Raw genomic sequence first — 110,288 nt, forward strand, 5'->3', positions numbered from 1 at the left:
CGGGATGCAGATGCTCCTGACCAGCAGCGAAGAGGCCGAGCGCGCCGGGCAGGGCGACGTGCAGGGTCTCGACCTGATCCCCGGCCGCAACGTCCGCTTCGCGCAGGGCCAGAAGGTACCCCACATGGGCTGGAACGAACTGAACGTCGAGCGCGACCACCCGCTCGTAGAGGGCGTTGACGGGGAGTACGCCTACTTCGTCCACTCCTACTACGCCGAACCGGACAGCGGCGACGCCGTGGTCACCACGACCGACTACGAGGTCGAGTTCCCTAGCATCGTCGCGAACGAGGCGGGCACCGTCTTCGGCACGCAGTTCCACCCCGAGAAAAGCGGCGAGACGGGACTGCAGATCCTGCGGAACTTCGTCGACATCTGCGCCGAGGAATAGGACGCCGGCGTTTTTTCAGCGTTTCCGGATCGAACGTATCAGTCGAGCACAGGTGTGCGAGCGTAGCGAGGCGACCCAGTTCCCTCCGGACGGCCGGGAGCGCGGCGCGAGCCCTCGCGGCGAGCGCCGCGCTCCCCGGGGAAGGGCAGGCGCTCGGAGTGTCCTCGCGACCGCGAGGACTCGCCCAAACTAGCGGGCCTGGGTCAACGCGCGAGCGGGAGCGAGCGCGTTGCGGCGTCTTGCCGAACGAAGTGACAAGGCTCGGAGGACGCTCCGCGTCCTCCGGCGGACAGTGAAAGGGCGCAGCGCGCCGCGCCAGCGGCGCGCAAGGGCTTTCTATAGGAACTCTCTGACTTCCGAGTACCACATGTCGTGATGGTCCACGGCGTCGATTCGCTCGGCGATGTCGACGGCGAGCGAGTGCCAACAGCGCTCCGTCGGGTCCTCGGGGTCCAGGTTGTACGCGCTGTCCTTGCAGGTACAGCCGCCGTCCTCGACGACGTACTCCTCGCGGTGGCCGACGACGACGATGAAATCACGGTACTCTTTCACACGGCCTTCGGAGACGGACTCGATTGCGCGTGCCCCGCGGTCGCCGTGGACCGACGTGATCCGATCGACAGCGTCGGGCGTGAGTTCGCCGGCGTCTTCCAGCGCGGCTTTCCACTCTTCGACCCGCGTCACGGGTGCCACTCCGTTCGCACGGCGTCGGTCCTGATCACTGTCATCCAGTAAACAGTCCCCCGACAAAACAGGTTCGGTGTGTAGGGTGCGTGAACGTTAGTGTGCGACCCGAGAACGTGGGTACAGCATTCGTTGTCGGTGACGACTTCGAAACTGTTGCAGCGCCGGTAGATACATCGTCAGGAACCCCAGACCCCGCCTCCGATCCACACGCTTACGGCGTCCCGGGGGCGAAAACGGGTATGCACGTCCGGGAAGGTGGGGTCGAAATCGAGGTACCCGAACAGGAAAGCGAGGGTATCGACGACGCCGTGTTCTTCAATCCCGTCCAGGAGTTGAATCGCGACCTCACCGTCGCCGTCCTCCGCGCGTTCGGCGACCGGGAGGAGCGAGCGGAGACGTACCTCGACGCGATGGCCGCGAGCGGCATCCGCGGCGTCCGCGCGGCGGCCGAGGGGTGGGACGCCACGCTGTGTGACGTCGACGCGGACGCTATCGACCTGTGCGAGCGGAACCTGGCGGCGAACGACCTAGACGGCACTGTCGTCCAGCGCGGCGCGAACGCGCTGATGCACGACGACGTGTTCGACGTGGTCGACATCGACCCGTTCGGGACGCCGATGCCGTTCGCGGACGCCGCGTTCGCCAACACGCGTGACCTGGTTTGCGTGACGGCGACCGACACCGCGCCGCTGTGTGGCGCGCACTTCGACAGCGGCGTCAGGAGCTACAGCGCCGTCCCGCGAAACACCGAGTACCACGCCGAGATGGGGCTCCGAGTGTTGCTGTCGGCGCTCGCCCGGACCGCCGCGCGGTACGACACGGGTGTCGTGCCGCTTTTTTCCCACGCGACGAATCACTACGTTCGGACGTACCTCGAACTGGAACACCGCGCGACGGACGCAAACGCCGCTATCGACGAACTCGGCCACGTCTACCACTGCGAGGACTGCCTCTACCGCGAGACCGAGCGCGGCCTGATCGCGGACCCGCTGGACGACTGTCCGAACTGCGGGGGCGAACGCGTCGTCACCGCGGGACCGATCTGGCTCGGCAGCGTTCGGGACCGTGAGTTCGTCGCGGATGTCCGCGACGCGGTCAGCGGCGACATGGGCACCGCCGAGAACGCACGCGACCTGCTGGAGACGGTCGAACACGAACTCGACCAACCCACACACTACGACCAGCATCGCCTATGCAAGGAGTGGGGTCGCCCGGCGGCGGCGATGGACGACTTCCTCGGGAAACTCCGGACTGCCGGCTACGAGGCGTCCCGTGCCCACTACAGCGGGACGGCGTTCAAGACGGATGCGGACGTGGCGGCCGTCCGAGAAGTCACCGAACACGAGTAGTTTCAGCAAACAGTATAGTGTTTCCGCGCCGAAGAATCGGACGTGCGCCAGCGACTCCAGCGGTCGGTCGGGTTCGGAAAGAGCGTGGCCGCCGTCGTCCAGAACCGGCAGGTCACCTTTCTGGCGGCCGGCATCGCGTACTACGCGTTCGTCTCGCTCGTCCCTCTCTTGTTGCTGGCGCTCGTCGTCGCGAGCGTGTTCGGGGGCGAGGCGCTCGCCGAGCGAGTCGTGAGCGCCGCCGGCGAGATACTCACCCCATCGGGTGCCGACCTGGTCCGCGATGCGCTGACGAGCGAGAGCGGCCGGGGCGGCGCGACCGTCGTCGGTATCGCCGGCCTGCTCTGGGGCGGTCTGAAAGTGTTCCGCGGTCTCGACTACGCGTTCTCGGCGGTGTACGGCACGACCGGTGAGGAATCGCTTCTCGGAAGTGTGCGCGACGGCCTGATCGTGCTGTCGGCCATCGGCCTCGGCGTCGTCGTCGTCGCCGTCATCAACGCGCTGGTCGGAACGTTCGCCGGCCCGCTAGCCGGCGAAATCGCGTCGGTCCTTTCGCTGGTCTCCCTCTCAGTCGTGTTTTTCCCGCTGTACTACGTGTTCCCGAACGTCGCGCTCGACGCCCGCGGGGCGCTCCCCGGCACCGTGTTCGCCGCCACCGGCTGGACGGCCCTCAGCGCCGTGTTCCGGGTCTACGCCGCGAATGCGGACGCCTACGCGGCGTACGGCGTTCTCGGCGGCGTCCTGTTGCTCGTCACCTGGCTGTACGTCGGCGCGATGGTCGTCATGCTGGGTGCCGTCGTCAACGCGGTACTCGCCGGCTACGCGGAGGACCGGCAGTTACAACACGACAGACATAGACAGACACGAGCAACGCGAGCGATGACCGACGATATAGCCACTGACGGGGACGCTGGGTCGGACGAAGACGACGGACTCACCGCCGACGATTTCGAGGCAGACGAGACCACGGACGAGCGGCACTCGTCGAGCCCACACTCATCAGGCGGCGAGGACCCCGACAGAGCCGACCTCGAAGCAGAGATAGAGCGCCTCCGCGAGGAAGTCGAGGACTTCGAGGAGGAGATCGAACAGCGGACGGTCCACCGGGACGACATCGAGAGCGACCTCAAACGCTACGTCCGCAAGCGCGTCAGGCGGGGCCACGCTCGGGGGTGGGGTCCGTACCTCGTCCTCCTATACGGTACCGTGATGACCATCGGCGCGTTCTACCTCCTCAGCGGCGGATGGGCGATACTCGCGATGATCGTCGTCTGGCTGTCGACGCTCGGCCTGTACGTGCTGATGGTACTGTTCGGTGCCGGCCTGTCCCTGCTCGGCGCGCCCGGGCGGATACGTGACGCTATCGGTTCCTGGCGCTCATGAGCCGCGGGGTCGGAGCCGTCGAGATACTCCGTGACATCTTTCCCGAACCGGTCACGGCCGCGTTCGCCTTGCTGACACAACTCGGCGACGTCTGGTTGTACGTCGTCATCCTGACGCTCCTGTACTGGTATGGGAACCGAGAGCGCGCGATGCGAATCGTCGGCGTTGCGATCGGTGCTATCGCGCTGACGCTCGCGCTGAAGTACGCGTTTGCCCTCCCTCGCCCGCCCGCCGACCCGCCGGCGCTCCCCGAGAGCGTTCCGGCCGTGCTGGAACCGCTGTACGAGGAAACCGTCAGCGCTGACGGGTACGGGTTCCCCAGCGGGCACGCCGTTGGGAGCGCCGCCGTCTGGGGTGCGCTCGCGCTTTGGACCGACATCGGCACCCGCCGACAGCGGTTCCTCGCGGCGGCGGCGCTCGTGGCCGTCATCTCAGTGTCTCGTCTCGTCCTGGGAGTTCACTATCTCGTCGACGTGGTGGCGGGCGTCGCGGTTGGCGGTGCGTACCTCGCCGCAGTGGCCGTCGCCGTCTCGCGGACAACGGACGGACCCACGGTCGCGCTCGGGGCCGCGGCCGCCGTTGCGGCGCTCGGTATCGTCGTGAGCGGTGCGAATCAGGAGCTTCTCGCGGCGTTCGGGGCCGCCGCCGGTGCGCTGGTCGCCTGGCGACTCGCCGACGTACCGGCCGAACCGTGGCCACGGACGACCGTCGGCCTGGGGTACGCGCTGGGATGTGTCATCGCGCTGGAACTGCTCGTACTCGCCTGGCTACTCGTTCCTCTCCCCGACTCGGCGGTCGTCGTACTGTCGTCGCTATCGCTCGGTAGCGTCGTCGCCGCACCGGCCGGGGTGCGCCGCGTGAAAGAACGAAACGCGAGGACGGCACAACAGTAGGTGGTAAGACAGTCTGTTTATTTGATTGAGTGTTTGGAACGTATCCGAGTGGTTCGGTAGGTGAGTTTGATCCCGGAACATATTTGTCGGGAAAAACAGTACAGTGAGACGATAGCTACTGTGAAACGTCTCTACAACCGCAGTGACGAGTGGCTGAAGGGCCTCTCTCGTGGACCGTATGCCGTCTTCTTGGGGATATCGTCCGGTGTTGGCGTCCTCATAGCCGGATTACTGGTGAGTAGGGATCTCCTCCTCGTTCAGGCGCTCACGATAGCGCTCGTCATGTTCAGCTTGGAGTACGCGTTTGGTCTCCACCAGACGACTGACGAGTGACTGGAACGACTACCGGCCTATTTCCACATCACGCACTCTTACTGACGAAACAAACTGCCGGAGCAGCCTGATACGGGTCGGGTGACCCGTGAAACTCCCGCTTTCCTCGTTAGAACTTCTCCAGATACTTCTCTTCCTCCCAGCTGCTGACGTGAGTCTTGTAATCGGCGTAATCGGCGTTTTTCGCCTGAGCGAACTTCTCGCTGACGTGTTCGCCGAGCGCCTCGGTGACTACCTCGTCGTCCTGAAGCGCGTCGACGGCAGCGCCGAGGTTCGGCGGAAGCGTCTCGATGCCGTACTCTTCGCGTTTCTCGTCGTCGAACTCGTAGATGTCCTCGCGGACCGGTTCGCCGGGGTCGGCGTCGTTTTCGATGCCGTGCAGACCGGCGGCGATGACGCTCGCAAGCGCGAGGTAGGGATTGCACGACGGGTCCGGACTGCGGATCTCGAAGCGAGCGCTCGCGCCGGCCGCGTCGGGGACGCGGATGAGCGCCGAGCGGTTGACGCCCGACCACGCGATGTACACCGGCGCTTCGTAGCCGGGCACCAGGCGTTTGTAGGAGTTCACGGTCGGGTTCGTGATAGCCGTAAACGCCTCGGCGTGGTTCAGGACGCCGCCCATGAAGCTGTAGGCGGTGTCGGAGAGATTGAACTCGTCGCTTTCGTCGGCGAAGGCGTTCCCGTCCTCGTCGAACAGCGAGATGTGGCTGTGCATGCCGGAGCCGTTGATCTCACCGATCGGCTTCGGCATGAACGTCGCGTGGAGGTCGTTCTGTTCGGCGACGGCGCGGACGACCGCGCGGAAGGTCGCGATGTTGTCGGCCGCAGTGAGCGCGTCGTCGTACTTGAAGTTGATCTCGTGTTGCCCCTCGGCGACCTCGTGGTGACTGGCCTCGACCTCGAAGCCCATGTCCTCCAGCGTGAAGATGATCTCCCGGCGCACGTCGCTCGCGAGGTCCTTGGGCGCGAGGTCGAAGTAGCCGCCGTTGTCGTGTGGGTTCGTCGTCGCGTTGCCGTTTTCGTCCTTTTCGAAGAGGAAGAACTCCGGCTCCGGACCGATAGAGACCTGATAGCCCATGTTCTCGGCGCGGTCGAGAACCCGTCTGAGAACCTGGCGCGGGCCGCCGGCGAACGGCGTGCCGTCAGTGTTAGCAACGTCACAGATCAGGCGAGCGCTCGCCGCATCGCCGTTGGAGCGCCACGGGAGGATGGCGAACGTCTCGGGGTCGGGTTCGAGGCGCATGTCGGACTCCTGAATCCGAACGAACCCCTCGATAGACGACCCGTCGAACCAGATCCCCTCGTCGAACGCTTTCTCGACCTGTCCCGCGGGTATGGAAACGTTCTTGACCGTCCCGGTGATGTCGGTAAACTGTAGCCGGACGAATTTAACGTTCTCTTCCTCGATTTTCTCCAGTACTGCTTCCTCCTCCTGGGTGAGGCCCTCAGCCTCGTCTGCAAGATTTCCGGTTGTCATTTTTCTCGTCAGTGCATACGAACATCCCAACCACTAAAACGCTATCCTTCTGCGCAAATCTTCCGACTGCGGCCATAAATTGGATATTCGTAAAATTATAATGTGTGGGGTGAGTGAGTACCTATAATGACGTACGAAAATCTCGACGCAGAACTAGTAAATGCACTTCTGAACGACGGTCGCGCCAGCCTGCGAAGCCTGGGCGAGGAACTGGACGTATCCGTGACGACCGTCTCGAACCACCTCTCCGACCTCGAAGAGAACGGCGTCATCGACGGCTACACCCCCGTCGTCGACTACGGGGCGCTCGGCTACGACGTGACCGCGATCATCCAGCTCAAAGTCGAAGGGAACGCGCTGCCCGATATCACGGACCGGCTCGAAGGCCACAATCAGATGATCAGCGTGTACGAGGTGACCGGCAACTACGACATCATCGCCATCGGGAAGTTCATGGACACGGACGGGATGAACGAGCAGATCAAGACGCTGCTGACCGACCCCGACATCAACGAGAGCAACACGAGCGTCGTGCTGGACGCCGCCAGCGAGAACGACCAGTTCACCCTGGACATCGAGGAGTAACGTTTTACCCGCGTCCGTTCGACCGATCGTCGTCCGATGACTGAGAGGCTCTCTATCAGACGGTACGACTCAGACGACCAGCAGCGCGTCCGCGAACTCCACGAAGCGGCCCTGCGAAGCGTCGACTCGTACGTCGAGGGAGTTCCGGATCCGGACATCGACGATATCGCCGGGACGTACCTCGCAGACTGCGGCGAGTTTCTCGTCGGCGAAATCGACGACCGGATAGTAGCGATGGGCGCGCTCCGCCGCGAAGACGAGGCCACGGCGGAGGTGACGCGGATGCGCGTCGACCCCGACTACCACCGACAGGGGTTCGGCACCGCGATGCTCGCGGCACTGGAAGACCGGGCCGCGGAACTCGGCTACGAGACGCTCGCTCTCGACACGCTCGACCGACAGACGGGGGCGAAGCGACTGTACGAATCGTTCGGCTACGAACGGACGGGACGGGAACAGCGGGGCGAAAACGGCGAATACGTGCGACTGTTCTACCGAAAAAACGTATAACGACGGCCGGGTAAGCGGTGAGGCCCTTGTTCGGGCCGAATCGCCCGCCACGCGGACGGGCCGTCTAGAGTGGAGGGGCCGCAAGCGCCGTCAGGCGCGAGCGACGTGTTTGGCTGGGTCTGTCCGGCCGAGCGGTCCGCAAAGCGGAGTAGAGGTAAACAGTGGCCTGTCTACATCGCGCCGCCCATGCCACCCATGCCGCCCATGCCGCCAGCACCGCCGGGGCCGCCTTCGTCGCCGCCCTTGTCGGTCGACAGGTCGCCGGCGGAGATGATGTCGTCGATCTTCAGCACGAGGTTCGCGGCCTCGGTAGCGCTGGAGAGCGCCTGCTCCTTGGAGTGTGCGGGTTCGACGACGCCGGCGTCGAACGTGTCCTCGACGCTGGAGGAGAACACGTTCAGGCCGGCGCGGACGTCGCCCGCTTCGTGGTCGGCGCGGAGGTCCACGAGCGTGTCGATGGAGTCGAGACCGGCGTTCTCGGCGAGAACGCGGGGGACGAGCTCCAGCGAGTCGGCGAAGGCTTCGACTGCGAGCTGCTCGCGGCCCTCGACGCTGTCGGCGAAGTCGCGCAGACGGCTGGCGACCTCGACCTCGATAGCGCCGCCGCCCGCGACGATGCGGCCGTCGGAGACGGTCTGGGAGACGACGTCGAGCGCGTCCGTGAGGCCGCGTTCGAGTTCGTCGACGACGTGGTCGGTCGACCCGCGCAGGATGAGGGTCACGCCGTGGTTGTCGTCGCCGGTGACGTAGAACATCTCGTCCTCGTCGTCGCGGGTAACGTCGCCGTAGCCGAGGTTGTCGGCGGTGACGCTGGAGAGGTCGGAGACGATGTCGGCGCCGACGACTTCGCGGAGGAACTCGATGTCGGACTTCTTGGCGCGGCGGACGGCGAGGATGCCTTCCTTCGCGAGGTAGTGCTGCGCCAGGTCGTCGATACCTTTCTGACAGAAGACGACGTCAGCACCGCTGTCGGCGATCTGCTGGACCTTCTGTTTGAGCTGTTCTTCCTCCTGGTCGAGGAACTGCTGAAGCTGGTCCGGGTCCGTGACGGAAACCTCGGTGTCGACGTTGGTTTCCTCGACTTCGACAGCCTGGTCGAGGAGCAGGATGTTCGCGTCCTCGACGCTCTTGGGCATGTCGTCGTGGACTGGGTCCTTGTCGACGGTGCCGCCGTTGATCAGTTCGGACTCGCCCGCGGAGCGGCCGGTCTGCGTCTCGATGTTGAGGAATTCGAGGTCGACCGTCCCGTCGACCGTGACGGCGCTGACGGCGTCGATGATGAGCTGGGAGAGGTGCTCCTTGTTCAGCTCCGCGCCCTTGCCGGTCATGGATGTCTCGGCGACCGAACGGAGGAGGTCCTCGTCGTCGGCCTCGACTTCCTCGGCGACGTTGCCGATCTCGTCGCGGGCCTGCTCGCTGGCGAGGTGGAAGCCACGGATGATCGCCGTCGGGTGGATGTCCTGTTCGAGAAGGTCCTCGGCGTTCTTGAGGAGTTCACCGGCGATTGCGACGGCCGTCGTGGTACCGTCTCCGGCCTCGTCCTCCTGCGTTTCGGCGACCTCGATGATCATCTCGGCCGTCGGGTTGTCGATGTCCATCTCCTTGAGGATGGTCACGCCGTCGTTCGTGATGGTAACGTCGCCCATCGAATCGACGAGCATCTTGTCCATCCCTTTCGGGCCGAGTGTCGAGCGAACGGCCTCTGAGACCGCACGCGCAGCGGAAATATTGTAGTTCTGCGCGTCCTGGTCTTTGACTCGCTGAGACTCCTCGCTCATTACGATCATCGGCTGACCGCCCTGTTGCATTCGCTGGCTCATAGTCAACTGAAGGTATGAATGTGATTCTATATAAAGGTTTATTATTTGTACGGGAGCGGCGCAGTCGAGTTCGCGCAGTGTGTCGCCCGAAACCCCCATACTGCGGTGGTATTGGCGTCGTATCATGCCAAATGATACCACGATTAAAGGAGGGGTGAGAGAGGTGTGATCTCCCCGTTTATATGCATACCAGTGCGGTCAGTCGGAGTCGACTCCGCACAGTTCGGCGGACCTCTCCGCACGAGGAGTACGCGGCAGGCGGCGAGTGTTGCTACGGCTCCGGGTCGAGCGGTTCGGCGACGGCCGGCGCATCGTTCGTCGGGTCGTTGACCGCCGGGGAGACGGGATAGGCCCGCATCTCGTCCGCTGGATACGGGTCGAGCAGTTCCCCGGCGTCGGCAGGGTCTGCCGTCAGCCACTCTCGCTGTTCGGCCTCGTCTAAAATGACCGCCATCCGGTGGTGCAGATCCTCGATCAGGTCGTTCGGTTCCGTCGTGACGACAGTGAACGTCAGCATGCGTCTCGTTTCAGTCGACGCCTCACCGTCGGCGAACGCGTCGAGACCGACCTGTTCGATTTCGGTCTCCCAGGTCGACCAGAGGCCCGCCATCGCGAACGGGCGGTCGTCCGTCCGCGTGACGCGGTACGGTTGCGTCCCCCCGCTCTCGTCGACCCACTCGTAGAAGCCGTCAGCGGGGACTAAACATCGCCCCGCCTGCGGCCCGCCGGTTTCGTGGGACTGCTCGAACGCGTCGCGGAAACTCGGCTTCTCGGCGACCGTCTCCGCACGCGCGTTGATCAGACCGTTGCTATCGTCGTCAGCCCAGTGGGGAACGAGTCCCCACTTGTGGAACTCGATCCGGTCGGAAGCCGCGTCCCGGACGACGGGCAACTCCTCGCCCGGTGCCATGTTGTACCGCGGTTCGAGATCCCTCTCCGGGGTAGCATCTAACAGGTCGATTACGGCGTTCTGAGGCGCGAACAGACTGTACCGGCCACACATTGTCGGCTCTACGTTCCCCGGTACCAAAACGCCGCTGACTCCGACGATGACCAGTAGTCACCGCCTTCGGCCGCGGAACGGCCGTTATTCGGCGTGTACTGAAGGGGGAATCGGTCGAAGCTGTTCGTAGGTGACGGGCCAGGTCACCTGGTGGGTATGAACGACAACTGTGAAGCCGTCGTTTGTGAAAGCGGGTGGTACGAGATCCGTGATCCGGGTCGGGTAGGCCACTGGATCGCGGTCGAGAATCCGGTCGAAGTCCGTCCGTGAGACGGGGACTTGCTCGGGACCCGTCCCGGTCGCGACTCTCGCGGCGCGTACTGACGACCGTCAGTATCAGAAGCTGAATCGCCTCTACTCCGTCTTCACCGCCGCTCCGGCCTCGACGACGCCGTCGCCCGCTCCGTTCCCTGGACCCGGCCCGTCGCCGCTCGGCCTGTCACCGCAGACCGGCAACCGCCGGACGCTCCATTTTTTTGCAGAGAGCAGTCGTAGAGAGCGCCGATGCTCCTCGCGAGTGGAAGTGCATGAAAACGCCAGGACAGGGATTTGAACCCTGAATCCCGAAAGGGAACACGCTTTCCAGGCGTGCGCCTTGCCATTCGGCCATCCTGGCTCACTCGGGAGTAGTCGGGTGTTCCGTTTAAACCCTTTTGTTCCGTCTCGCCAGCCAGCCCTCACCGAGATACGAGAGGGCGGTCGCACCGCTCCCGACCGCGACCGCGATGCCGACCACTGCCGGTACCGGGACGCCTGCTCCGCCGGCGAGCAGATACCCCTGGTACAGGACCAGGAACGCGAGCACGCCGACGACCCCCCAGAGGAGGCTGGACCTGACGCGAGACCTCACTCCGACGAAGCGACGGCCTCTATCTCGACGCCGGCACCTTTCGGCAACTCGGACACCTCGACGGCGCTTCGCGCCGGTGGGTTGTCGAGGAAGTACTCCTTGTAAGCCTCGTTCATCTCGTCGAAGCTGTCGATGTCGTCGAGGTAGACGGTGACTTTCAGGACGTCTTCCGTGTTCAGACCCTCCTCTTCGAGTATGGCCGAGACGTTTTCGAGAGATTGGCGCGTCTGGACGGTGATCGACTCGTCGTCTAACAGTTCACCGTCGGCCGTCATGGGGAGTTGACCGGCGGTGAACACGATCGAGCCGTCAGTCGTCGCCTGGCTGTACGCCCCGACGGCGGCGGGGGCGTCCGGAGTGTCGATAATGCGTTTCACGCCCGAACTGTCGGGAGCGGGGGACTTAAAACTCAGTAGCTCTCTCCCGCCTCGACCGGCCCCGCAAAAACGGAGTACAGCACGGCGAAGTAGGTGATCACCAGCGGGATCAACAGAGCGGACGCTATCGTCATCAGGTTCAGCGCGAGCGTCGAGACGGCCGCGTCCGCGACCGAGAGTTCCGAGGACGGATCGATAGACGGGTACAGGAGAACGGCCACCAGCGCGACGAAGCCGTACGTGAGCGCGCCGGCGACGCCGAGCGCGAGATGGTACCGTTCCTCGCGCATCGCGCGGACGTATCCACCGACAAGCGCGACCGATAGCGCGACGAGCGCCGCCGGTACGGGAGCTAGGAGACCGCCGCCCACGTTCGGCGCGGTAAGCGCGAGCGTTACGAGCGACGCGACGACGAGCGCGAGGTAGCCGGTCACCGCGCGGACGCCGTACGCGGTCGTCTCTGACTGTACGACTCCGCGGGTTTTGATCCCCAGGAACGCGGCACCCGAAACGACGGTGAGAGCAACGAGCGCTAGACCGACGAGCGGACCTGCGAGGGTGAGACTTCCCTCGGAGCCGGTTAGCCACGCTGTCGCAAACATCCCGAGCAGGAACGGCGCGCTGACGCTGCCCACGACGAAGGCAACACCCCAGATCCGCCGCCACCGCTCGTCGTGGCGCTGCTCGTAGAACTCCGGAGCCAACCCGCGGAGGATGAGTGCGGCGAGGAACGCGAACAACAGGATGTAGTGACGGCTGAACAGCCCCGCGTACGCGGCCGGGAACGCCGCGAACAGCGCCCCGCCGAACACGACGAGCCACACCTCGTTTCCGTCCCAGAACGGCCCGATAGCAGCCAGGAGCTGTTCCTGCTCCGACTCGTCGTCGCGGGTGGCAAACAGCGCACCGACGCCGAAGTCGAACCCGTCGAGAAAGAGGAAGGTCCCCAGAAACGCGAAGACGATCCCGAACCACAGTTCCGGCAGGGAGAGACCGAGTACCGGCCCGCTCGACAGCGACAGGGGGTCAGTCATCGACAGTCACCTCCTCGGGCGGTGCGGGCGCTTCCGAAGTCGTCACGTCTGCCGCGTCCGGCGGCCCTCTCCGGAGCAGTCGAAAGATGACTCCCGAGTAAAGCGCCAACAGGAGCGCGTATCCGCCGGCGAACCCGACGAGCGTCACAGTTGCCTCCGTGCCAGTCAACCCGGGCGAGACGCCGTCGGTAGTTCGCATGACGCCCTGTATCACCCACGGCTGGCGGCCGACCTCGGTGACGATCCAGCCGAGTTCGACCGTGAGTATTCCGAGTAGTGACGACCAAGTGAGCGCCCGGAGCAGGCGCTCGCTCTCGAACAGTCGCCCCTGATACCATCGGTACCCTCCCCAGAGCGCGAGGCCGACGAACCAGAAGCCGAAACCGACCATCGCGCGGAACGACCAGAAGACGAAAGCGACGGGAGGAGAGCCGTCGAACTCGTTTAGACCGTCGACGACCGCGGACGGGTCGCCACCGCTGGCGAGCGCCGACGCGAGACTCGGGAGACTCACCGTAAACAGGGTTTCAGTGCGCGGGTCGGTGAACCCGTCGAGGCTGGTGGGAACTGCGAGGAGGTGGAGGTCGGCGTGAGGACCGGTCTCGTACTGCGCCTCCATCGCGGCGAACTTCTGGGGCTGAGTCTCGGCGACGTGGCGGGCGTAGCTGTCGCCGTGAAGCACCTGAAACGGCGCGGTGACGAGCAGGGCGACCAGCGCCACCTTCAGCGTCATACGCCAGAAGCGGTCGTCGCCGCCCGTTCGGACGTAGTAGGCCGCCACACCGGCGAGAAACAGCGCGACCGACAGCACGGCAGCGCTCTGCATGTGGACGAACATCCACGGGAACCGCGGGTTCGCGTACGCGGCGACGGGGTCGACGAGCGTCACGACCGGCTGACCCCCTTCCCGGGCGAGTTCGAACCCGCGAGGCGTCTGCATCCAGGAGTTGGCGACGAGTATCCACACTGCCGAGAGCCACGTTCCGAGGCCGACGAAGACGCTCGACAGGAAGTAGAGGCGGTCGGACACCCGGTCGCGGCCGAAGACGAACACGCCGAGAAACGTCGCTTCGAGGAAAAACGCCATCATCCCCTCGACGGCTAACGGCCCCCCGAACAGTTCGCCGGCCGTGGTCGCAAAGGCCGCGAAGTTCGTCCCGAACTCGAACTCCAAGACGATACCGGTGACGGTGCCGACGACGAACGAGATGGCGAACACCGACGTCCAGAACGACCGGAGTCGCGGGTACACGGGGTCGTCCGTGCGAACCTCCTTCCACGTGAAATAGACGAGGAACGGAGCCAGCCCCATGCTCATCACGGGGAAGATGATGTGAACGATCGTGGTGAGGGCGAACTGAAGTCTACTGGCGAGGACTGGGTCGATCATGGCTGTGCGAGGGTACCAGCCGGTAGTTAAACGAAGAGGCGAATAGGTTCGCCGTCGATAGCCACTCGCCGGGAACGGGAGAAAAGAATAGGTGACTCCGGTAGAAACGTCTACAGTTACACTAACACGTCCACTTCGTAGCCGCGGTTCCGAAGTTCCGCCAGCAGTCGGTCGACGTGGTCGTGGCCGCGCGTTTCGAGATCCAGTTCGACTTCGGTGTCGCTCATGCCGATGTCCCGCGACGTGCGGTCGTGCTGGATGGCGTAGATGTTCGCGCGCATGTCGGCGATCACTTTCAGCAGGTCTTCGAGAGCACCGGGCCGGTCTTTGAGAACCGTTCGGACCTTCAGGTATCGGCCGGTTTCGACCAGTCCGCGCATCACGACGGTCGTGAGCATGTTGAGGTCGATGTTCCCGCCACACAGCGCCGGAACGATGACCTCCTCGTGCTCGTAGTCGAGATGGCCCTCCAACAGCGCGGCGAGGGGAACGGCACCCGCACCCTCGACCATCGTTTTCGAGCGTTCCAGCAGGTTCGTGATGGCCATGGCGATGTCCGCATCAGGGACGGTTACGACCTCGTCGACCCGTTTCTGGATCACCTCGAACGGGAGTTCGCCGACGCTACGGGTCGCGATACCGTCCGCTATCGTGTCGACGCCGTCGAGTTCGTGTATCTCGCCTTTCTGCAGGGAGGTCGCGACTGAGGAAGCCCCCTCAGCCTGGACACCCACGACGCGCGTCTCAGGGTCGTGGGCTTTGACCGCCGTTGCGATGCCGCTTATCAGACCGCCGCCGCCGATGGGGACGACGACGGTGTCGACTTCGGGGAGTTCCTCGACGATCTCCAGACCGATCGTCCCCTGTCCGGCCATCACCATCTCGTCGTCGAAGGCGTGGACGTACGTGCGGTTCTCCTCGCGTTCGATCTCGTGGGCGCGTTCGGCGGCATCGTTGTAATCGTCGCCGTGGAGGACGACCTCGGCCCCGTAGTTCCGGGTTGCCCCGACTTTCGAGATGGGGGCGTTCGTCGGCATGACTATCTTCGAATCGACGCCGACCCGCGAGGCGGCGAGCGCCACGCCCTGTGCGTGGTTGCCGGCGCTCGCGGTGACGACACCCGCGTCTTTCTCGGCTTCCGAGAGGGTTTTGATGCGGTTGGTCGCTCCGCGGATCTTGAACGACCCGGTCCGCTGGAAGTTCTCCAGTTTCAGATACACCTCCGCGCCGGTCATCTTGGAGTAGGTGTGCGAGTAGTCCAGTGGCGTGTGTCGGGCGGTTGCTGAGACCCGTTCTCGCGCCTCGCGTACGTCCGCGAGTTCGATCATGGATCAACATACTCTGCCACCTTGGTAATGATTTATGATGTTCCGACTGCCGTCGGTCTGAGAAGGGATACGGGTAGTACCCGAAAGGGGATGCGGGTACTACCCAAAGGGGAATGCACGGTGCGTGTGTCGTGCGTCTTTCCGTGGCGGGTCCGATAGTATAAACCCCACGCGTGCGGGGTGAAAGTGGAACCGCCCGAATGCGCCGCCGTGAAAAGAACGTCGCACGGCCGTCAGACAACTGTCATTCGTCACTGTGTACCACGATGTTCTCGCTGTCCAGATACGTTCGGACTCGGCTCTCGAAGGGGCCGAATCCCGGCCATTCGACGGACGAATCGACGCCGAGACGGGCGGGCGTTCCCACGTACGTGGCGACGCTGTCGCCGTCCGCGGTCGGCACCGTCACTCGGACGTACAGACCGCCGTCGACGTTTTCGTAGGCGTCCAGCGAGCCAACGTCGTCCGTTTGCAGGATCCGTCCGTCCGCCGTCCCGCCGGGCGCAAGCGTCGGATACTCTCCGTCCACTTGATGGAGGCCGTCCAGACGCGCCGCCCCGTGATACGAGTACTCGTCGAGTACCGCGTCGGCCCGGGCCTCGTCGGTCAGCGTCCCGTAGACGAACACGTCCATAGCTATGTGTTCGTTGCATCTCCCTCGCTGTCTGCGTTGCGGTTCGTGGCTGATTTCAGCACACAAAGCATTTAATTACTCATCATATGCATTTAGTGTGAAACGGGAACAGATATTGATAGGTGCCACAGTCGCCGTCGTGGCGACCGCGGTGCTTCTCGCCGCCCTGTCTCCCGCGGCCCTCGCCCCACCGGACGAGGAACTGCAGACCGAGGGAGACAGTCGGTTAGGCATCGAAGAGGTTCGGATCGCTCCCGGCGACGTATCGAGCGGCACCGCGACGCTTACCGTCGAGACGCGACTGCGACACCGCGGGTCGGCGGCGGAGAACGTCACCGTCCTGTTGCGGGCGGTCGACACCGAGAGAGGCATCGTGAAGACGACCCGGGAGTTCGACGTCGGCACGGTTTCCGGCGACCGGGAAACCGCCATCGAGGGCGGCGTTACCGTGCCCCGGAGCGGTAACTACCGTATCGAGACGGTCGTCTTCGCTGACGGTCAGCGCGTCTCCGAGGGTCACACGGACGTCAGGGGCGTGGGGTCGCTCCATCCGGTCGTGTTCCAGGAATTCGACGACGCCGGAATGGCAGCCCTGCCGTCGGTCGAGTACTCGGTCAGCGACGCCGGCGAGAACCGGACATCGCTCGATGTCGCGGCCTACGTGACGAACTCCGACATCGAACGGGCGGAGAGCGTCGACGTGGTTCTGGTCGCTCGACAGGCGGAATCGAACATCGTCGCCGACAGGGAAACGGTCGAAGTCGGGTCCATCGCCTCCGGCCGCACCGTGACGCCGAACGCGTCCCTGACGGTTCCCGACGGCTACAACTACTACCTCGACGCGATGATCTTCCGCGACGATGTCCTCATCACGTCGACGCGAGCGCCGGCGACGCTCGCACCCGGGCAGAACTTCTCCGCCCCCGTCGACGAGGGCGGTGACGAACTCGAAGTCGGCGAGTTCGAATCGAACGACGAAACGACAGCGGAAGAGAGGACCTCCCGCGATGGCGATTCGCCGCGGTCAGGGGGTGACGGCCAACCGGGCTTCGGCGTTGCGGCCGCGTTGGTCGCGGTCGTCTGTGCGGCACTGCTGATACGGAGAGAACGATGACGAAGGAGACAGACGCTACGAAACCGAGGCGAACCGACGGTCCCGACAGAGACACCATCCGACAGTATCTCCAGTGGGGCGTACTCGTCGCGTTACTGTTGCTCGCGGCGGTGTCGCTCCTCGGGTTTTACACAAATGCGACGGATGCGATAGCGCTGTGGGTGGCAGCCAAGTACGAACCGCTGTTTCTGGCCGGGTTCAACCTCGCCGTTCTGCTGACCTCGGCTGTCGGCGTTTCGTACGTCCTGCGGTCGCTGTAGCGACGGCGGCGTCCCCTATCGCCGCCGTCACCGCACCGTGCGAAGGTCGACGAACGTTCGTTCGGTCGCCGTGATCCAGGCTGACATCCGTTCGAACCCGGACGCCCCCCGCGGATAGAGGGTACACTCGTCCGGTTCGCCGACCCGTTCGACAGTGACGGCGTGCAGTTCCGCGTCGGGTGTCACTGAATCGTCTGCCGATGTGTTGCTGTACATGGTGTGTGGCGTTCGCGACCCGGAATCGTTCCCCATCCCCACGTACTCCAAGTCACGTCACGGACTTGGTTATACGCCGGCTAGCGACGTCGAAGTGTGCACTCGGTGAAAGCCGAGTTCCAGGGACCATCCGGAGACGTTCTGAGAAGTCGGGTAAACGGATTTTACGCCGATAACTGGCGGTACAGGGGTAAATTCCGGGTTCTAAAAAAACAGTAGTGTGCGTGTAAACCGCGGATATCAGCACCAGAACGGGCGGTCGTGTTGTTTTGTTGAGGATATTCGCCGCGGTCCGATTCGCTCGCGGTTGACGAGGCTCGCTCGACTCGAAAGGCGGTGCGGTCGGGTCGCCGCTGGTCCCTCACCGTTCGTCGATAGGGACGAACTCCTCGTCCTTGGAACCGACGTACCGGGCGCGCGGCCGGATGAGGCGGTTGTCCTCGAACTGTTCGAGGACGTGGGCGATCCATCCGCCGGCGCGGCTCATGGCGAAGATGGGCGTGTAGATGTCGATGGGGATACCCATCTGATAGTACGTCGACGCGGAGTAGAAGTCGACGTTCGGCGCGATGCCTTTGTTCTCGGCCATGTACTCCTCGATGGCGACGCTCATCTCGTACCAGCGCGTGTCGCCGGCCGCCTCGCCGAGCGCCTCCGACTTCTGGCCCAGGATCTTCGCGCGGGGGTCTTTGACGTTGTAGACGCGGTGACCGAACCCGGGCACGCGACGGCCTTCTTCGAGAGCGTTCTCGACCCAGCCGACGGGGTCGCGGTCGCTCTCGTCGACCTCCTCTAGCATCCGCATGACGTTCTGGTTCGCACCGCCGTGGAGACCGCCCGACAGCGTGCCGATAGCGGACGTGACTGCGCTGTGGAGGTCGGCGAGGGTGCTAGAGGTAACCATCGCCGAGAACGTCGAGGCGTTCAGTCCGTGGTCGGCGTGTAGCACCAGCGCCATGTCGAACGTCTCGGCGAGTACCTCGTCCGGTTCCTCGTCGTTGAGCATGTAGAGGAAGTTCGCCGCGTGGCTCAGGTCCTCGCGGGGTTCGACGACTTCCTGTCCGTTTCGGAGGCGGTTGTACGCGGCGAGAACGGTCGGTATCTTGGCCGTGATCCGGCGGCCCTTCCGGAGATTGGCCTCGCGGTCGTCCGGTTCGTGCTCGGAGTCGTCGGGGTCGTACGCCGACAGCATGGAGACGGCGCTCCGGAGCGCGGCCATGGGGTTTTCGTCCTGGTCCGCGAGTTCGGCGACTGCATCCATCACGCCGTCGTCCACGTCCCTCTCGGCCACCATCTCCGCGGTGAACTCGTCGAGTTCCGCCCGGTCCGGCAGGTGACCGTGCCAGAGCAGGTACAGCACTTCCTCGTAACTGGCTTCCCTGGCAAGGTCTTCGATGGCGTACCCCCGGTAGATGAGACGACCCTCGTCGCCGTCGATGTGGCTCAGACCGGATTCCGCGACAAGCACACCCTCGAGCCCTTTCTTCAACTCGTCAGACATACCGTGTCAATTGCTTACCTGCCGGGAAAAGCATTATCGTTTGCCCGTAAACGGGAAGAACCGGTATACAAACGATCACTTCAGAGACGCTCGTACCGCCTCGGTGTAGGCATCCGTCCGATCCTGGGAGATCCAATGGTACGCGTTTTCCAGCGCCTCGACCGCCGGTGCCGGGCTATCCCCGTCCGGTCGATCCGCGTAGTTGGGCGGCTGGGAGTCGTCGGTCACGCCCTTCAGCAGGCGCGTCCCGTCGAACCAGGGGATCTTCATTCACGCGTCGGCGAGTGTCTTCGTCGCCGCTTGGTCATCGGCGAACACGCCCGGACCGTGACACGTTCGATAGTTTCGCTCGGCCTCACCGCCGCGAGACGGCCGGAGCGGCAACGTTTTTCTCGGGAGGCGTTCAACTCGAAACCATGGACGCGCCCGTAGAGGTCGAGTACGAACCCGCGAGCGTCAAGGAACTGCTCGCGGAGATGAAAGACACCGCAGAGTTGCTCATCGACCTCTCGTACTCGGCCGTCCTTCTCGGCAGCGACGAGGTAGCCGAGGAGGTGCTGGCGCTCGAAGAGCGGATGGACGTGTTGCAGCTCCGGGCAAGAATGAGCCTGTTGATGGCCTCCAGAAGCACCGACGACGCCGAACAGCTCGCACCCGTCCTCGGCGTCGTCGGCGCGGCGGAGAAGATAAGCGACGCCGCCGGCGACATCGCGAAGGTCGTCATCGAGGAGATCGGTCTCCCGGACGCGATGCGGACGGCGCTGCCCGACGCCGTCGAAACGCTGGTCCGCGCGACCGTCCACGACGACAGCGAGTACGTCGACCGGACGCTGGGAGACATCAACCTCGAAACGGAGACCGGAGTCCGGATCATCGCGATCCGACGCGGCGGCGACTGGCTGATGAACCCCGACCGAGAGACTCGGATCCGCGCTGACGACGTGCTCCTCTTGCGCGGGCCGAACGACGGCATCTCCACCGTCTACGCGACGGCCACCCGCGAAGCGTACGACCGGACGGAGCCGGTAGAGGCCGGCATCGACGACCTCGAACGCGCCGTCGACTCCATCGTCCTGATGAAAAACATGAGCGAACTCGCCGTCGACCTGGCGTACGGGTCGGTGCTGTTCGACAGCGAAGACGTCGCCGCCGAAGTGGCCGAACTCGAAGCGGAGGTCGACGCACTACAGTCGCGGTTCGAGGCGTGGACGCTCCGCGCCGCCGCCCGTGTCGACGACCCGGTCTCGTTGCGGGGTCTGGTACAACTCGGCGCGAGCACGGAGGAGATAAGCGACGCCGCCCTCGAGATATCGGAGGGCGTGCTCCGCGGCCTCGGCACTCACCCGGTCGTTGCGGAGGCGGTTCTGGAGAGCGACGAGGTGATAGTCAGATTCACCGTCGAACCGAACAGCGAACTCGACGGCGTCAGCCTCGGCGCGCGGGAAGTCAAAACCGAGACCGGCATGCGCGTCATCGCCGTCCGGAGACCGAGCGGAGAGACGGGCGACGACTGGGTCATCTCGCCCGGCCCCGAGACGGAACTCCGCGGCGGCGACGTGATCCTCGCGAAGGGGACTCGGACCGGGGCGGAACGGCTAGAAGCGCTCGTGAGTTAGTAGACCGACCGGTGGCGATTGCCGTTACTCTCGCATAGCGAGTCTGACCGCCGACACCACCGTCAGTGCGGTCGTGAGCAACATCGCCGACGTGACGGCGGCGACGAACGCGAGCGCGAGATACAGGAACGGCGAGCGGCCGCGGAACGCCGCGCCGGGGAGGACAGCCGGGACGACGACAAAAAACCCGTAGAGGACAACGGCGAACCCGACGCCAGCGGCGGCGCTCACTTTCGCGTGGCGGGGCACGTTCAGCGCCCGCATGAACTGGACCATCGGCGGCCGGTCGGGGGCGTCCTCGGACACGTCCGAGCGTGTGAACTCTACGACCAAAGCCGCATCGTTCCGCCGCGAACGGATACGAAACCGACCGTCGGGTCGAACGACCGGAAGTCCGAACCCCTAAGGCGTATCACATCCACGATCCGTCAATGACGACGCTGGGCACAGCGAGCGCGGGCCCCGGGGAGATGGACACGGGGCGACTTCGTGTCGGCGAGACCCGTGACGGGAGTCCGGCGGAACTGCCGGTCGCGGTGATAAACGGGGCCGAACCCGGTCGGACGCTGTACGTTCAGGCCGCGAGCGACGGCGACGAACTCAACGGCGTCGGCGTGATCCAGCGGTTCGTCCCGCAGGTCGACCCCGGGGAACTGGCCGGCGAAATACTCATCGTCGGGATCGTGAACTACCACGCCTTCCAGGTCGCGGAACACCGGAACCCGATCGACGACACGAAGATGAACCGGGCGTATCCGGGCGACGAAAACGGCACGTCGAGCGAGCGGATCGCCGCGGCGACGTTCGAGACCGCGACGCGTGCGGACCTGATCCTCGACCTCCACCAGGGGTCGACGAGTCAGATGTTGAACGAAGTGCGGGTTCGCTGCGGAAGCCGTCACCGCCTGCACTCGAAGTGTCTGGAACTGGCGAAGGCGTTCGGCTGCGGCTACGTCCTCGACCAGAAGGGTCCGGACGGTCAGCTAGCGCGTGCCGCCCCCGACGAGGGGGTCCCGACCATCGACCCGGAACTCGGCGGGTCGGTCGGCTGGGACGAGGAGAGCATCTCGATAGGCGTCGAGGGAGTGTTCAACGTACTCAGACACTACGACTTTCTCGACGGCGACGCGGCGCTTAACAACCAGACCCGCGCCGGCGGGTTCGACCAGTTCGGGTCGCCGGTCGGCGGACTCGTCCGGTTCCGGCGCGAACTCGGCGACCGCGTGTCCCGCGGGGACACCATCTTCGAAGTGACCGACGCGTTCGGACAGGAGAAGGCCACGGTGACCGCGGACGGGAGCGGTATATTCTGGCGGGCCCGCCGCCTTCCCCAGGTCGCGACCGGGGAGTACGTCTGTTCGGTCGCCACCGACATCGACGAGTACTGACGCGGACGACCACCGAAACCGACTACGACAGATGCCCACTGACCTTCACTGCCGCGCTTGCGGCAACGAGTACGACGCCGGACCGGACGAGCCGTGGCGCTGTGACTGCGGTCACGCGCTCGATTTCGCGAACGAACCGCTCCCCGAGGGGAGTCCGCCCCCGTTCGAGAGACTAGATACCCGCCGGGGGCTCTGGACGTTCTTCGAGTTCCTGCCCGTGAGTCAGCAGGTGAGTCTCGGCGAGGGGTTCACCCCGCTCGTCGATGCCCCGGACTGGGACGCCCAGTTCAAACTGGAGTACGTGTTCCCGTCCGGGAGCTTCAAGGACCGCGGGGCGACGGTGACGCTCTCGCGGGCGGTCGAACTCGGCGTCGACACCGTCATCGAGGACTCCTCGGGCAACGCCGGGGCCGCCATCGCGACCTACGCCGCCCGGGCCGGTCTCGACGCCGAGATATACGTTCCGGCGGACATCAAGCAGTCCAAGCTCGTCGCCATCCAACGCGCCGGTGCGCGGCCTGTCCGCGTCGAAGGCGGGCGCGAGGCTGTCACCGAAGCGTGTCTCGACGCAGTGCGCACCGGTGACGGCTGGTACGCCAGCCACGCCTGGAACCCCGCGTTCTACGCCGGGACGATGACGTTCGCCCTCGAAGTCGCCGCCCAGCGCGAGTGGACGGTGCCGGACGCCGTCGTCCTGCCGCTCGGCCACGGAACCCTCTTTCTTGGCGCTTACCGCGGCTTCAGGGCACTTCGGGAGGCCGGCATCACCGACGACGTTCCCCGCCTGCTGGGCGCGCAGGGAACCGGATACGCGCCGTTCGCGGCGGAGCTTCAGGACAACCGCCCGGAGCGCGAAGAGCCGGGCGCGGAACTGACCGCCGCTCTGGACCGGGACGACGAACCGGAGGCGGTAAACGAGATAGTCGACGGCATCCACATCCGCGACCCGGCGCGGAGAGAGCAGGTCGAAGACGCCATCCGGGAGACGGACGGCGACGCCATCGCACTGGGCGCGGACGCCGTCGAAGGGACGCTCGACCGCCTCCACCGTGCCGGGTTTTACGTCGAACCCACGAGCGCCGTCGCGCCGGCGGCGCTCGGCGAGTACCGCCGCGAAGGTGTCCTGGACGAGGACGACGACGTCGTCGTCCCGCTGACCGGAAGCGGGATGAAGACGTTATAGCCGTACTCCTCATAAATGATACCTATAGAGAAGTTGCCAATACGGATCAAACTAGCCTCGATCGTATAATTTAGAGGTCATAACAAGTTCGCGCGCTCTACAGAGTCGGGAGAATCCGGGATATCTTCGTGACGGAGTCTGACAGCCGTCAATGTGTACAGAGACACTATTGAATCAGCTCGCGTAATTGTTAATTAACGAATCATCAACCAGAGGTTTATATAGCCGTACTTTGCCAAATATCCCCGCAATAGTATGTTGGTATACTGTATAATTAATAAGTATATCTAGCTATAGCAAGACTTAAGTTCTGATCGTCGGACCCTCGTATGTTCCCATGAAAGACCGCCGAAGCTTTCTCAAGAGTGTGGGCGCAGCGGGCGGTGTAGCATTCACAGCGGGATGTATCGGACAGTTCGGAAGCCAGCCGTACGGTGACGGTACGCTTACGTTCGTCATGTCGCCGACGGAACCGCAGGAGTTCATGGAGTCGCAGTACGCGCCGGTACGGGACTATCTGGACGAGGAGACCGAGGACGACGTCGAGGTCGAACTCCAGTATGCGAACAACTACTCGGCGGTGCTTCGTGCGCTCGGCGAGGGCAACGCCGAAATCGCCGAAACCGGGCCGTTCGCCGCCGCGCTCGGCGTTCGCGGCGATCAGTGTGACGTGATCCTCCAGCGGTACGCCTACGGTTCGTGGGACTACCACTCCGTACTTATCACCAACGAGGACAGCGACATCGAGGAACCCGCCGACCTCGAAGGACGCGACATCGGCTTTGCCGCCACGACCAGCGCCAGCGGATCGCTGTACCCGCTGTACATGCTCAAGCAGGCCGGTCTGGACATCGGCGACGCCCCGATGAGCGACGACGGCGCGGACTTCACCGCCTCCTGGTCCGGTCACGCGCAGGCGTTCGAGGCGCTCCAGAGCGGACAGATCGACGCGGCAGGCGTCGGTCGATTCATCACCTGGGACTACGGAAACGAGGACTACGTCGAGGGCATCCGCGAGGTCGACAGCGTCTCCGGCATCCCGCGTGCGCCCATCATCGTTAGCCCCGAACTCGACGACGAGAAAAAGGAGAAGTTCACCGACGCCTTCCTCGACGCACCCGAGGATATCTACCTGGGCGAGGACGGCGAGGAGGACGCGGAAGACGAGGAGAACCCGGACGACCTCTGGTTCAGCGACGTACGCGAGGCCGACGTCGACACGTACCAGCCGGTCGTCGATGTCGCCAACGAGCTTGGCATCGAGTCCGACCTCCTCGACGAAGGTACCGAGTAACCGTCACAGAGTCATAACTTCTTCAAGTGGAATCTACTCCAATGCCCGCTGTCTCCGTTCAGGACCTTACCAAGACGTACGGCGAGGGCACGACGGCCCTCGAAGACGTATCTTTCGAGATAGAGAAAGGCGAGTTCGTCGTCGTCCTCGGCCCCTCCGGCGCGGGGAAATCGACGCTGCTGCGCATCCTCAACGGTCTGACGACGCCCACGGACGGGTCCGTCGTCATCAACGGCGAGGAAGTCCAGGGCCGTCGAAGCGACGTGGCGATGGTGTTCCAGTTGCACTACGTCATCGAGAGCATGAGCGCGTATCGCAACGCGCTGACGGGCGCGCTCTCGCGGACGGGCCTCCTCAGTAGCATCCTCACGTGGTACGACGACGAGGACAAACAGGCCGCGCTCGACGCGCTAGACACCGTCGGCCTCCTCGACGAGGCCGAACAGCGCGCGGGGTCGATGTCCGGCGGCCAGCAACAGCGCGTCGGCATCGCCCGAGCGCTCGTCCAGAACCCGGCCCTGCTTTTGGCCGACGAACCCGTCGCCAGTCTCGACCCGAAGGCGGCAACCGAGGTGATGGGGTACATGCGCTCGGCCGCCAAGGAGCGGAACCTCACCACTATCGCATCGCTCCACCAGGTGAACATCGCCCGCGAGTTCGGCGACCGGTTCATCGGCATCCGCGACGGCGAAGTGGTGTTCGACGGCGGCGAGGACGCCCTGACGATGGAGGCCGTCGATGACATCTACTACGGGGAGGGCGGCGACGACCCGATGGAGGTGCTCGGCCAATGAGCGACGACACGAGCAGTGATTCGCCCGACGACGTGGTCGAAGACGGCGGAACGCCCGAAGACCGTACGCGAACCCTCGACGAGACGCTCGCACGGATCGAGCGGAACCAGCGCATCCGCCGCTTCGCACTCGGCGTCGGGCTGGTCGTCCTCGGCGGCATCACTGCCGCGGGCCTCATCTTCATCGGTTTCAACCTCGCCGACCTGACGCGGACGTTCCCCGGCTTCCTCGAGTCGCTGTTGGACTTCATGCCGCCGGACTTCGTCGACTTCACGACCTACACGTCCGAGAACGACATCCGCGGCCCGCAAGCGGTGTACGAGAGCCTGATCCGGCCCGGAACGCTCGTCGAGAGCCTCGCCGAGCAGGACGGCCTCGTCGGCCTGTCGGTCATCACCATCGCCATCGGGTTCTGCGGGACGGTGCTCGGGTTCCCGCTCGCACTGACGTTCGGCGTACTCGGCAGCGAACGCGTGGTCCCGTTCCCGTTCAACTTCATCTTCCGCGGAACGATGTCGACCATCCGGGCTATCCCGGCGCTCGTGTGGGTGCTCATCTACATCCCGCTGGCCGGACTCGGACCGGTCGGCGCGCTACTGGCCGTGGCGACCGACACCGTCGGAAACCTCGGCCGCCTGTTCACGGACGAACTCGAGGAGATCGACGACGGCCCGATCGAGGCTATCGGCTCCACCGGGGCGTCCGACTCCCAGCGCGTCGCCTTCGGTATGCTCAGCCAGGTGTTCACGTCGTTCATCGCCTGGACGCTGTACATCTTCGAGATCAACGTCCGAGTCGCCGTCTCGCTCGGCGTCGTGGGCGCGGGCGGCATCGGGATGTACATCCAGCAGCGGTTCTTCGGCTTCCTTGAGTTCGGAAAAGGGATGGCCGCGATCATCATGGTTATCGCCATCGTCCTCTCCGTCGAGATGATCTCCTCCCGTCTGCGCGCACGGCTGCGGCCGAGCGAACACGAGAGCAAGAGCTTCCTCGACGCGCTCGGCGAACTCACCGACTCCGACAAGTGGCTCGGCAGCCGGTCGAAGGAGTAAACCGACCGGTTCCGGCCGTCGAATCGCACACCACGTTTCTCCCGCGGTCCGTTGAGGGGTCAGCCGCGCTGCGCTTCCGCGTCCCGCGCCGTCGAAAGCACCGCGTCGTGGACCGCGCCGTTCGAGACGACGAGGCCCCTGCTGTCGTGGTGCCAGCGGTTTCCTTCTAGATCCGTCGCCTCACCCCCCGCACACCGGACGAGGTGAACGCCGGCGACGGTGTCCCAGGGGTTCCCGCGGAGGTTCGAAAACACGCCGTCCAGCGCGCCCATCGCGACGTATCCCAGGGATATCTGTGCGGACCCGTACCGCCGGAGATCCGCGAACCGCTCGACGACGCCCTCCGCGGCGGCCGCGTACTCGTCTCGACTGTCGAAGTCCCACCAGAGCGTCGGCGAGACCGTCGCCGTCTCCGGGCCGTCTCGCCGGCTGACCGACAGTTCGTCGCCGTTCAGCCGCGCCGTCGTCTCGTCCGCGAGGAACTCGTCGCCGACAGCAGGCGCGACCGTCGCGGCCGCGACCGGTTCGCCGTCGGCGACGGCGGCGACGCTCGTACACCAGAACGGGACGCCGCGAACGAAGTTGTTCGTCCCGTCGATAGGGTCGACGACGAAGGCCGACCCCTCGTCGGGCACCGTCGTCGGCGCGTCGTTCTCCTCGCCGACGATCGTGACGTCCGGGTAGTCCGCCCGGATCGTCTCGATGACGCGCTCCTGAGCCTCTCGGTCGGCCCGCGTCACCACGTCCGTGTCGCCGTCTTTCGTCTCGACGGCGAGGTCCGTCCTGAAGTAGTCCGCGGCGACGGCCGCCCCCTCGCGGGCGGCGCGGGTCGTGACGGCCGCTCGCTCGCTCTCGCTGTCTGCCATGTCGTGATTCGCGCCGGCGAGAAGGATATGGGCACCGGTTTCGCGGCCGCCGGTTGATGCACAAAGCGTTAGTTCGGGCCGGAAGCATCACGGAGTATGCGATACCCGGGAGAGAGACAAGTGCTTTCGGCGGCTGAGGTGTCCTGATGGTCCAGCGCGTGCCGAACTACTGTCCGCAGTGCGGGACTGCGGTCGAATCGCGGACGTTCGAGGGCCGGGAGCGCCGCTACTGTCTCTCGTGCGAACGGTTCGTCTTCCGGAACGCCGCGCCCTGCGGCGGCGTCGCCGTGGTCGACGGCCACACCGACGCGGTTCTGCTCGTCGAACGGGCGGTTCCACCCGGCAAAGGTGAGTGGACGTTCCCCGGCGGTCACCTCGAAGCTGACGAACCGCCGGCGGCCGGCGCGGCCAGGGAACTCGAAGAAGAAACCGGCATCACCGTCGACCCGGATGACCTGCTGCTCGCGGACGTCCGCCAACTCGATCCGTTCGACGGGAAGTACGTCGTCTCGATCCGCTACGCCGTCGCGCGGTCGGCGACAACGGGCGTACCCGAGGCCGGGTCGGACGCGGAAACTGCCGAGTTCGTCCCGGTCGAGGAGATACGGGACGAAGCGCTACCGTTACGCCCCCACGTTCGACCGCAGTTAGACGACGTACTCGACGCGCTGGGCGACTGATAGGGGCTTTGTAACTGTGTTCCGGCATTCACCGACCCAGTGTCGGCAAAATGCCGAACTGGCTTGTGACAGTCCCTATGAATGGCTCTCGCAGTTGGCTGTCGGATGTCATCGAATTGTTCGGACATTCCCGTCGTCGTTCGGCAACTGCTCAGTACAGGCGAAAACGTTACCTGAGCCGCTATCCACCTCTCCGATAGCTGTCAGAGATGGCGTGTTAACCGCAGAAAACGAGCGTCGCAAATGCGCTACGGTTTCAGCGGGAGACTCGTCCTACCGTTCGAGCGCATGACTTCTCTGTTGCGGTCGGGCCACGCCAGTAACCGATCACGTAACAACTCCCCGTCGACGGTCTTCGGATCATAGCCAACGGTTTTGGCAGTGATCGTCAAAACGATCCAGCCACCGTATCCCAGAATAACCGTCACGCCAGTCAGTACGACTACTGAGACGCATACCCTCACAAGACGCTTTCCGAACCGCACGTCTGCGTTATTCGATTCTTCCAATTCTGTCATACATACAACCACTATATATGGTGTTAAAAAGATAGCGGCACTTCTCTTGCTTACACAGTGTTGCGTTTGCGCCTGTATTCAGCACGACTTGCCGGACAACATCTGAAACCGGTGAGCCTCAACGGTCAGTTCGCAAACAACCACACCGACTGGTTCGCCAGAACACGGGAGAAAGAACCTCCCGAGAGTATCCCGATACCACCTGTACCCGGTGCGGAGAACAGCCTGCTAGGCTCATTTCTCAGGATGAGTCGGCGCGTCGAACCCGCCCCGAACTAGCGGTTTCGCAATATGGCGGCGCGCGCAGGGCGGAACCTCGTACCACCCGCGTTCCAACTCGCGGTCGACGGGACGGTCGACCTTCCCCGCCGCGGCGGTTCCGCAGTCCCGACAGCGGTAGCCCTGGTTCCGGCCCGCGCTCTTCATCGAGCGACCGCACTCGGGACAGTCGGGCGTGACCAGTTCCGTCCCGTTCAGGTCGCGGACGGCGAACTTCTCCAGTTTGAGCGTACCGTCGGCCACTTCGCCGCAAGCGGTGATCCGGTCGCCGGCGCGGAGCGCGCGGACGCGGTCGCGGAACCGCTTGGTGGGTTCGAAGGCGGCGCAGTCGAGGGCGGCGTCGCCGTCTTCGAGCGTCAGGAAGACGTGGCCGCCCTCGCGGGTCTCGGGCGGGTCGGCGACCGTCGCATCGACGCGGTAGGAGCGGCCGTCGCGCGCGTCGGCGAGGGCGGCGTCGCGGAGGTGCGCGTCGGTGCCCTGGTTCGTCCGGAACAGGGCGGTCGATTCGACTGGCTCGCTCTCGATGCGCTCGGCGACTTCGCGGACCGTCTCGGGGTCGTCGCCGCGGATGCCGTGGAGGATCGGGCCGGGCGTGCGCGGGACGCAGACGGCCTGTCCCTCGCCGCGGTCGACGGTGTCCCAGGCGGTGGGGTAGGCCTCGTCGGCGGCCGCGAACACCGAGTCGAAGTCGATATCGCGGGGCGTCCCGCGGGCGTCGGGGTAGCGGTAGGAGATGTGTTCGTAGGTCCACTCCGGGACGGCGCGCCAGGCACCGACGGCGGCCAGCGCGCCGATCGTTCCGCGAGCGTTCTTCCATCCGGCGCGGCGGTAGCCGTGCGCGTCTGCGAGTTCGGTCGCATCGTCGATGGCGTGGTGGTCCCGAATCGCGTCGCGGGCGAAGGCGGCGACATCGTCCGGCGCGTCCTCGGGCGCGTGGGGCGCGACGACCAGTCCCGGGTTCGTGTTCTCGTCGTCGGTTTCGGCCGCCGCGGCGAGGACATCGTGAGCCACGTCGAACGCGGCTCCGGGATCGATATCCGCGTGGACCGCGAGCGCGGCGTTCCCCCGTGTTTTGTAGGGAACTGCGGGGTTCAGGCGAACGAGTAGCAGTCGCTCAACCTCCCCGCCCGCGTCGCGGATCCCGTCGGCGACGGTGCGAGCGACGTAGGTCGTACACATCCCGCGCTCGCGGGAGTCGGTGTCGTCGATCCCGAGGACTACCGGCATCGTCGTCCCGTAGACGCCGCGACGGTGTAACCCCTTTCGTCTCACCTGACTGTATAAGAAAGTACCGCCGTCTAGCAGGTAAAACCGCCTGACGCCGTTCGGACACCGGCGACACAACGCATATATGCGATGAAAGGCTTACCTATGGGTATGACTCGGTCTGCACTGGTCGGCAACGTCACCGCGATGCTCGAAGACGCGGGCTTTACGGTGAGCGACCGGTGTGCGATCAGGCCCAAAAGCTTCGACATCGCGGCCCGCCGCGGCGACGAACTCGTGTTACTGAAGATCCTGGCGAACATCGACGCCTTCGACGGCGAAACGGGTGCCGAAATGCGCCGTCTCGGCACCTATCTCGACGGGACGCCGATGGTGATCGGGCTTCGCACCCGGGACGAGGAACTCAAGCCCGACGTGGTGTACTTCCGGCACGGCGTCCCCGTGTTAAGTCCGGACACGGCGATGAACCTCTTCGTCGAGGAAGTGCCGCCGCTCATCTACGCCGCGCCGGGCGGTCTCTACGTCAACATCGACGGCGACATTCTGGCCGACAAGCGCGAGGAGAAGGGGTGGAGTCTCGGTCAACTCGCCTCCGAACTCGGCGTTTCCCGGCGCACCGTCTCGAAGTACGAGGACGGGATGAACGCCTCCGTCGAAGTGGCACAGGACCTAGAGAACATGTTCGAAGCGCCGCTGACGAGCCCTGTCGACGTGTTAGACGGAACGGAAGAGGTCCACGACGCGGATCCCACGCCGGAAGACCCCGAGGCGGACCCCGACGACGAGCGTATCGTCGCCGTCATGACGCGAGCCGGGTTCGACGTCCATCCCACGCTCCGGTCGCCGTTCAAGGCGGTCAGCGAGGACGGTGAATCCGGTGAAGGGACGGTGCTGACGGGCCACTCCAAGTTCACCCGGACCGCCGAGAAGCGCGCTCGCATCATGGGCTCTATCGGACGCGTCACCCACACCCACTCCGTCTACTTCGTCGACAGCGCCAAGCGCGACTCCGTCGAGGGGACCGCAATCATCGAGCGAGAGGAGGCCGAATCGGCCCACGACGCCGAAGAACTCCGCGACCTGATCCGTGAACGCAGCGACGGGGAGCCCGCCTGAACGCTCGCGCCGTTGCGGCGGTCGACGAACAGGAATCCGTAGCCGCGGCTCCTGAAAGCATTTACCGGAGTCGCCGGAAGCTTCCGCCATGCGCCGCCGCAGTTACGTCCTCGCGCTCGCCGGTCTCGCCGGTTGTGGAACCCCTGATAGCCGCGAAGGCACGACAGCACAGTACACCGCCAGCGTATCGGTCCGCGCCTCGGACGCGGTCACCGCTCGCGTCGTCGTTGCCGACGACGACACTGGCGACCGGGTGTACGACGAGCGACACGACCTCGAACCGCTGGACCGGTTAGACCTCTCTGACGCGTTCGACCCGGGGCGCGGCTACGTGGTTCGCGTCCTGATCGACGGCGAGGTCGAATTCGAACGGACGGTGTACGCGTACGAGGAGTACGTTCTCCGGATCGCGAACGGCGACGTGACCGTCGAAGCGCACGGCGAACGCTGACCGCTGGGCCGTTAAGAATTGTCGTAACTGCGTCCCGGCGTTCGCCGACCCCGCGTCAGTGAATCACCGAACTGACTGACAACAGCCCCTATCAGGCCGCGCCGTCGCCGTACGTCTTTTCGAGGTACTCGACGATGTCGTCGCTCTCGGGCATCCCGTCGACGCCGTGTTCCTCGTCGACGAGGACGGGGACTCCGGTCTGGCCGCTGACCTCCTCCACCTCGGTGCGCTCGCTGTGTGAACTCGGGACCATGTGAGACTCGTACTCTAAGCCCAACTCTTCGAGTTTGTTGACGACTTTCGCGCAGTACGGACAGCCTTCGAGTTCGTACAGTTCCAGATTCGCCATGTCGCTTCGTAGTCCTCCCGGACAAAAAAGAGGACCGAAGGTGTGTGCTCCGCACGCATTTCCCCGAAAGCGAAAGCGGACGCCGGCCTACAGCTGACCGGTGAGGATGCCGCTCGTTCGGACGAAGAAGTAGACGACGAACGCGCCGGCCAGCGCCCACTGCCCGATGGAGACGTCTCTCGCCTCGCCGGTCGCTGCCTTGACCACGGGATAGCTGATGATCCCGGCGGCGATACCGTAGGCGATAGAGAACGTCAGCGGCATGATGATGATAGTCATCCCGGCGGGTACCGCGTGCGTGACATCGTCCCACCGAATGTCGGTGACGTTACCGAGCATGATGATGGCGACGACGACCAGTGCGATGTGCGAGGCGTACTGTGGAATGGCCGCGGCCAGCGGCACGACGGCCAGTGAAAGCAGGAAGAGGACGCCGATGACCAGCGCGGTCATGCCGGTCCGGCCGCCCTCTTCGACGCCGGTCGCGGATTCGATGTACGTCGTCACTGTGGACGTGCCGAGCATACCGCCGACGGTGGTGCCGACAGCGTCGGCCATCAGCGGCTTGTCGATGTCGGGGAGGTTCCCGCGCTCGTCGAGGAAGTCGCCCGCCTGACCGACGCCGACCAGCGTCCCCGCCGTATCGAAGAAGTCGACGAAGAAGAACGTGAACACGACGAGCGCGAAGCTGAACGCCTCCACGTTCTGGAAGCCTTCGATGAACGCCCCCGCCAGAGGCGTGATGTCGTACTGGGCGTCAGGGAGTTGCGCCGGCGCGAGAACGCCCTCGCCGACGACACCGCCGAGGGTCAGCCCCCATCCCGCGACCGCCGTCAGGAGGATGCCGAGGATGATCGACCCACGAATGCCGTTAGCGTACAGCGCTAACGTCAAGAACAGGCCGACGACGGACAGCACGGCGACGGGGTCGGACGCGAGGTCGCCGAGCGCGAGGATGGTTCCGGCCTGGTCGGCACCGACGACCACCTGCATCGCTTCCAGCCCGATCAACGCCAGGAAGAGGCCGATACCGGTCCCGACCGCGAACTTCACGGGTTCCGGGAAGAGTTTGATGACGTACTCCCGGGCACCGATCGCCGTCAGGACGATGAACAGCACACCTTCGGTGACGACGGCGGCGAGCGCCGTCTGCCAGGGAATGCCCATCGCGCCGACGACCGTAAACGCGAAAAACGCGTTGAGCCCCAGACCCGGAGCCTGACCGAACGGGCGGTTCGCGTAGAACGCCATTACCAAAATCGCCGCAGCGGAGGCGAGTATCGTCACGACGGCAAGCATCTGGATCACCTCGACATCGCTGTATCCGTCGATGGCGATGCCCGGCGATGTTATCTCGCCCGCCTCGTTCGTGGTCTGGGCCATGATCGCGGGATTGACCACGATGATGTACGACATCGTGAGAAACGTCGTGACCCCCGCCAGTATTTCGGTCCCCAGATCCGTCTCGTGCCCCTCGAAGTCGAAGTAGTCTGCTAGTGTGTCACTGATCGCCATATCTCACTATCTATAAACAAGTCAATCCTACTTAATGATTACCGTGATCCGGCTCGTTACGCCGCAGAGACGTGACACCGCGCCTTCGTCAGACCGCGCGCAAGTTTAAATACGACGGCGGCGGATCCGTAGACGAATGCACGTGGGGGACCTCCCCCTGCCCCCGGAGTTCGTCGACCACTTCCGGGAGGAAGGGATCGAGTCGCTGTATCCGCCACAGGTCGCCGCCGTCGAGGCCGGCGTCCTCGCGAGCGGAGCGAGTGATATCTCGTCGGAGAGTTCCGACCGCATAGCTACCGACGAGTCCGTCGTCGCCGCGATTCCGACAGCCAGCGGCAAGACGTTCGTCGCGGAACTCGCGATGCTGACCAGCGAGGGTCCCTCGCTGTTTATCGTGCCGCTACGGGCGCTCGCGACCGAGAAGTACGAGACGTTTCAGGAGTTACCGGGCGTGAGCGTCGGTATCGCGACGGGCGATTTCGACGCCAGCGACGAGGAACTCGGCGACCACGACATCGTCGTCGCGACGAGCGAGAAAGTCGACTCCGCCATCCGCAACGGCGCGGGGTGGGTCGAAGACATCGGGTGCGCCGTCGTCGACGAGATCCACCTGCTCGACTCGCGGAGTCGCGGGCCGACGCTGGAGGTCACCATCGCGAACCTGCAGCGTCTCACGCCGGACCTGCAGATAGTCGGCCTGAGCGCCACCGTCGATAACGCCGACGAGGTGGCCGACTGGCTCGACGCCGAACTCGTTACCGCGGAGTGGCGGCCGGTCGACCTCCGGACCGGCGTGTACGCCGACGGCGCGATCACGTTCGAGGGCGGAGACACCCGCGCCGTGCCCGCGGACGGTGACGCCCCGACGGAGGCGCTCGTCCGCGACGCCGTCGCCGAGGGCGGCCAGTGCCTGGTGTTCGTCAACTCCCGCGGGGCGGCCCAGGACCTCGCACGAGATCTAGCTGACGAGGGCGTCGTCAGCGACGCCACGAGTGAGGGAGAAACGGCGGCCAACGGCGGCGTTCGGGGCGACCCTGCCGCCGTCGCCGAGGAGATACGGTCGACGGCGACCACCGGCACCGGGACTGCACTCGCCGAGTACGCCGAAACGGGCGTCGCGTTCCACCACGCCGGCCTGCGGTCGGAACACAGGTCGAACGTCGAGGCGGCGTTTCGCGACCGTGCGCTCTCCGTCATCTGTGCGACGCCGACGCTCGCCGCCGGGGTGAACGTCCCCGCGCGGCGGGTGGTCGTCCGCGACCACCACCGCTACACGGACGACGGCGTCGAATCGCTCCCCGTGCTGGAGGTCCACCAGATGTTCGGCCGCGCCGGGCGGCCCGGACTTGACCCGTACGGCGAAGCGGTACTCGTCGGCGACGGGGACGACGCCGCCGACCTCCGCGAGCGGTACATCGGCGCTGACCCCGAAGCCGTCACGTCGAAACTCGCAAACGACGACGCCCTCCGCACGCACGTCCTCGCCACCGTCGCGAGCGGGTTCGCCGACTCCCGCGAGGACCTACTGGACGTGTTCGGGTCGACGTTCTACGCCCATCAGGACCCGGATGCCGACCTCACCGGCATCACGGACGATGCCATCGCCTACCTCGAAGAGGCCGGGATGATCGCCGACGGTGGCGACCTCTCCGCGACGGAACTGGGCGAACTCGTCTCGCAGGTGTACGTCGACCCGCTGACGGGCGCAGACGTGTTGGCGGCGCTCGACCGTGCCACCGAACTCGACCGCGTCGAATCGCTGACCGTTCTCGAACTGGTCTGTGACACGCCGGACATGCGCGGGTCATACGTCCGCAACAGCGAGGCAGGCCGTCTCACGCAGTTCGCGATGAACAACGAGGCCGTTCTCGCGAAGTCCGTCAGCGATTTCGACGGCGACTTCCAGGCGTGGCTGGAGTCGCTGAAAACCGCTCGCCTGTTGGACGACTGGATCCACGGCGAGGACGCCGCGGCACTGGCGGAGCGGTACGGCGTCGGTCCGGGCGACATTCGCCGGACGGCCGAGCGCGCGGAGTGGCTTCTCAACGCGACGGAGTCGCTCGCCGAACAGGTCGAAAACGAGGGCGGTATCACGGAAACGATCCGGGAGACGCGGGAGGCACTGGGGCGGCGACAGCCCTGACGCGCCGGAGAGCCGTCATCCCGGGAAAGTCAGAACTGCGTCAGCGATCCGACCGGGGCGTCGGTCCGCTCTCTGGCGCGGGCGACTCCTTCGTCGCCGACCGCGATGAGCGCGAACACGCCCGCCACCGTGGCGTCGGCGTGCTGTGCGATGTCGAGCAGGAGTTCCTGCGTCTCGCCCGAGCGGATGAGGTCGTCGACGACCAGCACGGTTTCGCCGCTCCCTATCGCCGACGACGGCAGGTAATACGTGAGTTCGATGCCCGACTGGAGGCGCTGGCGGGACTCGATGAACTCCTCGACGGCGGTCTCCTTGGACTTCTTCGCGTAGGCAGAGCGAGCGCCGAAGTAACTCGCCATCGCCGCCGCGAGCGTGATGCCGTCGGTCGCCGCGGTCAACACGACGTCCGGTCGCTCGAAGTCGAACGCGCCGGCGGCGACGGGCGCGATGAGGTCGAGAAACGACTGGTCGAAGACGACGTTGGAGTTGTCGACGTACCCCTCGTCGTCGACCTGAACGCGCTCTTCGAGTTCCCGCCCGAGCGCCTCTCGACCGACGCCGTCGACGACCTGACGGGCGCGGTCCGTGCTCGGGAGAACGTGCCCGTTGACGTACCGGTTGAGATCGCCCGCAGGGAGGTCCGTCAACTCGGCGAGTTCGTCGTACGTACGCGTCTCCTTCAACATCCGCAACACTCGGACGGACCGTAGCTGGAGTGCGGCTTTCTCGGCGCGGTTCATAGCATGTATGCATTATTCCGCAAGTATGAATACGTCGATGAGTGACAGACGCTGAGTCGACACAGTCGTGGATAGATAGGCTTCGTCCGTAGTGGAGCCATACGAAACGAATCCCTCAGAGCTACGGGGGATAGAGACGTGAAAGTGCGGAGAGTCGTTGAAGCGGTTCGGGGGGACGGGAGAGATCAGGTCGGTGCAGTTCTACTTCAGAAAGGTCGGCGCACTCCGCCGCTGGTCGACCTCGGTTCGAAGGTGGTCGCGGAACTCGTCTATCTCGACGCCGTGTTCCTGGCTCTCCGAACGGTCCCGAACCGATATATCGCCGTCCTCCTCCTCGTTGTCGCCGACGATGATCTGGTAGGGGACGCGGTCGTCGTGGGCCGCGCGGATCTTGCGTTCGAGCGTGGAGTCGCGGTCGTCCACCTCGGCGCGGAACTCGTCGAACTCGTTTCGGACCCGGTACGCGTAGCCCTTGTTCTCGTCGCTGATAGGCAGGATCCGGACCTGTTCGGGGGCGAGCCACGGCGGGAAGTTCCCCTCGAAGTGCTCGATGAGCACCATGAAAAAGCGCTCGTAACTTCCGTACAGCGCGCGGTGGATCATGACCGGCTGATGTTCCTCGTTGTCCTTGCCGACGTAGGACAGGTCGAACCGCTCGGGCATGTTGAAGTCTAGCTGGACCGTCGGGCCGTCCCACCGACGACCGATGGCGTCCTCGAAGGCGAAGTCGATCTTCGGGCCGTAGAACGCGCCGTCGCCCGGTTCGATGTCGTACTCCTCGTCGCGAGCGTCGAGAACGGATTCGAGTTGGGACTCCGCTTTCTCCCAGATCTCGTCGCTACCGACGCTTTTCTCGGGTCGGGTCGCGAGCGCCACGTCGTAGTCCAGGTTGAACGTCGACAACACCTCGTCGATCATGTCCATGATCTGTTCGACCTCGGATTTGATCCCCTCGGGCCGGACGAACAGGTGGCCGTCGTCGATGGTGAACGCCCAGACGCGCGAGAGCCCGGAGAGTTCGCCGCGCTGCTCTTTCCTGTACACCTTCCCGTTCTCGGCGTAGCGGATCGGCAGGTCGCGGTACGACCACGAACTGTCGTCGAAGATGGTCGCGTGGCCCGGGCAGTTCATCGGCTTGAGGCCGTACTCGTCGTCGCCGACGTCAAAGATGAACATGTCGTCCTTGTAGTTCTCGTAGTGGCCGCTCTCCTGCCAGAGATCGGTCTTGAACACGTGCGGCGTCTCGACGTACTCGTAGCCTGCGTCGAGGTTGAGGTCCTCGACGAACGACTCCAGTTCCCGAAGCACGGTTTTGCCCGGCGGGTGGTACAGCGGCAGGCCCGGGCCGGTGACGTCCTGAATCGAGAACAGGTTCATCTCGTTGCCGATCTTCCGGTGGTCGCGCTTCTCGGCCTCGCGCTTGCGTTCGAGATACTCCTCCAGGTCGCTCTCGTCCTCGAAGGCCGTCCCGTAGACGCGGGTCTGCATCGGGTTCGCCTCGTCGCCGCGCCAGTAGGCGGCCGCGATCTCTTCGAGTTTTACCGCGCCGATCTCGCCGGTGGACTCGACGTGCGGGCCGGCACAGAGGTCCTCCCACTCGTCCTGGCTGTAGAACGTGACGGTCTCGCCGTTCTCGGCGAACTCCTCCAGCAGTTCGAGTTTGTACTCCTGGTCGGCCAGGCGCTCGCGGGCCTCGTCGACGGAGACTTCCTCGCGTTCGATGTCGTAATCCGCCTCGATGATAGCCTCCATCTCGGCCTCGATCTCGCCGAGGTCGCTCTCGTCGATATCCAAGTCGTCGAAGTCGTAGTAGAATCCCTCGTCCGTCGGCGGGCCGATAGCCAACTGGACGTCGTCGTACAACCGTTCGACCGCCTGTGCGAGACAGTGCGCCGCGGAGTGGCGCATCACTTCGAGATAGTCGTCGGCCCCGTCGGTGACGATCTCGATCCTGGCACCGTCCTCCGTGACGGGTTGTTCCTTGGCGACGAGTTCGCCGTCGATCCGACCCGCGACGGTGTCGCTACCGAGTCCGGGACCGATCTCGTACGCGACGTCCTCGACGGTCGATCCTCGTTCTACGTGGAGTTCTGAACCGTCTGGTAGTACTACCGCGATGTCGTCGTGTTCTGAGTTTGCGTCCTGTGACATAGTTACACCTCTTGCTGGGCGGGTTCGGCCAGCGAGAGAATCGACAGGTGTCGTAGTACGGGGTTAGAAGCGGGCGAAGGCCCGACCTGTAAAGTAGACACCTGCCATCGTAGTTCCACCTTAGCGGGGGGAGTGAAAAAGCGTTGCGATGCACCCGAGTGAAAAGCGGTTAGTTTCCGCAGCGGAAACGACCGTAGCGATGCCCAGACGAAGAGCGTTCCTTTCGGCGGCGGTGGTCGGCGTCACCGGTTTCTCAGGATGTACCGGTCTACTGGGAACGGGAGACAGCAGCGAGCCAGACGGAAACGTTATTGAACTCACGGGGACCAACGAGTTCAATCCCGACGAGATGACGGTTCAGACGGGGACGACGGTGACGTGGGAGTGGACCTCCCCCAACCACAACATCGTCGTCGACTCTCAGCCCGACGACGCCGACTGGGACGGACACGAACAGATAGAGAGCAGCGGGCACACGTACGAACACACCTTCACCGTCGCCGGGCAGTACGACTACTACTGCAAGCCGCACCAGTCAACGGGAATGACCGGAACTATCCACGTCGAGGAGGGAGAGGAGGAACAAGAAGAGTAGCGGGCGTTTTCTCGTTCAGTGGTTCGCCCGATGATTTTTACAGATGCCGGGCGAAACTACACCTATGCCCGGGACCCCTTCGAACAGCAGACCGCTGCAAACGGTCGGCGTGATCGCCGCTCTCATCGGCGTCGTCGGATTCACCGTCTTCGGCTGGCGCTGGGGAGATACGAGTTCCCTCACGCCGACGGTCATCGGGGCCGCGTTCGCCGCGATAGCCGTGGCGTGGACCGTGTACGCACGGTTCCGGTGACCACTGTCAGCCAGCCGCGCCGCCGACATGCACCATAGCGGAAGTACAGCGAACTTACACCCTATTTCCGTGAGTGAACTCGGTCGAAAGATCGCCTTATCGGCGGAACCGAGTCGTGATCTTTTCCCGCTACAGTGCATGCGGAGCGTATGTCGGGTCGACACACGGAAGAACAGACGCTCCAGGTCGTCGGCGCTGCCGCCGTCGTCGTCGGACTCGTCGGACTGGCCATCTTCGGTCTGGAGTTCGGCCCTACCGGGGCCCGCGTGCTGACCGTACTCGGCGTCGCCGTCGCCGCTGTCGCCGTGGTGGCCGTCCTGTTGCGGGTCGATTAATCCTGTTCTGCCAGCAGTTCCTCGGCGGTGACGAGCGACTCCAGTTCGACGCCGGCGTCGGCGAGGTTCTCCCGGCCGCCCTCCTGACGGTCGACGACGACCAGGGCGCGGTTCACCGTCGCGCCCGCGTCGCGGAGCGCCTCGACCGCGTCGACGGCGCTTTGCCCCGTCGTGGCGATGTCCTCTATCACGACGACTTCCTCGCCCTCCGTCAGGTCGCCCTCGACGAGGTTGGCCGTGCCGTACTCCTTCTGTTGCTTCCGCGCGATGACGTAGGGGGTGCCGGATTTGACCGCCGTCACGGCGACCAGCGGGACGCCGCCAAGCGCCACGCCGCCTAGCTTCGCGGCGTCAACCTGCTCGGCGAACGCCTCCGCGATCAGTTCGAGACAGCGCGGGTCCGTCTCGAAGAGGTACTTGTCGACGTAGTAGTCGCTCGTCCCGCCGTGAGAGAGTTCGAACTCGCCGAACTTCACGGCGTCCGCGTCCCGCAGCGCCTCGATGAGTTCCGCGTTGGCCATACGCGAGCAAGCGCGGCGACGGGGCTTAAGCGCCGTGGAACGGAGCGAGAACGATCAGCGGACAAATGGCCGTGCTAGCGGTCGCGAGCGACGCGAGGCGACGAAGTCCCCTCGGAACAGCCGAACGGGCGGCATTTTTTGGCAGAAAGTCGTTTACCACGGCTCGTTTTTCAGCCCCAACCAGTATGCAGCGACGTTCGTCGTCACGTGCAGTATCGGCGTGAGAACCAGAACGACGGCCAACACGGGAAGCGTGAAGGTGTCCATCGCCCAGTCGAACGCGCCGAGAAACGTCAACAGGAGCGCTCCGACGGCGAAATCAAGCTGGTCGAGACCGGGGAACGCGGCCCCGCGCTGGCGGCCGGTGCGGCGCTTGAGGAACGAGGCACCGATGTCGCCGAGCATGGCCCCGAGCGGCAACGCGACGACCGCTGCCGGCGGGAACGTGGGGAGGGAAACGTCAAGCGTCGCTCCGACTTCGCCGGCGGACGCCGAGAGGACGAGCGCCAGGACGGCACCGACGAGCGTCCCGAAGAGGGTACCGCGCCAGGTTTTCCCGTCGCCGAGGATCCGGCGACCGCCCCACGTCCGCCCGCCGTCTATCGGTTTCCCGCCGCCGGCGAGCACCGCGACGTTGTTCGGGACGTACGCAGGGAGCATGACCCAGAACGCCACGACAACACTCTCGAATATATCCATACGCGCCGACAGGATTCCGCGGGTCTTAATGCACCGTGGTTTCCGTAGAAGGGAACCGACAGCGGATTCGATGTGGAGGCTCGTCGGCTGACAGGATGAGAAACGACACAGCCACCGGTCTCGGCGTCACCGTCTGCGATTGACGTTGGGTCGGATGGAGCATTTGTAATAAATTAAAAGGGTCGGTGACCTACCCTCGACCATGATCCCGCCGATAGCGAGCAAGTTTGTCGCGGGCGAGACGCCCGCGGCGGCTCTCGACCACTCCCGTCGCCTGAACGACAGAGATGTCGGAGCCATCCTGAACCTGCTCGGCGAACATTACGACGAACCGGAAGCGGCGGCAAGCGACCGGGACGCGTATCTCGATCTGATAGACGACATCGCCCGCATCGACGGCGATATCTGTATCTCGGTCAAGCCGTCGCAGATCGGTCTGGACATCGGCGAAACGACGTTCAGGGAGAACCTCGAAGCTATCGTCGAACGCGCAGACGACCGAGGGGTGTTCGTCTGGGTCGACATGGAAGACCACACGACGACTGACACGACGCTCGACGCCTTCGAGGACTTCGCGCGCGAGTACGACGGAGGCGTCGGAGTGTGCCTCCAGGCGAATCTCAAACGAACGCTGGACGACGTCAAACGTCTTGCGGACGTTCCCGGGAAGGTCCGTCTCGTCAAAGGTGCGTACGACGAACCGGAAACGGTCGCCTACACTGAGAAATCCCGGGTGAACGAAGCGTACCGAGACCTGTTAGAGTACGCGTTCGAACACTACGACGGCGGTATCGCCGTCGGGAGCCACGACCCGGAAATGATCGACTACGCGCGCGACCTGCACGCGGAACACGGCACGGAGTTCGAAGTACAGATGCTGATGGGCGTCCGCGAGGACGCTCAGGACGACCTCGCCGAGGAGTACGAGGTCTGGCAGTACGTTCCGTACGGCGACAAGTGGATGTCCTACTTCTACCGTCGGGTGATGGAACGCAAGGAGAACCTCCTGTTCGCGCTTCGAGCGGTCGTCAGCGGGTGAAATCTAACTATTGTGACCGTTTAGCACGATAACCGTGCTACGGCACCGCTTCGTTACGCGACGGCACGGCTAGCAGGAAACGAAAGGCCTGATAGTCCCCCGTGAGAATCCGAGAGATATGACCTCCTGGAAGCGGGACTTCGCAAGTGGACTCATCGTCCTCGTCCCCGTTCTCATCTCGGCGTACGTCATACGGTGGGTCTACGGTCTCGTGGCCTCCGTCACGCCCGAAGCGATCATCAAAGAGCAGATGCTGGCGGACTACGGCATCAGTACCGCATACGCCGAACTGATCCGGGTGTTCGTCACCCTCCTCGTGTTCGTCGTCCTCGTGTTCGCTATCGGCTATCTGATGCGGACGGCCATCGGCGGCTTCTTCGAAGCGGCGGTCGACGATATGGCGAACCGCGTCCCCGGCCTCCGCGTGGTGTACAACGCGTCGAAGATGGCCGCCGAGACTGCACTCGGCGGTACCGAGGCGCTCCAGACGCCGGTGAAACTCGAACCGGTGCCGGGAATCCGGATGACGGCGTTCAAAACCGGCCGCGTGACCGACGACGGTCGCGAGATCATCTTCCTGCCCACGTCACCGAACATCACGACCGGATACGTCATCGAGATAGAGCCGGAGAACCTCACGGAAACCGACGAGCGCGTCGAGGAGGCGCTCACACGGATCCTGAGCGCCGGGTTCGGGGATTCCGACCAGAACAACAGCCGCGGCATCCCGATAGACGTCATCGAGCGGTCGGTGGACGACGACGACTAGAAACGACCTGTTTCGCCTCGGGCGCACCGAAGGCACACCCGAGGCGAAAGAAGGTCGGCGTTAGCAGGCACCCGGCGATGCAACAGCCGTTAGACGTAGTCGAACCACTCGTCGTACTTGTCGGTGCGGCGCTCGACGATGTCGAAGAACTCCTGTTGGATCTCTTCGGTGACGGGGCCGCGGGTTCCGGATCCGATCTCGACGTTGTCGACCTTCCGGATCGGCGTGACCTCCGCTGCGGTCCCGGTGAAGAATAGTTCGTCGGCGGTGTTGAGTTCGCCGCGCGAGATCGTCGCGTCGTCGTGGACGGTGTAGCCCAGATCCTCCGCGATGTCGATGACAGTCTGGCGCGTGATGCCGTCGAGGATGCTCTCCGAGAGTCCGGGCGTGTACAGTTCGTCGTCGCGAACCAAAAACAGGTTCTCGCCCGGACCTTCGGCGACATCGCCCTCCTTGTTCAGAACGATAGCTTCGACGAAGCCGTTGCGGCGGGCCTCCTCGCCGGCCAGCATGCTGTTTACGTACAGTCCGGTGGTCTTGGCGTTGGTCGGGATCTGGCTGGAGGCGTGTTTCCGCCACGAAGAGACCATCACCTCGACGCCGTTTTCCAGGGCGTCCTCGCCGAGATACGTCCCCCACGGCCAGCACGCGATGGCGACCTCGGTCGGACAGTCGCCCGGGCTAACGCCGAGGCTGTCGTACCCGTAGAACGCGATAGGCCGGATATAACAGGATTCGAGGTTCTGCTCCCGGATCAGCGTTTCGGTCGCCTCGGTCAACTCCTCGCGAGAGAAACCGATCTCCATGTCGTACGGTTTCGCGGACTCGTAGAAGCGGTCCAGATGTTCCTCCCAGCGGAAGATGGCGGGGCCGTTCTCCGTATCGTAACACCGGACGCCTTCGAAGATGCCCGTACCGTAGTGAAGCCCGTGCGTCAGGACGTGAATCTGGGCGTCGTCCCAGTCGACGAACTCGCCGTCCATCCAGATCGTGTCGACGTCGCCGAACGCGTCGCTCATCGACGGTCACCTCTCTTCGGTGGCATGTTTCCAGTGCGAGATTGCTGTCCACGGATGGCGCTCACGTCCCTGTGTGCCGAGTACATACCGGAGTCAACGAAGCCATCCCTAAAGAGTGTTGACGGTCCGCGGTTCCGAGTCCGCTGTAGTTTACGCGTACGGTGCTACGACGGGAGCGTACCGACGGGAAAGACGGTAAACGGCGAATCAGACGGAGGACCTGTGCAGTTGCTCGGCCAGTCGCTCCCCCTCGACGAACGGCGTTTCGGTCCGTCGGCCGTAGCCGCGGGCGTCCTCGGGGCTGAGCGCGTCGCCGGTTTCGTCGTCTAACATCTCGCAGACGACCGCCGCCGGCGTGCGGTCGGCGGCGAGCGCCAGCGCGACCGCGTACTCGGTGTGGCCGCGGCGGTCGGCCAGGAGGTCGGGGGCGGCCCGCAGCAGGTGAACGTGGCCGGGCGAGCGGAACGTCTCGGCGAAATCGACGCGTTCGGGGTCGGCGGCCGCCGCCGCGAGTTCGGTGATAGTCAGCGCGCGGTCGTTGTCCGTGATGCCCGTGTAGGTGTCGCGGTGGTTCACGGTCAGCGAGAACGACGACCGATCGTCGTAGCCGAGTTCGTGGTCGGCCGCGACAGGATGATCGACTGCAGACGCGAAAAAGGGGAGGTCGAACGCTCGCGCGATGTCGTCGGACAGCGCGACGCAGACGAGACCACCGGCGTCGTTTCGCATGCGAGCCACCGCCTCGGACGTGACGGCGTCGGCCGGGTAAACGATGTCCGTCTCCCCCTCGCGGTCGGCGGCGTCGTGGATCAGAACGGGGTCGCCGGTTCGAAACGCTTCCACGGCGTTGTCGACTGCACTCTGGCGGCGACTCATGGTTCGGTCACGCTGATCGTCAGGTGGTCGTCGTCGTCCAGTCCGAGTTCGTCGCGCAACTTGATCGGCGCGATCAGTTCGATCTGGTCCTCGTCGTGGTGGGTTCGCTCCGGGGTGATGATGTGACACTCCTCGTACCGCGTTCCGTCGGTGGTCTCGATGGCGGCGGGGTAACAGATCGCCGGCCCGTACGTGCGTTCTTCGTCTTCCCACCCTTCGATCGGAATGGGGTCGAGCGACGCCATCGCGGACCGACGCCGCACGCTCGCCTCGGTCAGGTCCACGTTCAGCGTCCCGGCGAACGGTTCATAGCCGAGGCGGTCGACGAACTGCTCCATGTATCCCGGCAGCGAAATGTAGTGGCGGCCTTCGCCCATCCCGCCCGTGACTGTTCCGGCGAGTTCGACCCCCGCGTCGGCCTCGAAGATACGTCGGTACTCCTCGTACTCGCCGCGGAGCGCGCGCTGTCCGGCGTCGGTGATAGCGACCCACTGCCCGTCAGAAACCGTGTCGCGTTCGACGTAGTTCTCGTCTTCGAGTCGCTGGAGACGCCGGGACGCGGTCTGGTTCGACGCGTCGAGGCGGTCCGCGAGCCCCGAACAGGACGTCTTGACCTCGCCGGCGAGTCCGCCGTCCAGTGCGAGAAGCTTCAGCACTGCGAGTTCGTCGTGTCCGACCGCCGCCGACGCTGCATCTGACATACGAGAACATACTTAGCCGTCGGTGATAAGCATATCGGAAGTGGAATGCATTCCAAATTTGGAACAGTGTACAACGGGACCGGAGTTGACCAGTTCGCGACGGGAATCGAATAGTCTCTGCCGCAACTGAGTCGAAGTCGTCTAGTCACCAGCGGGGGAACTCCCTAAACGCACCGATCCAGTCCGGTGACCCCGCTAGCAGCGGTTTAATCCTGACCGGTTTCGATTTCGACGTTCTCGAACGTCACTTCGACCGGTTCGGCGTATCTATCGCCGTTTTCTTGGTCATGGCGCATGTACGCCGGCGGGTCGACCTCGACGGTGATGTCGTACTCGCCGTCGCCGGGTACCTCGACGTTTTTCCCGTAGTGATGGAGGCCGGGATGCCAGACGAACGGGACTTCGAACGGTCCGACCGTCTCGCCGTCTTCCGGGTCGAGCGTCGACCGGACGGTCAGCTCCGGGACGAACCGGCCGTCTGCGGCGTCCGTGACGGCGACCTCGAGGTGACAGTTCTCTTCCTCCGGTTCCGTCCACTCCAGGTCGCCGTCGTCACCGGGGACGTACATCCCCTCGGCCTCCTCCTGGGCGAACCCGACGACGTAGTCGTCGACGGTCCGCAGACCGCCGGTTTCTGCGACCTCGTCTATCATGTAATCCAGCGCCCGGGTGTACGCCTCGCCCTCCGCTTTCGCTAATTCGAGTTGCCGTTCGTCGACCTCGTCGCTCGTGGTTTTCTCGCTCATTGAACTCCGGTCGCCGTACCACGCCAGGCGGTAAAACGGTACGCGTCATAGACTGCTGTCACTGTTTTCCGGTGTTTGCCGACCTGGCCGCCGAAATACCGAACTGACGTACAGCAGTCCCTCTCAGCCGCCGACGACGGGGTCGCGCTCCCAGAAATCGCTCCCCTTCTGGAGCTTGGGGACCCAGGTGTCCTCGTCGCGAGCCAACAGCGCGACGCGCGACTGCGGGACGCCGCGGATCTCGTCGTGGTCCGGCATGTGGGCCGCGACGTCCTCGGCGAACGCCATCACGTCCTCGTGGTCCGGCATCGAATCGCGGTCGAGACGGCCCTGCGAGTGGCCGACGTGCATGTACGCTTTCAGTTCGACGAAGTCGGGGTCAGCGCGCCGATAGAACCCGGCGTACCAGTCCGGGTCCTTCATGTTCTGACCGTTGACGAGCGTCGTCCGGAGGACGGTTCGGGTGTCCTCTTTCTCGGCGAGTACGTCCATCGTGTCGACGAGACGCTCCCAAGCGTCGTCGTCGACGGGCTTGACCACGTCGTCGAACGTGTGTCGCTCCGCGGCGTCGACGCTGACGTACAGCTGAGTCGGGTCACATCGGTCCAGCATCTCGGGTTTCGTCCCGTTGCTCACGAGGAACGTAGTGATGTCGCGGTCGTGGAACTCCTCGATGAGCTCCGGGAGGTACGGGTACAGCGATGGTTCGCCGTCCAGGCTGATAGCGACGTGACGTGGCTCCATCGCCTGCTCGAACACCTCGCGGGGCACCTCGTCGTTGCCGCCGAACCCGGAGAGCAGTTTCTTCTGGAGTTCGACGCTCGCGTCCGCGACGGCGGCGGGGTCGTCCCACTCGACGTCGCCGAGTTCGTACGCGTGCCCCGCGTGGTCCCGCCAGCAGAACACGCAGCGTTCGTTGCATTTGACGACCGGCGTCATCTGGATACAGCGGTGGGACTCGATGCCGTAGAACGCGTACTTGTAGCATTTCCCCTCGCCGCGCAGGGCGTTCGCCGTCCACCCGCAGGTCTGCGCCGCGGTGTGGTTCTCGCTGTGGTAGTCGGGATTCCCGACCTGTTTGGGCCCGTCCGAATCGCTCATTGGAGAAACGAATGCGGTCGGACCTGAAACATCCTTTCCTCCCGCGGGACGTCTCGGAACGTTCTCCCCGCTCGAAAAATGAGACACGACACCAGATATCATGCTCTATAGGAATAAAATCCTGTTCTTTAATTCACTCCAGTTATTAGCAGGAGACACACGTGCCTTCGCTGAACCACGATCCGCTCACGTACGAGGACATCACACCGGAACGCCGTCCGAGTCTCCGGCAGGCGCTCGTGCCTGTACTCGGCGTTGTCCTGTTCCTCGGCGTGGGCTCCGGCTATCTGAAGCTCGCTCCCCACGGCCCGTTGCTGTGGAGTATCGTTCTGACCGGGGCCGTCGGTAAGTACTGGCTCGGGTTCACCTGGGACGACCTCTACGAGGGAATCGCCGACAGCCTCCTAATGGGGCTCCAGGCGATCCTCATCCTGTTCGTCATCTACGCGCTCATCGCCACGTGGGTCAGTGCGGGGACCATCCCCGGGCTGATGTACTACGGCCTCGCGGTGCTGACGCCGGACGTGTTTCTCCCCGTGACTGCGGTGCTTGCGGCCGTGGTCGCGTTCTCTATCGGGTCGTCGTGGACCACGGCGGGGACGCTCGGCGTCGCGTTCATCGGGATCGGCTCCGGCCTCGGCATCCCGGAGCCGATGACCGCCGGCGCGATCCTCACCGGCGCGTACGCCGGCGACAAGCAGTCGCCGCTGTCGGACACGACGAACCTCGCGGCGGCGGTGACTAACACCGACCTCTACGACCACATCCGCGGGATGCGGAACGGCACGGCCGTTGCGTTCGGCCTGTCGATCCTGCTCTATGCCGTCCTCGGCCTCCGCGCGGGTGGCGCTATCCCCGCCGGTCGCGTCACGGAGATACAGGGCGCGCTGGCCGGCACCTACGACCTCTCGGTGCTGGTGTTTCTGCCCCTGGTCGTCACGTTCGGCCTGGCGCTGTACGGCTACCCGGCGCTTCCGACACTCGTCGCGGGCGTCTTCGCCGGGACCTCCGTTACGACCCTCGTACAGGGCAGGTCGTTCACCGACGCCTGGGCGGTCTTTCTCTCGGGGACGGAACCCGAGACCGGCGTGAGCCTCGTAAACGAGTTGCTTGCGAGCGGCGGGCTCTCCGGGTCGGCGTGGACCATCTCAGTAGTGGTCGCCGCGCTCTCGCTCGGCGGACTGCTCGAACGGACCGGCGTGCTGGCGGTGCTCGCTCAGTATCTCGCCAGCGCTATCCGGGACACGACCGGTCTCGTAGCCGGGACGGGAGCCGCCGCCATCGCGGTGAACGTGTTCTCGGCCCAGCAGTACATGAGCATCGTCGTGCCTGGCATGACGCTCCGGAACCTCTACGACGAGTACGGCCTCGACAGCGCCGACCTCTCCCGGGCGATCGAGTCCGCGGGGACGCCCACCGGCGCGCTCATCCCGTGGCACGCCGGCGGCGTGTTCATGGCCAGCGTCTTCGGCGTGAGTACGCTCTCGTACGCTCCGTACTACTTCTTCGCCTACCTCTCGCCGCTGGTGCTTTTCGCCACCGCCCTGACCGGGCGCGGCTTCGTTACTGACGATCCGGAAGCGGCCCGGTCCGACGCGCCCGCCGTCGCCGACGACTGAGAGATTGTTGTCACGGTTCCCAGGTATTCGCCCGCGCGTGGTCGACAAAGTACGACCCGAAGTACGACAGTCCCTATGAGGCCCTGGAGACAGGTCTTTGCCCTCCTGCTGACTCGCTCTCGGATTTCGACCCGAACGGGACGCGTTCGGATTCCTCGTCTTCTATGTCGGTATCGTCGCCCGCACCACGTCCGTGTATCCAGTCCCGCCCGTCGTCTCGGCTGGCGACGGAGCGACTGACAGCGACGAGGTGAGACCTCTCCCCGTCTGTATTCTGTTTCGTTCACTGCCGCCGAGCGGTCGAACGCGGTCGCTCTCCGGTACGTTGCTGCTCAGAAAATACAGTAGTCTACGCGCTGAAGAGACGAATTACTGCCGAACGACGTTCGTCGCGCGCGGTCCCTTGTCTGCCTGTTCTATATCGAACTCTACGTCAGTACCTTCCTCGAGATCGGGGCCGCCGACGTCTTCCATGTGGAAGAACACGTCCTCGTCCTCGTCCTCAGTTTCGATAAAGCCGTAACCGCCTGTGTCGTTGAAGAAGTCAACCGTTCCGTTTGCCATTGCTTCTAAAGAGAGAGGCCCTCCACGGATAACCCTTCCGAGAGTCGCGTTACCACAGGCCGGGCCCGGCAGGAGTACTCGTCCGTTCCTCTTCGCGCACGCTCGCCGACCCCAGAGACGCCACACCAACCCGTTACCCCTTTACTCGCCGGCCGAAAACAGGGGCGTATGTTCATAGCCGTTCGAGAGGAAGTCGAAGCCGCGGTCGAGGACGCCCTGACCGCGCTCGACCTCCCGACTGACGACCTCGGTATCGAGGAGCCGCCGGAAGACGTCGAGGCCGTGCTGGCGTCGAGCGTCGCCTACCGGCTGGCCGGCGAGGTCGGTGCGCCGCCGCCCGAGGTCGCCGCCGACATCGCAGCCGAGATCGACGCGAGCGACTACGGGTACGTCGCCGAGGCCGTCCCGCAGGGCGCGTACGTCAACTTCCTGCCGAGCGACCGCTTCTTCGCGGACACGCTCGGTGAGGCACAGAACGACGGCTACGGCCGTCTGGAGCCGAAAGACACCTCCGTCGTCGTCGAACACACCAGCGCCAACCCGACCGGTCCGGTTCACGTCGGCCGCGCGCGAAACCCGATCGTCGGCGACGCCGTCGCCAACGTTATCGACTACGCCGGGTACGACGTCTCTCGGCACTACTACGTCAACGACGCGGGCCGACAGATGGCCGTGTTCACGTGGGCGTACGAGACGTTCGACGAGGCGGACCTGGAGGAAGCCCCGGAGCGCGACCGCATCGAGTACGACCTCGTACGCTACTACCGCAAGGGCAACGCGTTCTTAGAGGAAGGCGACACCGACGAGGTCGAAGCGGCCGAGGCCGAGATCGAATCGATCATGCAGGGCCTCGAAGCGGGCGACGAGGAGACGTACGAGCGCGTCAGCGAGGTCGTCGACCAGGTGCTCGGCGGGATGCGCGAGTGTCTCGGACGCCTCCCAGCCGAGTTCGACCGGTTCGTCAAGGAGACGAAGTTCATGTTCGACGGTTCGACCGACGACGTGGTCGACCGTCTGCAGGACCTGGACGAAGCCATCTACGAGGAGGACGCCTGGCAACTCGACCTGGAGGCACACGGCATCGACAAGAACCTCGTGTTCCTCCGCTCGGACGGCACCAGCCTCTACCCTACCCGCGACCTCGCCCACCACGAATGGAAGTTCGAGAACTACGACCGCGCGGTGACCGTCCTCGGCGAGGACCACAACCTCCAGGCCGAACAGCTCCGGACGACGCTCGACCTCCTTGGCAACGACACAGACCAGCTAGAGCAGGTGCTGTACTCGTACGTGAACCTCCCCGAGGGGAAGATGAGCACCCGCGAGGGAACCGGCGTCGACCTGGACGACCTCCTCGACGAAGCCGTCGCCCGCGCGCGTAAGGAAGTCGAGACGCGCCTCGACGACCGCATCCGCGACGACGAACTGGACGAGGACGACGTCGAGCGGATCGCACGACAGGTCGGCATCGGCGCGGTTCGCTACGACATCGTCTCGAAACAACCGAGCAAGGCGATCACCTTCGAGTGGGACCGCGCGCTGGACTTCGAGGCGCAGTCCGCGCCATACGTGCAGTACGTCCACGCACGGTGTTGCGGGATCCTGAGCGAGGCGGCGCGGGACGACGAAGCCGACGACCTCTCCGACGTCGACGCCGACCGCCTCGACACGGAGTACGAACGCGACCTGCTCCGGGCAGTCGCGCGATTCCCCGCCGTCATCGAGGAGGCCGCTGACGACCTGAAACCCCACGTCGTCGCAACCTACACCCGGACGCTCGCCGAGCGGTTCAACGCGTTCTACCGCGAGTGCCCAGTGCTTTCCGACGACGTGGATCCGGAGCTACGGGACGCTCGTCTCGCGTTAGTGACGGCGGCCAAACATTCGGTCGGGAACGCCCTCGACGTTCTCGGAGTCGAAGCGCCCGACTCGATGTGATCAGAACACGCTTCCGCCGACGAAGGAGATAGCGGCGATCGCCGAACCGATAACTAACAGGACGAACAACAGTATCCAACCGAGCGGAACGGAGTTATCCCTATCTGCCATACCCGAAGTTGTCGGAACTCCCTGTTCAACCTTCCCGTTTCAGCCGAGGAGACGACCGAAGAACCCGCCGTCCTCGTCCTCGTCGTCCTCGTCGTTCGCGTCTCCGTCGCCGTTCTCGGGGTCCGGCTTCGGCGGTTCGCGGTCGCTGAACGGGATCGCGTCCTCGTCGATGTCGTCGCTTTCCTGGCTCTCCTCGTCCCCCTCCGCGAAGGTAACGCCCTCGGACCCGTCCGCGGTCTCGGTGTCGGTGTCTGACTCCGCGTCGGGGATAGTGACGCCGTCGTCCCCCGCGTCGGCGGTTTCGTCCGTCTCCGCTTCGGCCTCCGAGCCGTCGGGGGTTTCCCCCTCGGCGGGTGCGTCGCCGTCGACGGTATCCTCGCCGGCCGTCTCGCTGTCGGCCGAGTTATCGTCAGCAACGACGTCGTCGGCCGCGTCGTCCGCGGGTGATTTCGGCGGACTGTCGGACGTCTCTGCCGATACCGACGCGTCGCGGTCCGCGGACGCGTCCGTCTCAGCCGTACCCGTATCGGCGTCCGACGGTTCGGTTCCGTCGGCGTCAGCCGTCTCGTTTCCCGTGTTACCGCCGCTCTCGTCGGTGCCTTCGTCCGGAGTCGTCCCCTCGGTAGAAGAGGCGGCATCCGCTTCGGCTTCCGACTCCACAGGGTCGGTCGCGTCGGCACCGTCGCCCGCAGGAGCGCCGTCTGCCGGCGCGGCGTCTCCGGTGCCGTCGATCCGGTCGGCGAGGCCGCGGTACGCGACCCCTGCGGGGCTTTCGGGCGCGTCGACGACGACCGGTGTCCCGGAATAGATGGCCTCGTGAACCGCGTCGTCTTCCGGGATGGTTCCGAGCAGGGGGACGCCGAGTTTCGACGCGATGGCCTCGAAGTCGATTCCCCGGTCGTCCCGCGCCCGGGTCAAAACGAGACCGGCGACGTGTCCGTCGGCGCGGTCGGTCAGGTCTACCGTCTTCTCCGCGTCGCGAACGGCGGCCGGGTCGGGCGTCGAAACGAGGAAAACGGCGTCCGCGAGGCCCAGGGGAAGCACCGTCTCGTGGCTCACTCCCGCGCCGACGTCTAACAGGACGTAGTCGAACTCCTCACGGAGGCGGTCGACGACAGCACCGAGTTCGGTCGCGTCGACGCCCGCGTAACTCTCTAGGTCGCCGCCGCTCGGGACCGCAGCGATGTTGTCGGCGAGTTCGTACGTCGCTTCTTCGACGGACGCCTCGCCGGCGAGTACCTCGTGCAGCGTCGTCGAGTCCGGAGAGAGACTGACGAATCCGGCGAGGTTCGCCATCCCCAGGTCCGCGTCGACCACGGCGACGGTGTGGCCGGCGCCGGCCAGTGCCGTACCCAGGTTCACGGTCGTCGTCGTTTTCCCGACACCCCCCTTCCCGCTCGCGATAGCGTAAACCGTCTTGTGAGACATATTAGTCAATATCCCGAATGTGTAGCGGGAGCTTTATAAATCGTAACCTCCGGAAACGAGACCGGCGAAAATATCAACCCTATCTCATTTCAGCGGGAAACGTCACTCGCCCGCGGCGGCTTTCGGCCTTGGCCTGGGAACGCTCTCCCTCGGTCCGCCACCCGGCCGAGAGGTTGCGGAGCGGGCGGTCCCATGGGCTCGCAGCAGTCCACGGCGGCCGACCCGCCGGCCGTCCGACCTATCGCCCCTGGGAAGACAAAGGATACTTAGCCACTCCGGGCCGTAAAATGGACAATGAGCCAGCAGGAGAGCGAGCAGTCCGACCGGAAGAAATACGAGTTCCGGAAGGTCATCGAGGACCTGAAGGAGTACGAGGGGTCGGGGACGCAACTCGTCACCATCTACATCCCGGACGACAAGCAGATCAGTTCCGTCGTCGCGCACGTCACGCAGGAACACAGCGAAGCAAGCAACATCAAGTCCAAGCAGACCCGGACGAACGTCCAGGACGCCCTCTCTTCGATCAAGTCGCGTCTCCGCTACTTCGACACCTATCCGCCCGAAAACGGTATCGTCATCTTCTCCGGGGCGGTCGACTCCGGCGGCGGCCAGACCGACATGATCACGAAGGTGCTGGAGAGCCCGCCGATGGAGATCGAGTCCTTCCGCTACCACTGCGACTCGGAGTTCCTGACCGAACCGTTAGAGGACATGCTCGCGGACAAGGGCCTCTACGGCCTCATCGTCCTCGACCGCCGCGAGGCGAACGTCGGGTGGCTCCGGGGCAAGCGCGTCGAACCCGTCAAGTCCGCCTCCTCGCTCGTGCCGGGCAAACAGCGCAAAGGTGGCCAGTCCGCCCAGCGATTCGCCCGCCTCCGCCTCGAAGCCATCGACAACTTCTATCAGGAAGTCGCCGGGATGGCGAACGACCTGTTCGTCGAAAAGCGCCACGAACTCGACGGCATCCTCGTCGGCGGCCCCTCGCCGACCAAAGACGAGTTCCTGGACGGCGACTATCTCCACCACGAACTCGGGGACTCGGTACTCGGGAAGTTCGACGTCTCCTACACCGACGAGTCCGGGCTCTACGACCTGGTCGACGCCGCGGAGGAAGCGCTCGCCGACGCCGAGGTGATGAAGGACAAGAACCTGATGCAGGATTTCTTCAAGGAGCTCCACGCCGGCGACGAGGCCACCTACGGCTTCGATCAGACCCGGCAGAACCTCATCATGGGGTCCGTCGAGACGCTCCTCATCAGTGAAGACCTTCGGGAGGACGTCGTTACCTACGAGTGCCCCAACGGTCACGAGGAACGGACAGTCATCGACCGCCGCAAGGACACGCCCAACCACACCTGCTCGGAGTGCGGCGAGGAAGTCCCCGCCGAGGATGGCGAACGCGAGGACGCGATCGACCACCTCATCGACATCGCCGAACAGCGCGGCACCGAGACGAAGTTCATCTCGACCGACTTCGAGAAAGGCGAACAGCTGTACGACGCCTTCGGTGGCGTCGCCGGCCTGCTGAGGTACTCTACCGGCGTCTAATCGGTCTGTCCTCTCTCGCTGTACTCTCCGGATCGAAGTTCTCATTTTCGCCTCTCCGCTGAGAGTGCAACTGCTACGTCGAATGATACGTTCTGACAAGGCCCGGAGTATATATACGTAAAGCGAGAACAACCGGATAGATCAGATGACCGAGATGGACACGATGGAGGGCGTCGTCGATCTCGTTACGCGGCGTATCGACGTGTTACAGTACCTCGACGGGACGACCGCCGGAAAAGAGACGCTCGTCGAGGAACTCGATATCTCCCGGTCGACGGTAAACCGCTCGCTTCGGGAACTCGAAAGCGCGGGTTTCGTCACGCGTTCCGAGGGTGGGTTCACCGCGTCGGCGACCGGTCGTACGGTCGCTGAGCTGTACCGCGAGTTCCGGACGACGCTAACCGAGGCGGTTGGCGCTCAGCCGCTGCTTTCGGCACTTCCGCCGTCGGCGACAGTGAGCCACGCTATGATCCGTGGCAGTGACATCCACGTCTCGGAACCGCCGACTCCGTACAGACCTATCGAACGTGTCACCGATCTCGTCACCGCCGCCGAGACGTTCCGGAGCCTCTCGACGGCGGTGGCCCGACCGGAGAGCTTCGACCGTATCACGAAAGCGGTGGTCGACGACGGCCTCGATGCCGAAATCGTGTTCGAGGTGTCGGTGGCCGAGCAGATCCGTACGTCGCGTGCGGATCCGATCCGGGAAGCGATGGAGAGCGATCAGTTCGCGATGTACGCGACTGCGGAGCTCCCGTACAGCCTCGGTATCGTCCGCGACTCCGGGACCTCACACGCCTTTCTCGTCGTGTCCGGCCCGGAGTCGGAGCTCCGCGGCGTCGTTATCAACGATTCGGCTGCGGCCATCGCGTGGGCCGAGAAGGTGTACCGAAACCACCGAGCGGCGGCGACTGAGCTCCCTCCGCCCGAAACACGCGACGACGCCGACGGCCACTACACATAACAACCCCCTGTGAGTACCAGTACTGGTATATGAACCGTGACGATATTTCTGGGGTCGTACAGACCCTGTGTACCCGTCACGAGTTCCTCGTCTCGCTGCGGGCCGGACCTCGCGAGAAGCGCGCCCTCGTCGAGACGCTGGACGTCTCCCGGTCGACTGTCGACCGAGCGATCCGCGAACTCCAGTCCGAGGGGCTGGTCGAGCGCGAACCGCGAGGGTTCCGGTTGTCCGCCGCCGGGCACCTCGCGGTGTCGCTCACCGAGGCGATACTGTCGGTAACCGCCGACCTTCGTGCCGCTGCCGAGGTGCTCGAACCCGTGCCCGCGAGCGCGCCGATAGACGGGCGCGTCGTTCGCGACGCCGCCGTCGCAGAAGCGACGCAGGAAACGCGGTATCGGCCGCTTTCCGCGGTCGACGAGCTATTGGCCGAGGCCACGCAGATATACGGATTCGCGCCGCTTGTCACCCGACGGGGCTCGATGGACCGTCTGGCGGAGGCCGTCACCGACCGCGGTGCCGACGCGGAGATCGTTTTCGGCGACTCCCTCGCCGTGCAGTTGCTTCCGTCGGTGGGCGAGGAGGTTCGGACGATGGTTCGGAACGGGTTCACCCCGCTTTCGACGGGCGACCTCCCGTTCGGCATGGTCCTCGGAGAGACGCCCGAAGGCTGGCGAGTTCGCGTGATCACGTACGGCGACGACGGCACTCTCTGCGGCGTGCTCAGTAACGATACGCCCGAGGCGGCGACGTGGGCGTGGGAGGTGTATCAGACCTACCGCCGCGACGCTGTCGACCTCTCGCCCGCGTTCTCATAGGGTCTGCTCCAGTTGCCGCCGTCGGCGCTCGATGTCGACGGCGGGATCGATATCCGGGGCTGCCGCCAGGCGGTCGAGCACGAGCAGCGGGTCGGTGCCGGCGGCTTCGACGCGCCCGACGAGCGTCGCTATCTCCTCGCTGTAGAGCGCGAGCGACGAGAGCAGTCCGACGAGTAGCGCCATCGGCACTGCGGCGTTTCCCTGGGGAAACCCGTCGCTTACCGAGCCGAAGTCGGGATCGGAGTCGGGGTCTTCGGCCGGGTGAAGTCGCAGACAGCCCGTACACAGCGCCGCGGCAGTTGCACTCTCGGGGACACACTCGCGCAGGTCCGGCGGGACGGCGAACGAGACGGCCGGCGCTCCGCAGTCGGGACAGTCCATATGGGAAAGAAACGAGAGAAAGCGTAAAAACTACGCCGGGTTAGTCGTCGGCTGTGAGACGGTCTTGTTCGGCCTCGGCCTCCTCGGCGGCGCGGTCCTCCGTCTCCTCTTCCTCTTTTTTCGCCTTGATCTTCTTCATGCGGAAGATCTCTTCGCGTTCCTGCTCTTCGAGTTTCTGTTCGATGTACTCCTGGTTGGTGTACAGTTCGGGTAGTAGCTTGAACTCCAGAGCGTTGACGCGGCGCTTCGTCTTCTCGATCTCGTCTAACATCTTCTTCATCGCGGTCTCGACCTCGGCCGCGAGGATGATCGAGTCGAGGAGCTCCTCGTACGCCTCGGCGGCCTCGTCGATCCGGGCGCTGGTGCCGACGACGCCGTACCCGCGCTCGTCGAGGCTCTTCTGGACCTTGCTCGATTCGATCTGCGGGACGACGACGCCCATGATGTTGTGCGATTCCGTCGTGATCTCAGGGTGTTCTTTCAGCGCCGCGGCGGCACCGCGAACCGAGACGTCGCCCTCCATGGCGCGAGCCATGTCGATCTTCTTCTGGGCCGTCTCGTAGTTCCCTTCGACGTTCTCCCGGACGTCCTGGGCCTGGTCCAGGATATCCATGAACTCCATGATGAGGCCGTCGCGCTTTTGCTCCAGCGTGTCGTGGCCCCGCTCGGAGAGTTCGATGCGGTCCTCGATCTGCATCAACTCCTTGCGAGTGGGTTTGACGTCCTTGGCCATCTTGGGTTTGGTTTGCGCGCCCGCACGGATAACTGTTTACAGTCTCGCCGATAACGCACCGGCACTTCGGCGGCAGAAATATAGTGTCATCCCGGTCTCCCTGTTCCCGACAGCGAAAAACGGCCGACTGGAACGTTACTCCGCCTCGACTTGGGCGGTTTCTGCGTCTTCCGCTTCGCGGTAGTTCTCCTCGATGAGTTCCTCGTCGATGCGGTTGAGTTCCGTCTTCGGGAGCGTCGAGAGCAGGTCCCAACCGATCTCCAGCGTGTCGTCGATACTGCGGTTCGTGTCGTACCCCTGTTGGATGAACTCCTCCTCGAAGCGGTCGGCGAAGTCGAGGTACTTGTTGTCGCGCTCGGACAGCGCCTCGCGGCCGACGATGTTCACCAGGTCGCGCAGGTCCTCGCCCTCCGCGTACGCGGCGTACATCTGGTCGGAGACGTCGCCGTGGTCGGCGCGGGTGAGGCCCTCGCCGATACCGTCGTCCATCAGGCGCGACAGGCTCGGCAGGACGTTGATCGGCGGCTGGACGCCCTGGCTGTTCAGGTCGCGGTCCATCATGATCTGACCCTCCGTGATGTACCCGGTCAGGTCCGGGATCGGGTGCGTGTCGTCGTCGCCGGGCATCGTCAGGATCGGGATCTGCGTGACGGAGCCCTCGCGGCCCTTGATGCGGCCGGCCCGTTCGTACAGCTGGGCAAGGTCAGTGTACATGTACCCGGGGTAGCCACGTCGGCCCGGGACCTCCTCGCGCGCCGCACCGATCTCGCGCAGCGCCTCGCAGTAGTTGGTCATGTCGGTCAGGATGACCAGCACGTGATACCCCTTGTCGAACGCGAGATACTCGGCGGTGGTCAGGGCCAGTCGCGGCGTGACCGTCCGCTCGACTGCGGGGTCGTCCGCGAGGTTCATGAAGACGACGGAGCGCTCCAGCGCGCCGGTACGCTCGAAGTCGTCCATGAACTCGTTGGCCTCCTCGGCGGTGATACCCATCGCGCCGAAGATGACCGCGAACTCGCTTCCTTCCTCGTCGTCCTCGGCTTCCTCGTCTTCTTCCGGCACGGTCGCCTGACGGGCGATCTGGAGTGCGAGCTCGTTGTGCGGTAGGCCAGACCCGGAGAAGATCGGGAGCTTCTGGCCGCGGACGAGCGTGTTCATGCCGTCGATTCCGGAGACGCCCGTCTGAATGAACTCCTCGGGATACTCGCGAGCGTACGGGTTGATCGCCGCGCCGACGATGTCTCGGCGCTCGTCCGGAACGATGTCCGGACCGCCGTCGATGGGGTTACCGGAGCCGTCGAGGACGCGACCCAGCAGGTCCTCCGTGACGGGCATCTTCATCGTCTCGTCGAGGAAGCGAACCGAGGACTTGCGGTCGATACCCTCGGTCCCCTCGAACACCTGAATGGAGACGATGCCTTCGCTGGATTCGAGCACCTGACCGCGCTTGATGTCGCCGTTCGGCGTTTCGATCTCGACGATCTCGTCGTATCCGATGGGTTCGTCCACCTCGGCGAAGACCAGCGGTCCGCTGATCTCGGTGATTGTCTTGTATTCTTTCATTAGTAGAGGTCCCGTAGTTCGTCGGTCATGTCTGCTTCTATCTCATCGATGAACGACTCGTACTCCTCGGTCGTTCCGATGCGGTTCAGACGTGGAGCGGCCTCGATGGCCGTGATCTCATCGACGGGCACGCCGGCGTCGAGCGCCTCGAACGCCTCGTCGTTGAACGTCTTGATCGCCTGGAGGATCTGGTAGGACTTGTCCGGGGAGCAGAACGTGTCCACGTCGTGCAGTGCGTTCTGCTGGAGGAACGACTCGCGGATGTAGCGAGCGACCTCTAGGGTGAGCTGCTGGTCCTCCGGCAGGGCGTCCTTGCCGACGAGCTGGACGATCTCTTCGAGTTCGGACTCTTCGTCCAGCACGTCGACCGCCCACTGGCGAACCTCGGGCCAGTCCTGAGCGACGTTCTCCCGGAACCAGGGGTCGAGTTGCTCCTTGTACAGCGAGTAGGAGTCGTTCCAGTTGATCGCCGGGAAGTGACGCCGTTCCGCGAGGTCGGCGTCGAGCGCCCAGAACGTCTTCACGATACGGAGCGTGTTCTGTGTGACCGGCTCCGAGAAGTCGCCGCCGGGCGGGGAAACCGCTCCGACGACGGAGACGGACCCCTCCGTCCCGTTCAGGTTCTCGAACAGACCGGCGCGCTCGTAGAACTCCGAGAGCCGCGCGGCCAGATACGCCGGGTAGCCCTCTTCGCCGGGCATCTCCTCCAGTCGCGAGGAGATCTCGCGCATGGCCTCGGCCCACCGCGAGGTGGAGTCGGCCATCAGCGCGACGTCGTAGCCCATGTCGCGGTAGAACTCCGCGATGGTGATCCCGGTGTACACACAGGACTCGCGGGCCGCGACGGGCATGTTCGACGTATTGGCGATGAGACAGGTTCGGGACATCAGCGGCTTCCCGGTCTTGGGGTCTTCCAGTTCCGGGAAGTCGTCGATGACCTCGGTCATCTCGTTACCGCGCTCGCCGCAGCCAATGTAGACGACGATGTCGGCGTCGGACCACTTGGCAAGTTGCTGCTGGGTGACGGTCTTCCCGGACCCGAACGGACCCGGAATCGCCGCCGTCCCGCCTTTCGCGAGCGGGAACAGGCCGTCCTGAACGCGCTGGCCCGTCACCAGCGGCTTGGTCGGCGACTGCTTGTCGACGGAGGGGCGGGCCTCGCGGACCGGCCACTCCTGGTGCATCTGGATCTCCTCGCCTGAATCGAGTTCGACGACCGTCTCCTCGACGGTGAAGTTCCCCGAGTCGGCGGCGACGACTTCGCCGCCCTCGTAATCCGGCGGAACCATGACCTTGTGCTCGATGCTCTCGGTCTCCGGCACGGTGCCGACGATGTCGCCGGCGCGTACCTCGTCGCCCTCCGCGACGGTGGGTTCGAACTCCCAGGTCCGCTCCAGGTCGATACCGGGCGCGTCGACGCCGCGGTCCAGGAACGCACCCATCTTGTCTTCCAGGACTGCGAGCGGGCGCTGGACGCCGTCGTAGATAGAGTCCAGCATCCCCGGGCCGAGGTCGACCGAGAGTGGTTCTCCCGTGTTCTCGACGGGTTCGCCCGGGGAAACCCCGGACGTCTCCTCGTACACCTGGATGGTCGTTACGTTGCCTTCGATCTCGATGACCTCTCCCATCAGCCCTTCCGAACCGACGTACACCACGTCGTTCATCCGAGCGTCGAGGTCCGCGGCGGTCACGACGGGACCGCTCACGCTGTCGATGACGCCGTCCTCGCTGACGTCTGTGTCTGTTGCTTGACTCATGATTGTGTTAGTCTTCCTCCATCAGGTCGATACCGATCGCACGCTTGATCTTGTCGCGCAGTCCGCCACTCCCGGCACCGCCGCCGAGCATCACGACGGTCGGTTCGACGCTCGTCTCTACGTCGTTGCGGACGCCCCGCGAGAGATACTCGATGTCGTCGTTGTGCATCACGACGATACCGATGTTCTCGTCGGTCAGGACGCGCTCGACTGCCTCGTCCAGTTCCTCTTCCTTCCGGTCGTCCGGGACGTTCTCGAACTCACGGACGCCGGCGAGCCGGAAGCCGGTCGTGAACTCGGGACTGCCGACGACTGCGATCTCCTGGCTCATACGATCACCAGCTCCTCGTTTATCTCCTCCTCGGAGAGTCCCGCCTCCTTCCCTCGTGCCACGGCGCGGATGTTCTCGACTTCACGCTCTTTCGCGAGAACGTATCCGAGCACCGGGCAGATCGAGATCGGGAAGCGACTCGATAGCCCTCGGGAGTACTCTAGCAACGCACGATCAAGAGCGTGCTCGAACCCGATGAGGCTGTCGGCGGTTTCCAGTTCGTCTAAGGCGTTCGATAGCTCGTCGCCGTACTTGCTGTCGCGGATGTGAGTGACGAGTTGGTCGCGGTTGCCGACCAGCCGAACGAGTTCGTTCGGGGTAAACAGCTCTCCACCCTCGATGTAGTACTCGGAAGGGTCCATGTCGGCCCCGCTCCGGGCGAGCCGGAGCGCGTTCCGCGCGTTCCGGAAGTCTATCTCGGCCTGCAGGAACTCGACGTACAGCTTCGTCGGCTCGTCCGAGCCGCTGACGCCGCCGAGCAGGTTCTCGTAGAACGCGCGGTCGACCGCGTTTTCGAGCGGCACCAGCACGCCGGTCTCCTCGTACTCCTCGAAGGCCGCCGGCAGCGATTCACCGAACAGCGTCCCGTCGAGCAGTTCGACGGCGTCCTCGATGGTCCCGGCGTTCGCCAGGCGTTCGAGAAAGCGGTCGTCGAACTCCCCGGCACGGATGTAGTCCGTCTCTATCTCTTCGGCGCTCGCGCCGGAGTAGAGTCCACGGAACGTCGTCTTCGCGTTCCAGGCGTCGAACTTCCGGAGGTAACTCGCGATCCGGTCGTACATCTCGCCGCCCGACCAGCGAAGCAGGTCGTCGAAGTGCTTCGCCATGTTTCGGGTCAGTGCGTACTCGATGAGGTCGACGCCGCTGTGGCGCGAACCCAGTGCGTTGACCTCCGACTCGTACTCGGTTTCCTCCATGAACCGAGCGATCTCGCTCGGCCCCATGCGGACCAGCTTTCGGTAGTCCTCGTCGTCAAACAGCTTCGCCCGGCGGGCCCGGACGCGGGAGTTCACGTACTCGGGGTTCGACCCGGTGGCGCTCACGCGAACCACCCCACGACGGACGGGAGTCCGGCGATACGAGTTGCGATGACTTCGGTCATTGCTCCTCGAACAGGCGGGAACTGATTTCCTTCAGATTATCCTCCCACACGTCCTCCAGCACGGAATCGAACGTGTTGTTGACGCGAACTCTGCTCTCGTCGCTCTCGACGACGACGCCGCCGAGGCAGTCGACCTCGCCGGCGTACTCGTAGCCGTCGTAGTCCTCAAGCACGTCGCTCAGCAGCGCCTCGTCTTCGGGTCGAGCGTAGACGAGCACGTCGTCGCCCTCGTCGAACTCGACCGACGCAGCGGAAAGCAGGTTTCGCGTCAGTTCTTCGCGCTCGTCGCCGTCGAGGGCCGCGAGCTCCGCCTCGACCGCCTCGCGGACCTCTTCGAGGAGGTCCCGACGCGCTTCGAGCCGCTGCTGTTTGGCCTCGAGTTTCGCGCTGGAGAGTTGCTGCTCGCGCTCTTGGGCGATCTCGGTTTCGACCGCCTCCTCGGCTTCGGCGAGCGTCTCCTCGGCGTCTTCCTCCGCCTCGGATAGTATCTCCGCAGCGCGCTCTTCACCCTGTGCGCGAATTTCCTCCGCACGCGCGCGGGCTTCGTCTCGGATGTCCTCAACGACTGTGTCCAAACTCATTGTGAGAAAATGGGACTGCGGTTAGACGAAGAGTGCGACCAGCGCGAAGATGACCAGTGTCTCCGGCAGGACCGTCATGACGATCCCGATACCGGTAGAGATCGAGTCCTCGGCGAGGGCACCAACGGCCGCGGCACCGATACCGCGCTCCGCGTATCCTGCACCGATGGCGGCCAGACCGATGCCGATCGCGGTGGCACCGTCCGTCGTAATACCGGGCTCTGCATTGCCCTGAAGGCCTCCTTCCTGCAGGATTATGTTGCTGAATTGTTCCGCTGCAAGTGCGACGTCAAGGGAGTTCTCAATCATGTTTGCGTATACCTCGTAGTTGCGACCGAACAAGCCGTACTTCACCCGCCAGTGTTCATAAAACTTCCCAAACGAAACCGGCAGATACGACGGTCTCAACCCCCCAGCGAGGGGTTTTCCAGAGACATTATAGTTTCGATTTTTGGCTCCCGGTGTGGATGACCGTTCCGACAGTTTAGACGGTACCGTTCCAGTAGAAAACGTGCGGCATCAGCGTGGTGAATAAAAACCGAGACGTCAGGGATTCCCCGACTGAGGACGCGGCTGTCAGTCCTCGGCGGTGTGCTCGCGGTCGTACCCGAACGGTTTGAACACGCGACCGCCGCCATCGTAGAACTTGTCGAAGAACTCGACGTACTCGAGACGAATCCCCTGCAGGCCGGCGCTCGTCACGCCGAGCAGTAGGACGACGATGTGACCGAGGACGAAGATGAGCACGCCGGCGATCACCGACCCTACGCCGCCGTGGAGCAGGCCCCCGAACATGACTTCGCTCACTTCGTGACCGTGGTATCCGTGTTCGACGTAGTACTGCGGCGCGTGACTCGTCGCGAAGTGCCACTCGCCGTCGACGACGTACACGCCGAAGAAGAGGAGGTTGACGACGAACGCCATCCCCGCCTTCGCCAGGATAACCGCGCCGATCCGGAGATACGATAGCACGTCACCGAGCACGCTGAAGCTCTCGAGGAAGCCGACGAGACTACCGATGGCAACCCCGAAGTGCTTGATTTCGCCGTACACCATCGTCAGGAAGCCGACCGCGGCGATCGGCAGTCCGACGGAAAGGCCGATCTCGGCGGGCAACCCGTTGAAACCAAGCGCGTACGCGGCCTGTTCGCCCTCGTTGAGCACCTCGAACAGGAAGTCCGGTTTCGGACCGCGAGCGTGCCGGCTAAAGATCCAGACCCATACACCGATCATCAGCGTCGCCCAGGAGCCTTTCTCCAGGTAAGCGTCGACGAATCCGTGGTCGAGGTCGTTGACGAACCCGAACACGTACCCCAGAGTCAGGTGGAGCAAGCCGAGCAGGACGCTCACGAGCAGCCAGGCACGGCCGTAGGCGGCGAAGTGCGGCTGGAGCCCCTTATGCATCGGCGGATTACCGTTGAACAGGATCTCGCCGAGCACGTGTAGTCCGAACACCTCACCGTAGAGGACGCCGAACAACATTGTGAACCCGCCGAGCCACATTCCGATAGCGCCGAGACTGCGGAAGACGGCCTCGTCTAAGCGGCTGTACAACAGATAGCCGACGCCGAGATAGAGCAGTCCGTACCCGAGGTCCCCGATCATGAACCCGAAGAACGCCGGGAACGTCAGAAACAGAACGATCGTGGGGTCGAGTTCCGTGTACTTCGGCCGGTTTATCATCTTGAGGAGGAACTCGAAGGGCTCTGCGGCCTTGTTGTTCTTCTGGATGACCGGCGGTTCGTCGTTGACGGTGACGGCGCTGCCGCCGTCCGTCACGGCCTGCGCGCCGTCGCCCGGCTGAGCCTCGTCGCCGGGCTCCGTAACGGGTTCGGAGTGGGTCGGACGTCCCTCATCGTATTTGGCGCGTTCTAGCTCCTCGACCTCGACGCGGTCGCCGACGGCCGTTTCGAGTGCGCCTTCCAAGTCGTCGTAGCGCTCAGTCGGGATCCATCCCTCGGCGATGAAGCTGTTCGCGGTCGTGGCGAACTGTAGCGGCGCTTCCGACTTCTGGACCTCGATAGTGAGTTTCTCCTCGGCGGCGAGCAGAAAGCCCGCCGCGTCGATCCGGAGTTCCTCGAGTTCGTCCTCGACGGTGTTGCGCTGGGACTCCAGTTGTTGCCGTTCGTGGCGGAGTTCGTCGACGTACTCCTCGGGACTGCCTTCGGCGTCCGGCACTTCGACGTACGCGAAGTCGACGCCAACCAGCGCGTCGTCGAGAACGTCGTCCGACTCCGCCGAGTTCCGCTCGCTCGGATACGCGAAGACGGCGACGACGGAATCGCCGGTGAACGTCTCGTAAGCGTCGATCCCCTCGGCGTCTGAGAGCGCTTCCTCGATCTGCGCTCTGTCACCCTCGCCGACCGCGACCTCGAGGGTGTCGTAGCCCGTGAGGAGATCCAGGTCGATACCCAGATCGACGAACGGTTCGACCGACGCTATCTCCTCTTCGACGGTTCGGAGTTCGGCGTCGATGTCGTCGAGGCGGTCGTCGAGGTCGTTCGCCTCGCTGCGGATGTCCTCGAGTTCCGAGTCGAGCGCCTCGTCGGTGACGATCCGGCTCGGCCCGGCGTCGGCCTCGTCGACGCCGAGAATGCTTTCGAGCGAACGGACCGTGATCAGCTTCTCGGAGGCCTCGTCGGCACCCTCGATCGGGTCGCCGTTGTCGAAGCCCTCCCAGGAGCCGTCGTAGTCGCTCAAGTCGAGGAGGTTCAGGTCGAACGTCGCCTCGATGACGTCGTCCATGACGGCCTTCGACCCCGTCACGGACACCTTGCTCATTCGTTCAGGTCTGAGCATGCACCGCCTCCTTGAACGTATCGACGATATGTTCTATCACCTCGTCCTTTCTGAATTCGGCGCGTTCGACGAGCTCATCGCGCTCTGTAGCGCCTTCTTCGAGGATCTGCTCCCGCTTCGCTTCGTTCTCCTCGCGGGCTTCCTCGAGTCGCTGTTCGCGTAGCTCACGCGCCTCGGCCTCTGCTTCCTGACGGATCTCCTCTGCTTCCTCGCGCGCCTCGGCGACGCGCTCCTCGCGCTCTTCCTCGGCCAGCGCGACGATTTCGTCCGCCTCCTGTTCGACGTCCTGTATTCGTTCGAGAACCTCTGGCCTCGGCATACTATTAGCAGGCGTGACTTGCAGAAGCGTCTATAAGGTAGTTGCGAAAGGGACCCGAGAACTGGACCGCGTCCGGCCGGAACAGCAGAATTATTTGCGCCGCGACCAAACGTCAGAACGATGGGTATCCTCGAGAACAAGGCTCGCGCGCGATTATTCTACAAATACCTCTCGAAGGTGTACGACCCGGTGAACACGTTCATCTGGAACGAAGAGATGCGCACGGAAGCGCTCGGGATGCTCGACCTCGACCCTGACGACCGCGTCCTCGACGTGGGCTGTGGAACCGGGTTCGGAACCGCGGGATTACTCGACCACGTCGACGAAGTCCATGGGTTAGACCAGAGCGTCCACCAGATGGAGAAAGCGTGGGCGAAGTTCGGCAAAACCGACGGTCCGGTGCGGTTCTACCGCGGCGACGCCGAGCGTCTACCGTTCAAGACGGACAGCTTCGACGTGATCTGGTCGTCCGGATCCATCGAGTACTGGCCACACCCCGTACGGGCGCTTCGGGAGTTCCGCCGCGTCGTAAAACCCGGCGGGCAGGTGCTCGTCGTCGGGCCGAACTCGCCGGACAGCGGCATCATGCAACGGATCGCCGACAGCATCATGCTCTTTTACGACGCCGAGGAGGCCGACCGGATGTTCCACGAGGCCGGATTCGAATCCGTCGAACACCGACTGATGGGTCCGAGCTACGACCCCGACGTTGCTATCACGACCGCGGCACGCGCTCCCGAGTAAGTTCCGCGGCTACGGATCGCACTGTTTCCACGGCTACGGATCACGCTGTCGCCGTCGCCGACCCGACCAGTCCGCCGTTCGCATACACTTCCACGCTGACCCGGTCGCCGTCGTCGATACCGGGTGCGTTCGTACTCGCAACTCGGAACGCCGCCGCATCGCCCGCGCTCCAGGTAGTGCCTCCTTTTAGGTTGAACGGTCCGGTCGGCCCGCCGCGGAACCCGTCCGCCGCGAAAAACGGGACCGGCGGCTGCTCGTCGAGCGGCGTGCCGTCGACAGTGACTCGGAGTCGGATCTCGCTGACGTCGAGTACGTCGCCGCCGTGGTGTTCGAGTACGATCCGGTCGTCCGCCGCGTCAGCGCCGACGGAAATCGACGCGGTCGGCGTGGGGTCGGCCGGCGCGCCGATAGCCAGCAGGGCAACTGTGCTTCCGAGAACGACGGTAATCGCAAGGAGAGACGCAGTAGCGAGGACTGGGGCGATGGCACGGTCGGTCACAGCGAGTCGTCGCCGCGGCTTCGCTGAAAAACGCTACGAACTGACGGTCGCGTTTATCGTCGTCGTCTCCGTGGAGACGCTGATGAGGTAGTACGAGCGTGGCTGTAGCGTCCACAACACCCCATCAGTGCCGGTCCGGCCGACCTCCTTCCCGTTTATTTCAACGACGCCGTTGACCGGGTCACCATCAGTAGTGGTGAGGTTGAACCGCATCGGACCGTTGTTCGGCGTTTTGTTTATCGTCAGGTTCAGGCCGTCTTTGGTCGTCGTCAAGGACCCAGAGTGCGGGAGTTCCACGAGTCGGAGGCGCTGTGATTCGCGGAACACCTCGCGCGTGTTGCCGTCGATGTAGGCCGAGACAGTCCCCTGCGAGTGTCCGATCGAGAGTCGGTACCGGCTTTCACTGATGCCACCGAAACTGATAGACGGGTTGTTAGAGAACGACCACGGATAGAGTTCGGTCTGCGTATACTCGTGTAGCGCGGACGTGTCGCCATCGAAGGTGTCTGTCGTGTTTGCGTTGGTGTTGTCGAAGCGAACGGCCTCGCGCAGGTACTCGCCGTCTGCGATAGATTCGACGACGACGCCGTTCGAAGAGGCGACGACGTACGTTACGGTACTCCGCTGGTCCGCGGACCCGTCGTACACCTGGTCGAGACGCTGTCTGACGGGAGAGCGGAGCATTTCGAGTTCGTCAGCGATGGTGGACCGACGGTCGCTCTCGGAGTAGTCCAAAAGCGACGACTCCAGTTGCTCGTGATTGGTCAGTGTGTCGTCGAGCGTCTGAGAGCGGGTGTGGACGCTAGCCAGCGTCCGGAGCAGGTCGCTCTCGGATATCGAACCGTTGACGTATGCTCGAACCGCACTGCGTTCTTCCGACTTCAGCTGTTCAGTCCGCCGTTCGATATCGTCGAGCATCGCACTGGCGACTGCGGACCGGCTAGCTGCCGAACTCGCCTTCGAGAACTGTCTTTGGAACGTTCTGTTTCGGAATCGCAACTCCATCCGGTTGTCCGCCTCTGTTAGCACCTGTGACATATCAGTCTCGGAGGAAACGTGCGACGAGACGACGTTTCCGGAGGGATTCAATCTACTCGTTGTGTTGCCAGCCTCGTTTTCGTCCTGAGACAGCGTCTCGACTGCCGGTCGATCATCGGGACCAACTACCTGTTCTTCTGGGGGCGCGGTGTCGGTGGGAGGAACACCGGCAACCTGTCCCGGGACGGCGAGGAGGAGGACTAGGGCGACGGTCGTCAATCGCTTCATCGAGGGCACCTACATGCTACTGATACAAAAACCGGTCGGCGTTCGGAGAAAGATCCAGTTGTCCCGATTCGGGGGTGTCGTTAGGCCGCTTAACGACACTATGAGCGCGCCGGAAACCATTCAAAGCCGCGTCTGACGTTTTATCGACCGATAGAAAACATTTTGCCTCCAGAGATACCACCGGGGATGTATGCGGTTACGCGCCGCCGTTTCATACGCCCTCCTCATCTCTTTGATCCTCGCTCCCGTCGGTACGGGGGTAGCCGTTGCTGTGTCTGGCGGGACCGGTGGGACCCCTTCTCCCACCGGGACCGACATCCAACCGGCTACCCACGCCGCCGAACCGGGGCAAGTGATCCGGATCAACGTCACGGACTCCGGTGACGCCCGCTGGTCCGTCGAGTTCCGACAGCACCTCCACGACGAAAACGAGACTGAAGCGTTCCGCGATACGATCGACGCCGTCGTTTCCGGCGAGGAACGCCCGCCTATCAGGGAGCGCGAGTTCCAGCGCTTCGTCAACGAGTCAGAAGATGCAACGGGCCGCGAGATGGCCATCCGAGACACCGAGTACACGGGACGGATCGACAACGAAACCGGGATCATCACCATCCACTTCACCTGGACCAACTTCGCGGAGGTCGAGAACGACGGTGACCGACTGGTCGTCGGAGACGCCTTCAACGGGACATCGGGGCGGTGGCTTCCCTCACTCACCGAGACGCAGCGGCTTATAATCGATGCGCCGGACGGGTACTACGCCTCGACGGCCCCGCGAGCGCACGAGAGCGGTACCTTCCAGTGGGACGGCCCCCACGATTTCACACCGGACGACACGCCTATCGTCTACTCCGCCCAGAACGATCCCGGCACCTCGACTCCGCTCGGCGAAGAAAACGACCCGCTCCCGATGACGCTCATCGGCGTCGGCATCTTCACTCTCGTCATCGCAGTCGGCACCGGCGGCTACCTCCTCGCACGCCGACAAACCGCTGACAGCAGTGGCGGGGGCATCTCCAGAACGCCCATGGACGACGCCGTGGCGGCGTCCGACGAGTCCGACGAGTCGACCGAACCGTCGACGGCACCGACAGACGACATGGGGACGGACGACGCCGAGAACGATGACGAAATAGACGAGTCTCTCCTCTCCGACGAGGAGCGCGTCACCCGCCTGCTGGAAGCGAACGGGGGACGGATGAAACAGGCCAATATCGTCAAGGAGACGGGATGGTCCAACGCGAAAGTGTCCCAACTGCTCTCGTCGATGGACGAGGACGACCAGGTAGACAAACTGCGGATCGGCCGCGAGAACCTCATTACGCTCCCGGACGAGGACATCGGCGACCTGAACTGACAGAACGAGTGGGTCGCCGACCTTGTCAGGCACTCGTTCCAGAAACACCGTCTTCGTACTCTTGCGTTTCGAAAACGTTTATCTCACAGAGGGTAGAACCACTCCGACGATGAAGGTTCTCGTAACGGTAAAGGAGGTCGCCGAGGTTCAGGACGACTTCGAGATCGAGGGGACCGAGATCGGATCGCAGTACCTCGACTACGATTTGAACGAGTGGGACGACTACGCGATCGAAGAGGGCGTCCAGATAAGCGAAAACGTAGACGACGTGGAGGTGGTGACCGTCACCATCGGCCCCGAGCGCAGCGACGAGACGATCCGCATGGCGCTTGCGAAAGGCGCGGACCGTGCCGTCCGCGTCTGGGACGAGGCACTCGCAGAGGCGGACCTGCTGGACGTGGGCGCGAAAGTACAACTCCTGCGCGCCGTCGTCGAGGAGGAGGACCCCGACCTGATCCTCTCCGGCGTTCAGGCTGGCGACGACGCCTTCGGCGCGACGGGCGTAGCGCTCGCGGACGCCATCGACTTCGAGTGGGCCGCAGTCGTCAACCACCTCGACTTCGACGCGGACGAGAGCGTCGCGCACGTTCACCGCGAACTCGAAGGCGGCGTCGACGAGGTGACTGACGTGGAGACCCCCGCGGTACTGACGATCCAGACTGGTATCAACGAACCGCGGTACGCCAGCCTGCGCGGCATCCGGCAGGCCCAGAGCAAGGAGATCGCCCCGATGGACCTCGACGACCTCGGCCTGTCCCCGGCCGACGTCGAGAGCGACCTGGCGTTGACCGGAATGTACGAACCGGAGACCGAAAGCGACGCGACGTACTTCGAGGGAAGTCCCGAGGAGGAAGCCTCACAGCTCGGTGACGTTCTCCGCGAGAAGGGGGTGAGCCAATGACGAACGTTCTCGCCGTCGCGGAACACCGCCGCGGCGACCTGCGCGACGTGAGCTACGAGGCGATCACGGCCGGTCGAGAACTCGCCGACGAAGCCGGCGGAGAGCTTCACGTCGCCGTGATAAGCGGCGATACCGACGAGTTCTCGGAGCGTCTGAACCGCGAGGGCGTCGACCGGGTCCACACGGTCGACTACGGGGAGGAGTTCAACCACGACGTGTACCACCAGGCAGTCACGCAACTGTTCGACGCCGTCGATGCCGGCTATCTCCTCACACCGAACAGCGTCAACGCCCTGGACTACATCCCCGCCGCGGCGAACGCGCTCAACCTTCCGGTCGTGACGGACGTCATCGATCTGGACGGCGGCGACGAGAGCCTCGTCGCCACCCGGGAGATGTACGGCTCGAAAGTCGAGACGACGACGGAACTGGACACCGGCCGGGCCGCAGTCACCATCCGCGGCGGCGAGTGGCCCGCAACCGAGGACGGTGGCGACGCCGCAGTCGAATCCTTCGACGCCGACATCGACGAATCCGCGGTGCGGTCGACCGTAACCGGCTTCGAGGAGGCCGGCGGCGGCGACGTCGACATCAGCGACGCGGACGTTCTCGTCAGCGTCGGCCGCGGTATCGAGGAGGAGGAGAACCTCGACCTCATCTTCGACCTCGCCGACGCGCTGGACGCCACCGTCTCCTCGTCGCGACCGATCGTCGACAACGACTGGCTGCCGGCGAACCGGCAGGTCGGCCAGTCTGGGAAGGTCGTTACCCCCGACGTGTACATCGCCATCGGTATCTCGGGCGCCGTCCAGCACGTCGCCGGAATGAAAGGGAGCGACACCATCATCGCAATCAACACGGACCCCAACGCGCCTATCTTCGACCTGGCGGACTACGGCGTCGTCGATGACCTGTTCGACGTGGTGCCGGCACTGATCGAGGAGTTCGGCGGGTAGGTCCGCGGAGAAGCGATGCGACCGAGCGGCTCTCTTCGCGATCAACTCGTCGGGAACTCGACCCGGTAGTGTTTTTAGCTGGATTTTCCCCGTCTAGTTTTCCCGTTCAGTTCACTCACTACAGAAACCTACTGTTAAAAACGGCAGTCGCACACGGAGCCGGCGCTGACCGGGGAATTCAACGGACAGCGGCGCGACGCAACGACGCATTCCGTCCGTCTCGTTGAACCGCGGTCTCGAAACTCGCCGAACAGTATCCGGAGTAACGGGATGCTACCGATAGCATTCTACCCATTTTACTGGAAAGGGTCATCTACCGCGGGCGTTTGACCAAACTACTGGCCTATTCGTTCGCGTTACTGTTCACGCAATCGTGATACTTTCAGTTGGAACAACGGTGAACGACCGTCCCGGTTAATCCGGGAACCTACCGTCGACCACGACTGCTATGGCACGACAAAACCAGGGTCGACAGCGAGGCGGCCGACACTCCGCACAAAAACAGCAGCGAGACGAACAGGGACAGTTCCAAGGGACACAGAGTGGTTCCCAGCAGGGCCGCCAGAGCCAGCGTGGCGGACAGCAACACGGTCAGCACCAGCAAGGCGGACAGCATCAGCAGGGCCAGGGCGGCCGCCAGACGCAGGGGCAGCGAGGGGAACACCAGCAACACCGACAGCACAGCGGACATCAGGGTACGCTGCAAGGACAGGATCAGCATCAGGGTGGACGCCAGCAGGATCAGCACGGCCAGCAGGGTGGCGGTCAGCAGCAACGGCACGGCGGCCGTCACGAAGGCCAGCATCAGCAACACAGCGGTCGGCGGAGTCAGCAGACCGGCGGGCACTCCGGCGGTCGGACGAGTCAACGACAGGGACGACAGAGTCAGCAGCATCAGCAAAGCGGCCGACAACGCGGTAGTCAGCAGGGCCAGCGGCATCAGCAAGGTGGCCAGCATCAGCAGGGTCAGCGAGGACAGATGGGCCAAGGCCAGCAGGGCCAGCAGCACGGCCAACACCAGCAGGGCGGTCGCCAGCGCGGCGGTCAGCAAGGTCGGCGCAGTCAGACTGGCCAACAGAGTCAGCAGCGACGCGGCGGACAGCAGCACGGACAGCGCCAGCAGAGTCAGCGCGGACAGATGGGGCAGCAGCACGGACAACAGCACCAGCAGGGCGGCCAACAACATCGTGGCGCTCAGCAGGGCGGACGAATGGGTCAGCGACAGGGACGCCAGAGCGGTCAGCAGCGACGCGGCGGACAGCAGCACGAACAGCGCCAGCAGGGCCAGCGAGGTAGTCAGCAGCAGGGCCAGCAGAGTCACCAGGGCGGTCAGACCCACCAGCGAAGACAGCAGCAGGGCCGACGGAGTCAGCAGGGCCAACACGGCGGCCAGCACCAGTACTGACGCGTCGTAACTGTCGCCGACCTGGTTCGGTCGAGCGAACGTCGGGTCGACCAGCCACCACGGCCGGTGACCGTCGAAAGCGCTTTTTTCAGTCGATCAGTGGCTCGACGACCGCTGTGTGTCCTCGTCAGCCGGTGAGAGCGCGTGGAATTCGCGGATCGCGTCCTGAACTGCGCCGGGATCCCCAGCGCCGTACAGCGGTTCGTCCGGGGTGCGACACGGTACGTCGACGCCGAACCGACCGCAGACGTGGTCCGCCACGGCCTCGGCCATGAGGCGGTGAGTCGTGAGTTTACCGCCGACGACCGTGGTGAACCCGTCCAGACCGTCGCGGTCGGCGTGGTCGAGGACGAAAAAACCCCGAGAGATGCCGCGTTCGCCCTCGCGTTCGTCCTCGTCCGGGCCGTACAGCGGTCTGACCCCCCAGTACGTCCGTTCGACGGCGGCGTCGGCGACCGGCGGAAGCATCCGGGCGCACTCCTCGATACAGCGCTCTACCTCCCAGCGCTCCTCGTCGAACTCGTCGGGGTCGTCCACGGCGACGCTCGTCGTGCCGAGGACGACCTCGCCTTCGTGGGGGACCACGATGTCGCCGTCGGCGGGCGGACGACAGCGGTTCAGGACGACCGGGAGGTCCGGGTAGTCGACGGCGACCATCACGCCCTTCGCCGGGCGCATCGATACGTCGACGGCCGCCATGTCAGCGACCTCTCCGGCCCACGCGCCGGCGGCGTTGACGACGTGGTCCGCGCGGATCGTCTCCTCGCCGTCGTCAGTCTCGACGCGCGCTCCGACGACGGCGTCGTTTTCGACCAGTAGATCCCGCACCGGGGCGTTCGGTCGGATCGTCGCGCCGTGCTCGCGGGCGCTCGCCGCCGTGGCCGCGACGAGTCGCGACGGGTAGATCACGCCGTCCGGAACCACCATGATGCGCTCGGCGTCGTCGGTCAGGTCCGGCACCTCGTCCCCGACTTCGTCGGGCGTACGCACCTCGGCGGGGACGTTCAGGTCGCGACAGGCGGAGAGTTTCTCGTCGAAGTACGCCGGGTCGTCGTCAGTCAGTTGCACGAAGTAGCCGCAGTCGCACCCGATGCAGTGCCCGGCGATGTCCCGCAAGATTCGGTTTTCCCGGATGCACTCACTGGCTCCGCTCGGGTCGTTCTCCGCGTAGCGCGCGCCGCTGTGGAGGAGGCCGTGCGACCGGCCGGTCGTCCCGCTTCCGAGGCCGCCGCGGTCGACCAGCGTCACGTCGACGCCGCGCATCGCGAGGTCCCGGGCGGTTCCGACGCCGGTGCCGCCGCCGCCGACCACGAGCGCGTGTGAACTGTCCATAGCCGTCGTACGGACGCCAGCGACAAGAGTGGGCGGCCACAGAAAGACGGCGACGTGATCGAGCGCGCCGGCGACGGGACCCCGCGCGCCGGCGGACGCCGGCAACACGCGATTCCGTCACGTACTTGCGGGACCGGTCCTAACGCCGCAGTAATGGAGTTTCTCGAGCGTCGACAGTCGCTCATCGAAGACCGGCTCACGGCCGTCATCGACGGCGTCGAGCCGGCGGAGCTCGAAGACGAGGTTCGCCACGTGGCGCTGTCCGGCGGCAAGCGGGTTCGACCGATGGTGACGCTGCTCGCCTGTGAGGCCGCAAGCGGCGAGGCCGAGGACGCCGTCGACTTCGGCGTTGGCGTGGAACTCGTCCACAACGCCTCGCTCGTCGTCGACGACATCATCGACCGGTCGGACGTCCGCCGCGGCGTCGACAGCGCCTGGGCCAAGTACGGCTACGGACCGGCGATCATCTCTAGCGACGGGCTACTCGGAGAGGCGTTCGACCTGTTTTCCCCGAACCCGCAGGCGATGCAGATCGTCGCCGAGGCGATGGTCGAACTCGGAGAGGGCGAAGCGACGGAACTCGTGGCGAAACCCGAGTCCGAGTCCGAGTACATGGAACTGGCCCGCCGGAAGACGGGCGCACTGTTTCGCGCCGCGGCCGAACTCGGCGCGGTAGCCGCCGACGCCGACGCGTTCACAGTCGAGGCATTCGGCGAGTACGCCGAGCGCGTCGGCGTCGCGTTCCAGATCCGGGACGACGTACTGGACGCGACGGCTGACGCCGAGGAACTGGGGAAACCGACCGGTCTCGACGCGGAGATGGACCGCCCCTCGGTCGTTCAGGTGACGAACCTGACGCCGGACGGAGCCAACGAACGCGCCCGACACGAAGCGGACCAGGCGCTCGCCGCGTTAGAGCGCGTGGATACGACGGACACGCAAGCGGAGGAGTATCTGCGTGATCTGGCGAAGTTCGTTGTCGTTCGCGAGCGGTGACCGCGAGGCACTGACGAGTCACGCGCCGCCGTCAGACCGGTTCGCCGTCGCGGTCTGTCTCCGCATCCTGGGGGAACCGAGACTCCACGATAGCGAACACGAGCGTACTCACGAGTCCGAGCAGCGTTCCGCCCGTCAGCGCGGCCGCGAGGACGGAAAGGCCCGCCATATCGAGGAAATAGGCGCTGACGGCGTCTAACACGATGGCGATAGAGAGCACGTAAAACGGCGCGTTCAGGTATCGCCACTCCAGACGGTCGGCGAGGTACTCGTCGGTGATCTGGCCGAGACTCGTGGTGATTCCGGCGGCCGCAAACCACTGGACGGAGCCGTGGACGAGCGCGGCGGCTACTTCGATCGCCCCGAGCGTCCCGTTCGTCTCCATCTGCGTCGCTTCGAGTTGGTTCAGACCGTCGACGCCGCCGATGACGAGTAACACGGCGGCGACGAGGTAGGTGATGATCGTCACTCGGCCCGCGTAGAGGCTGTTTCGCGCCCGACCGACGAGCGTGTCGAGCGTCTCCGCGATACCGAGTCCACGAGAGAGGAAGTAGAGTCCGAGCATCGCAGACACGATCCCGAACACGGCACCGCCGGGGAGTTCCAGCATGCTGGCGATGACCGCGAGCGGATAGATCAACAGCAGGATCCCGAGCGGTACGAGCACCGTCCCGCGCGTTTCGGGGTCGTTCAGCACCTGCTTCATCGTGTAGTAGACGGACTCCAGGTCCTGGGCCTGCCGGACGACGACGCGTCTGACGCCGTCGATCGTGACCCGAGAGCGGATCACCGGGACGACGCTCTCGTCCTGCGCGCCGTCGGTGACCACGAGCGCCGTGACGCCCTCGCCGGTGCTTAGGCTGGCGAGCACCTCGTCGACCTCCTCGCCGACCTCGCGGTTGGCGCTTACGTCGCCGCCGTCGTTGCCCGTCACGGCAGCGACTTCGACCTCTTCGTCGGTTATCTCCTCGGCGATGTGTAACCCCTGGAACAGCACGTTGACGTCGCTGTCCTCCGGGTCGGTCGTGGCGAGGGCGACTGCAGCCTCCTCGACCGGATCTCGACCGACGACCGGGGTTCCGACGGTGGTCTTTCGACCGATGTCGTCGTCCAGGTCGACACAGAGCACCAACAGCATCGGGTGACAGTTCACGGCTTGCGCTTATTTGCTTTTGGGCACGGCGGTCAGCCGCGCCGCGTGGCATGGTTTCGGAGAGCGGTCACGGTCGCGGCGCTGCCCGCTGCAGCGCCGTCTCGGCGACGTTGCCGCCGTAGTCGGCGCTCCGCGACAGCGAGTCGACGACCAGTCCGAGGAGCTGAGCCTCTCCGGGGTCCAGATCGCGGAGATGCCTGCGTAGCTCGCGGGTGTGTTCGTCGATAGCGAGAATGGATTCGCGCGCCTCGTTGGCGAGTTCCTCCGACCGGTCGGAGTCGTCCATGAACAGCGCGTCCATGGCGTTGTTGATCACCGTGGTGGAGTCCTCGTGGAGAGCCTCTAATCCCGAGGCAACGTCGTCAGTGACGCCGTCGGGAACGTCGCCGAGTTCCAGCGCGAGGTGGGCTATCTTCGCGGCGTGGTCGGCGATCCGTTCGAGTTGGCGGGCGGAGGAGTGATAGTCGAAACACACCTCTCGGGGGAGTCCGAGTTCTTTGGCCGCTCGCGGCGAGCGCAGCGTCGCCCGGAAGATGCGCGATACCACGAAGTACAGCCTGTCCACGTCGTCGTCGCGTTCGATCACGTCGCGGGCCAGGTCGTCGTCGTTTTCGACCAGCGCCGTCACCGCGTCTTCGAGCATCGACCGGGAGATGAGCCGCATCCGCGTCACCGCGTTCTTGATCGACAGTTCGGAGGAGTCGAGTAGCTCCTGCAGGACTACCCGCTCGCTGGTCTCTTCGAGCACTTCGAGGCCGACGAGGCCCTGGACCGCGTCGCGGATGGCCCGGCGCTGGTCCGTCGTGATGCGGTTAGCCTCCAGCGCGATAATGTCGAAGCCGCTGACGTACATCGTCATCACCGCGCGGGTCAGCTGTTGGCCCTCCAGTTCCGACACGTCGAGTGACCCTTCGACTCGCTCGGAGTCGCTGCGCGGCGTGAGCAAGAGCGTGTCTTCTTCCGGATAGAACTCGACTTCGCTTCCGGCGCTAACCTCGTTGTCGTTCGCCCACGACTTGGGAAGCGAAACAGTAAACGTCGATCCGCCGGTGACCTGGACCTTTCGGGTCTCCATATCCGACAGTGCCGGCTCGTCCGGAATAAATCCACCTATTTCTATATATCTATGGTTCTTTCCAGCCATATTCTATCCTTTAACTACACTATCTGCCAGTACCTACGTATACGTCTGAATGTCCAGATAGCTTTCAGAACGCTACTGAGACGGCTAATTACCCCAATTTACCGCCTATTACGTCCCATATCATCTCAGAAACGACTGAATCTGTAGTAGTGTTGGTATCAATCCATACCCCCACATACATCTATATAGATTTCATAGCAGATTACTTATTATGACTACAGGATGGTTCAGATGATGCCAGAGCACACTGACAAGGTGCCCGGCGTGTCGCGACGTAAGTTCCTCGCCGCATCCGGCGTGGCAAGCGCAACGGCGCTTGCAGGGTGTAACGTACTCGGGGACGAAAGTAGTGACCTCTCCGGAGAGGTCAACATAACCGGATCGAGTACGGTGTACCCGATCTCCGTGGCGTTCGCCGAGGAGTTCAAGAAAGACCACTCGGACGTGGACATCTCGGTGGACTCGACCGGGAGCGGCGGCGGCTTCGAGAACCACTTCTGTCCGGGCAATAGCCACATCAACGGTGCCTCCCGCCCGATCAAGGACGAGGAGGTCGACCACTGCAGCGAGAACGACGTGGAACCGCTCGAGTTCGAGATAGCGGGCGACGCGCTGACGGTCGCAGTGAACCAGAACGCGGACTGGGTCGACTGTCTCACGGTGGACGAACTCAACCAGATCTGGCAACCCGACGGCGCGGAAACCTGGAGCGACGTCCGCGACGAGTGGCCCGATAAGGAGTTCGAACTGTACGGCGCGGCCTCGACATCGGGGACGTTCGACTGGTTCACGGAGTACGTCAACGGCGAGGTCGGTGCCCACCGGGACGACTACGAGGCGACGGAGGAGGACAACCGCATCGTTCAGGGTATCGAAGGCTCCGATTACGCGATGGGGTATTTCGGCTACGCGTACTACGCCGAGAACAAGGACCGCATCAAAGCCGTCGAGATCGACGCCGGGGATGGCTGCACCGAGCCGAGTCTCGAAAACGCGAAAGACGGCTCGTACCCGATGGCGCGACCGCTGTTCATCTACCCCGCTAAGGACGCCCTCGAAGAGGAACAGGTCCAGGAGTTCCTGAAGTACTACCTCGAGAGCGCCGAAACCGACATGGTGAGCGAAATCGGCTACGTCCCCTCCAGCGAGGAGCAGATGAACGAGAACCTGGACAAACTCGAATCGAACATCGAGGACGTCTCGTAACGTAACGCGGGCGCTTCTTTCTCCCATCTCATGAGTAGAGAATCCACTCACGTCGATCTGACAGGGGACGCAGTGAGCCGCTCGGCGAAAGAACGCGGCGTGTGGCTGTTGTTGCTCACCTGCGCAGCCCTGTCGGTGTTCGTCACGTTCGGTATCATCGGTACCTTGCTCTTCGACGCGATCGATTTCTTCACCGAGGTGTCCCCGGTGGCGTTTTTCACCGGTACCGACTGGAGTCCGGCGATCAAGCCCTACTCGTTCGGGGTCCTACCGCTCGTGACGAACACGCTGTTGGTCACGGTCCTGTCTGCCCTGATCGCACTGCCGCTCGGCGTGGCATCGGCGATCTACCTGAGCGAGTACGCGAGCGACCGCGTCCGCTCGGTTCTTAAACCCGGTCTGGAGGTTCTGGCGGGGATCCCGACGGTCGTCTACGGCTACTTCGGGCTCGTGTACATCACGCCAGCGCTCGACGCCGTACTTCCGGTGAGCACGTTCAACGCGCTCTCGGCGTCCATCGTCGTCGGCATCATGATCATCCCAATGGTATCGTCGATCAGCGAGGACGCGATGAGTTCCGTCCCGGACTCGCTCAGAGAGGCGGGGTACGGACTGGGCGCGACGAAGTTCGAGGTGTCGACCGGCGTGGTCGTCCCGGCCGCGGCCTCCGGGATCGTCTCGTCGTTCGTCCTCGCGCTGTCGCGGGCGATCGGCGAGACGATGGCAGTCGTCGTCGCGGCCGGGCAGTCGCCGACGATGATCACCTCATCGAACGTCGACACCGTGTTGTTCAATTCGATCCAGACGATGACATCCGCGATGATCGAACTCGGCGTCAGCGACCTGTCGGGCGGAACGACCGCGTACAAGGCGCTGTTCGCTATCGGTCTGACACTGTTTTCGATCACGTTCGTCATGAACCTCATCAGCACTCTCGTTGCCAGGCGCTTCCAGGAGGAGTACCAATGACGCTACACGCTCGTTTCCGAACGGAGGTGACCGCCTGATGGCGACCGACAGCGGGCGGGACTGGTTCGGGACCGAGAGGACGACCGGCTACGCGAAAGGTCGCGCGTTCGAACTCGGCTGTCTCGCCGCGACGGTGTTCGGCATCTTCATGGTGTTCGTGTTGCTGCTGTACGTCGTCGTCGACGCGTTCGCCCTGACCGATCCCGCGTACGGACCGTGGCTCGACGGCGACTTCCTCACGAGCGCGCACTCGCGGTTCCCCGAGAAGGCCGGGATCTACCCCGCACTGGTCGGGTCCGTGATGATGCTCATCGTGATCGCGCTGTCGGCCTTTCCGATCGGCGTCGGAGCCGCGATCTATCTGGAGGAGTACGCGTCCGACAACCCGATAGCGACGCTCATCGAGATCAACATCGGGAACCTCGCCGGCGTCCCGTCGGTCGTGTACGGACTGCTCGGTCTCGCGCTGTTCGTCCGGTTCGTCGGCCTCGGCACCGGGACGGTCGTCGTCGGCGGGTTCACGGTCGGCCTGCTCATCCTTCCCATCATCATCATCTCCGCCCAGGAGGCGATCCGGAGCGTGCCGGACTCGATGAGAAAGGCGTCGTACGGGATGGGCGCGACCCGCTGGCAGACCGTCTGGCGGGTCGTCCTTCCGGAGGCGCTTCCGGGGATCCTCACGGGAACTATCCTGGCGCTCGGACGGGCCATCGGCGAAACGGCCCCGCTCATCATGATCGGTGCGGCGACGACGGTGTTTAGCCCGCCGTCGTCCTTCTTCGACCGGTTCAGCGCGATGCCCCGGCAGATCTACGCCTGGGTCAGCTTCCCGAAATACGAGTTCCAGTACGGTGTGATGGCCGCGGGCGTCGTGACGCTGCTGACCGTGTTGCTCCTGATGAACGCCACGGCGATACTCATCCGAAACAGATACCAGCGGCAGTAATACCCATGTCACAGGAAACCATATCCGGCACCGACCCTAGTCCCGACGCGGACGACGAATCGCTGATCTCGCCGTCGCCGGGAGCCGACGCGGTCGGACACGAGCGAACCACTGGCGAACAGAGCGAAACTAGAACAGTCGTCGAAACGCAGGCGCTTGACGTGTACTACGGCGAGGAGCGAGCGCTGCAGGAGATAGACATCGAGATACCCGCGGAGAAGGTGACGGCGATAATCGGGCCGTCCGGCTGCGGGAAATCGACGTTCCTGCGGTGTATCAACCGGATGAACGACCTGGTTGATTCGGCGCGCGTCAAAGGCGAGTTGCTGTTCGAGGGGAAAAACGTCTACGACGCGGACGTGGACCCGGTCGCGCTCCGGCGGCGGATCGGGATGGTGTTTCAGGCACCGAACCCGTTTCCCAAGAGCATCTACGACAACGTCGCGTACGGACTCCGAGTCCAAGACGACACGGAGAACCTCGACGAGCGCGTGGAGACGGCGCTGCGCCGCGCGGCGCTGTGGGACGAAGTCAACGACCGCCTCGACGAATCGGCGCTCGACCTCTCGGGAGGCCAACAACAACGGCTCTGTATCGCCCGCGCCATCGCACCCGACCCCGACGTCCTCCTGATGGACGAACCCGCCAGCGCGCTCGACCCCGTCGCCACCTCCCAGATCGAAGACCTCATCGAAGAACTCGCCCAAGACTACACCGTCGTCATCGTCACCCACAACATGCAACAGGCCGCACGCATCTCCGACAAAACCGCCGTCTTCCTCACCGGCGGTGAACTCGTCGAGTTCGACGACACTAGCGTCGTCTTCGAAAACCCCGAACACCAGCGCGTCGAAGATTACATCACCGGTAAGTTCGGTTAGCGACGCGTATCGGGAAGTCGCAACCGCGTTCCGGATAGCTTTTGAGCGTGCGACGTGTATCGGGAGACGAATGATATCGGAGGGCTGCGAACAGTGCGCCAAGGGCGGGAAGATGGTGATGTTCGTCTACGGTTACTGTGACCAGCGGGACTGTTTCTACTGTCCGCTCGGCGAGAACCGCAAGAACGTCACTGACGTGTACGCCAACGAGCGGAAAGTCGAGTCGGACGAGGACGTCATCACCGAAGCCAAGCGCATGGACGCGCTCGGCACCTCCATCACGGGCGGCGAACCGCAGGAAGCGCTGGACCGCACCTGCCACTACCTCGAACTGCTGACCGAGGAGTTCGGGGACGAGCACCACACGCACCTCTATACGGGTATCCCCGGCGGACGGGAGAACATGCGCCGCCTCTCCGAAGCGGGGCTGGACGAGATCCGATTCCACCCGCCGCTGGAACTCTGGGGCGACATGCACGGCACGGAGTGGGAGGAGATCCTCTACATCGCCCGCGAGGAAGGGCTCACGCCCGCCTTCGAGATCCCGGGCATCCGCGCCGAGGAGGAGTTCTTGGAGTTCCTCGACGAGGGGGCCGCCGACTTCTGTAACGTCAACGAGTTCGAGATGAGCGACGGCAACTACCGCCGGATGCAGGAGAAAGGGTACGAACTGCAGGACGGCCACATGAGTGCCGTCGACGGGTCGAAGGAGATACTGGACGTGATGGGCGACCACGAGCGCGTGTACTTCTGTACGAGCGTGTTCAAAGACGCCGCTCAGCACCGCAACCGCATGAAACGGATGGCCGAGAACATCCAGCGCGAGTTCGACGAGGTGACCGACGACGGGACGCTCGTCTACGGCAAGACCCGAGCACCGGTCGAACGTCTCGATGAACTCGGCGTCCCCGAGGAGTTCTACACTGTGAAGACGGAACACGTCGAACTCGCGTGGTGGCTACTTGAGGAGATGGTCGAGGAAGGCGACGTCGAGGACGGCGAAATCGTCGAGCAGTATCCGACCGTCGACGGCACCGTCGTAGAGCGCACGCCGCTGGCGTGACGAACGTCGCTTGCGCCTCGAACGTCACTGGTGGACCTATCGTACACCTGCAAGTACCCGAGCGCCGCGAGGATCGAGCGGTTTGTGGCCGAGTTTTTCGACGAACGATTCGCCGAAGGCGAATAGGTGAAAAGGTCGTCCCGCGTCGCTGAATCCTGATAGACACGTTCCGGCGGGTCGGGTCTGACCGGAACTCTCGGCGTACGTCACCTCGTCGGAACGAATTCCTCTCAAGGACAAATTTAATACGCGTCTGAGTGATTCTTAATTACTCGGATTTGACCTATGGATTTCGAAATAGACGACGTCAAGATACTGTACGGACTCGGCGTGCTGTTCGGTCTGGGCGCGTTGGTCTACTTCGGCCGCGATCTGGTGTTCGAGCTGTCGGTGCCGGTCAAATCACTGCTGCTGTTGCTCGGATTCGTCGCGTTTTTCACGGCCGCAAGCGCGATCGATCGCCCGACGCTCGACAGCGTGCTCTACGTACTGAGTGGGGGTGCGTACCTCATGTTTCTCGGCTACACGATCGACCGGTACGACGTCGGCGACACCGGCGTCTTTCTGGCGCTCGTTTTCTCCTCGATGCTGTTCATCGGGCTCGGCTACCTGCTGCGAGAACGAGAGGCCGGCCTACCGTGGCGACAGAGCCGGTACGTACTCGCCGTCGTCGCGGTTGTCGCCGGCCTACTGATCGTCGCCGACCTGCTCGGCGGTGGCGTCGTCTACACGGCCGCACTAGAAAACGAGGTGACGAGTACCCCCGACGATCCACAGATGATCGTCGGGACCGTCACCGCGAAAAACGAGTTCGTCGGAGCGCGGAAACTGTCACCGCCCTCAGTCAGCGCCTGCGTCTACACGCCTGACCGTCGGGACTCTGACGCACAACTCGTCTGGCCCGATGACTACTCGTACGCAACGGCGGAGGTGATCGGGGGTGGAGAGGAAGTCGAACTGGATATTCGAGTGTGGCACCGTGTCCCCGGCGAAAACAACGAGACGGCACAGCAGTTCACCGTCGAGCGCGCCGCGGAGTGTCCCGACGAAACGTCCGTCACGGAGCCGACGGTCGTCGTCGTTCTCGACGAATCAGTCGGTACCGATCGACGATAGGCTGAGAGGACACGTTCACGCGAGCGCGTAGCACGTGGTTCTCGTATACCGAGGGGAAAACAGATACTGTGGGAGAAGCGTCGATACAGAGACACGGGGCATCGACGCGGCTCAGCCGCCGATGAGGACGTGTTCGACGACGAAGAGCGCGAGCGAAGTCGAGACGACGGCTCCGGCGCGGCGCTGTGCCCGCCGTCCCGGAGTCCGCGACGTGTAGTAACCGCCGCCGAGCAGGACGAGGACGGAGCCGAGAAGGGCCGAGAGCAGGGGGTCCGCGCCGCTGAACGCGCTGACCCCGACGACGGTGACGGCGACGAGCGCCGACCCGACCAGAACCGGGAACGGGGGGAGCGATTCGAGACTGCCACCGTACTCCGCGTTGTAGACCACCGGCGGGAGAGCGAGCAGTGCTGCCACCACCGCGGCGAACACCGGGTCCGCCGACGCTCCGACGAGACCGACGCCGGCCGCCAGGACGGTAGCGACCAATAGAAGTCGGTCCGGCGGGAGGAGCCAGGTCGGGTCCTCCATCCGAACGACGGCGAACGTCGCAAAGGGGTACAACAGGGCGAGAACGAACGTCACCGTGACCAGCAGGCGCTCAGGATCGGTGACGAACGCGGGTTCCAGTACGACGACCGCGGCGAGAACGGTCCCGGCGAGAACCAGTCCGACGAGCACGGCGAGTTCGGGGACGCGACGTGTCACTGATCGTGATTCGGAGAGGGCGTGAAAAAGCGTTATGCAGTGATCGCCCAAACGCAAGCGTTTAATCGCCCGGTAAAGTACCATGCCGCATGGCGGACTGTCCACTCGCCGACGAATGCCCCAGTTTCTCCGAACGGATCGAAGGGATGGGGTGCCAACACTACGGCGACCGCGGCGGCAAGGAGTGGTGTAATCACTACAGCCAGCCCATCGAAGACCTGCAAACGCAACCGGTCCAGCAACAGGAGGAACTCGTCGTCGACGTCGAAGACATCCACGAGAGCGGTGCCGGCGTCGGGCGGACCGAGGACGGCTTCATCGTGCTGGTCGACGGGGTCCTTCCGGAGGCTCGCGCCCGAGTGAAGATAACCGAGGTGCACTCGAACCACGCTCGCGCCGACGAGGTCGAGCGCCTCCCGATGGACGACGAGGAAGAACCCGACGAGGAGACGGACGGAGAAGAGACCGACGAAGCCGTCAGCGATGACAATGACGACGAAGACAGCGGGGGCCGCGGCCCCGACCGCGAGCGTCTGGGAAGCCGCGACAACTTCTGGGGCTCCTGAACGGCCGTTTCGTCCTGGTCGGCGCGTGGACAGTCCCGACCGTTTTTCGCATTGGGGTTCGTATCCACACCCGATGAGCGACGCAGACGGTGACGAGGAAGCCGTGACCGCGAACGTCGACGAGTTGCTGGACCGGGTCGGATTCGACCCGACTGAGAGCGCGCTGACGCGTCGGCAGGCCGAGGTGCTCGCCCTGCGCCAGCGGGGCGCGTCGCAGTCCGCTATCGCCGAACTGCTCGGCACCTCGCGTGCCAACGTCTCCAGCGTTGAGGCGAGCGCTCGAACGAACGTCGAGAAGGCGCGCGAAACGGTGGCGTTCGCGGAGGCGCTGAAAGCGCCGGTACAGGTCGAGGTCGAGACCGAAACCGACCTGTACGACGTTCCCCAGCGCGTCTACGACGCCTGCGACGAGGCAGGTGTGAAGGTGAGCCACACCGCACCGGACCTGATGAAGATCGTCAGCGACGAGGCGGGCGACGCCATCAGCGGACGGAAGGTGAGCGAGGCGCTGCTGGTCGGCGTCTCCAACGACGGCAGCGTCCGGGTCCGGCGGTCCGAGTGAGCGGTCGGGCCAGATCCCGGTGAATGGGCCGGACAGATCCGGCCGTCCGAGCGGATCCGGAGTCCCGAAAGATTAGTGCGCCCGCCGCGTTGGCCACGATATGGATCTTGGAATCGACGGCAACGCGGCACTGGTCACGGCGAGTTCGAGCGGTCTCGGCCTCGCGAGCGCCAAAGCCCTCGCCCGGGAGGGCGCGAACGTCAGTATCTGCGGGCGGTCGACCGACCGCCTCGAAGCGGCGCGCGAGGAGGTGGCGTCGGTCGCGGACGGCGAGGTACGCGCCCAGCAGGCGGACATCACTAGCCGGAGCGACATCGTGTCGCTGGTCGAGGAGACCGTCGACGCCTTCGGTGGCCTCGACCACGTGGTTACCTCTGCCGGGGGCGTTCCGAGCGGCGCGTTCGTGGACATGGACGAGCGCGACTGGTACGCGGCGTACGACATGCTCGTGATGAGTCACGTCTGGACGCTGAAGGAGGCACACCCCTATCTGGAAGACAGCGACGCGGGCAGCATCGTCTCGATCACGTCCACCAGCGTCCGCGAGGCCATCGAGGGGCTTGTCCTCTCGAACGCGGTGCGTCGGGCCGTCATCGGCACGGTCAAAACCGTTTCGCGGGAGTTCGCGCCGGGCGTGCGGGCCAACGCCGTGTTGCCCGGTGCCCACGAGACGCCCAGGATCGAGGAACTCATCGAACAGGGCCTCGACCGCGGCGAGTACGGCAGTTACGAGGAGGGACTCGAAGACTGGTCGGCGGACATCCCGCTCGACCGCATCGGCGACCCGATGGAACTGGGCGACGCTATCGCCTTCCTCTCCAGCGACCGTGCGAGTTTCGTCAACGGCGTGGCGATGCCGGTTGACGGCGGCCGCCTGCGCTCCTGAGCGGCGATGACCGCCGTCCCGGCTCAGAACTCGCCGGCGTCGCGCAGTCGCTTGACGACCTCCCGGACGCGCTGTGCGTCGTCTTTCGGTACGACCAGCACGCGGTCGCCGTACGCGGCGACGACCAGGTCGTCGGCTCCGACGACTGAGACGTGGGTGTCACCGTCGCTGGCGACGACGTTGTCCGCGGCGTCTATCGTCAGCGCGTCGCCGAGGACGGCGTTGTCGTCACCGCCGACGACCCGCTCTAGGGCGTCCCACGACCCGAGGTCGTCCCACTCGAACGAGACGGGAACGACGTACGCGTCGTCCGTGCGCTCCAGAACGGCGTAGTCGACGCTTACCGGGTCGGTCTCGCGGACGGCGGTGGCGAGCGGGTCGGCGTCTCGGCGGTTCGGAGCCGTTTCCCCACCGTTTTCGGCCGCCGCGACGACGGTCGAGAGCGGCGAGTCCCGCGCCTCGCGCAGGAAGGCGTCGGGCGTCCACGCGAAGATGCCGGCGTTCCAGTAACAGTCGTCGACGAGTTCCGCGGCGGTTTCGCGGTCCGGTTTCTCCCGGAACCGGCGGACCGGCGCGTAGCCGTCCTGTTCCCGTCGCGGTTCGACGTAGCCGTACTCGGTCGCCGGCCGAGTCGGTTCGACACCGAGCGTGACGAGGCCGTCAGTCTCGACGGCGACGCGGGCGGCGCGGCGAGCGGGGGACTCGAAATCGCCCCGGAGCCGGTGGTCGCTTGGCACGCACAGGAGAACGGCGTCGTCGACCCGTTCGCGGAGTCGAGCGGCGGCGTACGTCAGCGCGGGGCCGGTGTCTCGTGGCGCGGGTTCGACCAGTACGTCGGCGTCTGGAGCGTGGGCGGGCACCGCGTCGGCGTAGGCGTCGCGCGTGAGGACGACGGTTTCGTCGGCGAAATCGACCCTGTCGGCGGTCCGAGCGAGCAGCGAGCGGTCGCCGCCGAACGACTGGAACTGCTTGGGGCGGTCGCTTCGACTCGCGGGGTAGAGTCGCGTCCCGGTACCGCCGGCGAGTATCACTGCGACGATGGGGCGGTCCATACCGGCCAGAGCGACGCCGGGCGGGAAAAGTCACCAGGTCTCGATACGACCCTCGCGCACGTCCTCGGCGCAGCCTTCGCAGTCCGGATGGCCCGCCTCGAAGCAGGCTGGATGGCCCTGGTCGTCTATGTTCGCGGTTCGCTTCTCGGCGTAGCGTCGGCAGACTATCTTCGCTCGTCCGGCGTCGTCCGTCGGCAGACCGTGTTGCAGGCGGGCGGACCGGTACGCGCGCTTCGCCTCGCCGTACTGTTTGCCCGCTTTGCGCGCGGTCGACTGGACGAACCGTGAGATACGGCTGTCGTCACTCACGCCGATTCCCTCCGAGCGACATACGTGAGCGTTGTCGGCGAGGCATATATACTGTCGGCCGCGGCTACTCCGGGTATCCGAGGGCGCGTAGCTTCTCCTCGACGGAGCCGGCACCGTTCTGGACCTCCCGACGCGGTTTGAAAACCGCGAACGGGACGGTGACGAGCGCCGGGACGTAACACCGGGTCGGGCAACACGATGTTGAGGTAGTCGTTCCGCTCGGTCTCTCCCGGTCGCTCCAACTGATCCGGACGGTGTCACACAGGCGACATCTGTTGGACTGCCCACTTTCTCGCACGGGAGGGGAACGGTTCCGCCGCCACGGCTCAGAGGTAGCCCAGGTCTTCGAGTTGGTCCCGGACGTCCGACGCGTCCCGGGACGTGACGGCGCTGTCCGCGCGGAACGCCTCGCGGACGGGCGGGTCGTCCGTCGCCCCGGTCGACGGCGTGACCCGCTCGATTCCGTCGCGAACGTCGAACACCGACTCGACGCCCCGAAGCGCTTCTGCGTTGGACGCCGCGGCGTACGGGTCGTGTGTGTGGTGGCCGTCCGTCAGGCCGTGGTCCGACACGCAAAGTAGCGTGTCGTCGGGCGCGAGCGCTGCGGCTACCTCTCCGGTAAAGGCGGCGGCTAGACGGTACGCCCGCTCCTGCCACCCGTCCTCGTCTACGACCGGCGCGAGGTGACCGACGGTGTCGAGGTAGCCGAGCCAAGCGAACACGAGATCGTAGTCGCGCTGGAGGCAAGAGCGGACGATGCCGAGTTTCTCGGTGGCCTCGCTCACCAGACGCTCTTCGAGTTCGGGGACGGACACCCGGGGTTCGTGTGCCGTCTCGTCGTCGGCGCCCTCGTCGATCGAGAGGAACTCGCCGAGCGCGGCCCCGCGGTCGGCGTCTAGCCCGAGGCGCTCGTCGCGTTCGGTCGCGTAGTTCGGTACCGTGATAGCGCGGGCCGTGCGTCCGTCGAAGACGGTGTCGACGCCGCGTTCGCGGTAGTACGCCGGCGATTTGAAATCGAGACCGGCTCCGCGCTCGCGGAGCAACGCGCCGATACGCGTGCGGAGGTCGTCGGGGACGACGCGGCGGCCGATCCGCGCGGCGACGCTGATCGCCGGATTCCCCCAGGCGACGCCCTCCTCCTCGGTGGCCGCGTGGATGCCGTGGTCGTCAGGGTGAAGTCCGGTGATCATCGACGGCCAGACCTCGTAGGTGTGTGGCTTGCCGAGCGTCGGATTGTCGAACGTCGACAGCCGACGCCCGTGTTCGCCGAACGCGCCGTCGAGGTCGAACGCCTCGACCAGGTTCGCGTCGAGGGCGTCCCAGCCGAGAACGACGGTTGTCACTTCCGCACCTCCAGTTCGAACTCGACCGGGCAGGACTTCCAGAACTGTATCCTGTCGATCCGTTCGGCCCTCCGCACGCGGAAGTCGGGGTCGAAGTAGCCGCGCGAACCCAGTTCCGTCGTCGAGTCCCAGAAGTCGAACGTGCGTTCGTCGAACCCGGCGACCATCGTCACGGGCGGCGCGCTCGGCAGGTTCTCCTCGGACAGCGTCCACGGGAGCGTCACCGGCTCGCCGCCGTCGGTCACAGTGTCTCGGGGATGAGCGACGTGCGTCGGGTCGACGTACGCGTTGCGGTCCTCCCAGTGCGGGGCGTTCCCCGTCAGGGTCGCACCGTCGCGGCAGACGCGGTGTATCTCCGCCATTACCTCAGGGAGGTTCGGTAGGTGTTCGAGAACGGAGTACGCGTACACTTCGTCGAACGTCTCGTCGGCGAACGGCCACGGCGTTTCTGACACGTCGTACACCACGTCCGTGGCGTCGTACGGCCGGACGTCCATGCCGACGGCATCGGCGTCGCGCTTGGTATCACCGCACCCGATGTCAAGCGCTCGCCGCGTCGACATCCGACTCACCTCCGTCACGGGCGATCCGGCCGGCGATCCACCCGGCCGCACGGCTCGCGTGGGGGACCGGATTCCGTCCCGTCGCGGCCGCGTAAGGGACGTTTAACGCGACATCCTGAAACCGCGAAAGGTCGTACTTCGCGCCGAGATACCCCTCCTGCCAGCCGATAGGGTGACGCTCCTGGTTCGCGTGTTCGAAGCGGGCCCGGTGGTTGAACACCCAGACGTTCCCGCGAGATTCGACGTACCTGCGGAGGTACTCGTCCTCTAACACGTGCAGGTCCGGCGGGAACGATACACCTTCTACGGCGTCCCGTCGAAGGAGAGTCGCGTGCGTTCCGGCGCGTCGCGAGCGGCGCTGGACCCAGTCGGATGGGTTCTCAGTGCGCGAGGCTTTCCGACCCTGAATCCCGCCGACCAGCGGTGCCGCGGCGTCCAGCATGTGGTCGAGGTAGTGTTCGGTCAGGCGGACGTCGTCGTCGAGAAAGAGGAACCAGTCCGCCTCGACGGTGTCGACGGCGAGTTCGCGCGCTCTCGGCAGCGAACACGGCAGGGACCGTATCACCGGTTCCCACCCCGCTTCCTCGGCGTGTCTGCGGGCGATAGATCTCGTCTCGTCGGTACTCTCGTCGTCTATCAGGATCAGTCGGTCGACCTGTACGTCCGCCGCCTCGGCGCTTACCCGTAATCGCTCTACGGTCCCGTCGAGGACGTCACCGCTGTCGGCGGTCGGCATCGCCACGTCTATCGTGTCAATTTCGTTCATTCCCCACAACCCGGTTTCTCGGATCGACGCGGGTGACGGGTTTTGTTCTATAGTGCCTACCGAGTTTTCGAGAAGCTTTACGTAGATATCCGGATTCGACTGGTAAAAACACGAATTCGGCTGGAAAGCACACGGACGCAACTGGTAACAAATCCGGATATACCTCCGGACCGTTCCACTTCCACCACGCTCTACGAGAGTTTTTATGTGAAGGCGACCAAACGAGCACTGTCTCCCGACGAAACCAAGGTGGAGACACGAGGAAACGATGAATCTACGCGAACACGCGGAAGACGTACACGGACAGTTTTCGGACCAGTTAGAGATAACGGTCGACGACGTAGAGGACCGACTCTCGACGCTGGTCGACGAGTACAAAGTACCGGTCGACGAGGCGCGCCGAAGCGTTACGAACCACTACCTCGACGAAGCGGACATGGACCGCGACGCCCTCGGGAGCGGCGGCGACAACGAGGAGCGCGGCCTCGGCGAAGTCGACGAGGCGGAGGAGTGGATCGACGTCACGGCCAAGGTCGTCGACCTCTGGGACCCCCGCAGCGACGCGGTCGGCCAGGTCGGTCTCATCGGAGACCCAACCGGCACGATCAAGTTCACCAAGTGGGCCAAATCCGACCTCGCGGAACTCGAAGCCGGCGAAGTGTACCGCCTCGAAAACGTCGTCACCGACGAGTACGAAGGGCAGTACTCCGTGAAGCTCAACCGGACGACGAACATCGAGAAACTCGACGAGGACATTGAGGTCGGCGACGACACGACCGAAGTCGAGGGCGCGCTGGTCGACATTCAGAGCGGCAGCGGCCTCATCAAGCGCTGTCCCGACGAGGACTGCACGCGCGTCCTCCAGAACGGCCGGTGTCAGGAACACGGCGAGGTCGAGGGCGAGTTCGACCTCCGAATCAAGGGCGTACTGGACGACGGCAACGACGCCCACGAGGTCATCTTCGACAAGGAAGCCACCGAGGAACTGACCGGCATGAACTTAGAGGAGGCCAAGGACATGGCGATGGACGCGCTGGACACCACCGTGGTCGCGGACGAAATGGCCGAGGACACGCTCGGCCACTACTACCGCGTCGCTGGTCCGGTGTTCGGTCGCTACGTTCTCGCGGACGAACTGGAGAAACTGGACGAGCCAGCGGACCACGAGGAACTGCTGATCAAAGCGAGGTCGATATAGATGAGCGACGCACCCACCCGCGAGGTCGCACGGCGCACCTTCGCAAGCGAGTTCAACGACGCGAGTTACACGTTCAAAGAATCCGACGACGAGCGCGCGCCCAACTACGCGCTTTTGCCGACTGGCGAACGCGCGAACCGGGTGTTCGTGGTCGGCACCGTCACCGAGAAAGAAGACGTCGGCGAGGACAGCGAGTACTGGCGCGGTCGAGTGGTCGATCCCACCGGCACGTTCTTCATGTACGCCGGGCAGTACCAGCCCGACGCTGCGAGCGTACTCCGTGACCTCGAACCACCGGAGTACGTCGCCGTCGTCGGCAAACCCCGGACCTACGAAACCGACGACGGCACGGTCAACGTCTCGGTCCGGCCCGAATCGATATCTATCGTCGACGCCGCGACGCGCGACCGCTGGGTCGTGGAGACGGCCGACCGGACTCTCGACCGCCTCGAACGGTTCGAGGAGGGCGAAACGTCGGAGGAGTCACCCGACCCCAGCGGCGTCTACGAGTACGTCGAGATGGCCCGCGAGCAGTACGACCTGCCAGTCGAGAACTATCGGCGCGACCTCGTCACCGCCCTCGAAAGTTTAGACGAAGGCGAAGCGCCCGAGGACGACGCGCAAGTCGAAGCGGAGTAGACGAGGCCGTCCCGACGCCGCTGTTTTTCGCGGTTCCCGACCGTTGTACGGCCCGCTCCCGGCCGATGCGCTACCGATCCAGTATTATTACTTGGTAATCGAATAATTTAATACTATCAAAATGATTCTTGAAAACAGTCAGATGCCCAACCGGAATATCTGCGAATGCCCGGACTGTGGCCGCCTGGTGAACCAGAACGTCAACCAGTGCTGTCCAGAGTGCCGAGCAAGCCTATCTGAGGCCGGCAGTCCGAAGATCGCCTGAGCGAACCCGACGAGACGGGGTCTCCGGTAGCGGCCAGAGACGACCGATACGCCTCCGGGACCAGTCAGGTCGGCGAACGCGTCGGTGCGCATAGCCCGACGGACGAGTGCCGGAACCGGAGGGCCGCGGAACTGTCCGGTCCGTAAACAGTTCAGCATCAGACGCGTTCGATTACCTCCTCGGCGAACACGGACAGCGCCCGCTCCGGGTCGTCGTTTTCCAGGGAGACGAGAACGTGGTCGACGCCCGTCCGGTCGAGTCGGCGGAAGTAATCGCGGAACCACTCGACGCCGGCGCAGTAGCCCTGATGCAACGGTTCGGGGCCGGCGTCGTGGTCGTCCGCGAGTTCCGCGCGGACGACCATCGCGAACGGCTTCTCACCGCCCGCGTCGCGCCAATCGGCGAGATAGGAGTCGAGCGTGTCCTCAGGGAGGTGATAGAACAGCCAGCCGTCGCCGTGGTCGCCGATCCACTCGACCGTTTGCCTGGCGTGGCCGGTCGGAAACAGCGGGAGCGTCTCGGTCGTCGGGTCGGGGACGACGGAGAGGTCGCCGTCGAGCGTTCCCCACTGCGAGTCGACGACCGGAAACTCGTCGCTCCAGACTGACCGGAGGACGGCAACGCTCTCGCGGAACAGCGCCCCGCGGTCCGACGGGTCGACGTCGAACGCGGGGTATTCGGGGTCGCGGTCGCCCGTGGCGACGCCCAGAACGAGGCGACCGTCAGAGAGTCGGTCGACGGACGCGGCGGCTTTGGCGACGTGGAGAGGGTGCCGGAGCGTCAGGACGACGCTTGCGGTGCCGAGCGCGATGTCGTCCGTTCGCGCGGCGACCCGAGTGAGCCACGGCCAAACGTCGAACGTCTGGCCGGCATCGCCGAACTTCGGCCAGTACGTCGGTACGTCGCGAGCCCAGAGAGCGTCGAACCCGACCGCTTCGGCCCGGGCAGCGAGTCGCATCTCCTCGTCGACGTCCGGGGGCGACTCGTTCGCACCGGTTAGCGGGAACCCCGTTCCGAACGTGATGCCGTCAGTGCTGAACAGCCGTCGGTAGCCGGCGTTCTCGTGGCCCATCGAGTGCGACAAGGTGGCGGTCGTCCATTACGGTAGCGCTGTCGTCTCCTCCGGTCGTTCTAACGTTTTATGTATCACTGGTCAAACGGTAGCACCGTGTCACGAGAAACATCGAAGGAGCAGTCGGAGGAACCGGTCGCAAATCAGAGCGTCGCCCGGGCCAACAAACGGTCGTTCGGCGACGTACTCTCCGACAGGAAGAACAAAAAGCTGCTGAAGTACGCGGTAACCGTTATGGCCATCGTGGGTGCCGGGTTCGGTCTGACAGGGTCGATCGGAGCCGGCCAACTCGTCGACGGGTCGTCCGACAGTGAGTTCCTCGGTGCCATGTTCTTCCTTTCGGTGTTCGTCTTCATGCTTCTGTCCGGGCCGATCCTCGGCGCACTCGTTGGACTGGAGTTCGACCGACGTATTGCAGACACCCGCGAGGCGCTGATAACGTCGTTCGCCAGCGGTGCGGTCGGCTACGTGGCGATGGTGATCACCGGCGTGTTGCTCGCGACCGTACTGATGCCCGATAACCTGGCTTCCTCAGGCGGCGAAGGCGGAGCGTTCGACCTCGGCGAACTCATCGTTCCGCTCCTATTGATGGCTATCCCGATAGGGGCGGTGGCCGCTGGTATCGTGTACGCCAGCGATACGATTCTGGACTGAAGACAGACGAAGAGAGCCACGGTTCCGTCTATCCGGAACCGGTTTCACATCTACTGCCGGTTCGTTGGCTTCGGTGTGCCGAATGCGTCCGGTCAGTCGGAGAGCGTCGTCACGTACGGACCGGGCCGGTCGTCAGTCGCCTCGTTCATGTGACCGAGACCTGGTGTGACGGACGCAGCCGTCACTCCAGCGCGTCCAGATACTGTTCCACCTGCTCGGTGTTGTCGCCGAGCGCGATCGTGTCCGTCTCCTGGTCGTACTCGACGACGTTTGCCTCAGCGAGTTTCGGGACGTGGTTGTGATAGAGCGCCATGTACACTCGCTTGACCGTTTCGGCCGGTATCTCGCCGATCGGCGTCTCGTGTTCGCGGACCGCGACTTCGTCCGCCAGGTCGGCCAGAGTCAGCTGTGTCGCGTGCTCACAGAGACAGCGAAGGGCGTAACGCCGACGGCTGTCTGCGAGCAGATGGAAAAGCCGGTCAGTGGCGGGCGGGTTCGAATCCTCACCCATTCCTCCGAATCCCCATTGTGGCGCTAGTTTCGATAAGTGGATTTGAGAGTTGCGATAAACGGTCCGCATTCGAGTGATGGACTTATCAACTGCCGACGGATCCTGTTTTATCTCGCTTGCAGTCGAGAGAGGTAGTATGGTACGAGTGCTGAATAGTCACACGGACACGATCCACAAGTCACGGACGGACGAACATTACCACCGGACGGAGTGTGGCGCGCTCTCGCACGTAGACCATCACGAGGTAGAGGCGGTCGGCGACGAATTCGGCGACGACGCGGTGTCGCTGTGCGGCCGCTGTTTCGACGCGTCGGGTGGATACTGATACCGTCTGTCAGACCGTCGTGACGAGATTCGCACCCCCGTGTGTCGGCAGTCTGCATCGGCCTCCGTCCGGAAGTATGGGTTCCGCGGCCAGGCCTCACAGTTCGGGAAGGCCCGCCTCTATCTCGTCGCGTCTGTCCTCTAACCACTCGGGAAGCACGAGTCGGTCCCCCAGTTCGTCGACGTCCTCGTCGACAGTGTATCCGGGCTCTTCGGTGGCGAATTCGAAGAGAACGCCGCCCTCTTCGCGAACGTACACCGATTCGAACCACTTCCGGTCGATGATTTCGGTCGGCCTGAGACCCTGTTCCATCAGAACGTCTCGCCACTCGGACTGGTCGTCGGCCGTCACGCGGAACGCGACGTGGTGGACAGTGCCCGCGCCGGGTTGTCCACGGGGTGCCTGCGGGTCTTCGCAAACGTCGACGACGTAACCGAGGTCGCCGTCTGATTCGAACCGACGGCGGTCGCGCTCGGACGCCGTTTCGCTGAACCCCATCGTTTTCAGGAGGTTCGCGGTCGGGTCGGCGACCGACAGCGACAGGGTCACGCCGAAGAAACCGCAGATTGCGTGTTCCGCGGGTACCGTTCCCGCCGGCGGGTCGCCGTCCGGCACGTCCTCGCGGGCGACTAGTTCCAACTGGAGACCGTCCGGGTCGCGAAACGGGATCACGGTGTCGCCGAATCGCTCGCGCGGGTCGTCCGCGTCCACGCCCTCGTCGGCGAGGCGGTCGACCCAGTAGTCGGTCGAAGCGGCGGGTATCAGAAACGAGACCGTACTCGCCTGGCCGGTGCCGGCCCGTCCCTGGCGGGCGTTCCCGTACGGGAAAAACGTCATGCTCGTTCCGGGCGTACCGGTGCGGTCGGCGTAAAACAGGTGATACACCGACACGTCGTCCTGATTGACGCTCTTCTTGACGAGCCGAAGCCCGAGCGTCTCCGTGTAGAACGAGAGGTTTCGTCCCGGGTCGCTCCCGATGGCCGTGACGTGGTGGATGCCGGGAATGTCTCTGGGCATACCGTGACGTAGAGCGCGTCCGGAGATAACTGTGGGGCCGATCGCCGGGTTTCAGTCGGCTGGCGTATCTGACACCGTCAAGACTGGAGAAGACGACGAATATCGCGCTTGGGGTCGACCATCGGGAATGGGTGCGCCCGAGGGGGACTTCGAGACCGCAGTCGAGCCTCACTCAACGAGGTCGCCGAGCGCCGCGTCCAGCGTGCCCGACGTGATGACGGCCGCCGTGAGGTCGACATCCTCGTGAACCGGCCGGTCCTCAGTCAGGGGAGTCACGACCTCGCGGACCGCCTCGTAGACGCGGGCGGTTCCGACGCCGTGGGCGAGGTCGCCGTCCCCGTCGGCGTCGACCTCGTCGGGGTCGACGCCGGGTGCCGCCTCCCGGACTGCTTCGGGGGTGACGAACTCCGCGGCCTGGGCCGCACAGAGCAGTTCGGTGGCGACGATGCGCGTGGCGTTGTCGACCGCCCGCCGCGCGTTCAGCGCGGACTGGCCGCTCATGCTGACGTGGTCCTCCTGCCCGCCGCTGACCGGCGTGTTGTCCATCGACGGTCGGCCGGTAGAACGGTTCTCGTTCAGCAGCGCCGCGGCGGTGTACTGTGCGATCATGTACCCCGACTGGAGGCCGCTGTCCGGCGCGAGAAACGGCGGGAGGTGCGGTTCCTGCAGGTTCGGGTTGAGCATGCGGTCGGTCCGGCGCTCGCAGATCGCCGCGAGTTCTGTGACGGCGTTGGTCAGGTAATCGAGGCGGAGCGCGAGCGGTTCGCCGTGGAAGTTCCCACCCGAGAGGACGGCCGCGCGGTCGGTGCCGCTGGCGCGGTCGTCGACCGCGTCCGGCGGGAAAACGAGCGGGTTGTCGGTAGCGCTGTTGAGTTCCGTCTCGACCGCTTCGCGGAGGTGAGTGACCGCGTCGCGGACGGCACCGTGGACCTGTGGAAGACAGCGCACCGAGTAGGCGTCCTGCACGCGGTCGCAGTTGCGGTGCGACTCGACTATCTCCGAATCCTCGGTGAGTCGCTTGACGTTCCGTGCGCTGATCCGCTGGCCGCGGTGGGGTCGAACGGCCTGGATGGCGTCGTCGCAGGCGGCGGTCGTTCCCATCGTCACCTCCGTCGTCAGCGCGCCGGCGGCGTCGGCGGCACGAACGGTTCGTTCGGCGTCGTGGACCGCGAGCGCGGCGAGACCGACCGTCAGTTGGGTGCCGTTGATGAGCGCCAGCCCCTCCTTCGCGGTGAGAGTCAACGGGTCGAGGTCGGCGTGGGAAAGTGCGCCGTCGCCCGCGAGGCGGCGCGTTTCCCCCTCGCTCTCGACGAGGGCCTCCCCTTCGCCGATCAGCACGAGCGCCATGTGCGCAAGCGGTGCGAGGTCGCCGCTCGCACCGAGGCTCCCGCGCGATTTGACTACCGGGTGTATCCCGTGGTTGAGCATCGCCGCGAGGTGGTCGACGACGACCTCGCGTATCCCGGAGTACCCCTTGACTAGCGCGTTGATGCGGGTCAGCAACAGCACACGGACCTCTTCTCTGTCGAGTTCCCGGCCAGCGCCGGCGGCGTGGCTACGGACGAGGTTCGTCTGCAACTGCTCGACGTCCTCGGGCGGGATGCGCTGGTCGACGAGTTCGCCGAACCCGGTGTTTAGCCCGTACACCGTCTCGCCGCTGTCGAGGACGTCCTCGACGCGCTGGCGGGCCTCACGGACCGCCTCGCGGGCGTCGTCCGCGATACGAACCGTCGCGTCCTCCCGCGCGACGGCGACGACGTCCTCGGGCGTCAGCGACTCGCCGTCGAGGACGACATCAGTCACGGACGACCACCCCGTCTTTCAGGACGGTGTCGACGGGTGACCCGTCGAACCGGTACGGAACGTGGACGTGCGACGGCGCGTCGAGGACGACGAGGTCACCGGGCGCGCCCTCTCTGAGCGTCCCGCTCCCGTCGTCGCGGGAAAGCGAAAGCGCCGCGTTCCGCGTCACGCCGAGAAGGGCGTCCGCGGGCGTCATTCCCATCTCGACGCAGGCGAGCGTCGCGGTGAACCCCTGGCTCCGCGAGAAGCAGTTCGGGTTGAAGTCAGTGGCGAGTGCGACCGGTGCGCCCGCCTCGCGGAACGGCTGGGGATCAGCGTAGTCCGCGCCGAGGCCGAAGGCCGTCCCCGGTAGGAGGACGGGGACGACATCGCTCTCGGCGAGGGCGCGGGCGTCCTCGGCGCTCGCGTGAAGCAGATGGTCGGCGCTCGCCGCGTCGACGTCCGCCGCGAGCCCCGCGCCGCCGAGATGCGTGAACTCCTCGGCGTGGACCTTCGGCGTCATGCCAGCCGCTCGGCCGGCTTCGAGGACGCGCCGGGACTGCTCGACCGAGAAGACGTCCTCCTCGCAGAACACGTCGCAGAATTCGGCGACGCCCTGGTCGGCGACGGCCGGGATCTGGGCATCGACCACTCTGTCGACGTAGTCGTCTCCGTCCTGCCCTTCGGGGACGGCGTGGGCCCCCATGAACGTCGGCACGACATCCACGGGATGCTGTTCGTCAGCCCGCCGGACCGCGTCAAGCAGGCGGAGTTCGGTGTCGGTGTCGAGGCCGTACCCCGACTTCACCTCGACCGTAGTCGATCCGTGGTCGAGCATCGCGTCGAGATGTCCAAGCAGGTTCGCGAGTAGCGTCTCGTCGCTCGCCTCGCGAGTCGAACGCACGGTCCTGAGGATGCCGCCGCCCTCCGCGAGGATATCCTGATACGGCTTCCCGCGGAGTTTCGCCGCGAACTCGTCCGAGCGGTCGCCCGCGAACACGGCGTGGGTGTGCGGGTCGACGAACCCCGGAACGACAGCCTGTCCCGCCGCATCGATAGAACGGTCGGCGTTCTCCGGCGGGTACTCGCGAGTGACGGCGTCGGTGTCGCCGACCCGAACGACTCGGCCGTCGGCGACGACGACCGCCGCGCGTTCGCGAACGTCGAGCGCGGACCCCCCGTCGCTTCCCTCTCGAGTCCCGTCGCTCTCGGCCTCGTCCGGGCCGACGACAACCTCCCGGGCGTCGTACACGACCGCGTCGACGCCGCTCATCGTCCCACCCCCGCGCCGGCGAGGAAGTGGGCGAGAGCCCGGCCGCCGGCCGCGGCGGTGCGTCCGCCCTCGTCCAGCGGCGGTGCGCACTCGACGACTTCGAACCCGGCGACGCGGTCGTCCTCGGCGACGAGCCTGAGCGCACGGAACAGTTCTCTGGTCGTGAGCCCGCCCGGCGTCGGCGCGCTGACGCCCGGCGCGGCGGCCGCATCGAGGACGTCCAGGTCGACGCTGACGTACAGTTGACTGGCGTCTCGGAGCGAGTCGAGCGCCCGGTCGACGGCGTCGACCACGTCGTCGCCCACCTCCTCCGCGGTGACTATCTCGTCGCCTCGCTCGCGAACGCTGTCGGCGTACGCCGTCGACGTTTCGAAGTGTCGAGCACCGACGCAGGCGTAGCCGTCGAGCCCTTGGTCGTACAGTTGGCGGTACGGCGTCCCGCTGGTCGCGTCCTCGCGCACCTCTCGGACGTCGAGGTGTGCGTCGAAGTTGACGACGCCGAGAGTTCCCTCGTCCAACAGCGGCGCCGCGTTCGGATACGTGAGCGAGTTGTCGCCGCCGAGAAACACCGGGAGCGCGTCGACCGCGTGGACGCGCGCCGTCGTCTCCGCGACGCGCTCCTGCCGCGCCAGGGTGGTCTCTTCGGCGTCGGCGTCGGCCCCCGCCGCGTCGACCAGCCCCGCCACGTCACCGATATCCGCCACTGCGGCGACGGGGCCGGCGTCGAAGTGGTGCGTCTTGACACCGGCGAGCGCGTCGCGGAGGGCGGTTGGACCCTGCCGCGCGCCTTTCCGTCCGATGACGGCGCTGTCGGTCGGTTCGCCGACGAGGACGGCGTCGTACCTGTCGGCGGCCGCGAGGTCGACCGTCTCGATCACGTCGCCGAACTGCTCGTCGTTGGGGTCGCCCGACGTACCGGTCCACCCGTCCCAGCCGCGGGGGTCGGTGAGCGCGGTCATCGCGTCGGGTCCCGCTGGCCGTTGTCCATCGGGACGTCGACGTTCGATTCTCGGGCTTCCGTGATCGCCTCGTCGTATCCCGCGTCGGCGTGGCGGATCACGCCCATGCCGGGGTCGGTGGTGAACACTCGCCGCGCCTTCTCGGCGGCCAGGTCCGTCCCGTCCAGCACGACGTGGTTGTTGGCATGAATCGCGTTGCCGATGCCGACTCCGCCGCCGTCGTGGACCGAGACGATGTCCGCGCCCGCCGCACAGTTCAGCAAGGCGTTGAGGATCGGCCAGTCGGCGACGGCGTCGCTGCCGTCTTTCATCGCCTCCGTCTCCCGGTTGGGACTGGCGACGCTGCCCGCGTCCAGGTGGTCGCGCGTGACCACGATGGGTGCGGAGATCTCGCCCTCGCGGACGAGGTCGTTTATCCGGAGCGCGAACCGGGCGCGCTCGGTGAGGTTCTCGCGGTCAGCATCCGCGCCGTCGCTCCCGCCGGTCTGATACCCTAGCCAGCACACCCGCGCCGGGAGGCCCTGGAACTCGACCTGCTCCTGTGCGAGGTCGATCCAGCGGTGAAGCGACTCCTTCTCCGGAAACAGTTCTTTGACCGCCTCGTCGGTGCGGTGGATGTCGTCGGGGTCGCCGGACAGCGCCATCCAGCGGAACGGGCCCCGTCCGCGGCAGAACTGCGGGCGGATGTACGCCGGGACGAACCCCGGATAATCGAACGCGTCTCCCCTGTCGCGGTGGGTTTCGACCTGTCCGCGGATGTTGTTCCCGTACTCGAACGCCGTCGCGCCGCGCTCTTGCAGTTCGAGGGTGGCGTCGACGTGGCGTTCCATCGTGTCTATCGATTCTTCGACGTAGCGCTCGGGGTCGTCCTCCCGTAGTTCGTCGGCTTCGGCGACCGTGTAGCCGCTGGGGTAGTACCCTTCGAGTTCGTCGTGGGCGCTGGTCTGGTCCGTGACGACGTCCGGGATGAATCCGCGGTCGAGCATCGCTTCGAGCATGTCCGCGGCGTTGATGTGGACGCCGACGCTGTACGGTTCGCCGTTCTCGGCCGCCTCTTTCGCTCGTTCGAGCGCGTCGTCGAGGTCGTCCGCCTTCTCCATGCAGTACCCCGTCTCGATGCGGCGGTCGATCCGCGACTCGTCGACCTCGGCGGCGATACAGACCCCCTTGTTCATCGTGACGGCGAGCGGTTGCGCGCCGCCCATGCCGCCGAGACCGCCCGTGGCGACGATCTTGCCGCGCAAGTCCGCACCGGAAGACGTCCCGTCTTCCGAATCTCCGCTCGCGGAGACGCCGTACTCCTGTCTGGCGAGTTCCGCGAGCGTCTCGAAGGTGCCCTGGATGATACCCTGCGTTCCGATGTACGCCCACGACCCCGCGGTCATCTGGCCGTACATGATGAGACCCTCCGCCTCAAGTTCGTGGAAGTGGTCCCAGTTGTCCCACTTGCCGACGAGGTTGGAGTTCGCGATGAGCACTCTAGGTGCCTTCTCGTGCGTGCGGAACCTGCCGACCGGCTTGCCGCTTTGGACGAGGAGCGTCTCGTCGTCCTGAAGCGACCTGAGTTCGCCGAGGATCGAGTCGTAGGCGTCCCAGCTACGGGCGGCCCGGCCCGTCCCGCCGTAGACGACGAGGTCCTCGGGGTTTTCGGCGACCTCGGGGTCTAGGTTGTTGTTGAGGACGCGGAGCGCGGCCTCCTGTCGCCAGCCCTCGCACTCTATGTCCGTGCCCGTGGGGGCACCCTGGTACTCGCGCCACTGGTCGCTCGGTTCTCCCAGTCGATCTGAACGCGCTTCCTGTCCAGCCATATCACGTGATAGGACCTCCCACGGCGAAAGCACAGGACCGCCACACGGAGGTATATTTATAAGTAAGCCGGGGGACTACCCGATAATGTACGAGGCGACGATGCGGGTGAGAGATTCGGATCAGCCGGTGCCGACGGCCGGCCGGGACGTCCGCGTCGACCTGTGGTGTAACGACCACTGCGACCTGGTCCGCGCAGTCGGAAGCGACGCGGACGCCGTCCTCGAAGAAGTCGCAGACGGTGTCGGGATCGCGGACCGGATCGACCAGGGGGACGAACGGGTCGCGATCACGGCGGACTGCCTGGCGGCCGAGCGGACGGACAACGTCGAGCGCTACGTGGCCGAACACGGCTGTCTGCTTCTCCCGCCGCTCCGGTACGTCGACGACGACCGCGTCTGTCGCATCCTGGCGCTCGATTCGACCGCGTTGCGCGACGTGTACCGCGACCTGATCGCGGACGGCCACGACGTCACGGTGGTGTCGAAGCGGGACGTGACGACTGTGACGGGCGATCGACCGCTGCTCGACCCGGGCGGACTCGTCCCGGATCTGACCAGCCGTCAGCGCGAGGTAGTTCTGACGGCGATAGAGAACGGCTACTACGAGATCCCGCGAGAGATTTCGACCGAAGCGATCGCCGACGAGGTCGGTATCGGACGGCGGACCACCGAGGACCACCTCCGCAGGGCGGAGAAGAAACTCGTGACGGCGTTACAGTCGTATCTCTGAGCGAGAGGGAGTCGAGGATCTGAACTGCGGGAATGAACGAGGATCTGAGCCACGAGAAGAGACGAGGAGACGACACAGTGCCGGCCGAAAGAGCGCTGAAGGAGTTCGGACAGTCGGGCAGTCCGGGGAATGTCCCGGCGGTACAGCCGACAGTATCAGAGCATTCCGAGCGCCGCGACGATATGAGTCATCACGGCGATGAGCGGAACGAGGATGACGGTCCGCATGACAAACAGCAGGATGAGGTCCCGGAACCGGATCGGGATGTCGCTGAACATGTCCATCATCATCGGCCCCACCGCGGAGAAGAAGATGAGTTGCGTGATAGAGAGGACGGCGATGAAAAAGCGCGCCATCGGTTCCGCTTCGACCACTAGCAACGCGGGGATGAACATCTCGGTGATGCCGATTATCATCGCCGGCGCGACGAGATCCGGGTTTGGGAGGCCGAGCGCGGCGACGACCGGCACCAGCGGTCGCGCCAGGTAGTCGAACGTCGGCGTGTACTCCGCGACGAGCACGGCCGCGAGGCCGACCGTCAGGATGGTCCCGAGGATGAGAACCGCGAGTTTGAGGCCGTCGACGAATCCGCGGACGCCCGCGTCCACGATCGATCCGGCCTCGTCGGCCTTCCGCACGGCCTCGCTCAGTGCGAACCGACCGTAGTCGACGGGCGACCCGGCAAACGGCGTCTCGGGGTTCGGTTCGGCGACGTACGCTTCGGGAACCCGGGAGAGCGGCGGGATCCGGACGAGGATCACCCCGCAGACCGCGATACAGATGAGATACGCCAGGAAGATGATCGGGAACAGGTGAAGCAGGTCGACCGTCGTTGCGACGACGCCGACGAAGCCGATGCTGACCGTCGCGAAGCACGTACAGATGATGTATACGTCGCGCATGCTGTACTCGCCGCGGTCGAAAACGTTCCGGGTGACGTAGAGGCCGACGCTGTAGGATCCGACCCACGAGGCGACGCTGTCGAGCGCGGCGCGCCCGGGAATGTGAAACAGGGGCCGCATGACCGGGCGGGCCATCGTCCCGACGAACTCCAGGCCGCCGAGTTCGACGAAGAGGTTGATGAATATCGCCCCGATGGGGATGATGACCGCGACGCTGAGGATGAGCGTCCCCCACACCAGACCGCCGACCCCCGGCGCGTGAAGCCACCCCGGTCCGAGTTCGAAGAACATGATCGGCGCTAGAACCGCGCCAGCGACCCGTAGCAACCAAAAGGCGGTCGACGTCTCCCAGTACGGGAGTTGGAGGCGGTCCGCGACGGTCTCGTCGACGCTGACGAGTCCCCGGTCGACCAGTTCGCTTACCGTCGTGAGTAGTCCACCGGTGACGATGAGAATCAACGCGAACGCGCCCGAATACGTCGGATACGTGTCCGTGACTGCCGAAACGACGATGTCGAACGGGACCGTCACTGACCCCTCCCACGGCACCGGAACGAGGAAGAACACGAACCCCACGAGGAACGCGACGACGAACTTCGCGATCGGTTTTGGTCGGAGGTCGACGAGATCGACTTCGTCTATCGTCTTGGTCTCCTCGGGAGAAGATGGTGTATGACTCCGTTGTTCGTCTCGGTCCCATGCGTTTTCGTCGAACATGTCCCTCTGTGTTTCCTTCACGCACACAGTTCGTGGAGCGCCATATGGGGATGGTTTTATATGTATTTTTATTTCAGTGGCGGATTCGAGGTATCGATCGGCATCGTCTACAGCGCTTCGAGTCCGCATCCTGACCCGACCCCGGGGTGCGTCGGCGCGGTTTCGTTGCGAACGTCTGACAAACTTTGAAGTGGATCCGCGGCGGAGAGTTCGACAGTATGGGCAACAAGAACAAGACGATCTCGTTTCGCGTCAGCGAGGACGCGTTCGAGCGACTGCGCGACATCGCGGACGAACGGGACCTCTCGCTTTCGGCCGTATTTCGCGACTACGTGGACACGCTCGTTGCCCACGACGGTCAGGTTCGGGTCGTACCCGAACACGAACTCGACGGGGGCGACGAGGACGATTCGACGTTCCCGCCCAAAGTCGAGGTGTCGAAGAGTTTCGTCCGCGAACACGAACGGCTCGAACTGGAAGCAGACCACCTCCGCGAACAGTTAGAGGAGCACAAGCGCTACGTGACGGAACTGCGACAGCGCCTGGAGGACGAAACGGCGGACGAAGAGGTGATCCATCTGGACGAACTGGACGACGAAGACGAGGCGGACGACGAGCGTCCGTACCGATACACGTAGCGGGACGAAGGAACTCGCTTGTTCTCTCGGTCAGGGGACGTTTCAGATCGGACTACTGTCTCTCAGTGTCGGGTTCGCGAGAGAGGGCAGTAACCGTAGGTCCGCTGGTACCAGATAAGATCCCTTACTCGGGTAACGGCCGTCTACACCGGATCCCGGCCGTCTGTACGATCGAATTTCCGCGTTTCCGTGTTCGCTCGTGGTGTTTAGGACACGCAAGGGCTGATCCGTTCGGACCGGTATAGGTATATTAGTATTGTATGGATCCAGTTTACATATTTAATTTATCTCGTATTTAGGTAAAAACTATCTGGTCGGTTTATTCGGTCCGCAGTTGCACACTCGTCTTAGTTAGCGTGATACAATGAGAGAGATTAGCCGGAGAACGTTCCTCAAAGCATCAGCAGCAACGACAGTCGGAGTTAGCACCCTCACCGTACCCGCCGCCGCACGCGGGCGGCCGAAAGCGCAGTCGGTTCTCGGCGATTTCGATATGGACGGCCAGTTCACGGTCGAGAACCACCGAGTCGCGGACCCGGCGACCGACGACGACCTGTGCGACGGGGACCCGCGCGCCGAGACCGAGCGCGAGAACGTGCTCCACGTAACGTCGAACGGACGCAGCACGCGCGATTACTCGGCCGGTCTCGTCAACCTCGAAGACCGCTTCGACGAACCGCTCACCCTGAACGAAGTCTCGGCAGACGAAAGCGTCGCGTTCAACTACTTCCAGGGACCGCACAACGAAAACGCCGCCCCTGACGAGGTGTTCCTGATAGTCCGGAAAAGACACGCCAGTGGCGGCGGGGACGACGATACCGGTCTGTTCGCCGCGTTCAAGACGATAAACGACGGCGTCGATCCGGACCCTCGAACCGTCTCCTGCGAGGACGACAACAAACGGTGGCGGGGGGTCGACGTCTCAGCGCAGATAACCGGTCGCGGCCGGAGCTGGTCAGACGTTCAGGTTTCGGAAGACGAGATCCGGAGCGGACAGATGGCAGCCGAGACGGCACGGACCCTCGGGGGTCAGAGAGACCGGTTCGAGAGCGCCTTCGACCGGTACGGGGAAGGGGCCGAACTAGTCGCCGTCGGATACGGGAGAGGGAGCATCAGACAGGAGATAGCGCTCGACATGTACTACGACAACCTCGTGGTCAGGCGGAACGGAGACGACCCCATCGAACTCGATTTCCCGGCGACGATCCCGATGGACGTCGAGTTCAGGCCCCCACAGATCAATACCGCCGGCAGGGGCACGCTCAACGCGTCACTCTCTCTCCGTCAGGAGGAAGTCGGTCTCGATCCCAACGACGTGATCGCGGATTCGGTCAAACTGATGCCGTACACCTCCGTCGCACCGGTCACTGGACGGGGCGCGACAGCCAGGTCTGTCAACGTGACTGGCGGCGGTCTCCGAGCCAAGTTCCGGGCGGACCGGGCCGCCGATGTCCTCGGAACGGGCGAGCAGGAAGTTCTGATCTGGGGCAGGTTCGACAACGAACCCCGAGACGTCTTCCTCGCACAGGGGTCACTGACAGTGCGTGACCCGAGCGGATTCGATCGACGCTCGTCCCGCGAATGAGCGCTGTCGGTGCCGTCGCAGTAGCGACTCCGGCACCGAACCCCGCCCTTTTTTGACGTGGGACCGCTCAGCGTGCGGTCGATATCTCCGTCGTTTCCACAGCGTCGATGATGGCGTCGACCTCCGACTCCGAGAAGCCAGTCGGCGCGTACGCTGCCCGTTCGTACGCTTCAGTCAGCCGTTCTAGCAGTCCGGCCGCCTCGCCGTCGATCCCCGCCGCCTCGCACGCCCGGTAGAACTCCCAGTGCGTCCGGACCGGCGGAACGTCGAACGCGCCGGACAACCGCCGCCGAACGTCACCGTAGGTCAGTTCGACGGCCTCGTCGGGCCGCCCGGATTCGAGCGCCGCTCGCGCACCGTCGAGCGACGGTTCATCGGTCGGATCCGGGTCTCGAACTGGAGTTTCAACGGCGTTCTCGCCGCTCGCGGCGCTCTCGGCGGGATTCGATGGGTCACTCGTCGTCCGACGCCGTCGCCACAGGAGGCCGCTGCCGACGGTCGCCATCGCGATCACCAGCGCGACCTGAAGGAAGCGACGCCACTCGGTCGGCAACAGTTGCGTCCGTTCCGCCGTTCCGCTAACGGTGATATTAGTCGACGCCCGCGCGTCGGCGAGATTCGTCCGGTTCACCGAGTAGACGGCGGCGAGACGGACCCGCCCGCTACCGTCGTCGAGGACGGACGGCGGAACGGCGATAGCAGTTTCGTACCGGCCGTTGTCGTCGGTCCGGACGGTGTCGACGACTGAACCGTTCACCCTGAGTTCCACGCGCTGGTCGGCGACGGCCGTCCCGTCGACCGCGGTCAGCCGTCCAGTGACGTTGATCCGTTCTGCACCGCTCTGGGACGCCGAGAGCGTTATCGACGTATCGGACTTCCGAACGGTCACCGCCGCCTCGGCGGCCGTCGACGAGAGCGCTCGCTCGCGGAACGGCAGCGACGCGTTGATCCGTCGGTCGCCCGTCGGAACCGTGGCCGGAAGCGGCGTCGTCAGGGAGAACGTTCCATCGTCGTCGGTTCGGGTCTGCCCGAGGGGGACGCCGCCGACTCGGATCTCGACCGGTACGGCACCGACGGGATCGCCGTCGACCGACACCGAACCGGTGACGGCGGCCGACTCGTCGAATGCGACATCGGACGGCGTCTCGTCGAGCGTTACCGTCGGCGTTTCCTGCGATAACTCGACGGTGACGTTCTCGGCGGCACCGAGATATATCGAGGCGTCAGACGGGACGAACCGGACTGTCGCGTTCCGCGTGTCCAGCGGTTGCACCGTCGGACGGAGCATCAGATCGAAGTGGCCGGTCGCGTTCGTGGTCGCGCGGCGACGCCGGTCGCCAAACTGTAGCACGACAGTCTCGTTGTCGAGCGCCGACGCGTTCGCCGTCGTTACCCGACCGGTAACCGCGAGCGGGTCGCTGAACGACACCGTTCGGGACCGGCGCTCGACGGTGAGCGTCGTCTCGACGAACTCTACCTCCCGTATCTCGCGTTGCGTTGCGGTGACGTTTTCCGTGATGTTCGCTACTTCCCGCGACTCCGCTGTGAGGTCCCTGTCGGTTCTGTTCGAGACGATCCGATAGTCGGTACGGAGCCCGGACCCGCTGTTGTTCACGTCCCCTGCGATGCGGTCGAGCGTTCGGGCGAGGCGTCGCGCGCCGGACTCGTTCCCGTTCCGCTTGGCCTCCCGATATCGTTCTCTCGTCTCGCGGTACGCCTGTGCCGACGAGACGAACTCCTGTTGGTTCTCCTGTGCCCGTTCGAACGCCGAGCTATCGTTTCCGTCGCTTCCCGTCTCGCCCTCGACGTCGACGAGTCGTTCGAGACGGTCAGAGTACCCGTCGCCGACGACCGCTCGCGCGGCGTCGTACTCCTCCTGACTGAGGCGGAGGGTGCTCTCGCCTAACTGGTCGGCCAGTCGAGCGGTCAGCCAGTCGCTGACATCGTCCACGTCGCCCTCTTCGCCCGCCTCGGACGGGTTCTCGTGTGGCGTCGAGGTGTTGTTCTCCTGTCCGTCCGCCTGGCTGAGAGCGCGGGGATCGCGGTCGGACGGCGGCGGATCTACGGCGTCAGTTGCGGCGGCCGTTGCCGTCGACGGAACGATCGCCGCTCCACAGAGGAGGATCCCGATCGCGAGGGCAACAGCGCACTGTCGGCGGGGGTCCATCAGCTATGGGTAACTGATTCCGGGAAGCGACAAAAACGCTTCCGTGGCCGAGGGGAGGCGACCCCTACCTTCAATTATCGGGGCGGAGACTAACGAAATAATGGAGCCGTCACGTCGGTACTGGGCCATCGTCACGCTCGTCGCGTTCCTCGCGGTCGGCGGGGCAGCGATCCGCCGGAAGACACTGATCGTCGGTGCGGCCGTCCTCGGTGGCTGGTTGCTCGCCCAGCAGTTCCGGTTCGTCCGAGGTTTGCGCTCGACGGTCGGGACGGTCGATATCGAACAGACCCTTTCTCAGCGCACGGTCACGGCCGGTGACAGCGTCACCGTTGCCCTTTCCGTCACCAAACCGGCGCTGACGACACTCGATCTCGCGGTTACGGCGTCGCCGCCGCTCGGTACGACGGGAGGTGCCGAGCCGGACCGGACAGTAGCGTTAGGCGGCCAGGAGGCAACGACCGCGTTCGAACTATCGCTTCCCGTCGCGGGCGAGTTCGAGTTCGACCGGCCGCGCCTCTCCGCGACCGACGCGCTGGGCCTGTTCCGCGCGGTCGTTCCCGTCGGCACCGCCGAATCGATCACCGTCGAACCGCGCGCTCCGAGAGACATGCACATCGGCGAGGCAGGCGACCGGATCGCGACGGGACTCGGCGAACACACCTCGGACCAGCGCGGGTCAGGACTCGAACCCGCGACGGTCCGACAGTACACTGCGGGCGACGACGTCCGCCGGATCGACTGGAAGGCGACGGCCCGGCTGAACCATCCCCACGTTCGCGAGTTCGAACTCGAAACCGACCCGACGACGGCGCTGTTCGTCGACCACCGTTCGGCGATGGCGACGGGACGCGACGGGCAGACGAAACTCGATTACGCCCGCGAAGTCGCCCTGGCGTTCGTCAACAGCGCGCGGTCGCTACGGAGCCGGGTCGGCCTCTACACGGTCGGGGACGCGGGGACGACGAACGCTCTCTCCCCCCACAGTTCGGCGGAACACTACCGGCGGCTCCGACGCGTTCTCGGCGACCTGCGACCGATCGGTACCGACGAGACGGCGAGCCGAACGCTCCGGCCCCCCAGAACGACGGGCGAGACGAGCCGTGCCGCCGCGTCACTGGCCGACGACGAGTCCCCGTTCGGGCGCACGCTTCGGCCGTACTTCGATGCACGTACGAGCTACGTCCATCGGATCGCGGACCAGCCGCTTGCGAGGACCGTCCGGCAGCAATCCTTACAGTTGAACGACACGGCTTGGTCGATCATCGTCACCGACGATACGAACCGCGAAGCGATCAGAGACGCCGTCACGGTCGGCCGCCGGGGGAACGGGCAGGTCATGGTGTTTCTCACACCGAGCACGCTGTTCGAAGCCGGCGGTCTCGCCGACCTGAAGGCCGCCTACGAGGCGTACGCGTCGTTCGAGTCGTTCCGCCGCTCGCTGTCGAGTCTCGAACGGGTTTCGGCGTTCGAAGTCGGGCCGGGACGACGGCTGTCTGCCGTCCTGTCGGCACAGTCTTCGAGACGTGAACGCGCGACGCCGGGGAGGGGATCCACGTGAGTGAGCGCCGATCGGGGTTCGTCACGATATCTCATGGCCCGGTGGGTGTACTGGGCGTCATCGTCGCGGCGTCGGCGCTCGCGGTCACTGCGGACCAG

At 64.7% G+C, this 110,288-nt stretch carries 111 protein-coding genes, 1 tRNA gene and 1 pseudogene (2 of these 113 cut by a window edge); 52 read left to right on the forward strand and 61 right to left on the reverse strand.

Annotated elements, in window-relative coordinates; translation table 11 throughout:
• Window positions 1-391 carry the 3' portion of an imidazole glycerol phosphate synthase subunit HisH gene (hisH, locus tag SM753_RS06640; RefSeq protein WP_323191005.1) on the forward strand. Its footprint begins 281 nt before the window's first position, so the window shows 391 of its 672 coding nt (coding positions 282-672); its start codon lies off the left edge, out of view; its stop codon occupies window positions 389-391.
• A gap of 336 nt (window positions 392-727) precedes the next feature.
• Here the strand turns inward: hisH and SM753_RS06645 are convergent, their stop codons facing one another.
• Window positions 728-1,075 (reverse strand): hypothetical protein, encoded by a 348-nt coding sequence (locus SM753_RS06645; RefSeq protein ID WP_323191006.1) that lies wholly within the window; start codon window positions 1,073-1,075, stop codon window positions 728-730.
• A 242-nt stretch (window positions 1,076-1,317) separates the two neighbouring features.
• Here SM753_RS06645 and SM753_RS06650 point away from each other — a divergent pair, with 242 nt between their 5' ends.
• The 4 genes from SM753_RS06650 to SM753_RS06665 all read left to right on the forward strand — a co-directional run bounded on the left by SM753_RS06650 (window position 1,318) and on the right by SM753_RS06665 (window position 5,033).
• Entirely contained in the window at window positions 1,318-2,427 is a 1,110-nt protein-coding gene (locus SM753_RS06650) for a tRNA (guanine(26)-N(2))-dimethyltransferase (RefSeq protein ID WP_323191007.1), read from the forward strand.
• A 42-nt stretch (window positions 2,428-2,469) separates the two neighbouring features.
• Complete coding sequence (locus SM753_RS06655; RefSeq protein ID WP_323191008.1) at window positions 2,470-3,807, forward strand: YihY/virulence factor BrkB family protein; 1,338 nt, start codon at window positions 2,470-2,472, stop codon at window positions 3,805-3,807.
• The gene (locus SM753_RS06660) at window positions 3,804-4,700 is read left to right on the forward strand and encodes a phosphatase PAP2 family protein (RefSeq protein ID WP_323191009.1); all 897 of its coding nucleotides are present in this window, start codon (window positions 3,804-3,806) and stop codon (window positions 4,698-4,700) included. The genes SM753_RS06655 and SM753_RS06660 overlap by 4 nt, the downstream gene beginning before the upstream one ends.
• Window positions 4,701-4,811: 111 nt before the next feature.
• Window positions 4,812-5,033, forward strand: coding sequence for a hypothetical protein (locus SM753_RS06665; protein WP_369335343.1), 222 nt, complete (start codon window positions 4,812-4,814; stop codon window positions 5,031-5,033).
• A gap of 109 nt (window positions 5,034-5,142) precedes the next feature.
• Here the strand turns inward: SM753_RS06665 and glnA are convergent, their stop codons facing one another.
• Window positions 5,143-6,510, reverse strand: coding sequence for a type I glutamate--ammonia ligase (gene glnA / locus SM753_RS06670; protein WP_138798247.1), 1,368 nt, complete (start codon window positions 6,508-6,510; stop codon window positions 5,143-5,145).
• A 126-nt stretch (window positions 6,511-6,636) separates the two neighbouring features.
• On the opposite strand from glnA, the gene lrp reads away from it, so the two are divergent.
• Both lrp and SM753_RS06680 read left to right on the forward strand, forming a co-directional pair.
• Window positions 6,637-7,095 carry an HTH-type transcriptional regulator Lrp gene (lrp, locus tag SM753_RS06675; protein WP_135534814.1) on the forward strand — a complete coding sequence of 153 codons (459 nt, stop codon included), beginning with the start codon at window positions 6,637-6,639 and terminating at the stop codon, window positions 7,093-7,095.
• A gap of 36 nt (window positions 7,096-7,131) precedes the next feature.
• The gene (locus tag SM753_RS06680) at window positions 7,132-7,605 is read left to right on the forward strand and encodes a GNAT family N-acetyltransferase (protein WP_323191011.1); all 474 of its coding nucleotides are present in this window, start codon (window positions 7,132-7,134) and stop codon (window positions 7,603-7,605) included.
• A gap of 170 nt (window positions 7,606-7,775) precedes the next feature.
• Here the strand turns inward: SM753_RS06680 and thsB are convergent, their stop codons facing one another.
• The 9 genes from thsB to SM753_RS06725 all read right to left on the reverse strand — a co-directional run bounded on the left by thsB (window position 7,776) and on the right by SM753_RS06725 (window position 16,041).
• Window positions 7,776-9,413 carry a thermosome subunit beta gene (thsB, locus tag SM753_RS06685; RefSeq protein WP_369335344.1) on the reverse strand — a complete coding sequence of 546 codons (1,638 nt, stop codon included), beginning with the start codon at window positions 9,411-9,413 and terminating at the stop codon, window positions 7,776-7,778.
• A 283-nt stretch (window positions 9,414-9,696) separates the two neighbouring features.
• Window positions 9,697-10,428 carry an SOS response-associated peptidase gene (locus SM753_RS06690; protein WP_323191012.1) on the reverse strand — a complete coding sequence of 244 codons (732 nt, stop codon included), beginning with the start codon at window positions 10,426-10,428 and terminating at the stop codon, window positions 9,697-9,699.
• 534 nt (window positions 10,429-10,962) lie between these two features.
• Window positions 10,963-11,044 (reverse strand) — tRNA-Ser (locus SM753_RS06695).
• Window positions 11,045-11,071: 27 nt separating this feature from the next.
• Entirely contained in the window at window positions 11,072-11,278 is a 207-nt protein-coding gene (locus tag SM753_RS06700; protein ID WP_138798250.1) for a hypothetical protein, read from the reverse strand.
• The gene (locus SM753_RS06705; protein WP_138798251.1) at window positions 11,275-11,655 is read right to left on the reverse strand and encodes a RidA family protein; all 381 of its coding nucleotides are present in this window, start codon (window positions 11,653-11,655) and stop codon (window positions 11,275-11,277) included. The genes SM753_RS06700 and SM753_RS06705 overlap by 4 nt, the downstream gene beginning before the upstream one ends.
• Window positions 11,656-11,687: 32 nt before the next feature.
• Window positions 11,688-12,689, reverse strand: coding sequence for a cytochrome d ubiquinol oxidase subunit II (locus SM753_RS06710; protein ID WP_323191013.1), 1,002 nt, complete (start codon window positions 12,687-12,689; stop codon window positions 11,688-11,690).
• Window positions 12,682-14,079 carry a cytochrome ubiquinol oxidase subunit I gene (locus SM753_RS06715; protein WP_323191014.1) on the reverse strand — a complete coding sequence of 466 codons (1,398 nt, stop codon included), beginning with the start codon at window positions 14,077-14,079 and terminating at the stop codon, window positions 12,682-12,684. The genes SM753_RS06710 and SM753_RS06715 overlap by 8 nt, the downstream gene beginning before the upstream one ends.
• 116 nt (window positions 14,080-14,195) lie before the next feature.
• Window positions 14,196-15,407, reverse strand: a complete 1,212-nt coding sequence (ilvA, locus tag SM753_RS06720; protein ID WP_323191015.1) for a threonine ammonia-lyase — start codon at window positions 15,405-15,407, stop codon at window positions 14,196-14,198.
• 244 nt (window positions 15,408-15,651) lie between these two features.
• Complete coding sequence (locus SM753_RS06725; RefSeq protein WP_323191016.1) at window positions 15,652-16,041, reverse strand: gamma-glutamylcyclotransferase family protein; 390 nt, start codon at window positions 16,039-16,041, stop codon at window positions 15,652-15,654.
• Window positions 16,042-16,138: 97 nt separating this feature from the next.
• Here SM753_RS06725 and SM753_RS06730 point away from each other — a divergent pair, with 97 nt between their 5' ends.
• Window positions 16,139-17,155, forward strand: coding sequence for a PGF-CTERM sorting domain-containing protein (locus SM753_RS06730; protein WP_323191017.1), 1,017 nt, complete (start codon window positions 16,139-16,141; stop codon window positions 17,153-17,155).
• Window positions 17,152-17,415: a hypothetical protein gene (locus SM753_RS06735; RefSeq protein WP_323191018.1), complete on the forward strand. Its 264-nt coding sequence runs from the start codon at window positions 17,152-17,154 to the stop codon at window positions 17,413-17,415. The genes SM753_RS06730 and SM753_RS06735 overlap by 4 nt, the downstream gene beginning before the upstream one ends.
• A gap of 27 nt (window positions 17,416-17,442) precedes the next feature.
• On the opposite strand, the gene SM753_RS06740 is transcribed toward SM753_RS06735, so the two are convergent.
• The 3 genes from SM753_RS06740 to SM753_RS06750 all read right to left on the reverse strand — a co-directional run bounded on the left by SM753_RS06740 (window position 17,443) and on the right by SM753_RS06750 (window position 19,402).
• The gene (locus SM753_RS06740; RefSeq protein WP_323191019.1) at window positions 17,443-17,667 is read right to left on the reverse strand and encodes a hypothetical protein; all 225 of its coding nucleotides are present in this window, start codon (window positions 17,665-17,667) and stop codon (window positions 17,443-17,445) included.
• Between the two features lie 325 nt (window positions 17,668-17,992).
• Window positions 17,993-19,132: a citrate synthase gene (citZ, locus tag SM753_RS06745; protein WP_323191020.1), complete on the reverse strand. Its 1,140-nt coding sequence runs from the start codon at window positions 19,130-19,132 to the stop codon at window positions 17,993-17,995.
• A gap of 75 nt (window positions 19,133-19,207) precedes the next feature.
• A complete protein-coding gene (locus SM753_RS06750) occupies window positions 19,208-19,402 on the reverse strand; it encodes a hypothetical protein (protein WP_323191021.1) in 195 nt (64 codons plus the stop codon).
• A gap of 146 nt (window positions 19,403-19,548) precedes the next feature.
• Between SM753_RS06750 and SM753_RS06755 the strand changes: the two genes are divergently transcribed.
• Window positions 19,549-20,748, forward strand: coding sequence for a potassium channel family protein (locus tag SM753_RS06755; RefSeq protein WP_135534827.1), 1,200 nt, complete (start codon window positions 19,549-19,551; stop codon window positions 20,746-20,748).
• A 24-nt stretch (window positions 20,749-20,772) separates the two neighbouring features.
• Here SM753_RS06755 and SM753_RS06760 read toward each other — a convergent pair whose 3' ends face one another.
• Window positions 20,773-21,054 (reverse strand): hypothetical protein, encoded by a 282-nt coding sequence (locus SM753_RS06760; protein ID WP_138798259.1) that lies wholly within the window; start codon window positions 21,052-21,054, stop codon window positions 20,773-20,775.
• A gap of 125 nt (window positions 21,055-21,179) precedes the next feature.
• On the opposite strand from SM753_RS06760, the gene SM753_RS06765 reads away from it, so the two are divergent.
• From SM753_RS06765 to phnE, 5 genes are all read left to right on the forward strand, one after another.
• Window positions 21,180-22,136 carry a succinylglutamate desuccinylase/aspartoacylase family protein gene (locus SM753_RS06765; protein WP_135534829.1) on the forward strand — a complete coding sequence of 319 codons (957 nt, stop codon included), beginning with the start codon at window positions 21,180-21,182 and terminating at the stop codon, window positions 22,134-22,136.
• 31 nt (window positions 22,137-22,167) lie between these two features.
• Entirely contained in the window at window positions 22,168-23,319 is a 1,152-nt protein-coding gene (locus SM753_RS06770) for a pyridoxal-phosphate dependent enzyme (RefSeq protein WP_323191022.1), read from the forward strand.
• Between the two features lie 337 nt (window positions 23,320-23,656).
• The gene (locus tag SM753_RS06775) at window positions 23,657-24,613 is read left to right on the forward strand and encodes a substrate-binding domain-containing protein (protein ID WP_323191023.1); all 957 of its coding nucleotides are present in this window, start codon (window positions 23,657-23,659) and stop codon (window positions 24,611-24,613) included.
• A 41-nt stretch (window positions 24,614-24,654) separates the two neighbouring features.
• The gene (phnC, locus tag SM753_RS06780) at window positions 24,655-25,407 is read left to right on the forward strand and encodes a phosphonate ABC transporter ATP-binding protein (protein WP_323191024.1); all 753 of its coding nucleotides are present in this window, start codon (window positions 24,655-24,657) and stop codon (window positions 25,405-25,407) included.
• Window positions 25,404-26,459, forward strand: a complete 1,056-nt coding sequence (gene phnE, locus SM753_RS06785; protein WP_323191025.1) for a phosphonate ABC transporter, permease protein PhnE — start codon at window positions 25,404-25,406, stop codon at window positions 26,457-26,459. Before phnC ends, phnE begins: the two co-directional genes overlap by 4 nt.
• 59 nt (window positions 26,460-26,518) lie before the next feature.
• Here phnE and SM753_RS06790 read toward each other — a convergent pair whose 3' ends face one another.
• Window positions 26,519-27,325, reverse strand: coding sequence for an inositol monophosphatase (locus SM753_RS06790; RefSeq protein WP_138798264.1), 807 nt, complete (start codon window positions 27,323-27,325; stop codon window positions 26,519-26,521).
• A 146-nt stretch (window positions 27,326-27,471) separates the two neighbouring features.
• Here SM753_RS06790 and SM753_RS06795 point away from each other — a divergent pair, with 146 nt between their 5' ends.
• Window positions 27,472-28,005 carry an NUDIX hydrolase gene (locus tag SM753_RS06795; RefSeq protein ID WP_323191026.1) on the forward strand — a complete coding sequence of 178 codons (534 nt, stop codon included), beginning with the start codon at window positions 27,472-27,474 and terminating at the stop codon, window positions 28,003-28,005.
• A 752-nt stretch (window positions 28,006-28,757) separates the two neighbouring features.
• On the opposite strand, the gene SM753_RS06800 is transcribed toward SM753_RS06795, so the two are convergent.
• Window positions 28,758-30,029: a tRNA(Ile)(2)-agmatinylcytidine synthase gene (locus SM753_RS06800; RefSeq protein ID WP_323191027.1), complete on the reverse strand. Its 1,272-nt coding sequence runs from the start codon at window positions 30,027-30,029 to the stop codon at window positions 28,758-28,760.
• A 150-nt stretch (window positions 30,030-30,179) separates the two neighbouring features.
• Between SM753_RS06800 and SM753_RS06805 the strand changes: the two genes are divergently transcribed.
• Both SM753_RS06805 and SM753_RS06810 read left to right on the forward strand, forming a co-directional pair.
• Entirely contained in the window at window positions 30,180-31,145 is a 966-nt protein-coding gene (locus SM753_RS06805; RefSeq protein ID WP_135534838.1) for a transcriptional regulator, read from the forward strand.
• Between the two features lie 88 nt (window positions 31,146-31,233).
• A complete protein-coding gene (locus SM753_RS06810) occupies window positions 31,234-31,596 on the forward strand; it encodes a hypothetical protein (protein ID WP_323191028.1) in 363 nt (120 codons plus the stop codon).
• A gap of 91 nt (window positions 31,597-31,687) precedes the next feature.
• Here the strand turns inward: SM753_RS06810 and SM753_RS06815 are convergent, their stop codons facing one another.
• Together SM753_RS06815 and SM753_RS06820 are read right to left on the reverse strand one after the other, a co-directional pair.
• Window positions 31,688-31,945, reverse strand: a complete 258-nt coding sequence (locus SM753_RS06815) for a glutathione S-transferase N-terminal domain-containing protein (protein ID WP_135534840.1) — start codon at window positions 31,943-31,945, stop codon at window positions 31,688-31,690.
• Between the two features lie 87 nt (window positions 31,946-32,032).
• Window positions 32,033-33,460, reverse strand: coding sequence for an NCS2 family permease (locus tag SM753_RS06820; protein WP_323191029.1), 1,428 nt, complete (start codon window positions 33,458-33,460; stop codon window positions 32,033-32,035).
• A 136-nt stretch (window positions 33,461-33,596) separates the two neighbouring features.
• Between SM753_RS06820 and SM753_RS06825 the strand changes: the two genes are divergently transcribed.
• Window positions 33,597-35,603, forward strand: a complete 2,007-nt coding sequence (locus SM753_RS06825) for a DEAD/DEAH box helicase (RefSeq protein WP_323191030.1) — start codon at window positions 33,597-33,599, stop codon at window positions 35,601-35,603.
• Window positions 35,604-35,632: 29 nt separating this feature from the next.
• On the opposite strand, the gene SM753_RS06830 is transcribed toward SM753_RS06825, so the two are convergent.
• A complete protein-coding gene (locus tag SM753_RS06830) occupies window positions 35,633-36,343 on the reverse strand; it encodes a phosphoribosyltransferase family protein (RefSeq protein ID WP_135534843.1) in 711 nt (236 codons plus the stop codon).
• Between the two features lie 201 nt (window positions 36,344-36,544).
• Entirely contained in the window at window positions 36,545-38,494 is a 1,950-nt protein-coding gene (thrS, locus tag SM753_RS06835) for a threonine--tRNA ligase (RefSeq protein WP_323191031.1), read from the reverse strand.
• Window positions 38,495-38,693: 199 nt separating this feature from the next.
• Here thrS and SM753_RS06840 point away from each other — a divergent pair, with 199 nt between their 5' ends.
• The 3 genes from SM753_RS06840 (at window position 38,694) to SM753_RS06850 (ending at window position 39,677) form a co-directional block, all read left to right on the forward strand.
• Window positions 38,694-39,089: a plastocyanin/azurin family copper-binding protein gene (locus tag SM753_RS06840; protein WP_323191032.1), complete on the forward strand. Its 396-nt coding sequence runs from the start codon at window positions 38,694-38,696 to the stop codon at window positions 39,087-39,089.
• A gap of 64 nt (window positions 39,090-39,153) precedes the next feature.
• Window positions 39,154-39,342 carry a hypothetical protein gene (locus SM753_RS06845; protein WP_323191033.1) on the forward strand — a complete coding sequence of 63 codons (189 nt, stop codon included), beginning with the start codon at window positions 39,154-39,156 and terminating at the stop codon, window positions 39,340-39,342.
• A gap of 149 nt (window positions 39,343-39,491) precedes the next feature.
• A complete protein-coding gene (locus SM753_RS06850) occupies window positions 39,492-39,677 on the forward strand; it encodes a hypothetical protein (protein WP_323191034.1) in 186 nt (61 codons plus the stop codon).
• Here SM753_RS06850 and pyrE read toward each other — a convergent pair.
• Both pyrE and SM753_RS06860 read right to left on the reverse strand, forming a co-directional pair.
• A complete protein-coding gene (gene pyrE / locus SM753_RS06855; RefSeq protein ID WP_323191035.1) occupies window positions 39,674-40,198 on the reverse strand; it encodes an orotate phosphoribosyltransferase in 525 nt (174 codons plus the stop codon). The genes SM753_RS06850 and pyrE overlap by 4 nt on opposite strands.
• A gap of 153 nt (window positions 40,199-40,351) precedes the next feature.
• Window positions 40,352-40,897: a CDP-2,3-bis-(O-geranylgeranyl)-sn-glycerol synthase gene (locus SM753_RS06860; RefSeq protein ID WP_323191036.1), complete on the reverse strand. Its 546-nt coding sequence runs from the start codon at window positions 40,895-40,897 to the stop codon at window positions 40,352-40,354.
• 202 nt (window positions 40,898-41,099) lie between these two features.
• Here SM753_RS06860 and SM753_RS06865 point away from each other — a divergent pair, with 202 nt between their 5' ends.
• Both SM753_RS06865 and SM753_RS06870 read left to right on the forward strand, forming a co-directional pair.
• Entirely contained in the window at window positions 41,100-41,936 is an 837-nt protein-coding gene (locus tag SM753_RS06865) for a proline dehydrogenase family protein (protein WP_323191037.1), read from the forward strand.
• 118 nt (window positions 41,937-42,054) lie between these two features.
• Window positions 42,055-42,705: a DUF502 domain-containing protein gene (locus tag SM753_RS06870; RefSeq protein ID WP_135534851.1), complete on the forward strand. Its 651-nt coding sequence runs from the start codon at window positions 42,055-42,057 to the stop codon at window positions 42,703-42,705.
• Window positions 42,706-42,794: 89 nt separating this feature from the next.
• Here SM753_RS06870 and SM753_RS06875 read toward each other — a convergent pair whose 3' ends face one another.
• The 5 genes from SM753_RS06875 to twy1 all read right to left on the reverse strand — a co-directional run bounded on the left by SM753_RS06875 (window position 42,795) and on the right by twy1 (window position 47,148).
• The gene (locus tag SM753_RS06875) at window positions 42,795-43,724 is read right to left on the reverse strand and encodes a branched-chain amino acid transaminase (RefSeq protein WP_138798275.1); all 930 of its coding nucleotides are present in this window, start codon (window positions 43,722-43,724) and stop codon (window positions 42,795-42,797) included.
• Between the two features lie 207 nt (window positions 43,725-43,931).
• Window positions 43,932-44,600: a 3,4-dihydroxy-2-butanone-4-phosphate synthase gene (gene ribB / locus SM753_RS06880; RefSeq protein WP_135534853.1), complete on the reverse strand. Its 669-nt coding sequence runs from the start codon at window positions 44,598-44,600 to the stop codon at window positions 43,932-43,934.
• On the reverse strand, window positions 44,597-45,301 hold the full coding sequence (locus SM753_RS06885; RefSeq protein WP_135534854.1) for a DUF120 domain-containing protein: 705 nt from the start codon (window positions 45,299-45,301) through the stop codon (window positions 44,597-44,599). The genes ribB and SM753_RS06885 overlap by 4 nt, the downstream gene beginning before the upstream one ends.
• A gap of 206 nt (window positions 45,302-45,507) precedes the next feature.
• Window positions 45,508-46,047 (reverse strand): iron transporter, encoded by a 540-nt coding sequence (locus SM753_RS06890; RefSeq protein WP_323191038.1) that lies wholly within the window; start codon window positions 46,045-46,047, stop codon window positions 45,508-45,510.
• 123 nt (window positions 46,048-46,170) lie between these two features.
• Entirely contained in the window at window positions 46,171-47,148 is a 978-nt protein-coding gene (gene twy1, locus SM753_RS06895) for a 4-demethylwyosine synthase TYW1 (protein WP_323191039.1), read from the reverse strand.
• A 161-nt stretch (window positions 47,149-47,309) separates the two neighbouring features.
• Between twy1 and nhaC the strand changes: the two genes are divergently transcribed.
• On the forward strand, window positions 47,310-48,767 hold the full coding sequence (nhaC, locus tag SM753_RS06900) for a Na+/H+ antiporter NhaC (protein ID WP_323191040.1): 1,458 nt from the start codon (window positions 47,310-47,312) through the stop codon (window positions 48,765-48,767).
• A gap of 369 nt (window positions 48,768-49,136) precedes the next feature.
• On the opposite strand, the gene SM753_RS06905 is transcribed toward nhaC, so the two are convergent.
• A complete protein-coding gene (locus tag SM753_RS06905; protein ID WP_135534858.1) occupies window positions 49,137-49,331 on the reverse strand; it encodes a cold-shock protein in 195 nt (64 codons plus the stop codon).
• A 168-nt stretch (window positions 49,332-49,499) separates the two neighbouring features.
• Between SM753_RS06905 and argS the strand changes: the two genes are divergently transcribed.
• Complete coding sequence (gene argS, locus SM753_RS06910; protein ID WP_323191041.1) at window positions 49,500-51,269, forward strand: arginine--tRNA ligase; 1,770 nt, start codon at window positions 49,500-49,502, stop codon at window positions 51,267-51,269.
• 849 nt (window positions 51,270-52,118) lie between these two features.
• Here argS and SM753_RS21340 read toward each other — a convergent pair.
• Window positions 52,119-52,808, reverse strand: a pseudogene (locus SM753_RS21340) (MinD/ParA family protein); the annotation flags it as partial.
• 294 nt (window positions 52,809-53,102) lie between these two features.
• On the opposite strand from SM753_RS21340, the gene prf1 reads away from it, so the two are divergent.
• The 3 genes from prf1 to SM753_RS06930 all read left to right on the forward strand — a co-directional run bounded on the left by prf1 (window position 53,103) and on the right by SM753_RS06930 (window position 56,135).
• Window positions 53,103-54,356, forward strand: coding sequence for a peptide chain release factor aRF-1 (prf1, locus tag SM753_RS06920; RefSeq protein WP_323191043.1), 1,254 nt, complete (start codon window positions 53,103-53,105; stop codon window positions 54,354-54,356).
• A gap of 145 nt (window positions 54,357-54,501) precedes the next feature.
• The gene (locus SM753_RS06925) at window positions 54,502-55,320 is read left to right on the forward strand and encodes a winged helix-turn-helix domain-containing protein (RefSeq protein ID WP_135534861.1); all 819 of its coding nucleotides are present in this window, start codon (window positions 54,502-54,504) and stop codon (window positions 55,318-55,320) included.
• Between the two features lie 29 nt (window positions 55,321-55,349).
• On the forward strand, window positions 55,350-56,135 hold the full coding sequence (locus SM753_RS06930; protein ID WP_323191044.1) for a GntR family transcriptional regulator: 786 nt from the start codon (window positions 55,350-55,352) through the stop codon (window positions 56,133-56,135).
• On the opposite strand, the gene SM753_RS06935 is transcribed toward SM753_RS06930, so the two are convergent.
• The 10 genes from SM753_RS06935 to ahaH form a co-directional block, all read right to left on the reverse strand.
• Window positions 56,130-56,516, reverse strand: a complete 387-nt coding sequence (locus SM753_RS06935) for a DUF6276 family protein (RefSeq protein WP_135534863.1) — start codon at window positions 56,514-56,516, stop codon at window positions 56,130-56,132. The two genes, SM753_RS06930 and SM753_RS06935, sit on opposite strands and share 6 nt — an antisense overlap.
• A gap of 40 nt (window positions 56,517-56,556) precedes the next feature.
• Complete coding sequence (locus tag SM753_RS06940) at window positions 56,557-57,249, reverse strand: V-type ATP synthase subunit D (protein WP_323191045.1); 693 nt, start codon at window positions 57,247-57,249, stop codon at window positions 56,557-56,559.
• Between the two features lie 135 nt (window positions 57,250-57,384).
• Entirely contained in the window at window positions 57,385-58,812 is a 1,428-nt protein-coding gene (locus SM753_RS06945) for an ATP synthase subunit B (RefSeq protein ID WP_135534865.1), read from the reverse strand.
• Window positions 58,812-60,569 carry an ATP synthase subunit A gene (locus SM753_RS06950; protein WP_138798283.1) on the reverse strand — a complete coding sequence of 586 codons (1,758 nt, stop codon included), beginning with the start codon at window positions 60,567-60,569 and terminating at the stop codon, window positions 58,812-58,814. The genes SM753_RS06945 and SM753_RS06950 overlap by 1 nt, the downstream gene beginning before the upstream one ends.
• A gap of 7 nt (window positions 60,570-60,576) precedes the next feature.
• Window positions 60,577-60,900, reverse strand: a complete 324-nt coding sequence (locus SM753_RS06955) for a V-type ATP synthase subunit F (RefSeq protein WP_323191046.1) — start codon at window positions 60,898-60,900, stop codon at window positions 60,577-60,579.
• A complete protein-coding gene (locus SM753_RS06960; protein ID WP_135534868.1) occupies window positions 60,897-61,943 on the reverse strand; it encodes a V-type ATP synthase subunit C in 1,047 nt (348 codons plus the stop codon). The genes SM753_RS06955 and SM753_RS06960 overlap by 4 nt, the downstream gene beginning before the upstream one ends.
• Before the next feature lie 55 nt (window positions 61,944-61,998).
• Window positions 61,999-62,583, reverse strand: a complete 585-nt coding sequence (locus SM753_RS06965; RefSeq protein WP_135534869.1) for a V-type ATP synthase subunit E — start codon at window positions 62,581-62,583, stop codon at window positions 61,999-62,001.
• A 21-nt stretch (window positions 62,584-62,604) separates the two neighbouring features.
• Complete coding sequence (locus SM753_RS06970) at window positions 62,605-62,892, reverse strand: hypothetical protein (protein ID WP_138798284.1); 288 nt, start codon at window positions 62,890-62,892, stop codon at window positions 62,605-62,607.
• Between the two features lie 267 nt (window positions 62,893-63,159).
• Window positions 63,160-65,382 (reverse strand): V-type ATPase 116kDa subunit family protein, encoded by a 2,223-nt coding sequence (locus SM753_RS06975; protein WP_323191047.1) that lies wholly within the window; start codon window positions 65,380-65,382, stop codon window positions 63,160-63,162.
• Window positions 65,369-65,701 (reverse strand): ATP synthase archaeal subunit H, encoded by a 333-nt coding sequence (gene ahaH / locus SM753_RS06980; protein WP_135534872.1) that lies wholly within the window; start codon window positions 65,699-65,701, stop codon window positions 65,369-65,371. The genes SM753_RS06975 and ahaH overlap by 14 nt, the downstream gene beginning before the upstream one ends.
• 120 nt (window positions 65,702-65,821) lie before the next feature.
• On the opposite strand from ahaH, the gene SM753_RS06985 reads away from it, so the two are divergent.
• Entirely contained in the window at window positions 65,822-66,445 is a 624-nt protein-coding gene (locus SM753_RS06985) for a methyltransferase domain-containing protein (RefSeq protein WP_138798286.1), read from the forward strand.
• 40 nt (window positions 66,446-66,485) lie between these two features.
• Here SM753_RS06985 and SM753_RS06990 read toward each other — a convergent pair whose 3' ends face one another.
• Both SM753_RS06990 and SM753_RS06995 read right to left on the reverse strand, forming a co-directional pair.
• Window positions 66,486-66,944 carry a type IV pilin N-terminal domain-containing protein gene (locus SM753_RS06990; RefSeq protein WP_323191048.1) on the reverse strand — a complete coding sequence of 153 codons (459 nt, stop codon included), beginning with the start codon at window positions 66,942-66,944 and terminating at the stop codon, window positions 66,486-66,488.
• 33 nt (window positions 66,945-66,977) lie between these two features.
• Window positions 66,978-68,210: a hypothetical protein gene (locus SM753_RS06995; protein WP_323191049.1), complete on the reverse strand. Its 1,233-nt coding sequence runs from the start codon at window positions 68,208-68,210 to the stop codon at window positions 66,978-66,980.
• 190 nt (window positions 68,211-68,400) lie between these two features.
• Here SM753_RS06995 and SM753_RS07000 point away from each other — a divergent pair, with 190 nt between their 5' ends.
• The 3 genes from SM753_RS07000 (at window position 68,401) to SM753_RS07010 (ending at window position 71,424) form a co-directional block, all read left to right on the forward strand.
• Entirely contained in the window at window positions 68,401-69,567 is a 1,167-nt protein-coding gene (locus SM753_RS07000) for a hypothetical protein (protein ID WP_323191050.1), read from the forward strand.
• Between the two features lie 109 nt (window positions 69,568-69,676).
• Window positions 69,677-70,468, forward strand: coding sequence for an electron transfer flavoprotein subunit beta/FixA family protein (locus SM753_RS07005; protein WP_323191051.1), 792 nt, complete (start codon window positions 69,677-69,679; stop codon window positions 70,466-70,468).
• Complete coding sequence (locus SM753_RS07010; protein WP_323191052.1) at window positions 70,465-71,424, forward strand: electron transfer flavoprotein subunit alpha/FixB family protein; 960 nt, start codon at window positions 70,465-70,467, stop codon at window positions 71,422-71,424. Before SM753_RS07005 ends, SM753_RS07010 begins: the two co-directional genes overlap by 4 nt.
• Before the next feature lie 427 nt (window positions 71,425-71,851).
• On the opposite strand, the gene SM753_RS07015 is transcribed toward SM753_RS07010, so the two are convergent.
• Window positions 71,852-72,820, reverse strand: a complete 969-nt coding sequence (locus SM753_RS07015) for a hypothetical protein (protein ID WP_323191053.1) — start codon at window positions 72,818-72,820, stop codon at window positions 71,852-71,854.
• 105 nt (window positions 72,821-72,925) lie between these two features.
• Window positions 72,926-74,161, reverse strand: a complete 1,236-nt coding sequence (locus SM753_RS07020; RefSeq protein ID WP_323191054.1) for an FAD-dependent oxidoreductase — start codon at window positions 74,159-74,161, stop codon at window positions 72,926-72,928.
• A 153-nt stretch (window positions 74,162-74,314) separates the two neighbouring features.
• Here SM753_RS07020 and SM753_RS07025 point away from each other — a divergent pair, with 153 nt between their 5' ends.
• The gene (locus SM753_RS07025) at window positions 74,315-75,157 is read left to right on the forward strand and encodes a polyprenyl synthetase family protein (protein WP_323191055.1); all 843 of its coding nucleotides are present in this window, start codon (window positions 74,315-74,317) and stop codon (window positions 75,155-75,157) included.
• A gap of 31 nt (window positions 75,158-75,188) precedes the next feature.
• Here the strand turns inward: SM753_RS07025 and SM753_RS07030 are convergent, their stop codons facing one another.
• Both SM753_RS07030 and SM753_RS07035 read right to left on the reverse strand, forming a co-directional pair.
• Window positions 75,189-76,295 carry a DUF373 family protein gene (locus SM753_RS07030; protein WP_323191056.1) on the reverse strand — a complete coding sequence of 369 codons (1,107 nt, stop codon included), beginning with the start codon at window positions 76,293-76,295 and terminating at the stop codon, window positions 75,189-75,191.
• 82 nt (window positions 76,296-76,377) lie between these two features.
• Window positions 76,378-77,385 carry a PhoU domain-containing protein gene (locus SM753_RS07035; RefSeq protein ID WP_323191057.1) on the reverse strand — a complete coding sequence of 336 codons (1,008 nt, stop codon included), beginning with the start codon at window positions 77,383-77,385 and terminating at the stop codon, window positions 76,378-76,380.
• Window positions 77,386-77,688: 303 nt separating this feature from the next.
• Between SM753_RS07035 and SM753_RS07040 the strand changes: the two genes are divergently transcribed.
• The 6 genes from SM753_RS07040 to SM753_RS07065 all read left to right on the forward strand — a co-directional run bounded on the left by SM753_RS07040 (window position 77,689) and on the right by SM753_RS07065 (window position 83,635).
• On the forward strand, window positions 77,689-78,660 hold the full coding sequence (locus SM753_RS07040; protein ID WP_323191058.1) for a PstS family phosphate ABC transporter substrate-binding protein: 972 nt from the start codon (window positions 77,689-77,691) through the stop codon (window positions 78,658-78,660).
• 30 nt (window positions 78,661-78,690) lie between these two features.
• Window positions 78,691-79,629, forward strand: a complete 939-nt coding sequence (gene pstC, locus SM753_RS07045) for a phosphate ABC transporter permease subunit PstC (RefSeq protein WP_323191059.1) — start codon at window positions 78,691-78,693, stop codon at window positions 79,627-79,629.
• A gap of 37 nt (window positions 79,630-79,666) precedes the next feature.
• The gene (gene pstA / locus SM753_RS07050) at window positions 79,667-80,575 is read left to right on the forward strand and encodes a phosphate ABC transporter permease PstA (RefSeq protein WP_323191060.1); all 909 of its coding nucleotides are present in this window, start codon (window positions 79,667-79,669) and stop codon (window positions 80,573-80,575) included.
• A 5-nt stretch (window positions 80,576-80,580) separates the two neighbouring features.
• Window positions 80,581-81,456, forward strand: coding sequence for a phosphate ABC transporter ATP-binding protein PstB (gene pstB / locus SM753_RS07055; protein ID WP_369335328.1), 876 nt, complete (start codon window positions 80,581-80,583; stop codon window positions 81,454-81,456).
• A 70-nt stretch (window positions 81,457-81,526) separates the two neighbouring features.
• The gene (locus tag SM753_RS07060; protein ID WP_135534886.1) at window positions 81,527-82,519 is read left to right on the forward strand and encodes a radical SAM protein; all 993 of its coding nucleotides are present in this window, start codon (window positions 81,527-81,529) and stop codon (window positions 82,517-82,519) included.
• Window positions 82,520-82,804: 285 nt separating this feature from the next.
• Window positions 82,805-83,635, forward strand: coding sequence for a hypothetical protein (locus SM753_RS07065; protein ID WP_323191061.1), 831 nt, complete (start codon window positions 82,805-82,807; stop codon window positions 83,633-83,635).
• Between the two features lie 111 nt (window positions 83,636-83,746).
• Here the strand turns inward: SM753_RS07065 and SM753_RS07070 are convergent, their stop codons facing one another.
• Window positions 83,747-84,343, reverse strand: a complete 597-nt coding sequence (locus SM753_RS07070) for a hypothetical protein (RefSeq protein ID WP_323191062.1) — start codon at window positions 84,341-84,343, stop codon at window positions 83,747-83,749.
• A gap of 89 nt (window positions 84,344-84,432) precedes the next feature.
• On the opposite strand from SM753_RS07070, the gene SM753_RS07075 reads away from it, so the two are divergent.
• From SM753_RS07075 to SM753_RS07085, 3 genes are all read left to right on the forward strand, one after another.
• The gene (locus SM753_RS07075; protein ID WP_135534889.1) at window positions 84,433-84,909 is read left to right on the forward strand and encodes a TRAM domain-containing protein; all 477 of its coding nucleotides are present in this window, start codon (window positions 84,433-84,435) and stop codon (window positions 84,907-84,909) included.
• A 73-nt stretch (window positions 84,910-84,982) separates the two neighbouring features.
• Complete coding sequence (locus SM753_RS07080; RefSeq protein WP_138798297.1) at window positions 84,983-85,471, forward strand: Tfx family DNA-binding protein; 489 nt, start codon at window positions 84,983-84,985, stop codon at window positions 85,469-85,471.
• 100 nt (window positions 85,472-85,571) lie between these two features.
• Window positions 85,572-86,357, forward strand: a complete 786-nt coding sequence (locus SM753_RS07085) for an SDR family oxidoreductase (protein WP_138798298.1) — start codon at window positions 85,572-85,574, stop codon at window positions 86,355-86,357.
• A gap of 23 nt (window positions 86,358-86,380) precedes the next feature.
• Here SM753_RS07085 and SM753_RS07090 read toward each other — a convergent pair whose 3' ends face one another.
• From SM753_RS07090 to SM753_RS07110, 5 genes are all read right to left on the reverse strand, one after another.
• Entirely contained in the window at window positions 86,381-87,409 is a 1,029-nt protein-coding gene (locus tag SM753_RS07090) for a sugar phosphate nucleotidyltransferase (RefSeq protein ID WP_323191063.1), read from the reverse strand.
• A gap of 30 nt (window positions 87,410-87,439) precedes the next feature.
• Entirely contained in the window at window positions 87,440-87,718 is a 279-nt protein-coding gene (locus SM753_RS07095; RefSeq protein WP_323191064.1) for a hypothetical protein, read from the reverse strand.
• Between the two features lie 326 nt (window positions 87,719-88,044).
• A complete protein-coding gene (locus tag SM753_RS07100) occupies window positions 88,045-89,061 on the reverse strand; it encodes a nucleotide pyrophosphatase (RefSeq protein ID WP_323191065.1) in 1,017 nt (338 codons plus the stop codon).
• The gene (locus tag SM753_RS07105) at window positions 89,058-89,624 is read right to left on the reverse strand and encodes a methyltransferase domain-containing protein (RefSeq protein ID WP_135534896.1); all 567 of its coding nucleotides are present in this window, start codon (window positions 89,622-89,624) and stop codon (window positions 89,058-89,060) included. Before SM753_RS07105 ends, SM753_RS07100 begins: the two co-directional genes overlap by 4 nt.
• Complete coding sequence (locus SM753_RS07110) at window positions 89,602-90,390, reverse strand: glycosyltransferase (protein WP_135534897.1); 789 nt, start codon at window positions 90,388-90,390, stop codon at window positions 89,602-89,604. Before SM753_RS07110 ends, SM753_RS07105 begins: the two co-directional genes overlap by 23 nt.
• A gap of 268 nt (window positions 90,391-90,658) precedes the next feature.
• Here SM753_RS07110 and SM753_RS07115 point away from each other — a divergent pair, with 268 nt between their 5' ends.
• The gene (locus tag SM753_RS07115) at window positions 90,659-91,588 is read left to right on the forward strand and encodes a replication factor A (RefSeq protein WP_135534898.1); all 930 of its coding nucleotides are present in this window, start codon (window positions 90,659-90,661) and stop codon (window positions 91,586-91,588) included.
• Complete coding sequence (locus SM753_RS07120) at window positions 91,589-92,227, forward strand: DNA-binding protein (RefSeq protein ID WP_323191066.1); 639 nt, start codon at window positions 91,589-91,591, stop codon at window positions 92,225-92,227. It begins immediately after the preceding gene.
• Window positions 92,228-92,649: 422 nt separating this feature from the next.
• Here the strand turns inward: SM753_RS07120 and SM753_RS07125 are convergent, their stop codons facing one another.
• On the reverse strand, window positions 92,650-93,564 hold the full coding sequence (locus SM753_RS07125; RefSeq protein WP_323191067.1) for a TIGR03571 family LLM class oxidoreductase: 915 nt from the start codon (window positions 93,562-93,564) through the stop codon (window positions 92,650-92,652).
• Between the two features lie 96 nt (window positions 93,565-93,660).
• Here SM753_RS07125 and SM753_RS07130 point away from each other — a divergent pair, with 96 nt between their 5' ends.
• On the forward strand, window positions 93,661-94,218 hold the full coding sequence (locus tag SM753_RS07130; RefSeq protein WP_323191068.1) for a hypothetical protein: 558 nt from the start codon (window positions 93,661-93,663) through the stop codon (window positions 94,216-94,218).
• Window positions 94,219-94,399: 181 nt separating this feature from the next.
• On the opposite strand, the gene SM753_RS07135 is transcribed toward SM753_RS07130, so the two are convergent.
• Window positions 94,400-94,729, reverse strand: coding sequence for a hypothetical protein (locus tag SM753_RS07135; protein WP_323191069.1), 330 nt, complete (start codon window positions 94,727-94,729; stop codon window positions 94,400-94,402).
• A gap of 136 nt (window positions 94,730-94,865) precedes the next feature.
• Between SM753_RS07135 and SM753_RS07140 the strand changes: the two genes are divergently transcribed.
• A complete protein-coding gene (locus SM753_RS07140; RefSeq protein ID WP_135534903.1) occupies window positions 94,866-95,054 on the forward strand; it encodes a hypothetical protein in 189 nt (62 codons plus the stop codon).
• A gap of 96 nt (window positions 95,055-95,150) precedes the next feature.
• On the opposite strand, the gene SM753_RS07145 is transcribed toward SM753_RS07140, so the two are convergent.
• The 5 genes from SM753_RS07145 to hutU form a co-directional block, all read right to left on the reverse strand.
• Window positions 95,151-96,071 (reverse strand): ring-cleaving dioxygenase, encoded by a 921-nt coding sequence (locus SM753_RS07145; protein WP_323191070.1) that lies wholly within the window; start codon window positions 96,069-96,071, stop codon window positions 95,151-95,153.
• Window positions 96,072-96,239: 168 nt separating this feature from the next.
• On the reverse strand, window positions 96,240-97,874 hold the full coding sequence (hutH, locus tag SM753_RS07150) for a histidine ammonia-lyase (protein ID WP_135534905.1): 1,635 nt from the start codon (window positions 97,872-97,874) through the stop codon (window positions 96,240-96,242).
• Window positions 97,867-99,126 carry an imidazolonepropionase gene (gene hutI / locus SM753_RS07155; RefSeq protein WP_323191071.1) on the reverse strand — a complete coding sequence of 420 codons (1,260 nt, stop codon included), beginning with the start codon at window positions 99,124-99,126 and terminating at the stop codon, window positions 97,867-97,869. The genes hutH and hutI overlap by 8 nt, the downstream gene beginning before the upstream one ends.
• A complete protein-coding gene (hutG, locus tag SM753_RS07160; RefSeq protein ID WP_138798310.1) occupies window positions 99,123-100,085 on the reverse strand; it encodes a formimidoylglutamase in 963 nt (320 codons plus the stop codon). The genes hutI and hutG overlap by 4 nt, the downstream gene beginning before the upstream one ends.
• Window positions 100,082-101,893: a urocanate hydratase gene (gene hutU / locus SM753_RS07165; protein WP_323191072.1), complete on the reverse strand. Its 1,812-nt coding sequence runs from the start codon at window positions 101,891-101,893 to the stop codon at window positions 100,082-100,084. Before hutU ends, hutG begins: the two co-directional genes overlap by 4 nt.
• Window positions 101,894-101,978: 85 nt before the next feature.
• On the opposite strand from hutU, the gene SM753_RS07170 reads away from it, so the two are divergent.
• Window positions 101,979-102,623 carry a helix-turn-helix domain-containing protein gene (locus SM753_RS07170; RefSeq protein ID WP_135534909.1) on the forward strand — a complete coding sequence of 215 codons (645 nt, stop codon included), beginning with the start codon at window positions 101,979-101,981 and terminating at the stop codon, window positions 102,621-102,623.
• Window positions 102,624-102,778: 155 nt separating this feature from the next.
• On the opposite strand, the gene SM753_RS07175 is transcribed toward SM753_RS07170, so the two are convergent.
• On the reverse strand, window positions 102,779-104,242 hold the full coding sequence (locus tag SM753_RS07175; protein WP_323191073.1) for a YjiH family protein: 1,464 nt from the start codon (window positions 104,240-104,242) through the stop codon (window positions 102,779-102,781).
• A 218-nt stretch (window positions 104,243-104,460) separates the two neighbouring features.
• On the opposite strand from SM753_RS07175, the gene SM753_RS07180 reads away from it, so the two are divergent.
• Both SM753_RS07180 and SM753_RS07185 read left to right on the forward strand, forming a co-directional pair.
• Window positions 104,461-104,880 carry a CopG family transcriptional regulator gene (locus SM753_RS07180; RefSeq protein WP_135534911.1) on the forward strand — a complete coding sequence of 140 codons (420 nt, stop codon included), beginning with the start codon at window positions 104,461-104,463 and terminating at the stop codon, window positions 104,878-104,880.
• A gap of 364 nt (window positions 104,881-105,244) precedes the next feature.
• Window positions 105,245-106,465 (forward strand): twin-arginine translocation signal domain-containing protein, encoded by a 1,221-nt coding sequence (locus SM753_RS07185; protein WP_323191074.1) that lies wholly within the window; start codon window positions 105,245-105,247, stop codon window positions 106,463-106,465.
• A 67-nt stretch (window positions 106,466-106,532) separates the two neighbouring features.
• Here SM753_RS07185 and SM753_RS07190 read toward each other — a convergent pair whose 3' ends face one another.
• Window positions 106,533-108,632 (reverse strand): hypothetical protein, encoded by a 2,100-nt coding sequence (locus SM753_RS07190; RefSeq protein ID WP_323191075.1) that lies wholly within the window; start codon window positions 108,630-108,632, stop codon window positions 106,533-106,535.
• A gap of 100 nt (window positions 108,633-108,732) precedes the next feature.
• Here SM753_RS07190 and SM753_RS07195 point away from each other — a divergent pair, with 100 nt between their 5' ends.
• On the forward strand, window positions 108,733-110,190 hold the full coding sequence (locus tag SM753_RS07195) for a DUF58 domain-containing protein (RefSeq protein ID WP_323191076.1): 1,458 nt from the start codon (window positions 108,733-108,735) through the stop codon (window positions 110,188-110,190).
• Window positions 110,187-110,288, forward strand: partial view of a hypothetical protein gene (locus SM753_RS07200; protein ID WP_323191077.1) — the 5' portion only. The gene runs 369 nt beyond the window's last position; 102 of the gene's 471 nt are visible here — the first part of the coding sequence; the start codon lies at window positions 110,187-110,189; its stop codon lies off the right edge, out of view. Before SM753_RS07195 ends, SM753_RS07200 begins: the two co-directional genes overlap by 4 nt.

This window comes from Halostella sp. PRR32, from assembly GCF_034808085.1.
In the GTDB taxonomy this organism is placed as follows: Archaea; Halobacteriota; Halobacteria; order Halobacteriales; family Natronoarchaeaceae; genus Halostella; species Halostella pelagica.

What these genes read in the sequence shown, in the direction of transcription:
- SM753_RS06650 (WP_323191007.1), top strand. Translation starts at nt 1,318, where the DNA reads ATGCACGTCCGGGAAGGTGGGGTCGAAATCGAGGTACCCGAACAGGAA.
- SM753_RS06660 (WP_323191009.1), top strand. Translation starts at nt 3,804, where the DNA reads ATGAGCCGCGGGGTCGGAGCCGTCGAGATACTCCGTGACATCTTTCCC.
- glnA (WP_138798247.1), bottom strand. Translation starts at nt 6,510, where the DNA reads ATGACAACCGGAAATCTTGCAGACGAGGCTGAGGGCCTCACCCAGGAG.
- lrp (WP_135534814.1), top strand. Translation starts at nt 6,637, where the DNA reads ATGACGTACGAAAATCTCGACGCAGAACTAGTAAATGCACTTCTGAAC.
- SM753_RS06680 (WP_323191011.1), top strand. Translation starts at nt 7,132, where the DNA reads ATGACTGAGAGGCTCTCTATCAGACGGTACGACTCAGACGACCAGCAG.
- thsB (WP_369335344.1), bottom strand. Translation starts at nt 9,413, where the DNA reads ATGCAACAGGGCGGTCAGCCGATGATCGTAATGAGCGAGGAGTCTCAG.
- SM753_RS06690 (WP_323191012.1), bottom strand. Translation starts at nt 10,428, where the DNA reads ATGTGTGGCCGGTACAGTCTGTTCGCGCCTCAGAACGCCGTAATCGAC.
- SM753_RS06710 (WP_323191013.1), bottom strand. Translation starts at nt 12,689, where the DNA reads ATGACTGACCCCCTGTCGCTGTCGAGCGGGCCGGTACTCGGTCTCTCC.
- SM753_RS06715 (WP_323191014.1), bottom strand. Translation starts at nt 14,079, where the DNA reads ATGATCGACCCAGTCCTCGCCAGTAGACTTCAGTTCGCCCTCACCACG.
- ilvA (WP_323191015.1), bottom strand. Translation starts at nt 15,407, where the DNA reads ATGATCGAACTCGCGGACGTACGCGAGGCGCGAGAACGGGTCTCAGCA.
- SM753_RS06725 (WP_323191016.1), bottom strand. Translation starts at nt 16,041, where the DNA reads ATGGACGTGTTCGTCTACGGGACGCTGACCGACGAGGCCCGGGCCGAC.
- SM753_RS06735 (WP_323191018.1), top strand. Translation starts at nt 17,152, where the DNA reads ATGACGAAGGAGACAGACGCTACGAAACCGAGGCGAACCGACGGTCCC.
- SM753_RS06740 (WP_323191019.1), bottom strand. Translation starts at nt 17,667, where the DNA reads ATGGGGAACGATTCCGGGTCGCGAACGCCACACACCATGTACAGCAAC.
- citZ (WP_323191020.1), bottom strand. Translation starts at nt 19,132, where the DNA reads ATGTCTGACGAGTTGAAGAAAGGGCTCGAGGGTGTGCTTGTCGCGGAA.
- SM753_RS06750 (WP_323191021.1), bottom strand. Translation starts at nt 19,402, where the DNA reads ATGAAGATCCCCTGGTTCGACGGGACGCGCCTGCTGAAGGGCGTGACC.
- SM753_RS06755 (WP_135534827.1), top strand. Translation starts at nt 19,549, where the DNA reads ATGGACGCGCCCGTAGAGGTCGAGTACGAACCCGCGAGCGTCAAGGAA.
- SM753_RS06765 (WP_135534829.1), top strand. Translation starts at nt 21,180, where the DNA reads ATGACGACGCTGGGCACAGCGAGCGCGGGCCCCGGGGAGATGGACACG.
- SM753_RS06770 (WP_323191022.1), top strand. Translation starts at nt 22,168, where the DNA reads ATGCCCACTGACCTTCACTGCCGCGCTTGCGGCAACGAGTACGACGCC.
- SM753_RS06775 (WP_323191023.1), top strand. Translation starts at nt 23,657, where the DNA reads ATGAAAGACCGCCGAAGCTTTCTCAAGAGTGTGGGCGCAGCGGGCGGT.
- phnC (WP_323191024.1), top strand. Translation starts at nt 24,655, where the DNA reads ATGCCCGCTGTCTCCGTTCAGGACCTTACCAAGACGTACGGCGAGGGC.
- phnE (WP_323191025.1), top strand. Translation starts at nt 25,404, where the DNA reads ATGAGCGACGACACGAGCAGTGATTCGCCCGACGACGTGGTCGAAGAC.
- SM753_RS06790 (WP_138798264.1), bottom strand. Translation starts at nt 27,325, where the DNA reads ATGGCAGACAGCGAGAGCGAGCGAGCGGCCGTCACGACCCGCGCCGCC.
- SM753_RS06795 (WP_323191026.1), top strand. Translation starts at nt 27,472, where the DNA reads ATGGTCCAGCGCGTGCCGAACTACTGTCCGCAGTGCGGGACTGCGGTC.
- SM753_RS06800 (WP_323191027.1), bottom strand. Translation starts at nt 30,029, where the DNA reads ATGCCGGTAGTCCTCGGGATCGACGACACCGACTCCCGCGAGCGCGGG.
- SM753_RS06805 (WP_135534838.1), top strand. Translation starts at nt 30,180, where the DNA reads ATGACTCGGTCTGCACTGGTCGGCAACGTCACCGCGATGCTCGAAGAC.
- SM753_RS06810 (WP_323191028.1), top strand. Translation starts at nt 31,234, where the DNA reads ATGCGCCGCCGCAGTTACGTCCTCGCGCTCGCCGGTCTCGCCGGTTGT.
- SM753_RS06815 (WP_135534840.1), bottom strand. Translation starts at nt 31,945, where the DNA reads ATGGCGAATCTGGAACTGTACGAACTCGAAGGCTGTCCGTACTGCGCG.
- SM753_RS06820 (WP_323191029.1), bottom strand. Translation starts at nt 33,460, where the DNA reads ATGGCGATCAGTGACACACTAGCAGACTACTTCGACTTCGAGGGGCAC.
- SM753_RS06825 (WP_323191030.1), top strand. Translation starts at nt 33,597, where the DNA reads ATGCACGTGGGGGACCTCCCCCTGCCCCCGGAGTTCGTCGACCACTTC.
- SM753_RS06830 (WP_135534843.1), bottom strand. Translation starts at nt 36,343, where the DNA reads ATGAACCGCGCCGAGAAAGCCGCACTCCAGCTACGGTCCGTCCGAGTG.
- thrS (WP_323191031.1), bottom strand. Translation starts at nt 38,494, where the DNA reads ATGTCACAGGACGCAAACTCAGAACACGACGACATCGCGGTAGTACTA.
- SM753_RS06840 (WP_323191032.1), top strand. Translation starts at nt 38,694, where the DNA reads ATGCCCAGACGAAGAGCGTTCCTTTCGGCGGCGGTGGTCGGCGTCACC.
- SM753_RS06845 (WP_323191033.1), top strand. Translation starts at nt 39,154, where the DNA reads ATGCCCGGGACCCCTTCGAACAGCAGACCGCTGCAAACGGTCGGCGTG.
- SM753_RS06850 (WP_323191034.1), top strand. Translation starts at nt 39,492, where the DNA reads ATGTCGGGTCGACACACGGAAGAACAGACGCTCCAGGTCGTCGGCGCT.
- pyrE (WP_323191035.1), bottom strand. Translation starts at nt 40,198, where the DNA reads ATGGCCAACGCGGAACTCATCGAGGCGCTGCGGGACGCGGACGCCGTG.
- SM753_RS06860 (WP_323191036.1), bottom strand. Translation starts at nt 40,897, where the DNA reads ATGGATATATTCGAGAGTGTTGTCGTGGCGTTCTGGGTCATGCTCCCT.
- SM753_RS06865 (WP_323191037.1), top strand. Translation starts at nt 41,100, where the DNA reads ATGATCCCGCCGATAGCGAGCAAGTTTGTCGCGGGCGAGACGCCCGCG.
- SM753_RS06870 (WP_135534851.1), top strand. Translation starts at nt 42,055, where the DNA reads ATGACCTCCTGGAAGCGGGACTTCGCAAGTGGACTCATCGTCCTCGTC.
- SM753_RS06875 (WP_138798275.1), bottom strand. Translation starts at nt 43,724, where the DNA reads ATGAGCGACGCGTTCGGCGACGTCGACACGATCTGGATGGACGGCGAG.
- ribB (WP_135534853.1), bottom strand. Translation starts at nt 44,600, where the DNA reads ATGAGTCGCCGCCAGAGTGCAGTCGACAACGCCGTGGAAGCGTTTCGA.
- SM753_RS06885 (WP_135534854.1), bottom strand. Translation starts at nt 45,301, where the DNA reads ATGTCAGATGCAGCGTCGGCGGCGGTCGGACACGACGAACTCGCAGTG.
- SM753_RS06890 (WP_323191038.1), bottom strand. Translation starts at nt 46,047, where the DNA reads ATGAGCGAGAAAACCACGAGCGACGAGGTCGACGAACGGCAACTCGAA.
- twy1 (WP_323191039.1), bottom strand. Translation starts at nt 47,148, where the DNA reads ATGAGCGATTCGGACGGGCCCAAACAGGTCGGGAATCCCGACTACCAC.
- SM753_RS06905 (WP_135534858.1), bottom strand. Translation starts at nt 49,331, where the DNA reads ATGGCAAACGGAACGGTTGACTTCTTCAACGACACAGGCGGTTACGGC.
- argS (WP_323191041.1), top strand. Translation starts at nt 49,500, where the DNA reads ATGTTCATAGCCGTTCGAGAGGAAGTCGAAGCCGCGGTCGAGGACGCC.
- prf1 (WP_323191043.1), top strand. Translation starts at nt 53,103, where the DNA reads ATGAGCCAGCAGGAGAGCGAGCAGTCCGACCGGAAGAAATACGAGTTC.
- SM753_RS06925 (WP_135534861.1), top strand. Translation starts at nt 54,502, where the DNA reads ATGACCGAGATGGACACGATGGAGGGCGTCGTCGATCTCGTTACGCGG.
- SM753_RS06930 (WP_323191044.1), top strand. Translation starts at nt 55,350, where the DNA reads ATGAACCGTGACGATATTTCTGGGGTCGTACAGACCCTGTGTACCCGT.
- SM753_RS06935 (WP_135534863.1), bottom strand. Translation starts at nt 56,516, where the DNA reads ATGGACTGTCCCGACTGCGGAGCGCCGGCCGTCTCGTTCGCCGTCCCG.
- SM753_RS06940 (WP_323191045.1), bottom strand. Translation starts at nt 57,249, where the DNA reads ATGGCCAAGGACGTCAAACCCACTCGCAAGGAGTTGATGCAGATCGAG.
- SM753_RS06945 (WP_135534865.1), bottom strand. Translation starts at nt 58,812, where the DNA reads ATGAAAGAATACAAGACAATCACCGAGATCAGCGGACCGCTGGTCTTC.
- SM753_RS06950 (WP_138798283.1), bottom strand. Translation starts at nt 60,569, where the DNA reads ATGAGTCAAGCAACAGACACAGACGTCAGCGAGGACGGCGTCATCGAC.
- SM753_RS06955 (WP_323191046.1), bottom strand. Translation starts at nt 60,900, where the DNA reads ATGAGCCAGGAGATCGCAGTCGTCGGCAGTCCCGAGTTCACGACCGGC.
- SM753_RS06965 (WP_135534869.1), bottom strand. Translation starts at nt 62,583, where the DNA reads ATGAGTTTGGACACAGTCGTTGAGGACATCCGAGACGAAGCCCGCGCG.
- SM753_RS06970 (WP_138798284.1), bottom strand. Translation starts at nt 62,892, where the DNA reads ATGATTGAGAACTCCCTTGACGTCGCACTTGCAGCGGAACAATTCAGC.
- SM753_RS06975 (WP_323191047.1), bottom strand. Translation starts at nt 65,382, where the DNA reads ATGCTCAGACCTGAACGAATGAGCAAGGTGTCCGTGACGGGGTCGAAG.
- ahaH (WP_135534872.1), bottom strand. Translation starts at nt 65,701, where the DNA reads ATGCCGAGGCCAGAGGTTCTCGAACGAATACAGGACGTCGAACAGGAG.
- SM753_RS06985 (WP_138798286.1), top strand. Translation starts at nt 65,822, where the DNA reads ATGGGTATCCTCGAGAACAAGGCTCGCGCGCGATTATTCTACAAATAC.
- SM753_RS06995 (WP_323191049.1), bottom strand. Translation starts at nt 68,210, where the DNA reads ATGAAGCGATTGACGACCGTCGCCCTAGTCCTCCTCCTCGCCGTCCCG.
- SM753_RS07000 (WP_323191050.1), top strand. Translation starts at nt 68,401, where the DNA reads ATGCGGTTACGCGCCGCCGTTTCATACGCCCTCCTCATCTCTTTGATC.
- SM753_RS07005 (WP_323191051.1), top strand. Translation starts at nt 69,677, where the DNA reads ATGAAGGTTCTCGTAACGGTAAAGGAGGTCGCCGAGGTTCAGGACGAC.
- SM753_RS07010 (WP_323191052.1), top strand. Translation starts at nt 70,465, where the DNA reads ATGACGAACGTTCTCGCCGTCGCGGAACACCGCCGCGGCGACCTGCGC.
- SM753_RS07020 (WP_323191054.1), bottom strand. Translation starts at nt 74,161, where the DNA reads ATGGACAGTTCACACGCGCTCGTGGTCGGCGGCGGCGGCACCGGCGTC.
- SM753_RS07025 (WP_323191055.1), top strand. Translation starts at nt 74,315, where the DNA reads ATGGAGTTTCTCGAGCGTCGACAGTCGCTCATCGAAGACCGGCTCACG.
- SM753_RS07030 (WP_323191056.1), bottom strand. Translation starts at nt 76,295, where the DNA reads ATGCTGTTGGTGCTCTGTGTCGACCTGGACGACGACATCGGTCGAAAG.
- SM753_RS07035 (WP_323191057.1), bottom strand. Translation starts at nt 77,385, where the DNA reads ATGGAGACCCGAAAGGTCCAGGTCACCGGCGGATCGACGTTTACTGTT.
- SM753_RS07040 (WP_323191058.1), top strand. Translation starts at nt 77,689, where the DNA reads ATGCCAGAGCACACTGACAAGGTGCCCGGCGTGTCGCGACGTAAGTTC.
- pstC (WP_323191059.1), top strand. Translation starts at nt 78,691, where the DNA reads ATGAGTAGAGAATCCACTCACGTCGATCTGACAGGGGACGCAGTGAGC.
- pstA (WP_323191060.1), top strand. Translation starts at nt 79,667, where the DNA reads ATGGCGACCGACAGCGGGCGGGACTGGTTCGGGACCGAGAGGACGACC.
- pstB (WP_369335328.1), top strand. Translation starts at nt 80,581, where the DNA reads ATGTCACAGGAAACCATATCCGGCACCGACCCTAGTCCCGACGCGGAC.
- SM753_RS07060 (WP_135534886.1), top strand. Translation starts at nt 81,527, where the DNA reads ATGATATCGGAGGGCTGCGAACAGTGCGCCAAGGGCGGGAAGATGGTG.
- SM753_RS07065 (WP_323191061.1), top strand. Translation starts at nt 82,805, where the DNA reads ATGGATTTCGAAATAGACGACGTCAAGATACTGTACGGACTCGGCGTG.
- SM753_RS07075 (WP_135534889.1), top strand. Translation starts at nt 84,433, where the DNA reads ATGGCGGACTGTCCACTCGCCGACGAATGCCCCAGTTTCTCCGAACGG.
- SM753_RS07080 (WP_138798297.1), top strand. Translation starts at nt 84,983, where the DNA reads ATGAGCGACGCAGACGGTGACGAGGAAGCCGTGACCGCGAACGTCGAC.
- SM753_RS07085 (WP_138798298.1), top strand. Translation starts at nt 85,572, where the DNA reads ATGGATCTTGGAATCGACGGCAACGCGGCACTGGTCACGGCGAGTTCG.
- SM753_RS07090 (WP_323191063.1), bottom strand. Translation starts at nt 87,409, where the DNA reads ATGGACCGCCCCATCGTCGCAGTGATACTCGCCGGCGGTACCGGGACG.
- SM753_RS07105 (WP_135534896.1), bottom strand. Translation starts at nt 89,624, where the DNA reads ATGTCGACGCGGCGAGCGCTTGACATCGGGTGCGGTGATACCAAGCGC.
- SM753_RS07110 (WP_135534897.1), bottom strand. Translation starts at nt 90,390, where the DNA reads ATGAACGAAATTGACACGATAGACGTGGCGATGCCGACCGCCGACAGC.
- SM753_RS07115 (WP_135534898.1), top strand. Translation starts at nt 90,659, where the DNA reads ATGAATCTACGCGAACACGCGGAAGACGTACACGGACAGTTTTCGGAC.
- SM753_RS07120 (WP_323191066.1), top strand. Translation starts at nt 91,589, where the DNA reads ATGAGCGACGCACCCACCCGCGAGGTCGCACGGCGCACCTTCGCAAGC.
- SM753_RS07125 (WP_323191067.1), bottom strand. Translation starts at nt 93,564, where the DNA reads ATGGGCCACGAGAACGCCGGCTACCGACGGCTGTTCAGCACTGACGGC.
- SM753_RS07135 (WP_323191069.1), bottom strand. Translation starts at nt 94,729, where the DNA reads ATGGGTGAGGATTCGAACCCGCCCGCCACTGACCGGCTTTTCCATCTG.
- SM753_RS07140 (WP_135534903.1), top strand. Translation starts at nt 94,866, where the DNA reads ATGGTACGAGTGCTGAATAGTCACACGGACACGATCCACAAGTCACGG.
- SM753_RS07145 (WP_323191070.1), bottom strand. Translation starts at nt 96,071, where the DNA reads ATGCCCAGAGACATTCCCGGCATCCACCACGTCACGGCCATCGGGAGC.
- hutI (WP_323191071.1), bottom strand. Translation starts at nt 99,126, where the DNA reads ATGAGCGGCGTCGACGCGGTCGTGTACGACGCCCGGGAGGTTGTCGTC.
- hutG (WP_138798310.1), bottom strand. Translation starts at nt 100,085, where the DNA reads ATGACCGCGCTCACCGACCCCCGCGGCTGGGACGGGTGGACCGGTACG.
- hutU (WP_323191072.1), bottom strand. Translation starts at nt 101,893, where the DNA reads ATGGCTGGACAGGAAGCGCGTTCAGATCGACTGGGAGAACCGAGCGAC.
- SM753_RS07170 (WP_135534909.1), top strand. Translation starts at nt 101,979, where the DNA reads ATGTACGAGGCGACGATGCGGGTGAGAGATTCGGATCAGCCGGTGCCG.
- SM753_RS07175 (WP_323191073.1), bottom strand. Translation starts at nt 104,242, where the DNA reads ATGTTCGACGAAAACGCATGGGACCGAGACGAACAACGGAGTCATACA.
- SM753_RS07180 (WP_135534911.1), top strand. Translation starts at nt 104,461, where the DNA reads ATGGGCAACAAGAACAAGACGATCTCGTTTCGCGTCAGCGAGGACGCG.
- SM753_RS07185 (WP_323191074.1), top strand. Translation starts at nt 105,245, where the DNA reads ATGAGAGAGATTAGCCGGAGAACGTTCCTCAAAGCATCAGCAGCAACG.
- SM753_RS07190 (WP_323191075.1), bottom strand. Translation starts at nt 108,632, where the DNA reads ATGGACCCCCGCCGACAGTGCGCTGTTGCCCTCGCGATCGGGATCCTC.
- SM753_RS07195 (WP_323191076.1), top strand. Translation starts at nt 108,733, where the DNA reads ATGGAGCCGTCACGTCGGTACTGGGCCATCGTCACGCTCGTCGCGTTC.